Raw genomic sequence first — 112,048 nt, 5'->3', positions numbered from 1 at the left:
CGGTCGCCGGTCCCACGCTCTTCGCCGTCGACGGCACCGCGCCCGGCCTGACCGCCGAGTCCATGGAAACCCTGGACGCCACACGCTCGATGGCCCGGCTGACGCTGGACGCCGTCCCTGCGACGCTCATCGGCTCCGACGGAGCCGGCGGCCGGATCATGGCCAAGGTCCTGGACTTCGCCACGGTCGCTCTCGCCGCCGAACAGTCCGGCGGGGCCCGACGCTGCCTGGAGACGGCGGCCGAATACGCCCGCACCCGCCACCAGTTCGGCCGGCCCATCGGCTCCTTCCAGGCGATCAAGCACAAGTGCGCCGACATGCTGGTCCAGGTGGAACTGGCCGAGGCCGCCTCGCGCGAGGCCGCCCGGCTGGCCGCCGAGGGCTCCCCGGACTACCCGGTCGCCGCAGGCGTGGCGCATGTGGCCTGCTCACGGGCGTACATGTTCACGGCGATGGAGAACATCCAGGTCCACGGCGGCATCGGCTTCACCTGGGAACACCCCGCCCATCTGTACTTCCGCCGCGCCAAGTCCTCCCAACTCCTGTTCGGTGGCCCGGTGGTGTACCACGAGCGTCTGCTGGACCGGCTGGGGATTTGAGGGTTGGGCTTCCCCTTCCGCTGCGTTCGGAGCACCCCTGTCGGAGGAGGAGCCGAGTCGGGTTCGGGAAGCCGCGATGCAGGCTGATCGCGGGCGCCGAACTGCGACGCCGAACTGCGGTTTCTCGCACCCCTGTTGCGTAGTACGGGCCTGTATTGTCCTCCCCTGACGGTGGCGGGTAACGGGGAGGGGGCCCGCGTGAGGGCCAGGTCGGTGGGGTGGCGGAGGCGGCGGGATGCCGTTCTGCTGCTCGTGGGCGCGGTGTTGGTGGGGCTGGTCGGGCTGCTGGGCGCGGTGCTCGGGGAGCCCGGGGAACGGATTGCCCGGATGTGGGTCGGCGCCGAGATACGTGCCGACGGGACGGCCCGGATCACCGAGGTGATCGACTACGACTTCAACGGTGAGCAGCGGCACGGCATTTACCGTGAAGTGCCCAGGAAGGAACGCGGAGACGTCAGCCAGGTATCCGTCACGGCGGACGGCGAGCCGGTGCCCTACCGCGTCGAGGACACGGTGGGCACCCAGATCGTGATCGGCGACCCCGACGCGACGGTGACCGGGACCCACCGGTACCGGATCGAGTACACCCTGCCGCGCCTCGGGGACGAGGGGTGGCTGGCGTGGGACGCCGTCGGTACGGATTGGGACGTGCCCGTCGGGCACGTCGACGTGCACCTGGCCGTCCCGTACGCCCTGGAACGGCCGAGGTGCGTGGCGGGATCGTCCGGTTCGCACGACGACTGTGCGACGCGGCGGCAGCCCGTACCGGGGCAGCTGTACGTGACGCAGGACGGGCTGGAGGCGCACGAGGGTCTGACGCTGTACGCGACGGTCGGAGACGCCGACGGAGGCGGCGCCGCGTCGCTGCCGAAGGCGCCCGGCGGACGGGCGGCTGCCGTCGAGGCCGGGGACGGTGTCGTGGCCGGGTGGCTGTGGGCCACGTTGATCGCCCTCGCCGCGACGGCCGTGGTCGCGGAGCTGGTGCGGCTGGCGGGGCGGGAGCGGGTCCAGGGGGCGGACGGCCGGACCCGGCGGATGGACGTTCGTCGGCTGAGTGCCTCGGTCACACCGAACGGTGAGCCGCCCGCGGGCATCGCTCCGGCGCACGCCGGCATCCTGCTCACCGACCAGGTGCGCAAGGAACACCTGGCGGCGTGGCTGCTGACCGTGGCCGCGGACGGGCATCTGACCATCAGCGGCAAGCAGAAGAAGCCCGTGCTGCACCAGGTTGGCAAGCAGCCCGAGGGCGGCGCCACCGACCCGCTGACGGCGGAGGTGCTCCAGGCCGTGTTCGCCAGCAAGCGGCGCGTCCCGCTGGGCCAGTACAACAGGGCGTTCGCCACCGCCTGGAAGCTGCTGCGGCACCGCCTCGAGGACTGGCGGCGCACGGGTGGCGACGGGCTGTGGGAGCCGTCCGGGGAGCGGCGCCGCCGGATCGCCGTGTGGGGCGGCGCGGTGGCCGCGGTCGCCGGAACGTTCGTCGTGGGGTTCACGGCGACGGAGGTGGCGGATCCGGGCGCGGACTGGCGGACGCCGCTGGCAGTCGGCGCGGCACTGGCCGGCGCCGGGCTCGCGGTCCTCGTACGGGCCTGGGAACTGCGGGCACGCACCGTGCGCGGCTCCCACCTGTGGTGCCAGACGGAGGCCTACCGGCGCCATCTGGCCGAACCCGGGCGGCACGGCTGGGAGAAGCGTGACCAGGACCAGATCACCGCGTGGGCCACGGCCCTCGGCGAGGCCGAGGCATGGACGGCTGCGGCGGCAGCGGCCGACAAGGCGAAGGTGCCTGCGTCCCGCACTCGGGCACGGACGGCCACACCCGGGGACGACGCGACGCTCCGGCCCGACCTTGCCACCTACTTTCCGCTGGCAGCTGTGTCCGCCACCCGGCCGTCGTCCGGCGGCTCGGGTTCCTCCTCGGGTTCCTCGTCGGGTGGTTACAGCGGCGGAGGCGACAGCGGAGGGGTCGGCGGCGGAGACGGGGGCGGGGGCGGCGGCTCATGGTGACTTCGGTGTATTCGGTCTGACCCGCGCCACCCCGCCTCGTACGGCGCGTGCGCTGCGGGCCGCACCAGGTCGCAGCGGCGTAAGCCCTGTACGAGGTGGGGTAGCGCGGAGCTGCTCGGTGCAGGAGCGCGCGCCTGCGCGTCGCCGAGCAGCAGGCCGCCTGCGCCGTTGCTCGATCCGGCCGGCCACTCTCGCCAGTCGGGTTGCATCCGGCACGTACGACGGCGTCGCTCATCGCGAGTTCAGCCGCGAGCCGCCTCGCCCAGTAGTGCCTTCGCAATGATGACCTGCTGGATCTGGCTGGTGCCCTCGTAGATGCGGAACAGCCGGGCGTCGCGGTAGAAGCGCTCCACGGCGACCCCGCGCATATAGCCCGCGCCGCCGTGAATCTGCACCGCGCGGTCCGCGACCCGCCAGACCATCTCGCTCGCGAAGTACTTCGTGCACGACGGGCCGATCTTGGTGTCGGCGCCCGAGTCGAAGCCCCTGGCCGCCTCCAGGACCGTGGCTCGCCCGGCGTAGTAGTCGGTCATCGAGTCGGCGATCAGGCCCTGGATGAGCTGGAAGGAACCGATGAGCTTCCCGGACTGTTTACGCGTGCTCGCGTACGCGACCGACTCGTCGACCAGCCGCTCGGCCATCCCGACCATCAGGGCCGAGATGTGCACCCGCCCGTGCGCGATACAGCCCATCGCCGTGGAGAAGCCCCGGTTCAAGCCTTCCTCGCCGCCGACCAGTGCTTCGGCCGGTACGCGTACGTCGTCGAAGAAGACGTCCGCGGTCCAGGCCCCGAACTGGCCCATCTTGTGGTCCTTCGGCGCCACCGTCAGGCCCGGCGTGCCGGCCGGGACCAGGAAGGTGGAGATGCCGCGCGTGCGCGGAGCGTCGGGGTCGGTGCGGGCGAAGACCATGAAGACATCGGCGAGCGGGGCGTTGGTGATGTACCGCTTGGCGCCGTTGATGACCCACTCGTCGCCGTCTCGATGCGCTCGTGTGGTCAGCGTCGACGGGTCCGATCCGGCGTCCGGTTCGGTGAGTGCGAAGGACGCCAGTACGTCTCCGGAGGCGATCCGCGGCAGCCAGTGCGCCTTCTGCTCCTCGGTGCCGCCGACCATGAGGACATGCCCGGCGATGCCGTTGTTGGTGCCGAACATGGAGCGCAGCGACGGCGTCGTATAGCCCAGCTCGAACATCAACTGGGCTTCCTCGTACATCGACAGGCCGAGCCCGCCGTACTCCTCGGGCAGCGCGAAGCCGAACAGCCCCATCTTCTTCGCCGCCTCGCGGATGTCCGCGGGCATCTCGTCCTTCTCGTCGATCTCCGGCTCGAGCGGCACGACGCGTTCCCGGACGAAACGCCGGACCTCGGACAGCACGGTGCTGAAGTCATCCGCGTCCATGTCGCCTCCCTGTGTGGATCTGGTTGCTGTTCACTGGTCCGTCTCGTCCGGCTTTTCTTCGGGCCGGTAGCACATGGCGAGCAGCGCCGCCGCGCTCGCCGCGCCCACCCCGGCGGCGAGCAACGCGGGCCCCGCGCCCGCCCGTTGGCGCCGCAACAGCCCGTCGACCGAGTACCGGCCGTTGCCCAGCGCGGCCAGCGCCACGGCAGCTCCGCCGACGACACCGACGTACTCCCAGCCGCCCTTGAAGACGAAGAACCCCTTGCCTCGGTGGTCAGTTCGGGCCGCCACGGCCATCAGACCGACCGTCGCCGCGGCCGGGAGCGGGTTCGCGGCGCCCAGGGTGAGGCCGACACCCGCGGCCATCTCGGTGCCGGCCGCCATACGGGCGTGTACGGGGGCGGGTTCGAGCCCGAGCGACTTGAACCATCCCGTGGTGCCCTCCAGGCCACCCGGTCCCGCGACCTTGTTCCAGCCGTGCGCGAACAGCATCGGCCCGAGCGTCGCGCGCAGCAGCAGCGCCGCTACGTCGCCGCCCCGCGCCTTCACTGGCCCACTCCGGTGGCCCGGCCGGCGGGAGCGGCACCGTACAACTGCGGTACGGCTTCGACGAGTTCCTCAGGAGTGAGGGCCTCGCCGGACCGGCTGGGGTGCACTCCGGTCACCGTCCAGCCCTGGAGGCGGTTGAGCCGGTTGCCCTCGATGCGCAGGACCTGGCCGGTCAGCCAGGATGCGGCGTCGGAGGCCAAGTACACGATCACGCCCGAGGCGTTGGCCGGATCGCCCGGGTCGAAGCCGTCGGCGGCCGTCTGCGGCTGGCCGAGCGCCAGCCCTTCCGTCATCCGAGTGGTGGCGATCGGCGAGATGGCGTTGGCGGTGACGCCGTAGCGGCGCATCTCCAGTGCGGTGACGACCGTGAGACCGGCGATCCCGGCCTTCGCGGCAGCGTAGTTGGACTGGCCCTGGTTGCCGAACAGCCCTGTCCCGGACGTTGTGTTGATGACCCGACCGGCGACGCGCTCGCCCCGTTTCGACGCCTCGCGCCAGTACGCGCACGCATGTCGCGTCAGCGCGAAGGTGCCCTTGAGATGGACGGCGATCACCGCGTCGAACTCGGCCTCGCTCATCGAGAACAGCATGCGGTCGCGCACGATCCCCGCGTTGTTCACGACGATGTCGAGCCTGCCGAACTCCGCGACGGTGTCCGCCACCATCGCCTCGGTCGCCGCCCAGTCCGTGACCGAGCCGTGGTTGGCCATCGCCCGGCCGCCGAGCTTGGTGATCTCGGCGACCACGTCATCCGCGGGGGAGTCACCGGTCTGTTCGCCGTGCACGCCGGCACCGGGATCGTTCACCACCACGGCCGCCCCGGCCTCGGCGAGCGCCAGGCAGTGCGCGCGGCCGAGGCCCCGCCCACCACCGGTCACGATCGCGACCTTGTCGTCGAGGATGCCCACGCCGTACCTCCGGATCAGTTGAATCAGTTTGCTTGCCTGCTTGAGTCAGCTCAGTTCGCCGAGTACTTCGTCGGTGTGCTCGCCGAGCGTCGGCGCCCCGCTGCCCGGCTTGTCGTCAACACCCCAGAAACTGACCGGTGTTGCCACTGTCCGCAGCGGCGGTGCGTCGCCCATGCCGGGCTGCTCGACGAATGCCCCCACCGCTTCGGCTTGCGGATCCGCCGCAACTTCCGCCAGCGTCTGCACAGGCGCCCACCACACGCCCTCCGCGTCAAGACGCTCCGCCCACTCGGCCAGCGGCAGCTTCGCGAACTCCTCGTCGAAGATCGCGATCAGCTCCCGTACGTGGCCACGCCTGGCCTTGCCCGTCGCGAACCGCTCGTCCGTCCCCAGGTCGTCCCGGCCGAGCGCCTTGATGACTCCGGGCCAGTGCCGGCTGCCCTCCAGACCGATCAGCCAGAACCAGCGTCCGTCGGCCGCCTGGTAGGAGTTGTAGAGCGGGGACTCGTGCTCGGTACGCGGCCGGGTGCGACCGCGCTTGCCGAAGAAGTTCTGCAGCGCGAGGTCGTTGCCGTTCGCGTACGTCCCGGAACGCAGCAGCGATACGTCAACCACGCCGCCCTCGCCCGTACGCCCTCGCCGCAGCAGCGCGGCCAGCACCCCGGCCACCAGGTTGGCCGCGGCGGTACGGTCGCCGAGTCCGGGCCGAATGCCGGGCGGCGGCTCACCGGCCGGGTTCAGCATGGCGGCGATACCGGGCCGCGCCCAGAACGCGGAGACGTCGTAACCGGCCCGGTCGCGCTCGGCGCCGGTCCAGCCGTACCCCGTCAACGTGCCGATGACCAGGCGCGGATGGCGCACCCGTATCTCCTCCGGGGCCAGCCCCAGCCGCTCAAGTGCACCCGGCCGGAGGTTGGTGACGAACACGTCAGCGCGCTCAAGCAGCCGCTCCAGCGCGTCCTTCCCCTCCTCGGACCGCAGGTCGAGGACCACGCTGCGCTTGCCCCGGTTGTCCGTCTCGAAGGGCGGTGCGCTGTCGATGTCCTGGCCCACGTGCCGCAGCGTGAAGCGGTTCGGGTCACCGGTCGGCGCCTCCACCTTGATCACGTCCGCGCCCCAGTCGGCCAGCATCGTCGCGGCGGCCGGAGCCGCCACCCACATGCCCAGCTCGACCACGGAATAGCCCTCAAGTGGCCGCACGGCCCACCTCCACAGCGGTTCTGCACATCTCGGAAGTTGCTTGCTACGCCCCGCGGAACTCCGCCGGACGCCGCTCACGAAAGGCCCTCAGCCCCTCGGTCTGGTCCTCGGTGCAGAACAGCACCGAGACCGTCTCGCGCTCGTACGCGATCGCCGTCTCCAGGTCCATCCCGAGCCCGTGGTCGATCAGCCGTTTGCCCGCGGCGAGCGCGAGCGGCGCACCGGCGGCCAGCCGCGCGGCCAGCGTCTCGGCGGCCTTGAGCGCCTCACCGGGTTCGGCCAGTTCGTTGACCAGGCCCAGCGCGTACGCCCGCTCGGCGTCGATCGGTTCGCCGGTGAGGATCATCTGCTTGGCGATCGCCGACGGTACCAACCGTGGCAGCCGCTGGGTGCCGCCCGCGCCCGGCAGCACCCCGAGCTTCATCTCGGGCAGCCCCAGCCGGGCCCCACGCTCGGCGACCCGCAGATCACAGGCGAGCGCCAGCTCCAGACCGCCGCCGAAGGCGAATCCGTGCACGGCGGCCACCGAGGGTTTGGGGAAGTTCTCCAGGAGGGCGTACGCGTCGGTCAGCCGGCCCACGAAGGCGCGGAACTGCCCGGGCGTCGTGCACGACTCGATTTCCCCGATGTCGGCCCCGGCCGAGAAGGCCCTGCCCGCTCCCGTCAGGACCAGCGCCCGGACGTTGTCGTCCTCGCGTACGTCGGCCAGCGCGTCCCGCAGCAGGGCGACGGTCCCGGAGCTGATGGCGTTGAGCCGCTCCGGCCGGTTCAGGGTGAACACGGCCACCCGGTCGCGTACTTCGACGCGCAGCTCGCTCATGACCTCAGCCCTTTCAGACCATCGTGAGGCCGCCGCTGACCGAGAGCGTCTGCCCGGTCATGTACGCGGCGTCGTCGGATGCGAGGAAGGCCACCACACCGGCGATGTCGGCGGGCTGGGCGATACGGCGCAGCGGAATCGCCCGCGCGGTCGCCTCGTACATCTTCTGGCTGTACTCGGCGACCTGGCCGAGCAGCGCCGTCTCGGTCGGTCCCGGACAGACGCTGTTGACCGTGATGCCGTGCCGGGCGACCTCGCGGGCCAGTGCCTTGCCGAAGGCGATGAGGCCGCCCTTGGTCGCGGAGTACACGACCTCGCCTGAGGAGCCGACGCGGCCGGCGTCGGAGGCGATGTGGATGATCCGGCCGCCCTCGCGCTCGATCATCGAGTCCAGGACGGCCCGGGTTACGGTGATGGTGCCGCGCAGATTGACGGCGATGATGCGGTCCCAGTCCTCTTCGCGGCTGTCGACGAAGCGGCCGATCACGTCGACGGCCGCGTTGTTCACGAGGACGTCCACCGGGCCGAGTTCGGCGCTCACCCGCTCGACGGCGGAGCGTACGGCCGCGTCGTCGGAGATGTCCGCGCCGACTCCGGTGGCGCGGACGGAGTACCGCTCGGCGAGCTGGGCCGCTACCTTGTCGGCGGCCTGCGGGTCCAGATCGCAGACGGCGACGGCCGACCCGTACGCCGCGAGCCGCTCGGCGATCGCCTCGCCTATCCCGCGTCCCGCTCCGGTGACGAGCGCCACCTTGTCCCGTCCGCTCACGCGTCCTCCACTTGCCTCGGTACTCAACACTCGCCTGTGTGTCGATACAGCGCTATCGTATAACTACTTCAGCTAAATAAGCGAGATGTACGAGTGGAGTCGAAGCATGCGCCGTACGATCTTCACCGCGGAACACGAGCTGTTCCGGGACACCGCACGGACGTACTACCAGCGCGAATGCGCCCCGTACGCCGAGCAGTGGGAACGCGAGGGCCAGGTCAGCCGGGAGGCGTGGGCCGCCGCGGGCAAGGCCGGGCTGATCGGCTGGCAGTTCCCCGAGGAGTACGGCGGCCAGGGGCTGTGGGACTTCCGCTACAACGCCATCATGGCGGAGGAGATGCACGCCACCAGCTCGGTCGGCATCGGCCTCGGACTGCAGAACGACGTCATCCCGCCCTATCTGATGCACCTCACCACGCCAGAGCAGAAAGCCCGCTGGCTGCCCGGCGTGATCAGCGGCGAGACGATCTGCGCGCTCGCCCTCTCGGAACCGGGAGCCGGATCCGATCTCAAGAACATCCGCACCACCGCCCGCCGGGACGGTGACGCCTGGGTGATCGACGGCTCCAAGACCTTCATCACCAACGGCATCCTCGCCGACCTCGTCATCGTCGCCTGCAAGACCGACCCGGACGCCGGGCACAAGGGCATCAGCCTGATCGTCGTCGAGCGTGGAACGGAGGGCTTCGAGCGCGGCCGCAAGCTCGACAAGGTCGGCATGAAGGCCCAGGACACCGCCGAGCTCTTCTTCCACGGCGTCCGAGTCCCCGCCGAGAACCTCATCGGTCAGGAGGGGCGCGGCTTCTACCACATGATGGGCAACCTGCCGACAGAGCGCCTGGCCATCGCGGTCGCCGCGCTCGCCTCCGCAGAGCGGGCCTTCGAACTCGCCCTGGAGTACGCCAAGACCCGTACCGCCTTCGGCCGGCCCATCGGGGAGTTCCAGGCCAACCGCTTCGCCCTCGCCGACATCAAGGCCCAGCTGAACGTGGCCCGGGTCTACCTGGACGGCTGCATCATGGCGCTGGTCGACGGCGAGCTGACGGCCGACGAGGCCGCCGCGGCCAAGTACTGGACCACCGAGACCGGCTGGCAGGCCATCGACCGCTGTATGCAGCTCTTCGGCGGCTACGGCTACGTCAACGAGTACGAGATCGCCCGCATCTGGCGCGACAGCCGGGTCCAGCGGGTGTTCGGCGGAACCTCGGAGATCATGCAGGAGATCATCGGGCGCTCGCTGGGGCTGTGAGCAGCCTGTCCATTCCATTGACTACCTTGGATAAATAGGTTAGCTATTTATGCGAGATGCGGTGACGGCTCGAGGAGGCATCCGTGGTCACGGTCGATGTGAAGTTGCACCAGGAGAGAGCCGAGCAGGATCTGCCGCTGCCGCGGCTGGTCATCGGCGGCAAGGACGTCACCGACACGAGCGGCGGACTCTACGAGCACCGGAACCCGGCCACCGGGCTGGTCCAGTCGCACATCCCGCTCGCGGGCCCCACCGAGGTGGACCAGGCCGTGGCCGCCGCCCGGCGGGCCTTCGAGGTGTGGGGCACCATGCGCCCGGCCGAACGGCGCCGGCTGCTCACCCGCTTCGCGCAGCTGATCCGCGACCACATCGAGGACTTCGCGGCGATCTGCCCACTGGAGAACGGCGTCTGCATCGGCGGCTGGGCCGAGAACGTCGGACCGCACGTCGCCGACTGGACCGAGTACTACGCCGGCTGGGCCGACAAGATCGAGGGCATGGTGGGCGCCGCCTACAGCCCGCACGAGAACGTCGAGTACACCATCGCCGAGCCGTACGGCGTCATCGGCCACATCATCACCTGGAACTCACCCGCGCTTTCGCTGGCGATGAAGGTCCCGCCCTCGCTCGCCGCGGGCAACACCGTGGTCATCAAACCGGCCGAGTCCACCCCGTTCTCCGCGCTGCTCTTCGCCGACCTCGCCCGCGAGGCGGGCATCCCCGACGGCGTCATCAACGTCGTCACCGGACTCGGCGACGCGGGCGAAGCCCTCGTCTCGCACCCCGGCATCGACAAGATCTCCTTCACCGGCGGCCCCGCCACCGCCCGCCGCATCATGGAAACCGCGGCCCGCAGCCTCAAGCCGGTGCTCTTCGAACTGGGCGGCAAGTCCGCCAACCTACTCTTCGCCGACACCGACCTCGACAGCGTCGTCCCGTACTGCGCCGCCTTCGCCATGAGCAACACCGGCCAGGGCTGCGCGCTGCCCACCCGGATGCTCGTCGAGCGTTCCATCTACGACGAGGTCGTCGCCCGCGTCGCCGGAGTAGTGGCCCACCTGCCCGTCGGCGACCCGCTCGAACCGACGACGTACATAGGACCACTGATCAACTCCGCCGCCCGCGACCGCGTCCAGGACATGGTCGACAAGGCGATCGCCGACAAGGCGGGCCGACTCGTCTACGGCGGCGAACGCATCGAATCCGACGGCTACTTCGTGACCCCCACCGTCTTCGCCGACGTCGACAACCGCAGCGACCTGGCCCAGCGCGAGATCTTCGGCCCGGTCCTGGCCATCACCCCCTTCGACACGGAGGAGGAGGCCCTCGCGCTGGCGAACGACACGGAGTACGGACTGTCCGCCTACATCCAGTCCCGCGACATCGGCCGGGTCAACCGCCTGGTGCCGCGCCTCAAGGCCGGAACGGTCTACGTCAACCCCGGCCCCAACCCCATCACTTCGCCCGCCACGCCCTTCGGCGGCGTGGGCATCAGCGGGTTCGGCCGGGAGGGCGGCAGGGCCGGCCTGGAGGAGTTCATCAGCGTCAAGGGCGTCGGAATCAGCCGTGCCTGACGACACCTCAGGAATCTCGGGAACCTCGCCTTCTGGAGTGAGATCAGTGAATCGTGCCCGCCGCCTCACCTTCGGCGACCTCATCCGTGAGCACCGCCGCTCATACCCCGACGCGATCGCCCTGGTCGACGGCGAAGTCCGGCTGACCTGGCCGGAGTTGGACGAGCGCACCAACCGGCTCGCCGACGCGCTCACCGGAGCCGGGGTCGGACCCGGCGACCGGATCCTGTGGCTGGGGCAGAACTCGTTCCGGATCTGGGAACTCCTCGGTGCCGCCGCGAAGATCGGCGCCATGGTCTGCCCGGGCTACTGGCGCTGGGCCGCCCCGGAAATGGCGTACGCGATCGAGGACTTCGACCCGCGCGTGATCGTCTGGCAGGACGAGGAGATCGGCGACACGGTCGCCAAGGCACGGGCCGAACTGGGCGACGGGCACGGGGCGTTGTGGCTGCGCCACGACGCTGAGGGAGCGGAGTCGTACGAGGCCTTCCTCGCCTCCGGCGCACCCGAGGACCCCCAGACCGACGTGGACCCCGATTCCGCTCTCCTGGTCATCTACACCGCGGCCATCAGCGGACGGCAGTCCGGCTCGATGATCTCGCACCGCAATCTGCTCGCGATGGGCGCGAGCGCCGCCTGGATGGGCGACATCGGCCAGGAGACCGCCTTCCTGGGCGCCGGACCCATGTTCCACATCGGCAACTACCAGTTCTGGGGCATCCCCGCCTTCGTACACGGCGGCAAGAACGTCGTCGTCCGCCGCGTGATCGCCGAAGAACTGCTCCCCGTGCTCGCCGCCGAGCGCTGCACGCACGCGTATCTGATGCCCCCGACCATCGCCCAGCTCGTCGCGCTCAACCGCGAGGCCGGCCACGACCTCTCCCAGCTGCGGGCCAGCGTCGCCGCACCGGTGTGGGAGGGCATGATCCCCACGGACACCAGCCGCTTCACCCGCAACGGCGGTGGCGAGGGCCGAGGTTACGGCCAGACCGAGGTGACCGGCTTCGCCGTCACCGGCGCCTACGGCGGGTCCGGCACGGGCAACGCGGGACGCCCCGGCTCCTTCACCTCCGTACGCATCCTCGACAGCGGCGGCCGGGAGTGCGAGACCGGCGAGGCCGGCGAGATCTGCGTACGCGGGGACCTCGTGCACCTCGGCTACTGGAACCGGCCCGAGATCAACGAGGAACGCTTCCGCTTCGGCTGGTGGCACACCACCGACCTGGGGCGGCGGGAGGCGGACGGCACGATCACCTTCCTCGGTACGACGACTCGGATGCTCAAGTCCGCCGCCGAGAACATCTTCCCCGCCGAGGTCGAGAACTGCCTGGAGTCGCACCCCGCCGTCAAGGAGGCCGCCGTGATCGGCGTCCCGAACGAGCGCTGGGCCCAGGACGTCAAGGCCGTCGTGGTCCTGCGGGACGGCGCCGAGGCGACGGCCGAGGAGATCATCGAGCACTGCCGGGCCAGGATCGCCTCGTACAAGAAGCCCAAGACGGTGGATTTCATCGACGCCCTGCCCCGCACCGGCGGCTACGCCAAGGACTACGAAGCGCTCGACGCCCGCTTCGGCGGCGGAGGTTACCCCGGCGGCGACACGCTCGGCGCGGGACGGTGAGGCCGTGACCGACCGCCGGCCCGTCATCGCGGGGGTCTACGCCACCGAGCAGGCGCTGTCCCTTCCCCATCGGGATGCCATGGACCTCGCCCTCGAAGCGGTACGCGGCGCGGTGGCGGACGCCGGTCTGAAGCCGTCCGACATCGACGGCGCCCAGGTCGACTGGCCGGGCCCGGGCGGCGTACCGGGCGAGGGCAGCTCCTGGGCCCGGATGCTCGGCCGCGACCTGCGCTGGACCAGCGACTCGATGCTGGACAACGCGGGCTCCCGGGGGCTGTTGAAGGCGGCGGCCGCCGTGCGCGCCGGATACGCGGACACCGTCGTGGTCGGCGGCTGCAAGCTGGTCTCGCGTGGCGCGGGGCCGGTCGGCGCCGGCGTACCGCTGGAGTTCGCCGACGTCTGGGGCAGCTATGTCGTCGCCCAGTTCGCGCTGGTGGCGGCCCGGCACATGCACGAGTACGGGACGACCTCGCGGCAGCTCGCCGAGGTCGCCGCCACCATCCGCAACAACGGCACCACCAACCCCGAGGCGATGATGTACGGCCGCGGCCCGTACACCGCCGACGACGTGCTCGCCTCCCGCATGGTGGCCACGCCTTTCCACCTGCTGGACTGCTGCATCGTGGGCGAGGGCGGTGCCGCGCTCGTGGTGACCACCGAGGAGCGGGCCAGGGACCTGCCGCACCCGCCGATCACCGTGCTCGGCGGCGCGATGGAGTACCACCAGGCCGCGTACGCCAATCCGCCACTCCTGAGCGAGGTCGGCATGCTTGGCCGCGACGCCGCCACCCGCGCGTACGCGATGGCCGGGATCGGCGCGCACGACGTGGACGTCTTCTCCCTCTACGACCCCAACTCCTTCGAAATCATCCGCCAGTTGGAAGCCCTGGGCCTGTGCGGCGAGGGCGAGGGCGGCCCGTTGGCCGCGAGCGGAGCCATCGCCGTGGGCGGCAAGCATCCCGTCAATCCCGACGGCGGCTGCCTGGCGTACGCGTGGAACGGCACGCAGCAGATGACGCTCAAAGTCGTCGAAGCGGTACGGCAGTTGCGGGGCACCGCTGTGCACCAGGTGGAGGGTGCGGAGCTGGCGGTCGTCGGCAACGCCGGTTCCGGGGCGCAGCATTACGAGATGAGCGTGCTGGGGAGGACCGGATGACCGGCAGACCTGTTCCGAGGCCGACGGTGCTGTCGGAGCCGTTCTGGGCGGCGGCCCGGCGCGGCGAACTGGTCGTCCCGTACTGCCCTTCCTGCGACCTGCGCTTCTTCGTGCCGGAACCGGCTTGCCCCGGGTGCATGTCGCGGGACTGGCGCTACGAGCCGAGCGCGGGCCGGGGAACGGTTTACGCGGTGACGGTGGTCCACCGAGCGCCGGGCCCGGGCTTCGACACCCCGTTCGCGCTCGCGGTGATCGACCTGGACGACGGCGGCACCCTGCTGTCCCACGTGGATGCCGGAACCCCGGACGACGTCGTGATCGGCATGCCCGTACGCGCGGACTTCCGCCCCCTCACCGACGAGATCACCCTGCCGTACTTCGTACCGGACGCGCGTAACTGACCACTCGATGACCGAGTGAGGGCGGAGGTGGACACCGTGGCGAACACGCCGGTACGGGTCCCCAAGATGGCCGAGCTGGTGGCGGCACAGCTGCGCCGCAAGATCGTGCGCGGGGAGCTGGTGGAGGGGGACGCGCTGCCCGCCGAGACAGCGCTGATGGCGGAGTTCGCCGTGTCGCGGCCGACGCTGCGCGAGGCGTTCCGGGTGCTGGAGTCGGAGTCGCTGATCAGCGTGCGGCGAGGTGCGCGGGGCGGGGCGCGGGTGCAGGTTCCCGAGCAGACGGTGGCCGCGCGCTACGCGGGCGTGGTGCTGGAGTACCGCGGCACAACCCTGAAAGACGTATACGACGCCCGTACGGTCCTGGAGGCACCGTGCGCCGGCCTGCTCGCCGCCCGCCGCACGGACGAGGACGTGGCGCGACTGCGCGCCGCGGTCGCCGAGGCCGAAATGCTGATGGACGACCCGTCGGCCTTCATCCGCGCCCATATGGAGTTCCACGCCCTGGTGGTGGAACTCGCGGGCAACGAAACCCTGACCGTCCTGACAGGCATGGTCCGCCACATCATCGACCAGGCGAACTGGTCCCATGTGGACCTCGACGCGGGTACACCCGAGAACGTACGGGCCAACCGGCGGGGCTTCCGCGCGCACGTCGCCCTGGTCGACCTGGTCGCTGCGCGTCGCGCGGAGGCGGCGGAGGAGTTGTGGCGGGTGCATCTTCAGGAGGCGGAGGACTATCTGCTGCAGAACCGGTCGATGACGACGGTGCTGGACCTGCTGGGCTGAGGGGGCGGGTTTCGCGCCCGCTAGGCGTTCGAGCCGGCCGGCGCGGTGCGGGCTGGAACAGGCTGCACCACCCCGGCCGCCGGGGAAGCAGTGGTCGCGGTGCGCCGGAACTCGCTCGGGTTGGCGCCTCGGACCCGTTTGAACGCTGCGCTGAACCCGAATGGGTCGGAGTAACCCACGGTGCGGGCGATGTCCGCGACGGTTGCGTCCTCCTGCTCGACCAGTAGGTCTGCCGCGAGCGTCATGCGCCAGCGGGTGAGGTAGGTCAGCGGCGGTTCGCCGACCAGGTCGGCGAAACGCTTAGCCAGCGTCGAACGCGACACCCCGGTGTGCTCGGCCAGCCTGGCGACCGTCCACGGTGCCGCCGGTTCGGCGTGCAGCAGGCGTAGAGCGTCGCCGACCACCGGGTCCCGCTGCGCGGCCCACCAGGCAGGGGGCTCGCCGCCGGGCCGGTCGAACCACTCGCGCAGCGTGCACACCAGCATCCAGTCCAGCAGCCGGTCGAGTACTACCTGCTGGCCCGGGGTGTCTACGGCGACCTCGGCGGCGAGGTGGTCCAGCACGGGGTCGGCCGTGCCCCCGGCGCCCACGCGCAGTACGACGGGCAGCGCGTCCAGCAGTCGGCGGCTGATCTCGCCGCGTACCGGATAAGCACCGACGATCAGGGTCGTCGCCCCGCCGCCGTCACCAGCGTCCCCGCCGTGGTCGTTCCAGCCGCGCCGGTGCCGGGTCCCGCCCTCCTCGGGCGTGGCGCAGTGCTCGCCGCACGCGACCGGTTCGGCCCGGGTGCCGGGCTCGTCGACGAAGGTGAACGTCGCCGGGCCGCGCACGACGATCGTCTCGCGGGCGCGAAGCGGCTCGGGCGGATGGTGCTCCGACACGATCCAGCCCGCCCCGTCAAGGACGGTGCACAGGGTCAGTGGCGCGCCGTCCACGAAGTGCAGCGCCCAGGGCGGGGACAGGGTCGAGCTGCTGAACAACGAGCCGTGGGCTCGCACCCCGCGGAAGAGGTCACTGAACGCGTCCACCACACCGAGGTTAGACGATGACACAGGCAATCCGGCTTTTCGCCTATGGATTCGTCCGAGCAGGCGACGTTGAATCGCTGCTATAAGCAACGACCTCGCCTAAAGGACTGTGATGACCACCGACGCCAGTTCGCTGACCACCCAGGACCTCGAGTTCCTGCGACGCCCCCTGCACGGGTTCCTGACCGTGGCCGGGGGGCCACTCCCGCCACAACCCCGGCCGGTGTGGTTCGAGACCACTGCCGAAGGCACGATCCAACTGTTCACGGAGCCGGACTCGCTCAAAGTGCGGCGCCTGCGCCGCGACCCCCGCGCCTCGCTCGTGGTAGCCGCCCCAGTCGGTGAACGCGAGCGATGGCTATCGGTCGCCGGCCGCACCACGGTGGAACCCGACGGAGCCCACGACCTGGCCGTCCGCCTGGCCGCTCGCTACTGGAACCTCGACGACCCGGCTCGCGCCGACGACCTCGCCGGGATCCTCGCCGCAGACCAGGTCCGTGTCGTCATCCACCCGGAGACCGTAAGCCGCTACATGTATTGACGTCCGCGACAAGCGACTCCAGGGCGCCGCCGTCGCGTGGGGAGCAACACCGCCGGGAGGCGCCCGGCGCGAGAGGCGTGACCTCAAGTTGACTTGAGGTCGCAGGGTGGGTGTTCTCTTGCAGATCTACCTTGGATCTTGCGCAGGGCTCCGCCCTTCAGGGCGGAGGTGAAGCGCATCTCGGCGGGCACCGTACGCGGCGCCTTGGACGGGCGCGGCGTCACAGTCGTTCTCGACGGTGTCGAGGGCGACAAGGGGCGGGCCGCCTTCGGGCTGCTGGCCGAGGGCGGACGTTACGTCACCATCGGCGCGGCCTCGCGGGAGCAATTCCGCCCCGACGAGGCGGAGTTGAAGGAGGGCGGTGTGACCTTCACCGACGCACTGGCCCGGCTGCTGGAGGGCCTGGACAGGCCCACCGACGAGGCCCGCGCGCTCACGGCGGCCGCTGACGGGACTCTGGTGCCCGCCTTTCAGACCTTCCCCCTGTCGCAGGCCGCTACGGCGCATGCCGCCCTGGAGGCTCGGGCTACAACAGGCAAGGTCGTCCTCGTCCCCGACGCCCACGGGTGAGCGTAGTGCTGTTCGCGCTGGGCACGAACATGGGCATCAAACGAGTCGCGGCCACCGGCAAGCACGGCGAGGGCGAGGCCGTCCTGCGCCGGGTACGGCACCTGTTCATCAACCGGACCAACCTGCGCGCCGCGCTGGTGCGCATGGTCAACGCCACCTTCGCCGCCCGCGATGCGGCGTGGTGGGGCGAGGGCACCGCCTGCGCAAGCGATTCGAAGAAGTTCGGCTCCTGGTCCAGCAACTTCATGACCGAGTGGCACCAGCGGTACCGCGGCCCCGGCGTGATGATCTACTGGCACGTCGAGAAGAAGTCGCTGTGCGTCTACAGCCAGCTCAAGTCCTGCTCGGCCTCCGAGGTCGCCGCGATGATCGAGGGCGTGCTGCGGCACTGCACGGACGTGGAGATCGACCGGCAGTACACCGACACGCACGGCGCCTCCATCGTCGGGTTCGCCTTCGCCCACATGCTCGGCTTCAACCTGCTGCCCAGGCTGAAGAACGTCAGATCGGCGCGGCTGTACCGGCCGGCAGCCGGGGAGGACGAGAAGTGGCCGAACCTGGCGCCGGTGCTGTCGACCAAGACGATCGACTGGGACCTGATCCGCCAGCAGTACGACCAGATCGTGAAGTACACGCCCTGCGCCTGGGCACCGCCGAGGCCGAGCAGGTCCTGCGGCGCTTCACCCGCGGCGGGCCCAAGCACCCCACCTACCGCGCGATCGAGGAACTCGGGCGGGCGGTGCGTACGGCGTTCATCTGCGATTACCTCGCCGACGCCGACCTGCGGCGCGAGATCAACGACGGGCTTCAGGTCGTGGAGAACTGGAACTCCGCCAACCACGACCTCTTCTACGGCAAGGACGGTGACCTGACCGGCTCCGACAAAGAGTCCCAGGAGGTCTCAATGCTCGCCCTGCACCTGCTCCAGTCGGCGTTGGCGCACGTCAACACCCTGCTCCTCCAAGACATCCTGAGCGAGGAGAAGTGGCAGAAGCGGCTCACCGACGCCGACCGGCGGGCACTGTCGCCGCTGTTCTGGACTCACGTGAACCCCTACGGTCGGTTCGAGCTGGATATGAACTCCCACCTCGACCTGGACCTCGCCCTTGCAGCTGCGGCCACGCTCCCCGGCCCTCGCACCCCGCCCGAGCCGGAAACCGTTCGATCAGACCGTCTGGGTCACGAGTGGAAGGCGGACCTTGCGAACACGCAGTAGCTCGATGAGCCCGGTCTGCTGGGTCGCGGCCTTCACCGGGCAGCACCGTCCGCGGTTCTGACGATCACGTAGTCGTTCCCGAGGGCCTCGTACTTGACGAACTCTGTGGTCATTCTCTGCTTCGGCACCCTCTGGGCTTCGGTCAATGCGGATTGCGGCCCGTATCCCGCCCGGGTGACGAGCCGGTCAGCCGGTGAAGGGTTCCAGTGCGAAGCGGCCGATCGCCACGAAGGCGGTCAGGGCAAGGTAGGCCCCGTCCCCCAGCGCGGCTTTGGTCTCGCCACGGCGGATCCGCATGATCATGGCACCGGTCATGATCAGCGCCAGGCCGCTGGCCGCCAGTGGTACGAGTATCGGCGCGATGCCGAGCAAGGCAGGCAGGATCAGGCCCACGGCACCGAGGATCTCGAGTGCTCCGATGACCTTGAGGGTGCTGGGCTTGAAGTCGAGGACCCAGCGCGCGGCGTCGGCCATCGTGGCCATCTTCTCCCGCGGGACGAACAACTTCCCGAAGCCGGAGAACAGGAAGACGGCGGTCAGCAGGCCGGTGACGATCCACAGCGCGAGGTTCATGAGTCTTCTCCTTGGCGAAGTTTCTGGGAGTGGCGGTGGCTGGCGGACCCGGGGTCCCGGGTCCGCCAGTGAGCCTGAAGGCGAATCTCAGCGTCAGCCGAACTGTCCGGGCTGGTACTCGCCGCCGGGCGTCCGGGTGATCACGTTCAGCCGGTTGAAGGCGTTGATCCCGCAGATCAGGGCCACCAGGGCCATCAGCTGGTCCTCGTCGTAGTGCTTCGCCGCGTTCGCCCACGCCTCATCGGTGACGCCGCTGGAGTCGGCGAGGCGGGTGCCCTGCTCGGTGAGTTCCAGTGCCGCCCGCTCCGCCTCGGTGTAGACGGTCGTCTCCCGCCATGCCCCGACCAGGTTGATCCGCACCGCGCTCTCGCCGGCGGCCGCGGCGTCCTTGGTGTGCATGTCGAGGCAGCCGCCGCAGCCGTTGATCTGGCTGGCGCGGATCTTCACCAGCTCCTGCACCGCCTTCGGCAGCGCCGAGTCGGTGATGGCCTTGTTCGACGAGATGATGTACTTGGCCCACTTCGACCCGACCTCGTTGCCCATGGGGTTGATCCGGGTTTCCATCTCGGTCTCCTTCGTCTTCGGATGCTTGCACCACTACGACGAAGCGCCCCGCCAAGACGTAACAACCCCATGCGCTCGACGTCTGAACGTGCGCTACTCGGGTCGCGCGGGCAGCCCCATGGTGTCGAGGCGCTTGCGGTCGCTCACGGTCAGGAGCTCGACGATCCGGCCGTCGACCACGGTGCACGCCACCACGCCGAGCACCTTGCCGTTCGCACCCCAGGCCACGAACCCGGGCTCGCCGTTGACCAGGACCGGGAGCACCGAGGTCATCGCCCGGGCGCCGCGCAGGACCGGGGCGGCCACCTCGGCCGCCCCGACCGTGGTCATCACGCCCTGCGGGTGGTACGTGCGCCAGGTCACCTGCGGATCGAGCAGCCGTACGAGCCCTTCGAAGTCCCCGTTCCGCGCCGCGGCGAGAAATGCGTCGACCACTGCGCGCTGCCGCCGCGGCTCCTCTTCCGGCAGCGGTGTGCCCTGCACCTTGCGGCGGGCCCGGCTGGCGAGCATCTTGGTCGCGCCGGTGGACCGGTCGATGATCTCGCCGATCTCGGCGAAGGGCACCGCGAACATGTCATGCAGTACGAACGCAAGCCGCTCGGTGGGCGTGAGGGTGTCGAGTACGACCAGCAGTGCCAGCCCGACCGATTCGGCGAGCATCGCGTCATCCTCGGGTGCCGCCCCGCCGTCCACGGTCACCACCAGCTCGGGCAGCCGGTCGTCGTACGACAGTTCAGGCCGGGTCTTGCGCGAGCGCAGCGCATCTATGCAGACCCGGCCGACCACGGTGGTCAGCCAGCCGGCCAGGTTGTCGATCGACGCCGCGTCCTGTCGCGCCAGCCGGATCCACGCCTCCTGCACAGCGTCCTCGGCGTCCACCCGCGACCCGAGCATCCGGTAGGCGACTGCCACCAGGCGCTCGCGCTGCTCTTCGAAGGCTCCCGCCAGTACTTCGTGCAGACCTGATCCGGTCATGTCGTTACCTTCCTTGGGCGAATTCCGTCACGATCATGACGGGCCCGAAGGTGCCGAGGTAACCGTTCGGCGTGCATCCTGACGGAACACGCAGCGGCGGCGACCGGTGATCAACAGGTGTTGCCGCTGCCCCAGCCCACGTCAGGGAGTGTCCGAACCCTTGCTGGGGAGCTGACCGGGATCCACCGGAGCGACACCGCCCAGGTGTCGAGCGACTCGCACAAACGGTCCTTTGCCCGAGCAAGATCAAAAAGGGCCGCGCGGAGATCGCGAAGTGCCGGTTCGGTTCGCAGAACCCGTTCTCACTCAAAGGTGGGTTCGGGGTACTTCTGAGAATCCGTTTGTGACAGCATCCACGGTCATGACGGTCCCTCAAGGGGCTTCCCCGAGCGACGCCGACGACATCGAGCGCCACCCCTGCCCGCGCTGCAAGGCCGACCCCGGCTCGCCGTGCCGCTCGCGCTCCGGCGCGGTCGCCGGCACCTACCACACCGGCCGCTTCACCAAGGTGCCCCGGCTCGCCAAACTCCTGCGCGTGCCCACGCCCGCCGACCGCGGGCCCGGTCGGCCGTGGCGGTCCGGCACCCCGGTCCCGCTCGCCCTCGCGCCGGACACCCCGACCGCCGACATCCGCATCGGGTACGCGCTGCTCGACGCTCACCCAGGAACTCCAGTCGCAGCTCGACGCGCTCGCCAAGCACGGCATCGAGCGCGACAAAGTGTTCTCCGAGAAGATCAGCACCCGCGTGCGCGTCCGCCCGCAGTTCGAGGCCGCGCTCGCCCTGGCCCGCCAGATCAAGGCCTACTCCCCGCACTGTCGGGTCATCTTCACCGTGTACGAGATGAAGCGCCTGGGCCGCGACGCCGCCGAACTCACCGCGCTCGCCGACCACCTCGCCGCCCACGGCCTGGTCCTGGAGATGCTCGCCGGACCGCTGCCCGGGATGTACGACCCCAGCGGCCCCGGACGTCTGCTGTTCGCGTTCTTCGCGGCGATGGCGGAGACCGAACGGGAGAACATCCGGGAGTCGACCCTCGAAGGACTCGACGCGGCGGCCCGCAAGGGCAAGCACGGCGGCCGCCCGGCCGTCATCACCGAGGAGATGCTGCACACCGTGCTCCGGCGCCGCGCGAACGGCGAGTCGGTCGAACAGATCCAGCCCGACCTGATCATCCCCACCGGCAAGCGCAAGGGACAGAACCCCTCCGTTGCGAGCATCTACCGCGCGCTCGCCGAGCACGCCAAGCGCGAGGCGTACCCGGAGGCCGTCGAACAGCCCACGCCGACTTCGCCGCCCTCCAGGTCGGCGAAGTCCCCGGACCCCGCCCCGCTATCCCTGACCGAGCGTCACTCTGATCGCAGAGAGCTACTTGTCACTTCGCCGTAGCTTCGGGAGAACAGGGCCGCATCGGAGTAACTTCTCTCTACTTGCTTCAAGGGCGCGCCTACGGCGCGCCGGGCGGCACCGGCCGCCACAGCCGGGCATGCGGCCTACGGCCGGTCCCGACCGGCCGACCGGACCGCCCGACACCACCACCGCGCCCGACCGACAGAGAAGCCCCCGCGGATTCCTCGCGGGGGCTCTGCCGTTGCTCGTTCGCTCACGGGACCGGGCCGACCGGCACGACGCCCGCCGCTCCGACAGCCTGCCGCTCCCGGGACGGAGTCAACGCAATCGGCTCCACACCCCTGGGTCTACCGGGCCCACTCTCCGCCGGAACGCGGACACATGAACGTGGCGACGCTCACGGGCCTGAACATAACTCACGCGCTCTTGGCGGTCGTTCACACTGCCGGGTGGCAATTCGATCACTGCTGGCACTCTGGGGTTGTACTTACTGGTGATCTTTGCAACTTCTGCGTATTCGTCCTGCACGAACAGCACTAGGCACGGCCGGTCCTTGGCCCCTGAACCATCATCGAACGGCACCATTGCCCACCAGATCTCGCCGGGCCACGGCAGCCAATGAGCGAGTGATGGAGGACGAGATGGAATCTCAGCTGGGCGGGCAACCGGACGGTCGAGGACCTCACCCCCCGACACGAGGAACAAGATCAACAAAGCACCAACCACGACAAACAGCACCACAGCTAACAGCACCACACTGGCCACCGGCTCTGCCCCCCTCGTCGTACGCAGGCCCGACCATAGCCGGAGCCGGACGGGCGTTCCCGCCGTTCAGGAAATCCGAGCGTTGCCGCTTCGCGACCGGCCGCGATGACAGGCCCGTGCGTACGTGGGCCGATGAGGGACTGGCCTTCGGCCAGTGTTATCAGGGGCGCTATAGCGCACCCCTGGACCCCGCCCAGGCGTGACAACCTCAAGCGCGAATGCGGGTTTCGTTGTGGCACAGATCCGTGCGCGCCGCTTCCGCAGAGCGTTGTCCATCGCGCAGGAGACGGCCGACGATCGAGGGCCGTCGCTATGACGGCGGCTTCGCCTGCCCCTGCGTGGCCTGCAGGTCGGCGAGCAGTTCGGCCTGGCCGGCCAGCACGCCGGAGAGGATGGTGCGGGCGACCCGGAGGAGTTCCGCGACGTGCGGGCTGGTCAGCGCGTAGTACACGGTCGAGCCCTCCTTGCGGGTCACGACCAGATTCGCCCGCCGCAGTACCGCGAGTTGCTGGGACAGGTGCGCGGGCTCGATGCCCACCTCGGGCAGCATCTCGGCGACCGCGTGTTCGCGCTCGCTCAGCAGCTCCAGGACCCGGATGCGCGCCGGGTGGCCGAGCGTCTTGAAGAACTCGGCCTTCAGTTGGTACAGCGGCGTACTCACCGTGCCGTCGCCTCCCCGACGCAGCAATACGGCCCCACCGGCCGGGACTTGGCGCATCGCATCCACCCTCTCCCACCCTTCGGGCGGGGGGACCCCCATCTCGTTTCACTCGTCACAAGCATGCGGCCCATCCTCGCCTGCGGCACTGGCGGCGCCGAACCCGAGTAGGAGGAACCAGGCCGTCGAATCCAGCGGTGATGACTTCAGGAATTGCCAACATTAGTAATTTCCTGAGGTCGTGTGAGCAGCGTTGCGTGAGGACCACGCCGCTGCGCGGCACCGGCGTCACCTGGCTCGAGTGCCCTGCCTGAAGGGAGGGGTCGGGAGGGAGGGGCCGGGGAGGAGCGCTCATCGGAGGGCTTCCTCGCTGGAGGTTCGGGGCTGCTTCTGTGCGGGAAGGGTGGGCAGGACTCCGGCCGTCTCCAGGTGATCGCGGGCGGCCCGGATCGCCTCGGGGGTGGTGGCGTACTCCCGGCCCTGGTGGCGCAGCAGGTCCAGCGCGCCGACCGAGCCGAGAACCTGGCGCTGTCCCGGGCGCACGCCGGAGGCCAGGACGAGGATGCCGCGCCGGTGCAGTTTCTCCACCGCGTCCTTGAGGACCAGGGCGCCGGTGGCGTCCATCGTCGACACCCGCGACATGCGCAGGATCACGACGCGGACGTCGGCGACTTCGGTCAATTCCAGCAGGAAGCGGTGGGCGGCGGCGAAGAACAGGGGCCCGTCGATGCGGTACGCGACGATGTGTTCGGCCAGCAGGGCGTGTTCCTCGGCGCTGTGGTCGCCCCGGTCGAGCGGCACCTGGTCGAAGCGGGCCTGCTTGGCCACGGCGCGCAGGGCGAGGGCGCCCGCCACGGCCAGGCCGATGATCACGGCGTACACGAGGTCCAGGGCCAGCGTGGCCACGGCGGTCAGGACGAGGATCAGCGCGTCGGAGCGGGTCGCCTTCGCCATCGCCTTCAGCGAGCCGACCTCGATCATGCGGATCGCGGTGGCCAGCAGGACGCCGGCGAGCGCGGCGAGCGGGATCTTCGAGACCAGGGGTGCCGCCGCGAAGACGATCACGGCGAGGATCGCGGCGTGGGTGAGAGCGGCGAGCCGGGAGCTCGCGCCGGTGCGGACGTTGACCGCGGTGCGGGCGATGGCGCCGGTCGCCGGTACCCCGCCGAACAGCGGGGCGGCGATGTTCGCGAGCCCTTGGCCGAACAGCTCCCGGTCGGGGTCGTGCTTCTGGCCGACCGTCATGCCGTCGGCGACCGAGGCGGACAGCAGGGACTCCAGGGCGGCCAGGGCGGCGACCGCCACCGCCGGGGCGAGCAGGCTGCCCAGCGAGCCGAGGTCGAGGAAGGCGAGGGAGGGTGCGGGGAGGCCGGAGGGCAGGGCTCCGATCGGCTTGGCGGCGTCCAGGCCGGCGGCCTGCGCGACCACCGTCGCGGCGATCACGGCCAGGATCGAGAACGGAACGGTCGGCCGCCACCGCGCCCCGACCAGCATGACCGTGGCGACGGAGACCGCGAATCCGACGGCGGTCCAGTTCGGGGACTTGGCGAACTCCTCGATCGCCCGCCAGGTCACCACCAGCACCCGGTCGCCCTCGGGCTTGGGCACGCCGAGCGCGTTCGGGACCTGCTGCAGGCCGATCACGCACGCGATGCCCAGCGTGAAGCCCTCGACGACGGGCGCGGGGACGTACTGCATATAGCGCCCTGCCTTGAGAGCGGCGAGGGCGATGAGCATGACGCCGGCCATCAGACCGACCGTGAGGACGCCGGTCGGCCCGTACTCGGCCACGATGGGGACGAGGACCACCGTCATGGCGCCGGTCGGCCCCGACACCTGCAGATTCGATCCCCCGAAGAGCGCGACGAGCGCACCCGCGACCACCGCGGTCGCCAGGCCCGCCGCCGCTCCCAGTCCCGAGGAGACGCCGAACCCGAGGGCGAGCGGCAGCGCCACGACGGCCACCGTCAGCCCGGCCAGCAGGTCGCGACGCGGGGCACGGCGCATCTCCGTCAGGTCGGCGCGGGCAGGCAGCAGTCCTGCGATCCGGGCCCAGACCCGGCTGATCTGCGAGATCATCGGGCGGCGACCTCGGCTTCCCGCAACTCGGCGAGGAGTTCGCCCTGTCCGGCCAGCATCTCGGTCAGGATCCGCCGCGCGGCCATCATCAGGTCGGCCACGTCCCCGCCGGCCAGCTCGTAGAGGACGGTCGAGCCCTCGCGAGCGGAGGCGACGATCCCCGAGCGGCGCAGCACCGCCAGCTGCTGCGACAGGCTGGAGGGCTCCACCTCGATCGCGGCCCGCAGCTCCCGTACCGGCATCGGCCCGTCCTGCAGCAGCTCCAGCACCCTTATCCGTACGGGATGCCCCAGCATCCGGAAGAACTCGGCCTTGGCCTGGTACAGCGGAACGGACACGACCCCTCGGCTTCCCCTACGAGCCCCGCCCCGCGGGCGGACGCGAAAGGTTGTGCCCGCGGCTACCTGCGAGCATGGCCAACACAGCATCTAACCAATTGCGAAATTTTGCAATTCTGCATCAGATTGCTGCACCGGTGTTCCCGCCACGGACGGGACGGTGGACAGGCCGATGGATGGTGTCGGCGAAATCAGGCCTTCTTGACCACGCTCGACTTGAGCTGCATCGCCCCGAAACCGTCGACCTTGCAGTCGATGTCATGCCCGTGGACCCCGTCGACGAGCCGGATGTTGCGCACCTTGGTGTCGGCCTTGATCCCCGAGGGGCTGCCCTGGCTGCCCTTGACCTTGAGCGCCTTGACGACGACCACGGAGTCGCCGTCCTGCAGCACGTCGCCGCGCCGCGTTCACCGATTGGCGGTCAGCACTGCCGCGAGGCCCTCTTGAAGATCCTTGACGAAATACTCGGGAACCTCCAGCGACGGGAAATGCCCCCCGTTCTCGGGCGTGCTCCACCGGACGATCCGCCGGTACCGCTCCTGCGCCCAGGGACGCGGACACTTCTCGACGTCGCGGGGATACATGGTGAGCGCTGACGGGACGTCGACCCGGAGTTCGGGGTCCAGCGAGGCGTGGCTCTCGTAGTAGATGCGGGCCGCCGATGCGCCCGTCCGCGTCAGCCAGTACAGGGTGACGTCGTCCAGAACACGGTCCATGGACATGGTCTCGAACGGGCTGTCTTCGGTGTCCGACCACTCGGCGAACTTGTCGAGGATCCAGGCGAGAAGCCCGACCGGTGAGTCGACGAGCGAGTAGCCGATGGTCTGCGGTCGGGTCGCCTGCTGCTTCGCGTATGCCGCGCGGTGGCTCCAGAAATCGCGGGTCTCCTCGGCCCACTCGCGCTCGACCGCCGTCAGCCCGTCCGTCGTCAACCCGGGCGGTCCCTCCGCGAACGTCGTGTGGATGCCGAGAACGTGCGCCGGGAACCTGCCGCCGAGAACCGTGGTGATATTGCCTCCCCAGTCACCGCCGTGGGCTGCGAACCTGCTGTAACCGAGCCTTCCCATCAGTTCCACCCAAGCGGCCGCGATCTTCTCGGTTCCCCACCCGGTGGTGGCCGGCTTGTCGCTGTAACCGAAGCCCGGCAGCGACGGGACCACGACGTGGAACGCCGGCGCGTCCGCGTCCTTCGGGTCTGCCAGCTCGTCCACGACGTCAATGAACCGGACAATGCTGTCTGGCCAACCGTGCGTCAGGATCAGAGGAGCGGCATCCGCGCGCGGGGACCGGCGGTGCAGGAAGTGGATTCCCAGACCATCAATGGTCGTGCGGAACTGGCCGATCTGGTTGAGGCGCTCTTCGAACGACCGCCAGTCGTAGCCGGTGCGCCAGTAGTTCACGACATCGACGAGGTCGGCGAGCGGAACTCCCTGTTCCCATCGGCCGGGGCCGGGCGCGGCGCCATGGACCGTCTCGGCTTCCGGTAGCCGCGCCGCGGCCAGTCGCGCGCGCAGATCGTCGAGATCGGCGTCGGTCGCGTGGGTTTCACATGCTCGTACGTCGCTGGTTGGGCGGGGCATGAGACCTCCTGGCCATCGCGGAACCGGCTACGACCCGTCGCGAACCGGCTTAGACGGTTCTAGCAGGCCCCCATGCCGGGCTGCAACCGGCTAAGGTGGTTCCATGCGTTCCGGGTTTCCTGAATTCCGCCTCGGCAGTGTGCTGGCGACCAGCTTCACGGGGACTCTGTCGGAGCGTCACGGCGACGCTGTGGAGCGCATTCCCGTGCCGCAGCGACTCGTCGACTGGCTGGCGGTGTACGGCCTCGCCGTGGACTCCTGCACCCCTGCCCAGCTCGACCTCGCTTGGGAACTGAGGGAGTCGATTCACGCCGCCGCGACAGCGGCCGCGCTCCAGGACCCTCTCCCGGCGTCTGCTGTCCAAGTCATCAATGACCGCAGCGCTCAGGGCCGGGCCGCGGCGATCCTGACGCCCGAGGGTGAGCGGCGATGGCGGCTCAGCTCGGCTTCCCGCGTGGAAGACGCCCTCAGCGTGATCGCCGCCGACGCCATCAGCATCATCGCAGGCGAACGAGACGGAAAACTGGCCTTGTGCGCGTCACCAACCTGCAAGGCCGCCTTCTTCGACACCAGCCAAAGCCGCACCCGGAAATGGTGCGACATGAACACGTGCGGAAATCGTCAGAAGAAAGCGCGCTTCAATGCCAAGCAGCGCAAACCCTCCAGATCAGCGGACTGATCCTCACCTCGGTACATCCAGAGCCCCACGCCTGCGACACATCTGTCGCGTCGCATCGATCGGACAGTGCCTCTGCGGCAGGTACACGGCGGCTGGCGACATCGGATCGGTAAACACCTGCCACGCCCCCAGCGGCTGGCGCGTGGCAGCGGGTTATCTTCCTCCAGGTACCCGCACTCAGGCATCAGGGGCCGAGTAAACCCGTTCCCCCTCCACGAACGTCTCCAGGACCCGGGCCGCCGCGATCTCCTCGGGCGGCCCCGCGAACGGGTCCCGGTCGAGGATGACCAGGTCGGCCGCCTTGCCCACCGTGATGCTGCCGGTGATCGCGTCCAGGTGGTTCACGTACGCGCTGCCCGCCGTGTACGCGGCGAGGGCGGTGCCCAGGTCGAGGCGTTGTTCGGGGAGGAACTCGGGGGTGCCTTCGGGTGCGTTGGGGGAGACGCGGTTGACGGCGACGTGGATGGCCTGGAGCGGGTCGGGGCTGCTGACCGGCCAGTCGCTGCCCGCGGCGAGCGTGGCGCCCGCGCGCAGCAGGTCGCCGAACGGGTACTGCCGGGCGCCGCGTTCGGGGCCCAGGAACGGCAGGGTCAGTTCGTCCATCTGCGGCTCGTGGGCGGCCCACAGCATCTGCAGGTTCGCGGTGGCGCCGAGGGCGCGGAACCGTCGTACGTCGGAGGGGTGGACGACCTGCAGATGGGCCAGGTGGTGGCGGGTGTCGCGGTGCCCGTTGGCCGTGCGGGCGGCCTCCACGGCGTCCAGCGCTTCGCGCACCGCGCGGTCACCCAGGGCGTGGAAGTGGACCTGGAAGCCGAGCGCGTCGAGTTCGGTGACGTACTTCCTCAACTCGCCGGGATCGACGAAGCTGATGCCGCTCGTGTTCGGGACGCAGCCGCAGACAGTGGGATTGAGATACGGGTCGAGCATGGCCGCGGTGTGATTCTCGGCGATGCCGTCCTGCATGATCTTCACCGTGCCGGCGCGGAACCGGCCCCTGCTCAACTCCTCGCGCCGCGCCACGAGTTCAGGGATCTGCTCGGCGCCGCGTTCACGGTCCCACCACAGGGCGCCTGCGACGCGGGCGGTGAGGAGGCCCTGGTCCAGGAGCGCTTGGTAGGTGGGCGCCGGGTCGGTCATGTTGGCGTACGCGCCGATGATGGCGTCCTGCCACGCGGTGACACCGTGGGAATGCACTGCGGCCTGGGCGCGTAGCAGGGCGGCCAGTTGGTCCTCGGGCGTGGGGTTGGGCACCAGCCTGCCTACGAGATGGACGGCGCCCTCCTGGAGCATGCCGGTCGGGTTCCCCTCGGCATCGCGTTCGATCCGGCCGTCCGCGGGGTCCGGGGTGCGGGCGTCGATGCCGGCTCGCTCCAGCGCCCGGGTGTTGACCCAGGCGCCGTGGTGGTCCCGGTTGGGCAGGAATACGGGCCGGTCGGGGACGATCTCGTCGAGGGCCGCGGCGGTGGGGGTGCCGCCGGGAAAGGCCTCCAGGGACCAGCCGCCGCCGGTGATCCATTCGACGTCCGGGTTCTCATCGGCGTACGTACGAATGCGCCGCAGGTACTCGGCGGGGTCGACGGTGTCGGCCAGGTGGCACAGACCGAGTTCCAGGCCCGCGCCCTGCGGGTGCACATGGGCGTCTTGGAAGCCCGGCAGCAGCAGCTTTCCGGCGAGGTCCACGACCTCGGTGCCCGGCCCGATCAGCGCGTGCACCTCGTCGTGGCCGACGGCCGTGATCCGCCCGCCGCGCACGGCCACGGCGGTGGCCCGGCTGCGGGCGGCATCGACGGTGTGGACGGGCCCGCCAGTGAGGACGAGATCGGCGGGGCCCGTGACGTGGGACTGCGACATGCGGTGAACTCCGTGGGGGTGAGTGAAGGGGGGCGGTGATTCAGACGGCCGCCGGATTCAGATGGTCGTACGGTCCATGTCCATGTCCATGGGGAGCGTGATGGCCTCGGCATCGGTGCCGCGTCCAGTGGTGAAGTACGGCGACCGCCGGACGTACTTGGCCACTGCCGCCATACCGAGGCCGACGAGAACGATGAAGGCGGGCAGAGAGAACATGAACCACCCATTGTCCGGGCTCAGTTCGAAGTGGTCGCTCTGGGTCAGATACGAGTATCCGAGATAGCCGCCGAGGCTCAGCAGCACCAGACCGGACACGGCAAGGACGCCCACGGCGAGCACCGCCGCGCGCAGGCCCGCGTGGAGGGACGACCGGAAGCGGACGGTACACGCGAGCGCGGTGAGCCCGTAGTAGAGGGCGACGAGCAGACCGATGGAGTTGACGGCGGCCAGCAGCATGTCGCTCGGCTTCGGGATCGCGACGGCCAGCAGGGCGAGCACGGCGAACCGCACCATGGGTCCGCTGGGGACCCGGTTCATCCGCGGTACGGCACTCCCGCCGCCGGAACGATCGTGGTGCTGTCCATCGAGCTTCAGACCGAGGTACGGCAGTGCCTGCGGGCCGTTCTTGATGAGTTCGGCCAGGCGGCTCATCTCGCGCTGGAAGGCGACCGAGGCGAAGAGGAAGAGGCCGAGCACGGCGAACAGGGCGATCAGGCCTCCGCGGGCCGAGTCGCCAGGGCTCTTGGCCTCCTCGGTGAGCGGGATCGCGCCTCCGGGCGACCGACCACTCATTCAGGTCCGCTGCTGACGCCGGACGGGCGGTGCGCTCGGAAGAGACGTACGGAGACATGGTTGCCGTCATCGGGCCCGTCGAGGGTGTCGATGCGGTCGACGAGGAGGCCGTTGTCGACGAGGAGGTCTTCCCACAACGTCGGGGAAAGCACCCACATCTGCACGGTCAGCGGCTTCCCGCCGGCGAGCGGCAGGATCTCCGGGCGGGCGGTGACGCTCTGGGAGGGGCCGCGGGCGGCTGCGTTGGTGTGCAGGACAGAGAAGAACAGACGGCCGTCCGGCTTCAGGGCGGAGGCGACGGCCGGGAGGAGCCGGTGCGGGTCGATGTAGCCGAAGCCGTGGATGGAATAGATGACGTCGTACGGCTCGATGGCCTGCGTCAGGTACTCGACGGCGTCGGCGTGGATGAGGCGCAGGCGCGGCAGGTTTCCGTATCGGGCGGTGGCGCGCTCGTGCTGGGTGGCTGAGGCTTCGACGGCGTCGACCGTGGCACCGTGCTCGCGCACCAGGTGTGCGGCGTGCTTGCCCAGGCCGGAGGCCAGGTCCAGGACCCGTAGGCCGGAGAGCGCGCCGAGGACTCCGGCGCCGGGCCCGGTGGGCCAGAACCCCCAGGAGATGCGGTCCACCTCCGGGACTGCGGTGGACCGTTGGAGGTGGTGAGCCCCGTATCGCGTCCAGGCTTGGGAGTTGACGGCTTCGGGCTCCGCGCTGTGCATGGTGCTCCTCGCTGCGTGAGGGGAGAGGGGCGGGGCCGCGCCGGCACGTGGCGGCCCCGCGATGACGCTCGCTACGACAGGTGGTCGGCGGTCAGCGGTCCTGGGCGAGGGCGTACAACTCGCCCAGGAGGCTGCTCTCTGTCGCGATGAGTTCGTCGAAGGTGCCCTGTTCCCGGACGGTGCCCTGGTCGAGGACGATGACCCGGTCGGCCATCCGGACGTTGTCCAGCCGGTGTGTGACCACCACGGTGATCCGGTCGGGGGCCATGGCCCGGAGTTCGCGGAAGATCTGGTGCTCGCCGCGGGCGTCCATCTCGCTGGTGGGCTCGTCCAGGACGAGCACGGCCGGTTCGCGGTACATCGCGCGGGCGCACGCCAGGCGCTGCCACTGGCCGCCGGACAGCTCGTGGCCGCCCCAGACCGAGCGGGCGAGCAGCGTGTCGAGTTGGTCGGGGAGCTCGCGCAGGGCAGTGGTCATGCCGACGCGGTCCGCCGCGTCCCAGATCCGTTCGTCGCCGTGCTCGCGGGGCTGGCCCAGGGTGATGTTCTCCCTTGCGGCCAGCGGCCAATGGCCGTTCTTCTGCGGGACCAGTCCGACGTACCGCCAGACCGACTCCGCATCGGCGGTGGCCAAGTCGGTGTCGTCCCACAGGACTTTGCCGTCGGTGGGCACAGTCAGGCCGGTGAGCATCCGGATCAGGGTCGACTTGCCCGCGCCGTTCTCCCCGACGAACGCGACGACTTCGCCGCGGTTGAGGGTGAGTGTGATCGGCTGCACGGCCGCGTTGTCCTTGCTCGGGTACGTGTAGGAAGCGGCCTCGAGGCGGATCTGCTGCGGTGGCTTGGCCTGCGTGGTGCCGCGGGCCGTGGTCATGCTCCGGACCTCGTCGATGAATTCGTAGTAGTCGGAGAGGTAGAGGCCGTGGTGGAACATCACCGTGCCGTAGCGGATGATCGAGTTGAGTGCGCGTCCGGCGGTCTGGGAGGCGACGACGGCCGTGCCCGCGATCGCCGTGGACATGGCGCCGGCGAGGACGAGCCCGGCCAGCGACGCCCACATGCCGAGCGTGAACAGTCCGCCCAGGGACGCGGCGAGCAGCGTGATCAGTAGGTACGGGCGTGCTGCTTCGAGCTCGCGGCCCTCGACCCGGTCGCACATCGTCCGGTACCAGAAGTGCAGGTAGCCGCGCATGGTGTTGGCCCGCAGCTCGTCGGCGAGGTCCGACGTGGTCAGCCACCAGCGCATCATGCCGCGGACATTGCGGGCGGAGATCGTACGGTCGTGGACGCGGTAGTCGATGCGCGCGGCGATCACTCCGCCCAGACCGCGGGGGACGACGGACAGCAGCAGTACGCCGAGCAGCAGCGGGTGGAGGGACGTGAGTACGGTCGCCGCCGACGCGAGCTGGATCAACCCGTTGGTGAGGGTCTTGGCGTCGTCGGCGAGGTCGACGGCGCGCAGCGCGCCGATCTCCGCGGCCTGGCTCCGGTCGCTGAAGCCCTCCGCGTCGTAGGCGGCGAGTTCGGCCCGCATGTGCAGGTCGACCAGGGTGAGGTCGGCGGCCGAGGCGATCTTCGGGTTCAGGCGCCGGGTCGCCCAGTCCGCGAGGATCCACATCGCCGCCCCGGTGGCCATGGCCAGGACCGCGACGGCCAGCGCCGGCCATGCCTGCGTCAGGCCCTCGCGCGGGTCCGGGACCATCAGCTGCGGCAGGGCCCTGGCGACGGCGCTGAGCATCACGGCCGTGCCGATACCGGACAGCAGCTGGCAGACGACGACCGTGATCGCCATGCGCCGGTCGACGGACCAGGCCAGCCGGGCCGTCTGCGCGAGGGCCATGGGGATCCGGCGGGCCATGTCCCACAGCGTCGCGTCGTCCATGGCGCGCCGGTGCTTGCGGCCGTTGTAGTCGAGCTCGGGAGGCTCGGCCGGCAGCGGAGCCGCAGCCCGCGCCGCGGGAACGGACGCCGTCTCGGCCGCGCCCTCCTCCTCCGCCGTCCCGGTCACTGCCTTCTTCCCGGGGTTGAGGTGGCGTGTCATGCGAACACCCCTGCCATCAGCCGGTCCAGGGTGCGCCGTCCACGCGCCGTGACCTCGGGATCGTCGTGCGCCGGGCTCCAGACCAGGCACGTCACCGCGTCGAGGGTGGCTGGCCCCTTCAACGCGTGCAATTCCTCGCAGGAGAGAGCAGTCGAGTCGGTCATGCACCCCACCTCGATGACGGTCGTGATGCGGATGCGAACGGGGCACGGCGGGCGTCAACCGGACGCGGCAGCGTGCTCGGGGCGACAGCATCGGCGGGAGGATTCTCGAACAGGGGGCGAAGGGCGGCGAACGCGAGCACGGGATTCACGGATTCTCCTCGGAGACGGAAGCGGGCTGAGCACCTCAGACAACGCCCCTGATCACGGAGTTGATACGGGCGAAGGGTCGAGTAAAAGTTCGAGGCGGAGTGTGGTGGCCAAGTGCCGTCGGCGATGCCGCAACGCCTGCCTCGTTCGAATTCACTCGCCAAGGGGACAGCGTGCGGCCGTAGTCCCACGGGGGATTGCACTGTCGGCTCGTTGACTGCATCGGATTCCTCCGGCGGGCACGGACTTCGGTTGCGGGACCGAACCCTCGCGCAGGGCACTGACAATCACGGGGTTGCAGCGACGTGATCCGGACAAGCCGAGCAAGACTTACGGATCGGCCGGCGCTGCTCGCTCTGAGGGGCGGGGAAGCGAGGCCGCGCAGCAGTACCGGCACTGGGAGCCCCGGGCAACCCGCAGTGGAATGTGACCCGCATCGAGGAAGCCGAGGACGAGATCACCGAGACGTGCGGCCGCCGCGACGGGCAGCCTTCCAAGCCCCACAAGAGCCAACCGGTCTGGATGCTCTCCGCGCCACAATGCGTCCGCGCCGCCGTCGCGGATGTCTGAATCTGTTCACCCCGGATGAGGGCTGCGCTATTGGTTCGACGGACGGGCGGAAGGCGCGGGCGAGGAACGAGAATTCGTCCAGGGCCTGCGCGCCTAGAGGGTGATCTCTTGAATCAGGGATTGATGGGCATGCGCGGCACATCCGACCGGTAGGGTCGACACACATGACAGCAGAGTCACCGACGCAGACTGTGCAACGCCTGTTCCCGCTGCTCGCCGAGGGAAAGAGTGCGGAGGCGGCGGCGCTGTTCGCCGACTCGGTGTCGTTCTCCATCCCGCACCCGCCGGGCATTCCGTGGGTGCCGGAAGTCGACTCGGCGGACGGCATGCGGACGTTCTTCGAGTTGCTGCAGACTCATGTGCAGGCCAAGGAGTTCGACCTTCGCCAGGTCATCGCCGAGGGCGACGATGTGGTGCTCATCGGGCGCATGGTCTCCGAGGTCAAGAAGACGGGCCGGGACATCGACACCGCGTTCGCCCTGCACACCACGGTCCGGGACGGGCGAATCACCCGCTACCACCTCTACGAGGACACCTACGCCGTCGCCAAGGCCTACTTCGACGACTGATCGTCCGGTGGGCTCGCTCAGCCAGCTCGTCTTTCAACCTGAAGCCCAGTCTCAGCCCTCCCGCAGCTCCCGCACAATCGGCTCCCACACCTCGGCGTCGATGTCGTACGCGGTGTAGAACGACACCCGGTCGACCAGCGACCCGTACCGGCCGCGGATCTCAGCCGCCACCCGCTCCGGCTCCGCCACCACCGCGAAGGCATGCAGCACCTCGTCGTCGACGAGCCGCCCCATCTCCTCCCACTTGTCCTCGCGGGAGGACTTCGACAACGCGTTCAGCTCGTCGCCGAGTTCGCCCCAACCGTGCAGCTCCAGTACGCCCCGGTACGCGGGCGTGCTCCCGTAGAAGGCGATCTGGCGCCGGGTGCCGTCCACGGCGCGGGCCATCTCCTCCTCCGTACGGCCCGTAGCGGTGAGGAGGAGATGCGAGACGGAGAAGTCGGCGCGCGTGCGGCCCGACTTCGCCAGCCCGGCCTCGACGGTCGGCACGGTGACCTCCCGCAGATACCGCTCCGTGGTGAATCCATGCGCGAGCAGCCCGTCCGCCACCTCCCCTGCGACCCGGGTCATCGCCTCCCCGACGGCGGCCACGAAGACCTTGGGAGCGCCACCGGTAGCGGGCGGGGGAGAGAAGAAGGGGGACATGAGGGTGTGCGAGTAGAAGTCGCCTTGGAAGTTGAGCTTTTCGCCCTCGTTCCAGGCGGCCCAGATGGCCCGCAGCGCGCTGACGTATTCGCGCATACGGGCCGCCGGCCGGCTCCACGGCATCGAGAAGCGTCGCTCGATGTGCGGCTTGATCTGGCTGCCGAGGCCGAGTGAGAAGCGGCCGCCGGAGTAGGTCTGCAAGTCGTGGGCGGTGTACGCGAGTTGCATGGGGGAGCGGGCGAAGGCCACCGCGATCGCCGTGCCGACCTCGAGGCGGTCGGTGTGCTCGGCCGCGAGCAGCAGTGGCAGGAACGGGTCGTGCTTGGACTCCGAGGCCCACAGGCCGTCGTAACCCGCCTTCTCGTGATGCCGGGCCTCCTCGACCACCTCGGCGGTGCCCCACACGTTCAGCTTGCCGTCGACCTTCATACGGATTCTCCAACCCTGTCCAAACCGATGCGCCGCGCGAGCAGTTCCCGGTGATACGCCGGATCGCCGAACAGCAGCTGTGACGTCTTGGCCCGCTTCAGATACAGGTGGGCCGGGTGCTCCCAGGTGAAGCCGATACCGCCGTGCACCTGGATGTTCTCCGCCGCTGCCTGGAGACAGGCGTCCGAGCAGAACGCCTTGGCCAGACTCGCCAGGGCGGGCAGCTCAGGGTCCTCGCTCTCGGCGGCGAGCAGCGCGTAGTGCGCGGCGGCCCGCGCCGACTCCACCTCCAGCAACACGTCGGCGAGCAGATGCTTTACGGCCTGGAAGGAGCCGATCGGCCGCCCGAACTGGTGGCGCACCTTGGCGTACTCCACCGCCATGTCGAGCGCGCGGCCCGCGACCCCCACCTGCTCGGCCGCCAACGCCACTGCGGCATGGTCGAGTACCTCCGCCACCAGGTCCCAGCCGTCGCCGTGCGTACGCAGCCGGGTCGCCCGTACGTCGTGGTAGTCGAGGCGTGCCTGTCGGCGGGTCGGGTCCATCGTGGGCAGGGGTTCACGGGTCAGCCCGGCTGCGTCGCCGTCCACCCAGAAGACGCCGATGCCGTCGCCGGTACGGGCCACGGTGAGCACGACATCCGCGCTCGCCCCGTCCAGTACGAAGGTCTTGTGGCCGCTGAGCAGCCAACTCCCCGCCGATTCGCGGGCGTTGAGCCCGACACCGTCGGCATCCCAGCGCGCGGAGTCCTCCGTCAGCGCCACGGTGGCCACCAGTTCACCGGCGGCCAGCCCCGGCAGCAGCCGCTTGCGGGCCTCCTCGTCGTCGCAGCGCAAGAGAAGGGTGGTCGCCAGCACGGCGGAAGCGAGGAACGGCGTACAGGTCAGCGCCCGCCCCAACTCCTCCATCACCACGCCCACTTCGACCGGCCCGCAGCCCGCGCCCCCGTACTCCTCGGGGATCGCGAGCCCTTGCAGACCGAGCTCCGAGCCCATCCGCCGCCACACAGCACGGTCGAAGCCCTCCGGCGTCTCCATCAGCCGCCGTACCTCGGTCTCGGGCGAGGTGTCCGCCAGGAACGCCCGTACGGTGCGCCGCAGTTCCTCCTGCTCGTCGCTGAACGCGAAGTCCATGTGACTCACTCCTCTCCGGTTCAGCGGCCGGCGCGCGCCGCGATGATCTTCTCGACGATCGCGATGTGGTCCGGTGCGTGCATGCTGTCCCGCTCCGCGAGCAGGGCCGGTTCCAGTACGGCGGAGATGGCCTGCTCCAGATGCAGGTTCACCGCCCGCTTGGTCTCGCGCAGCGCCTGCGCGGGCAGCGCGGCCAGTCGCCCGGCGAGATCCATGGCCTCGGCCCTGAGCTTGTCGTCCGGCACGACACGGTTGGCGATGCCCAGCCGGACCGCCTCCTCGGGGGACACGCGATCACCGAGGAACAGCAGTTCCTTCGCTCGAGTGAGGCCCACGAGCAGCGGCAGTACGAGCGCGCCGCCGTCCCCCGCGACCAGGCCGACCTGGACATGCGGATCCGCGATATGGGCGCCCTCGGCGATCAGTACGAGGTCGCTGAGCAGGGCCAGGCTGCAGCCGAGGCCGACTGCCGGCCCATTCACCGCCGCGATGACCGGGAGGGGGCAGCGCACCATGCCGAGGATGATTCGCCGGGCCTCGTCGACGTTCTGCTCCCGGAAGGCGGCATCGCGCTGGACCCGGGTCATTACCGCGAAGTTGCCGCCGGCGCTGAAGGCCCGGCCGCGCCCGGTGAGTACGACCGCCCTCGCGTCCGGATCGGCCGCGACCTCGTCCCAGACCGATGCGAGAGACGAATGGAGCTCCTCACTCGTCGAGTTGAGCTGGTCCGGCCGGTTCAGCTCGATCAGCCGGACCGGCCCGTGGGCCGTCACCACGAGATCCGTCATCGCCACCGCCAGCACTCAGGAAACAGTCAGTAGAGTTGAATGCTATAACTATTTAGAGCTGACTGGGAACCGTCACGGTGATCGACCGCGGAGGACGCGCATGCCGGAGCAGGAGTACGAGACCGTACGAGCCGAAGTGGCGGACCGCATCCTCACCGTCACCCTCAACCGGCCGGAGAAGCTGAACGCCTTCAACCCCCAGATGATGGCCGACCTGCTCGACATCTTCGACTCCGCCGACACCGACGACGACGTACGCGTGATCGTCGTGACCGGCGCCGGACGCGGCTTCTGCGCGGGCGCCGACGTGAGCTCCGGCGGCACGTCCTTCGACCACCGCAAGGCGGGCGCCTGGCACCGGGACACCGGCGGCCGAGTGGCTCTGCGGCTGTTCTCCTGTACCAAGCCGGTCATCGCCGCGATCAACGGCCCCGCGGCGGGCGTCGGCGCCAGCATGACCCTGCCCATGGACATCCGGCTGGCGTCGACCAAGGCGAAGTTCGGCTTCGTCTTCGCGCGCCGCGGCATCGTGCCGGAGTCCGCGGCGAGCTGGTTCCTGCCGCGGGCCGTGGGGATGCAGCGGGCCATGGAATGGGTGGCGACGGGCCGCGTCTTCGGCCCCGACGAGGCGCTGGCGGCCGGTCTTGTCCGCTCTGTCCACTCGCCGGAGGAACTGCTCCCGGCTGCGTACGAACTCGCCCGTGAGATCGCCGAGAACACCTCCGCGATCTCGGTCGCCCTCTCGCGCCAGATGATGTGGCGGATGCTCGGCGAACCCCACCCGATGACCGCGCACCGCCTCGACTCGCGGATCATGAGCCAGATCGGCGGCGGCCCGGACCCCGTCGAGGGCGTCGAGTCCTTCCTCGCCAAGCGCCCGCCCGAGTTCCCGGGCCGGGTCAGCAAGGACATGCCTCCCGTCTACCCCTGGTGGCAGGAGGAGGAGTTCCGCCCCTTCGGGGAGTAGCACCAGCAGGCATCGCTACCTGAGTGCCAGGAGACGACATGACGACGTACGACTACATCGTGGTGGGCGCGGGGTCGGCGGGCTGCGTACTCGCCAACCGCCTTTCCGAAGACCCGAAGACGTCCGTGCTGCTGATCGAGGCGGGCGGCCGGGACACGACTCCGCTGATCAAGATGCCCAAGGGCTTCGGCAAGCTCCTGGGCGATCCGCGGTACGCCTGGCACTACCCCGTCGAACCCGTCGGCAAGACCCGCCGGGTCGAACACTGGGTGCGCGGCAAGGCCCTCGGCGGATCGAGTTCAGTCAACGGCATGGTCTACAACCGCGGAGACCGCGCCGACTACGACGAACTGGAGCGTCTCGGAAACCCCGGCTGGGGCTGGGACACCATGCTGCCGGTCTTCAAGAAGATCGAGGACAACGCACTCGGCGCCTCCGAACTCCGGGGCGCGGGCGGCCCGTTGCACATCTCCACCGCGCCGAAACCGGAGCCGCTGTGCGAGGAGGCGATCGCCGCCGGAACCGGACTGGGCTGGCAGCGAACCGACGACCTCAACGCGAGCGACGACGAACGCATCGGCTATGCCATGGCCACCATCAAGAACGGACAGCGGTTCAGCGCCGCGCGCGCCTTTCTGCACCCGGTCGAGGACCGACCGAACCTGACCGTGTCGGTGGACACCCTCGTCACGAAAGTCCTGATCGAGAACGGCAGGGCCGTCGGCGTACGGACCCGCAGTGCGGGCCGGGAGGTCGACATCCGCGCCGGGCTGGAGGTGATCCTCTCCGCCGGCAGCATCGCCACGCCGAAGATCCTCCAGCTGTCGGGCATCGGCCCGGCCGCGACGCTCAAGGAGGCGGGCGTCGACGTCCTGGTGGACAGTCCGTACGTAGGCGGCCGGATGCGCGAACACCGCTGCTTCGTCGTCCAGTACCGCCTGAAGGACAAGCTCGGCTACAACAAGGCGCTCAGCACCCCGGTGCGGCAGGCGTTGTCGGGAGCGAAGTACCTGGCGACCCGCCGTGGACCCCTCGCCGCCCCCGCCTTCGACGTCATCGGCTTCTTCAAGACTCGCCCCGAACTCGCCCGCCCCGACGCTCAGTTGCTGATCGCGCCGGTCTCCCTCAGTCCGGAGATCCCCGGCAAGGAGACCGGCGTGGAGCGCGAACCCGGCGTGATGGGCCTCGGCTATATCCTCCGCCCCACCGCCGAAGGCAGCCTGCACATCACCTCGGCCGACCCCGATGTACCGCTCACGATCACGGCGAACTACTACGGCTCCGATCATGACCGAACCGTCGGAACGGCCCTCTTCCGCAGAATGCGCGAACTCTTCGAAACCGAGCCCCTCGCCGGACGGATCATGGCCGAAACGCTACCCGGCACCGCCGTCCGCGACGACCAGGAGATCATCGACGCGGGCCTCGACCACGGGCGCTGCGGCTATCACGCCATCGGCACGTGCGCGATGGGCCCGGCCGAGGACGATGCCGTCGACGCCCGCCTGCGTGTACGCGGTGTCGCTGGCCTGCGGGTCGTCGACTGCTCGGTCATGCCGACCATGGTTTCGGGCAATCTCAACGGGCCCATCATGGCTATGGCCTGGCACGCTGCCGACCTCATCCTCCACGGGAACTGAAACCTGACAGCCTCCTGACAGAAGCAGGAGATCTGTCCGAAACATTGTCGTAGTTTCGCCGAAGTGTTAGCGTCCGGACGACGTCATTCAGTTGAATGCGTTAAACCATTCCGCCCTGGACGGTGACCATGAGCGATGGTTTCCTGTACGAATCCTTCCGCGGCGTCGACTGGGGAGTCGCCACCGCGGACACCATCGCGGCCCCGCCGCCGCCCCCGCCCGAGCGTGGCGGGCACTTCCGGCAGTGGACCGACGACATCCGGCAACTCGTCGGCGTCACCCCGGACTCACACCGGATGGTCGCCGGCTGGCCACGGCTCCAGCCCGACGGCCCCGGCACCTGGGACGCCGAGGCCCTGGACCGCTGCGACCGCGAACTCGACGCCCTCCTCGAACTCGGCCTGCGGCCCGGCCTGACCCTGCTCGACCGGTCACTGCCGCCCTGGCTAGAGGCCACCGGAGGCTGGCTCGACCGCGACACCGCCGAGCATTTCGCCGCGTACGCCGCCGAGCTGGGCCGCCGCTTCGGCGACCGCGTGACCCGCTGGATCACTTCCACCGACCTGGCCGGGCCCACCCTGGCGGACCACGTGGCGGGGATGTACACACCGGGCCGCGGCATCGGCCGCGCGGGCCTCCCCACCGTCCACCACATCCTGCTCGCCAACGGCCTCGCGACCCAGGCCCTCAGAGCGGCCGGCGTCACCGGCCGGATCGGCACCACGGTCACCCTCGTCAGCGGCTACGCCGCCACCGACGACCCCTTCGACCGCCTCGCCCTGGAACGTCTGGAGAGCTGGACCAACCGCCTCTTCCTCGACCCCATGCTGCTCGGCGAGCACATGGTGACCGAGGACGACGTCTCACCCGTCGAGGCCACCGGCTGCGTACGCCCCGGCGACCTGGAGATCATCAGCACCAGCCAGGACCTGCTGGGCCTGTCCTGGCACACCCCGTTCCGCGTCACCGCACCGGAGAACCTGCCCCGCGTACTGCCGACCGACAAGTGCCAGAGCACCCTCAACGAAGTGAACCGCCTGCTCGTCGGCCTCGGCTTCGCGATCACCCCCTTCGACGACGTCGAGACCACGGCGTACGGCTGGCCCATCCTCCCCGAGGCACTCGCCGACGGCGTCGCCGACCTCCACGACCTGTACGGAGACCGGCTGCCCCCGCTGTCCGTCATCGACAACGGCATGGGCGACCTGGACCTGGTCGACGAGACCGGGCACAGCGACGACGCCCGGCGCCGGGCCCTGCTGCGCGCCCGGCTCTCCTGGCTGGGCCGGGTGATCGCACGCGGCGTAAACGTCTGCGGCTACGAGTACTGGTCCGTCCTCGACAACCTGGAAGCGAAGTTCCGCTACACCCGCCTCTACACGATGGCGGTCCCGGACCATGAGCCGCCGCCGCGCCCGCCAATGCCCTCGGACTGGGTGCATGGTGGAGCGTTCGCCGGCCCCGTCGGATCGGGATCGGCATCCGGATCCGGATCCGCTGACGGTCCCGCACCCGGCCTGACCCTGGTGCCGGGCGCTCCCCGCGGACAGAGAGGGCAGCGGGGGCAGCGAGGTCAGAGCATCGGAGCCCCGTAGTCCCTGCCCCGGATCAGCCGCACCGGGGTGTAGACGAGCACGTCCTCGTCCCGCTGGTTGCGTACGGTGATCCGGCTGGTCACCACGCCCCGGCCGGGCTTGCTGGACGGACGCGAGTCCGTGGTCTCCACGACCGCGTACAGGGTGTCGCCGACATAGACCGGCCCCCGCACGGTCAGCTCCATGTGCAGGAAGGCGAGGCCCGTGCCGTGCAGCACGTTCGTCTGGAGGACGAGTCCTTCGGCGATGCAGTACGTCAGCCCGCCCGGGACGAGCCGTCCGGTGTAACCGCCCTCCGCGGCGTGCGTGGCGTCCCAGAAGAGCGGCTCGTTGAAGCCGCCCCAGGTGATGAAGTTGACCAGGTCGGTCTCGGTGATGGTGCGGCGGGCGGTCCGGAAGACCTGGCCCTTCGGCATGTCCTCGTAGGTCAACCCCCTTACGAGTGGGGGGACTTCATTGGTCGCGGCAGTGGTGGTGGCGGTCGGCTCGGACGTCATCGCGGGCTCCTCATGCATCCGTAGATCACGTAGGTCATTGAGGTCATGCAGGTCACGTAGGTCAGAGATCGATCGGGTGCTTGTCGGACACGGCCTCGAAGTCCGGGGCGCGCTTCTCCCGGTGGGCGGCCAGACCCTCCGCGACCTCGTGGCCGCCGAACCCGAAGAACTCCAGGCCGAGCGAGGCCTCGAAGATCGGTTGGGCCGTGCGATACCAGTGGTTGAGGGACCGTTTCGTCCAGCTGATGGCGCTGGCGGAGCCAGCCGCCAGGGTCGTCGCGATGCGCAGGCCCTCGGCGTGCACCTGCTCGTCGTCCACGCACTTGGAGACCAGGCCGATGCGTTCGGCCTCCGCACCCGTGAGTGCCTCGCAGGTCAGCAGGTAGTACTTGGCCTTGGCCATCCCGCACAGCAGCGGCCAGCAGATCGCCGCGTGGTCACCGGCCGCGACACCGAGCCGAGTGTGCCCATCGACGATCTTCGCCTTGCGTCCGGCGATGGAGATGTCGGCCAGCATGCCGATGACCAGGCCCGCGCCCACCGCCGGACCGTGGATCGCGGAGACCACCGGCTTGGAGCAGTTGATCACCCCGTACACCATGTCCCGGGCCTCCCGCATCACCCGGGCACGCACCGCGTACTCCTCGGTCAGAGCCTCGATGGAGTCGAAGGTCCCGCCCGCCGAAAACGCCTTGCCGGCTCCCTGGACCAGCACCGCGCGGGTCTCTTCGTCCCGGTCGATCACCGGCCAGATGTCGGCCAGTTCGCCGTGCATCCGCGGATCGACCGCGTTGAGATTCGGGCCGTCCAGCACGATGCGGAGCACGCCGGGCGCGGGCCGCTCGAAGGTGAGGCTGGTGAACTCGTCATAGCGGTCGGTCACAACGCACCCCTGGTTCATTCAGTGCTTGGTTGGTTCAGTGCCTGGTTCATTCAGTGTGGATACTATAATTATCTAACTGTATCGTGGATGGGTAGCACGCGGGCAACACCGGGAAGCGGGCAGCTCCGGGGACGGGAAAGGCGCGCCATGGATCTCACCTTCGGCTTCGGCGAGGAGCAGGACGAACTGCGCAAGGTCGTCCGTTCCTTCCTCGCCAGACACTCCACCGAGGCCGACGTACGCCGCCTGGCCGCCGACCCGGAAGGCTACGACCGGGTCGTATGGCGGCGGATGGCCACGGAACTCGGCCTCCAGGGGCTCGCCATCCCCGAGGCGTACGGCGGCTCGGGCTTCGGTTACGCCGAACTCGGCATCGTCTTCGAGGAAATGGGCCGCGCCCTGCTCTGCGCCCCGTACTTCGCCACCGTGGCCCTCGCCGCCGAGGCACTCCTGCGCTGCGACGACGAAGCGGCCCGCCTCGACTACCTGCCGGGCATCGCCTCGGGCGACACTGTGGCCACCCTCGCCCTGACCGAGGCGGACGGCCGCTGGGACGAGCAAGGCATCCAGCTCAACGCCCATGAAGCTAAAGGGAGTTGGCGACTTACCGGCGCGAAGACGTACGTCCCCGACGGCCACCTAGCCGATCTGCTGCTGGTCGCCGCCCGCACGCCCTCCGGCGTCAGCCTCTTCGCCGTCGAGAGCGACGCACTGGGCCTCACCCGCACCACGCTCCCCGCCCTCGACCAGACCCGCAAGCAGGCGCAGATCGACTTCGCCGACACCCCCGCCCGGCTGCTGGGCACCGAAGGCACGGCCTGGCCGGCGATCGAGCGCACCCTCGCCACCGCCTCCATACTCCTGGCCGCCGAACAGGTCGGGGGAGCCGCCGCCGCACTGGACGCCTCCGTGGCGTACGCCAAGATCCGCGAACAGTACGGGCGGGCCATCGGCTCGTTCCAGGGGATCAAGCACAAGTGCGCGGACATGCTGGTCGAGATCGAGTCGGCTCGCTCGGCGGCGTACGGCGGGTTGTGGGCGCTCGACGCGGGAGACGAGGCGGAGATCGCGATCGCCGCGGCCCTCGCCCAGGCCTTCTGCTCGGAGGCGTACACCGTGGTCGCGAGCGAGAACATCCAGGTGCACGGCGGCATCGGCTTCACCTGGGAACACCCCGCGCACCTCTACCTCAAGCGGGCCAAGAGCTCCGAGGTGCTGCTCGGCACGCCCTCGTACCACCGGGAGCTGCTTGCCACCCGGCTCGGCATCTGAACCCACGCGATCTGAATCCACGCGGAGGAGAACACGCAATGGAGCTGGACTTCGGGCCCGCGGTACGGGACTTCCGGGACGAGTTGCGCGACTGGCTGGCCGAGCACCTGGTGGGCGAGTTCGCCGCACACCGGGGGGTGGGCGGCCCCACCGATGGCGCCGCCTGGGACGTCCGGCTCGCATGGGACCGTGAGCTGTCGGCCGGGAACTGGCTGGGCATCAGCTGGCCGCGCGAGTACGGCGGACGCGGGCTCGGGCTCCTCGAGGAGATCGTCTTCGAGTACGAGTACGCGCGGGCCAACGCCCCGTACCGCGCCACCGGCAACGCCCTCGACCTGCTCGGCCCGATGCTGCTCGCGATGGGCAGCGAGGAGCAGAAGAAACGCTTCCTGCCGCCGATCCTCGCGGTCGAGGAGCTGTGGGGGCAGGGCTTCAGCGAACCGGGCGCCGGTTCCGATCTGGCGTCCGTACGCACCAGGGCCGAGCGGGACGATGGGGGCACCTCCCGCTCGAGCGGAGCCGAGAGTGGGGGAGACTGGGTGGTCAACGGGCAGAAGGTGTGGACCTCCTTCGGGATCCACGCCGACTGGCTCTATGCGCTCGTCCGCACCGACCCGGACTCCCAGCGGCACAAGGGGCTGAGCATGCTGCTCGTCCCCGCCGACCAGCCGGGCGTGGACATCCGGTCGATCCGTAACCTGGCGGGCCAGGACGAGTTCGCCGAAGTCTTCTTCTCCGACGCCCGCACCGGCGCGGACATGGTGGTGGGCGAGGTCGGCCAGGGCTGGCGTACTGCGATGGGCACCCTCGGTATCGAACGCGGCACCACGCTCCTGCCCCAGCAGCTCACCTTCGAGCGGGAGGCCGACGCCCTGATCGAGCTGGCCCGCGAACGCGGCGCGTTGCACGACCCCATGCTGCGCCGCCGGATCGTGGACGCCTGGATCTCCGTACGCATCATGCGCACCACCAATATGCGGACCGTCGCCGAACTGGTCGCGGGCCGCACCCCCGGAGCGCAGTCCACCACGGCGAAGCTGTACGCCTCGACACGGCACCAGCAACTGGGCCATCTCGCCATGGAGTTGGCGGGACCGGCCGGACAGATCATCGGCGAGGACTACGAACTCGACACCCGGCAGCGCTCGTTCCTGCTCTCCCTCGCGGAGACCATCTACGGCGGCTCCAGCGAGATCCAGCGCAACATCATCGGCGAACAACTCCTCGGCCTGCCCAAGGACCCACGCCCATGAGCCCAACCGACATCCGCGCTCTCGAGGACCGCATCGACCGCATCGAATCGCAGCTCGCCATCCAGCAACTCCCCATCCGCTACGCCCTCGCCGTGGACGCCCGCGACCTCGACGCCTGGACCGGCTGCTTCCACCCCGACGTCGACATGGGCCGCCACGGCCGCGGCCGACACGTCCTGCGCGCCCACATTGAGCCCCAACTACGCGGCTTCCACCGCTCCGTTCACCAGATCTGCGGCCACCGCATCGAGTTCACCGGCCGCGACACCGCGACCGGCGCGGTCTACTGCCGGGCCGAGCACGAGGTGGGGGAGCGGTGGATCGTGATGGCGATCTGCTACTGGGACGAGTACGCGCGGGTGGACGGCGAGTGGTACTTCTCCCGCCGGCGTGAACAGCACTGGTACGCGGCCGATGTCACCGAGCGGCCCCAAGCGGTGGACTTCAAGGGCTGGGAGGGCGCAGGAGAACCGGCCCTGCCGGACGCCTTTCCCTCGTGGGCACCCTTCTGGAAGGAATCGACATGACGGAGCGACGTACACGGCTGGCCGGGAAGGTGGCGCTGGTCACCGGAGGCGGTCAGGGCGTGGGACGCGGGATCGCGCTCGCGCTGGCCGCCGAGGGTGCGGCGGTGGTGATCTCGGGCCGTACCGAGAGCAAGCTGAAGGACACGGCCGCCGAGATCGCCGAGCGCGGCGGGCGGGCGTACACCGTGGCCGGTGACGTCGGCGAGCGCGATGACGTCGACCGCATGGTGGCCGAGACGGTAAGGGAGTTCGGCGCGCTGGACGTCCTCGTCAACAACGCGCAGTCGTCGGTGCAGCGCAAGCTGGAGAAGACCTCGTACGACGATGTCGAACTCACCTACCGCAGCGGCCCGTTGGCGACCTTCCACGCGATGCAGGCCGCGCTGCCCCACCTCAGGGCGAGCCGGGGCAGCGTCGTGAACCTCGGCTCCTCCGCCGCGGTGCAGGGTGATCCGACCTTCGGCGCGTACGCGATGGCCAAGGAGGCGATCCGCGGACTGAGCCGGGTGGCCGCGCGGGAGTGGGGCCCGTACGGAATCCGGGTCAACGTCGTCTGCCCGGCCGCCCTGAGCCCGGCCGCGGAGAACTACCTCGCCGCCCACCCGGAGAAGGCCGCACCGCTGTACGCCGGCATCCCGCTGGGCCGTCTCGGCGACCCCGAGGCGGACATCGGCCGCGCGGTTGCGGCCCTGGTCAGCGACGACATGGCCTATCTGACCGGTGCGACGCTGATGCTGGAGGGCGGCCGGACACTGATCGGCTGACGGACGGCCGCCCGCAGGGTCACTCAGGCCGTTCGCGCGGCCACCCGCATGGTCACTCAGATCCTCCGCGCGGCCACCCGCACCGCACCCGTAGGCCGTCCGCACGGCCATTCAGGCCGTGCGCACAGCCGGTTCAGGTCGTCATACGACGCCCCGCGCCCGCAGCTCAACGAGCTGATCCTCCGTCACCCCTGCCAGCCCGCCCAGCACTTCGGCGGTGTGCTCGCCCAGCGACGGCGGCGGTGCGTAGTCCCCGACGGGAGTCGCCGAGAGCCGTAGGGGGTTGGCAAGCAGCGGCAGCCGCCCCGACACCGGGTCCTCGACCTCCACCAGCATCTCCCGGTGCTGGACCTGCGGATCGGCGAAGACCTCGGGCAGTTCGTTGATCGGGCCGGCCGGGACATCGTGCGCGTCGAACGCGGCCAGCCACTCGTCCCGGGTTCTGGTCCGCAGGATCTCCTCCAGTACGGGCACGATCTCGTCCCGGTGGGTGATCCGTGCGGCGGTCGTGGCGAACCGCGGATCCTGGAGCAGTTCGCCGTGGTCGACGGCCGCGCAAAAGGCCGCGAACTGCTTGTCGTTGCCGGCCACGACGAAGATGGGCTTGTCCTTGCACGGGAACGCCTGGGACGGAATCCCGCCGTAGCCGCCGTTGGCCCGGCGTCGCGGGACCTCGCCGGAGACCAGGTAGTTCATCGCGAAGTGCGAGAGCGTGGCGAGCCCGCAGTCCAGCAGGGACAGGTCGATGAACTGGCCCTCGCCGGTGACGTCGCGGTGTCGCAGGGCCGCGAGGATGGCGGTGGAGGCGTAGAGCCCGGTGAGGATGTCGATCATGCTGATGCCGACCTTCATCGGCTCCTCGGGATGCCCGGAGACGCTCATCATCCCGGACATGGCCTGGAAGATGCCGTCGTAACCGGGGCGAGAGGCGTACGGGCCGGTCTGCCCGAAGCCGGTGACGGAGAGGTAGACCAGCCGTGGGTTGAGCGCGCGCAGGCTCTCCTGGTCGAGGCCGTACTTTGCCAGGGTGCCCGCGCGGAAGTTCTCGACGACGACGTCCGAGCATGCGGCCAGCGAGCGGATCAACTCCTGCCCCTCCGCGGTGGCGTGATTGACGGTGACCGACTTCTTGTTGCGGTTGCAGGCGAGGAAGAACGCGGCGGTGTCCGTCGGTTCGCCGTCGCGGTCGGTGAGGAACGGGGGCCCGTACGTCCGCGAGTCGTCACCGACTCCGGGACGCTCGATCTTGATCACCTCCGCGCCCAGATCGGCCAGCGTCTGGGTGGCGAGTGGCGCCGCGAGGATACGGGACAGATCGAGGACGCGGATCCCGGCCAGGGCGGTCGACGGCATCAAGAGCCTCCCGTTTACGATGAATGAGTTAGATAAATAATACATCTGGCGGGGCTCGGGTGTAGCCTCATGATTGCTCCATCTATCCAATTCATGTAACTATATGGCCTGGGCTTGAGGAAGCCTGGACTGGAAGGTGCGCGGATGACCGTCACGGCGAGGACCCTCACCGACCAGGAACAACGCGAGCGCCGCGAGTGGTTCCGGGCCCGCTGGGAACGCGGGGTCAAGTTCAACCGCAGCGCCGGTATGCGCGTCCTGCGCTGGGATCCGGACGGCATCGAGATGACGATGCCCTTCACCGAGGCGCTCTCGGCCCACGAAGGCGTATTCCACGGCGGAGTCGTCTCGGCGCTGATCGACACCGCGGGCTCGGGAGCCGTGATCGCCGGCCATGACTTCACCAAGGGCAGCCTGCTCAGCACCGTCTCCATGTCGGTGCAGTACCTCGCGCCCGCCCGCGGCCACGAGGCCATCGCGTACGCGCGCTGCGTCCGACGCGGCAGCCGCCTCCACTTCGCCGAGGTCGACGTACGGATGCCGGACGGCCGCATCTGCGCACGCGGCCAGGTGATCGTCAGCATCTCCGGCGAGCGAGCCGGCGTCGGCGACCCCGTCGAACCCTTTGCCGAGGAGTGACACACGATGACCGAACAGCCCACAGAAGACCTGGTGTTGTACGAGGTCGACGAGGACGGTGTCGCCACCGTGACCCTCAACCGGCCCGAGCGCAAGAACGCCTGGAGCATCCCCATGGAGCAGCGGTTCTTCGCGCTCCTGGACGAGGCCGCCGCCGACTCCGCCGTCCGCGTGGTCATCATCACCGGGGCGGGCAGGGCGTTCTGCCCCGGCATGGACGTCCAGCGCCTCGAGCAGAACGCCCAGCCCGGCGAGTCCCTCAACCTCCAGGCCCGCGTGCCCATGTACAGCCGGCGCGACATGCCGAAGCCCCTGATCGCCGCCGTCAACGGTGCCTGCGCGGGCATCGGCCTCATTCAGGCGCTCATCTGCGACGTACGGTTCGCGGCCCGCGGCGCTCGCTTCACCACCGCCTTCACCCGGCGCGGACTGGCCGGCGAGTACAACCTGCCGTACGTGCTGCCGCGCGTCATCGGCCTGGAGAACGCGCTCGACCTGCTGCTCTCCGGCCGCGTCTTCGACGCCGACGAAGCGAAGGAGTTGGGGTTGGTCAGTCGCGTCGTCGATCCTGACCAACTCCTCGACGCCGCCCGCGCGTACGCCCGCGACATCGCCCGCAACTGCTCCCCGCGCGCCATGGCCGTCGTACGCCACCAGGTGTACGGCGACCTCGACCGCGGCTTCACCGACGCCCTGGCCCGCAGCTACTCGGCGATGGAGTTCTTCGCGGGCTCACCGGACTTCCGCGAGGGCGTGGCGAGCTTCGTGGAGAAGCGGGAGCCCAAGTTCGAGGGCCTGCCCCCGGACTTCGACCCGGACGAGGCGACGCGCGACCCGTTCCTCCCCTACTGACACCAACTGACGTCTGCCACATGCTTGTTGACCACGAGGAGCACGAACCATGACAGGGCACCCGTTCCCCGTCGAGTCCGGGCACATCCTGATGTTCGCCCGGGCCATCGGCGACGAGAACCCGGCGTACGAGCATCTCGCCCCGCCGACCTTCACCTGGGCGAGCGCCCACTTCGACCCCGACTGCCACCTGCGGCCGAAGCCCGGCGAGGAGTGGTTCGGCTCCGGAGCCGGGCCGGGCGTGATGCCGGAGGGCGGCGGCGGACTGCACGCCGAGCAGCACTTCGAGTACCACCGTCCGGTACGCGTCGGAGAGACGCTGTACGCGCACACCGTTCCGGGCCGCAGCTGGGAGAAAAAGGGCCGCACCGGACGCCTGCTGTTCAGCGAACGCATCACCGAGTACCGGGACGCCGACGGCGAACCGGTCGTCAGCGCCCGCACCGTGGCCGTCGTGCCCGAGGGCCCCGCCACCCCCAAGTCCGAGGAACCGGCGAACAGTTCCGCGAACAGTTCCACCGGGAAGGATGACGCCTGATGAGCCCGTACGTGGATGACATCAAGGTCGGCGAGAGCCGCGAGAGCGTGCTCGTCGACGATCTCAAGCGCACCCGGATCGTCCAGTACGCGGGCGCCTCCGGCGACTTCAACCCCCTGCACACCGACCACGTCTTCGCCACCGAAGCCGCCGGCTACCCCGGGGTCTTCGCCCACGGCATGATGACGATGGGCATGACCGGCCGGGTCCTCACCGACTGGGTCGGCATCGAACCGCTGCTCAGCTACGGGGTGCGCTTCAAGGCGCAGGTCTGGCCCGGCGACACCCTGACCGCCACGGCGACCGTCGAGTCCATCGAGGACACTCCCGCCGGACCGGTCGCCCACTTCTCGTTGCGTACCGTCAACCAGCACGGCGCCGAGGTGGTCACCGGCACCGCGACCGTCCGCCTGGAGTCCTGACATGCCCGGCCACGTGCCCGTCGCGCCCGAAACAGTGGGCGTCGACGGGCACCGGCTCGACGTACTGCTGCGCCGCATCAGGCTCGAAGTGGAGCACGGCCCGCTCCCGTCGGCGCAGGTCGCCGTCGCCCGGGCCGGCCGGCTGGTGGCGTACGAGACCTGGGGCGAGGCGGACCCCGGCACCCGCTACATCCTGCAGTCCGTCGGCCGCTCGATCGTCGCCGGCGCCGTGTGGAAGTTGATGGGCGACGGACTGCTCGACATCGGTGAGCAAGTCGCCGCGATCATCCCGGAGTTCGGGACGAACGGGAAGGAGGCGGTCACGGTCGAGCAGGTGCTCACCCACACCGCCGGCTTCCCCTTCGCACCGCTCGGCTATCCGAAGATGCTCGACCGGGAGCAGCGGCTCGCCGCCTTCGGCCGCTGGCGTCTCGACTACCCGCCGGGCAGCCGCTTCCAGTTCCATCTCACCTCGGCCGCCTGGCTGATCGCCGAGATCACCGAGCGGCGTACGGGACTGCCCTTCGCCGACTATCTGCGCGAGCGGATCGTCCGGCCGCTGGGCCTGACCTCGATCGAACTGGGCGTCCCCGTCGACGAGCAGCCCGGCACGATCGCCCCGATGACCGCCACCGACCGCACCGACGACGACCAGGAACCCGACCCCTGGGGACCCTGGTATCTGTCCGACCCGCGGGTGCTGGCGGCGGGCGAACCCAGTCACGCACTCGTCGCCACCGCCGCCGATGTCGCCCTGTACTTCCAGGCGTTGGAGCACTCGGGCCTGTGGAAGCCGGAGGCGGTGGCCGAGGGCACCAGGATCCGGCTGACCGAGCATCCGTACGGCGACCAGCTCTACGGTGGCGGAGGCAGTCGGCGTACGAGCATGGGGCTGTTCGTCACCGTCGCCGGCCCCGACGCGGGAAGTCAACTCCCGTCCACGGGCTCGCCGTTGCTCTTCGGGAGTGCCGGAGCCGCGTACCAACTGGGCTTCATGGACCCGGAGTCCGGCCTGTCCTTCGCGCTGCTGAGCAACGGCTACCCGCTCGCCGGCTACGACCACTCACGGCGCGGCACCGCGCTGATGACGAACATCGCGAACCTGGCGGCGGACCTGGTCGACTGACCGGGTCCGCCGCCAGGCGGGGACTGCAGGAACAGAACGCTCAGCGGCTCACCAGCTGCTGGGCGTTGTTGTACATGATGTCGTCCTGGACCGACTCGTCCAGCTCCGCGAGGAGCTTGCGGTAGTCGGCCGGGTTCGCGATGCCCTCCGCGTGCGGGAAGTCGGAGCCCATCACGATGGACTCGTGGTAACCGAGCCGCTTGACCAGGCTCGGGATGTCGTCCTCGGGGTAGGGCACCACGCGGATGTGCTTGCGGAAGATCTGGCTGGGGCGCTCCGCCAACTGCCCGCCGATCCATGGTCCGTTGCGGCCCATGCCCCGGCTCTTGTCCATGTGCCGGACGAAGTGCGGCACCCACTCGGCGCCGAACTCCGAGACCAGGACATTGATGTCGGGGAACCGCTCGAAGAGGTTGTCGAAGATGAGCGCGGAGAGCGTCTCCTCGATCGGGCGCTGGCCGTAGGTGTTCATCCACTGCCAGGCGGACATGCGAAAGTGGATCGGGTTCGGGTCGTGACCCCAGGCCGGGGCGACGTGCGAGTTGTAGTAGAACTCGCTGATGTGGTAGCAGACGCTGGCCTTGGCCTCGTTGACCAGCTTCCAGAACGGGTCGAAGTACGGGTCGCCCGGTGAGCGTCCGTACTGCGGCCCCGTCGGCAGCATGATGAACCGGGCACCCTTGTTCAGGACGAACTCCAGCTCCTTCACCGCGCTGTCGAGGTCGCGCAGCGAGAGCAGGGCGGGGGAGTAGATCCGGTCCTGGTAGTTGAAGCCCCACACCTCGTCCATATAGCGGTTGAACGAGTGGTAGTTGGCGTAGAGGGGCTCGACACCGCGTACGTACTCCTCGGCGACCAGGGCCCAGCCGCCGGGGTACATGATCGTCTGGTCCAGGCCCTGCTCGTCCATGATCTGCAGCCGGGCCTCGCGGTTCTGGTAGGCCTCGTGCATCGGCTCGAACTGGTACGTCTCGTCGGGGTTGCCCGAGGCCATCGCCTTGAGCATCTCCTTGAGCGAGCCGGGCCGGTAGACCTGCCCGAACTCCGGTTCCAGACAGACCACGATCCTGTCTCCCGCGAGGATGACCTCACGGCCGTCCGGCAGCGTCACGGGGGCCACGGCCTGACCGAGGTACTCCTTGGGAAGGTAGCGGGTGAAGGAATCCCGCTCCTCGTACATGTGCTGGTCGCAGTCGAAGATCCGCTTGCGCTGTTCGGCCATCGCCGTTGCCTCCCGACACCCCAGAGCTATTCAGTGCTCCTCCTATAATTATCTAACTGTTTCCAGAGTGCAAGTGGGAGGACGAGTGCGCGAACGCCGTGGCATTACACGGCGGAGTTCGTGGACAGCAGCCGGGCAAGCCAGTCGGTGCGGGTTCGGCGGGCTGTGGCCGAGATGTGTGCCTGCGGGTACAGGGCGTCGAAGCCGTGGAAGCCGCCCGCCCAGACGTGGAGTTCGGCCTGGCCCCCTGCCGCCCAGATGCGGGTGGCGTAGTCGGTGTCCTCGTCACGGAAGACTTCGGCGGAGCCGGTGTCGATGTAGGTGGTCGGCAGGCCCGACAGGTCGTCGGCCAGCGCTGGTGAGACGTGGGCGGGCACCTCGTCGTCGGTGAGGTCGCCGAGGACGGCGCGCCATCCGAACGCGTTCATCTCGCCGGTCCAGACACCGGGCACGCCGGAGTACTGGCGGCTGGAGGTGCTGGTGTTGCGGTGGTCGAGCATGGGGCAGATCAGCATCTGCGCGGCGATAGCCGGGGTACCGAGGTCGCGGGCCAGCAGGGTGAGGCCGGCGGCGAGGCCGCCGCCCGCGCTGGCACCGGCGACGATGATCCGGGCGGGGTCGATGCCCAGTTCGGCGGCGTGTTCGGCGATCCAGAGCAGTCCCTGATAACAGTCGTCGACGAGGGTGCTGCCGGTGGCCTCCGGTGCGAGCCGGTAGTCCACGGAGACGACGACCGCGCCGAACTTGTCGAGCCACTCCAGCGGGATGTCGATCTGCGAGAAGCGGTCGCCCATGACCATTCCGCCGCCGTGGATCCAGTAGATGCAGGGTGCGGCGGGCGTGGTGCGATCGGTGTGCGCGGGGCTGAAGACCGACAGGGGGATGGGGGCGCCGTCCTGGGCGGGCACGGTGACTTCGCGCCGGTCGACGTGCCGGTGTGCGAGGAGGGATTCGACGGGTGTCGAGGGGAGCTCACGCAGGTGCGCGAGAACTTCCGGGGTGAGCTGGGATATGAGGGGCATGTCGGCCAGCAGTTCACGCAGTTCGGGGTCAAGGGTGGGGCGTGCCATGGTCATGTCGTTGCCTTTCGTGGGGTGGTGCCGGACGGTCGGGTGAGGATGGGGCCGCCTCAGCAGGCGCCGAGGAGCAGGTCGGGGAATCGGTCCAGGGCCTTCAGAAGGCGGTCTTGCCGCGGACCGGGACGTAGTCGGTGTACTCGGACTCCTTGGCCAGCAGTCCGTCGATCTGCGCCACGATGGCCTGGGCGGCCTCGCCGGCGAAGATGCGGTGGTGGTCCGCCTCGCTGGTCCAGCCCTCGGTGACGTGGACGACGTCGGGGGCGGACGCGGAACGGGAGACGAGGTAGACGACGCAGTGTTCGCTTGCGCCAGGGCTGCCCTCGTCCAGGCCGGTCAGCAGCAGGTCGACCAGCCGGTCGCCCATGCCGGGCCTGGCGGTCAGGGTCGCGTTGAATCCGTACTTGGCAATCATGGAGGCCTTCTTCCAGCGGTGGTGGAGTGCGGTGATTTCATTCAACCGCCATGACCTTCGAAAACGTTAGAACGATGCTCGCTGCTGCTTGCACAATCCTCGCGGCTACGGGAGCCCGGAGGCCGAATGGTGCTGCAATGGACGCATGCACCTCGAAGAGCTCCGCACCCTGCTGGCCCGGCATGTCCGTCCCGACTGGACCACCGCCATCGACGGCGTCCTCATCTCGAAGGTCGACCGGCCTGATCCGCCGGCCCCCTCGATGTCCGGCACCGTGCTGGCGGTCATCGCCCAGGGCGCCAAACGCCTCGCGCTGGGCGACCGGGTCTACGAGTACGGCCCCGGCCAGTACCTGGTCGCCTCCGTCGACCTGCCCGTCACCGGACAGTTCACCCAGGCCGAACCCGAGCAGCCGGCCCTCGGCTTCGGTCTCGTGCTGGAGCCGTCCGCCGTCGCCGAACTGCTGCTGCAAGCCGGTCCAGGAGACATCCCCCGCGCCGACGGAGGCGTTCCGTCGGGTATCGCCGTCAGCGACGCTTCAGCCGCGCTGCTCGACGCGGTGATCCGCCTGCTGCGCCTGCTCGACGAGCCCCGCGACCGGGCCGTACTGGCGCCGTTGGTCAAACGCGAGATCCTGTGGCGCCTGATCACCAGCGAGCAGGGGGCGACGGTTCGTCAACTCGGCCTGGCCGACAGCGGCCTCAGTCACATCTCGCGGGCCGTGCGCTGGATCCGCGAGCACTACGCGCAGCCCTTCCGGGTCGAGGACGTGGCACGCATGTCCGGCATGAGCGTGTCCGCCTTCTACCGCAACTTCCAGGCGGTGACCGCGATGAGCCCCATCCAGTTCCAGAAACAGATCCGGCTGCAGGAGGCCCGGCTGCTGCTCGCCACCCACCCGGGCGACGTCACCGGGGTCGGCCAGCGCGTCGGCTATGACAACCCGTCGCAGTTCAGCCGGGAGTACCGCCGCCAGTTCGGCGCACCCCCGAGCCTGGACGCGGCCCGCCTGCGGGACACCGCAGGCAGTCCTGCGGGCGTCGTGCCCTGAGCCGAGCTGGATCGCTGTAGAGGATCGTGCAAGGTGAAGCGAGGATAGTTCTACTGTTCTAGCAGGTCAGAGCGATTCAATGGGATCACCGGTTCTCCCGGGGAGCAGAAAAATGCCTGTCTCCGTGAATCCCATCCCATCGCAAAGGATCACACCATGAAGACCGTTCTGATCACTGGTACTTCGTCCGGATACGGGCGGGAGACTGCTCGTCACTTCCACGCCCAGGGCTGGAACGTCATCGCCACGATGCGCACCCCGCGTCCGGACGTCCTTCCCGAGTCGGACCGTCTCCGTGTCATCGAGCTCGACGTGACCGAGCCCGAGAGCATCACCACCGCGTTCGAGGCAGCGGGGCCCATCGACGTCCTCGTCAACAACGCGGGCGTCCCGTCGATCAGCGTGTTCGAGGGCACCCCCATGGCCCGAGTGCGGGAGGTGTTCGAGACCAACACCTTCGGCGTGATGGCGACGACCCAGGCGGTGCTGCCCCAGTTCCGCGAGCGCGGCTCCGGCGTGGTGGTCAACGTGACCTCCAGCGTGGTGCTGGGTCACATGCCGCTCTCGGCCGTCTACAAGGCGAGCAAGATGGCCATCGAGGGGTTCACCGCATCCCTCGCGCTCGAACTCGCGCCCTTCGGTGTGCGGGCGAAGGCAGTCGAGCCGGGCGCCTGCCTCACGACGAACTTCGCCGCCAACGCCACCAGCGGCGCCTCGCTCGACGAACTGGTCCCGGCGCCCTACGCAGCCTTCGCGAAGAAGGCCATGGACGGCTTCACGGGCCAGGACCTGTTCACCAAGGAGAGCGACGTCGCCGAGACGGTGTGGCGAGCCGTGCACGACACGACCGGCCAACTCCGGTTCCCGGCCGGTGCCGACGCGGTATGGCTCGCCCAGGCCAAGTGATCCACCAGAAGGCAAGCTTGACGCCGCACTGACACCACGAGCCGGCCCCGTGCACACGCACGGGGCCGGCTCGCTGTCAGGCGCCTCCGGACCATGGACAGAACCCGTGGACGGGATGCGGATCCTCTGCTCAGTCGATGAGTTCCAGGACGGTCTTGGGGCCCGCCGAGTTGACGACGTCGTCCGCGCTGGAGATGTGGCGCTGCCACAGCTTCTCTGCCTCGTCCGCCTTGCCCGACTCGATCAGGCCCACGAGTCGTACGTGCGCACGGTGGCCCTTGAGGGCCTGGGTCTTCTGGGCCTCGGTGTCGGCGGCGGCCGCGGTGTACGAGGCGTTGGCGCGGTCGACGATGTTGCGCAGCATGCCGCAGAGCAGGATCAGGGTCTGGTTGCCGGTCAGTTCGACCAGCAGGGCGTGGAAGGCGTCCTGAGCGTCGACCAGGGCGAGCGGGTCGTCGAGGGCGGCCTTCTCCGCGGCCACCGCCTCGCGCAGCCGCTTGATGTCCGCCGCCGTGTGCTTGGTGGCGAGTTGGCGCGCGCACGGCGGCTCGATCAGCGCCGCCGCGCGGTAGACATCGCCGAGGGTGGCGCCGCGGTACTCCAGGATCAGACCGGCGAAACGGGCCGCGACATCGGCATCCGGCGCGCTCACCCGGGCGCCGCCGTGCGCCCCGCGACGCACCGTGATCAGAGACTCGGACTCCAGTACGCGAAAGGCCTCGCGCAGCGTCGGCCGCGAGATGCCGAACTGCTCCATCAGCCCCGACTCCGGCGGCAGAGCGTCGCCGGGCTTCAGTTCACCTCGTACGATCTGGCGGCGCAGATGTCCGGCGACCAGCTCGGCCGTCTTCGGAACACGCACCTGACGCCCGACGCGTGCACGGGAGGGTACGGGCACGGTGGGTACTTCTGCTGCGCCGGCTGCCTCGGCCACGACGGACTCTCCTCGTTGTGATCGATCCCGTCCACTTTGCCGGATATAGCAAAATGAATCTTCTTAGTGCACCGAGGGTACCAGGTCAAGGGGCCGGTGATCACCTCCCCTGTGATATAGATGATTCATCTAGCTATAAGCGCGGGAGGGGCTGCTCGATGACCGAGAAACCGACCCCGGTGATCCTCACCGAACTGACCGGCGACGGGGTCATGCTGCTCACCCTGAACCGGCCCGAGCGGCACAACGCTTGGACCCTGGAGATGGAGCTGCTCTACAACGAGCTGTTCGACCGCGCCGAGAAGGATCCGGCGGTACGGGCCGTCGTCCTCACCGGCGCCGGCCGCAGCTTCTGTCCCGGCATGGACATGAGCGTGCTGGACGGCGCGTCCTCCGGGGCCAAGCCCTGGCCGACCGATCAACTGCCGCCCCGTACACGGCCGATGACCTTCCCCAAACCCGTCGTGGCGGCCGTCAACGGAGCCTGCGCCGGCATCGGCTTCAACCAGGCCGTGATGTGCGACGTGCGGTTCGCCGTGCCCGGAGCCAAGTTCGCCGCTGCCTTCAGCGCGCGCGGACTCGTGGCGGAGGACGGCGTGTCCTGGATCCTGCCGCGCCTCGTCGGATACGGGAACGCCGGCGACCTGCTGCTCTCCTCGCGCCGGATCACCGGCACGGAAGCCCTCGCGATGGGCCTGGTCAACCGTCTGTACGAACCCGACGAACTCCTCCCGGCCGCCCTCGAGTACGCCACCGAACTGGCCCGCTCGGCCAGCCCGTACGCCATGTCCCTCATCAAGCGCCAGCTCGCCGACGACCAGACGAGGACCTTCGTCGAGAGCCGCGACGCCGCGGCGCGGCTGCTGGCGACGGCCAAGCGGGCGCCCGACTACCGGGAGGGCGTACGCAGCTTCATCGAGCGGCGTCGGCCCGAGTTCGCGGCACTGGGGGAGTCGGCGGCGTTGGGAGAGCCGGCGGTGCTGGGGGAGGAGTCGTCGTGACACGCGCCGAGGTGCCGCTGCACCGTCGTACGGTCAGCGTCACCGCGTACGACGAGGGCGGCGGCGAGATCTCCGTCGAGGCCGAACTGCGGGACGAGCGGCCCTGGGTGGCCGATCCGGACGCCGGAGTTGTGCACCGGATGGTGCTTTCCGTGCGGGTCCGGCTGGCGGACATGGTCATCGTGGCGGCCGATGCGGATATGCGCACGTTTCCGCACGCCGAGTGTCCGTTGATCACGCCGGTCTTTGGTGAGCTGGTGGGGCTCAGCGTGGCTGCCGGCTACAACCGGGCCATCCAGGAACGGTTTCGCGGGGTGTCCGGGTGCTCTCATCTGTATGAGCTGGCGCGGGTGTTGGGGCCTGCCGTGGTGCAGGCCGGGATCTCCGCCAATGCGGGGCTTCGGATGGCTGGGCGGCCCTCGGATGGCCCGCGTTCCACGGCGGGGGTGCTGAACAGCTGCCATATCTGGGCGCCTGGTGGGGTGGGGCTGCGGAAGCTGGATGCGGGGTGGCGGCCGGGGACGGGGCCGCGGCCTGTGCCGGAGGTCGAGGCGTTCGAGCCAAGATCCTCAACAGAGTCGAGCTGAGGACGAGTGCGAGTGCGCACAACCGGGTCCGGGAAAGCGGACCTGGCTGCTGCCTGAGGCGTCCCGTCAGCTCATGGGAGGCAGTCCGGGTTCCGGCTGCACCTGCAGGGAGTTCAGGGTGAAGGCCAGCAGATGGTAGTGGCCCACCAGCATCGGCAGCTCGATCAACTGGCGCTCCGTCAGATGCTGGGCCAGCCCTTCCCAGGTCGACTGGCCGATCCGGGCGCCGGAGTGCAACTCGTCCGTGGCCCGCAGCAGCAACGACTGCCGTTCCGTCCAGCCCGGCGCGTCGGGACCCGCGGCGACCCGCGTCATGTCGTCCGATGACAGCCCGGCCTTCGCGGCGATCCTCACGTGCTGGCCCCACTCGTAGGGCGACTCGCAATTGCGCGCCACTCGAAGGATCACCAACTCGCGTTCAGCGAAAGGCAGTTCGCCCGCGAGCAGCAACTGACTGCTGAAGGGAAGCCAGGCGGCGAACAACTCCGGATGACGAGCAAGCGTCGTAAACACATGTGCCTCACCGAGCGAAGACACGCCGAGGCTCAGTGAACCGATGTCGGCGGACAACGTCTCGCGTACGGATTCAGCCCATTCCTCCGCGGGCTGCGGAGGAATGCGGGGCGCGGCGGGCGACAGCGGCGGCTCTGACACGCGGCCACGCTACGCCAAGGCCAGTCCGGCGGAAACGCCGACGACAAGCCATGTCGCAGAAGGGCTTCAGGCCACGCGTCACCGACTTCGTCGCCGCGGGCGGCCTCGAACTGCCCCACATCCTGGGTGCGACCTCAGGATCACGCCCTCGGCTCACGCGGCAGGCCCAGCACCTTCTCCGCGAGGATGTTCCGCTGGACCTGCGACGTCCCCGCGTAGATCGTGCCGGAGCGGGCGATCAGGTACGTCGTCGACCAGGACGCCGAGGAGTTCGCGGCGCCGGGGTCGTCCGTGCGGTACGTACGCAACGGCGGGCGGCCCACCGGGACTTGGGCGTGCAGGCCCATGATGTCCATCGCCAGATCGGTGATCTCGGTGTGGTACTCGCTCCAGTACAGCTTGGAGATCGAGGACTCGGCCCCGGGCTCCGCGCCCTTGAGCCAGCCCGTGAGCACCCGGTAGCCGAGATAGCGCATGATCTCGACCTTGGACCAGCACCAGGCGATCCGCTGCCGGATGACGGGGTCCTGGTCCTTGCCGTACTCGCGGGCGAGGTCGACGAGACGCTCCACCTCGGCCTTGAACAGGATGGGGTTCGTCGCGGCCTCCTCTCCGCGCTCCACGCCCAGCAGGCTCTGTGCGACCGCCCAGCCGTTGTTCACTTCGCCCACCACGAGGTCCGCCCGGGTGCGGGCGCCGCTGAAGAAGACCTCGTTGAAGTGGAGTTGGCCGCTCATCATGCGGAACGGGCGTACCTCGACGCCGGGTTGGTCGAGAGGGACGAGCAGGAAGGAGATGCCCCGGTGCTTGGGGGCGTCGCGGTCCGTGCGGGCCAGGACGAAGATCCAGTCGCAGTGGTGGGCGCCCGACGTCCAGACCTTCTGGCCGTCGATGACCCATTCCTCGCCTTCCCGCACCGCGCGCGTCGTGAGCGAGGCCAGGTCCGAGCCCGCGTCCGGCTCCGAGTAGCCCTGGCACCAGGTGTCCTCGCCGCTCAGGATCCGCGGCAGGAAGTGGGCCTTCTGGTCGTCGGTGCCCCAGCGCAGCAGCGTGTTCGCCAGCATCTTGACGCCGAAGGTGTCCTGCGGGAGCCCGAACGGGACGCCGGCCAGGGCCAGTTCCTCCATCAGGACGACCTGGTGGAGCTTGGAGAGGCCGCGGCCGCCGTACTGCTCCGGCCAGGTGAGGGAGAGGTAGCCGCGCTCGGCCAGCCGGGTCCGCCAGTCGCGGGCGAAGGCCCAGGCGGCCTCCTCGTCGAGGGCGCCGATGCCCGTCCAGTCGGCTGGCAGGGCCGAGCCGAGGAACGCCTTGACCTCGGCACGGAACGTCTCGGTCTCCGGCGGGTAACTGATGTCCACCTGCGTCATCTCCTCCTCGGCCGGGGCCCGTGAGCGGCTCTGCGACCAGTCGACCCCGGTTGATACTTTCAGCGTAATAGGTTATCTATTTTAGAGGAATAGCGAGTGCTGGCGACGAGTCGGGACGGGCGACGACATGGGACTGCTGGACGGCCGGACCGCGGTGATCACCGGGGCCGCACAGGGCATCGGTTACGAGATCGCCTGCGTACTCGGCGGCGCGGGCGCGTCCGTCGTCATCGGCGACATCAACGAGGACGCGGCGGCCGACGCCGCTGAACGCCTGGCGAAACTCGACGTCGCCGCCACCTCACTGCGCTGCGACGTCACCGACGAGGACGAGGTCGCGGCGCTGGTCGCGCACTGCGCCGACACCTTCGGGCCGGTCGGCGTCATGGTCAACAACGCCGGGATCACCCGGGACGCCACCCTGCGCAAGATGGCCCTCACCGACTTCCGCGCCGTCGTGGACGTCCACCTCACCGGCGCCTGGAACGGCACCCGGTACGCCGCCGCGGCGATGCGCGAGCACGGCCGGGGCGGCAGCATCGTCAACATCTCCTCCATCGCCGGCAAGGTCGGCAACTTCGGCCAGACCAACTACAGCGCGGCCAAAGCCGGACTCGTCGGCCTCACCAAGGCCTCCGCCAAGGAGCTGGCCGGAGCCGGAATCCGCGTCAACGCCGTGCAGCCCGGGCTGATCCGCACCGCCATGACCGAGGCCATGCCACAGGCCGCCTGGGACGCGAAGCTGGCCGAGATCCCCATGGCCCGCGCCGGTGAACCCGCCGAGGTTGCCCAGACGGTCCTCTTCCTCGCCTCCGACATGGCGAGCTACATCACCGGAGCCGTCCTCGAAGTGACCGGCGGCCGCTACATGTGAGCGCCGCCGCTGACTACGCGATCGGCGCCTCCAGACCCGTACCCGTGGAGCCCACGCACCCTCCAAGTCCCGTACAGACGAAGCCATTTGCCCCCGAACCGAAAGGCCCGCCCCATGCCCGCCCTCCTGCGTGACGCGGTGATCTGCGAACCCGTGCGTACCCCCGTCGGCGGCTACGGAGGCGTCTTCCGCGAGGTGACCGCGGCCGAGTTGGCCGCAACGGTCGTACGGGCGATCCTCGACCGCACCGGAGTGCCGCCCGGCGCCGTGGACGACGTCCTGCTGGGCCAGTGTTATCCCAACGGCGAGGCGCCCGCGATCGGGCGGGTCGTCGCCCTGGACGCCGGACTGCCGGTGGAGGTGCCGGGGCTTCAGATCGACCGGCGCTGCGGATCTGGACTGCAGGCCGTGATCAACGCTGCCATGCAGGTGCAGACCGGCGCCAGCGATCTCGTCCTCGCAGGTGGCGTGGAGTCCATGAGCCAGGCCGAGTTCTACACCACTGACGTGCGGTGGGGTGTACGCGGCGCCGGCACCACCCTGCACGACCGGCTGGCCCGTGGCCGGGTCACCTCCGGCGGGGTCAACCACCCTGTAGCGGGCGGGATGTTGGAGACCGCCGAGAACCTGCGCCGCGAGTACGGCATTCCGCGTGAGGAGCAGGACCTGCTCGCCCTGCGTTCGCACGAGAAGGCCGTAGCGGCTCAGCGGGCGGGGCGCTTCGCGGACGAGATCGTGCCCGTCACCGTACGGACGCGCAAGGGCGAGACCGTCGTCGAGTCGGACGAACACCCGCGCCCCGACTCCTCGTTGGAGAAACTCGCCACCCTGCGGCCCGTACTCGGCCGCCAGGACCCCGAGGCGACCGTGACCGCCGGGAACGCCAGCGGGCAGAACGACGGCGCCTCGGTCTGCATCGTCACCCATCCCGAACGCGCCGCCGAGTTGGGGCTGCGCCCGCTCGCCCGGCTCGTCTCCTGGGCCGTCGTGGGCGTGCCTCCGGAGACGATGGGCATCGGGCCGGTCCCGGCGACAGCCCGTGCGCTGGAGAGAGCGGGCCTGAAGCTCGCCGACATCGACCTCATCGAACTGAACGAGGCCTTCGCCGCCCAAGTACTGGCCTGCACCCGTGAATGGGGCCTGACCGAGGGCGACTTCGAGCGGTTCAACGTCAACGGTTCCGGCATCTCGCTGGGCCACCCCGTCGGTGCCACCGGCGGTCGCATCCTCGCCACCCTGCTGCGCGAACTCGACCGACGCGAGGCCCGCTACGGCCTGGAGACCATGTGCCTCGGCGGCGGCCAAGGCCTTGCCGCGGTCTTCGAACGGCCGACGACCACCACTCACGCTCTTGGAGGACGCTGATGGCCGGACTGATCGCATACGGCGCTTATGTGCCGCACCACCGTCTCGCGCGGGCCGACATCGCCGCCACCCTCGGGACCCGTGCGGCGAAGGGGACCCGCTCGGTCGCGGGCTACGACGAGGACACCACCTCGATGGCCGTCGAAGCGGCCCGTGGCGCCCTGACCGCTGACGGGCTGCGTTCCCGCGTCGGCCAGCTCTTCCTCGCCACCGCCGCGCCCGCCTACCTCGACAAGACCAACGCGACCGCCGTGCATGCCGCGCTCTCCCTCGACGAGCACGTACTCGCCGTCGACATGGCCGGCTCCGTACGTTCCGGGCTCGGCGCCCTGGTCACCGCCGCCCGTTCCGCGGTCCCGACCCTCGCGGTGCTGTCCGACCTGCGCACCGGGCTGCCCGGCGGTACGGACGAGAGCGCCGGTGGCGACGGTGCGGCGGCCTTCGTCTTCGGCGGACACCGCGACGGGGCGCCCGTCATCGCCGAACTGCTCGCCCACGACACCGTCAGCGACGAACTCCTCGACCGCTGGCGGCTGCCGGGCGCGCCCGCCTCCCGCGTCTGGGAGGAGCGGTTCGCCGAGGAGATCTACGTCGACCTCGCGGGCAAGGCGCTCGGCGCCGCGCTCGACCGCGCCAAGCTCTCTGCCGACGCCGTCGACCATTTCGCTGTCGCGGGCCTGCACGCCCGGGCCTGTGCGGCGGTCCGCCGGACGGCAGGGGTACGGCCCGAAACGGTGACCGGAGACCTCACCGCGGCCATCGGCAACGCGGGCACCGCCCAGCCTGGACTGCTCCTCGCCGACGTACTCGACCGAGCCCAGCCCGGCGAGACCATCGCGCTCGTCGTCCTCGGCGACGGCGCCGGTGTGCTCCTGCTGCGCACCACCGACGCCCTGCCCGCACACCGGGCCGCCCGCCCGGTGGCCGCGCAGATCGCCACGGGCAGCGCCCCCGTCCCGTACGCCACCTACCTCACCTGGCGCGGGCTCCTCGACCGCGAACCGCCGCGCCGACCGGACCCCGAGCCCCCGTATGCCCCGCCCGCGCACCGCCGCAACGGCTGGAAGTACGGCTTCGTCGCGTCCCGTTGCGAGAAGTGCGGGACGCGGCATCTGCCGCCGGACCGGGTGTGCGTGTCGTGCCGGAGCGTCGACGCGATGACCGACGAGCCGATGGAGCACGTGCAGGGCACGGTGGCCACCTTCACGGTGGACCGGCTCGCGCACACCCCGAGCCCGCCGATGCTCGTCGTGGTCGTCGACTACGACGGCGGCGGCCGGTTCCGCTGCCAGCTCACCGATGCCACCGAGGCCGACGCCGTGATCGGCGCCCGTGTCGAGATGACCTTCCGGCGCACGGTAACCGCCGCCGGGGTCCACAACTACTTCTGGAAGGCCCGGCCCGTGCGGTTCGGCGCCGGTCCAGAGGAAGACTGAGGAGGTACGCAGATGGGCTCGCACGGAATCCGCGACCGTGTCGCGATCGTCGGCATGGGCTGTACGACCTTCGGCGAACACTGGACCCGCTCGGCGGACGATCTGCTGGTCGACGCCGTCGGCGAGGCGGTGACCTCGGCCGGCGTCACGCTCGACGACATCGACGCGTTCTGGTTCGGCACCCAGGCCTCCGGTGTCTCCGGCCTCGCCCTCAGCCGGGCACTGCACCTGCCGAACAAGCCGGTCACGCGCGTGGAGAACATGTGCGCCACCGGCTCGGAGGCGCTGCGCAACGCCTGTTATGCGGTGGCCTCGGGCGCGTACGACGTCGCCATGGCCGTCGGCGTGGAGAAGCTCAAGGACTCCGGCATGTCGGGGCTCTCGGGCACGACCATGCCGGGCGCCGGCGACGACAGCCGGGGCGAGATCACCGCACCCGCCAACTTCTCCCTCCTGGCCCCCGCATACGCGGCCAAGTACGGGCTCCCCGAGGACGAGATGAAGGACGTCATCACCCGTATCGCCTGGAAGAACCACGTCAACGGCGCCCGCAACCCACGCGCCCAGTTCCGCAAGGAGGTGCCGCTGGAGCGCATCCGGTCGGCGCCGATCGTGGCGGGCATGCTAGGCGTCTTCGACTGCTCGGGGGTCTCCGACGGTTCGGCCGCCGCGATCGTGGTGCGGGCCGAGGACGCGTACAGGTACACGGACAAGCCCATCTTCGTGAAGGCGCTGTCCTTCGTCGCCGGTCCCGCCGACGGACTCATGGACCCCGAGTACGACTTCACCACCTTCCCCGAGGTCGTCGCGTCCGCGCAGGAGGCGTACCGGCAGGCGGGCATCACCGACCCGCGCACGGAACTCGCGCTCGCCGAGGTCCACGACTGCTTCACACCCACCGAGCTGGTGCTCATGGAGGACCTGGGGTTCTCCGACCGCGGCCAGGCGTGGAAGGACGTCACCAGCGGGCAGTTCGATTTGGACGGCGGGCTGCCGGTGAACCCCGACGGCGGGCTCAAGGCCTTCGGCCACCCCATCGGCGCCTCGGGCCTGCGCATGATGTTCGAGGCCTGGCTCCAACTGCGCGGCGAGGCACCCCCGGACCGTACGGTCCGCACCCTGGCCGAGGGACGCTCGCTCGCGCTTACCCACAACCTGGGCGGCGGACCGGGCGAATGCGTCTCCTTCGTGTCGGTCGTGGGCAGCGAACTCACCGACTAAGTAAGGGAGTTCGACCATGGGACGACTCGACGACAAGATCGCCGTGGTGACCGGAGCCGCCTCCGGCATCGGCGCGGCCACCGCGCGCCGGGTGGCGGCCGAGGGCGCGCACACGGTGGTCGCCGATCTGAACCTCGACGGCGCGAAGGCGGTGACGGAGGAGATCACCGCCTCCGGTGGATCCGCGACGGCCGTCCTGGTGGACCTCGGCGACATCGAGAGCGTACGGGCCATGGTGGAGGCCGCGGTGGGGACGTACGGCGGACTCGACATCCTGCACAACAACGCGGCGGCCACCCACCTGGCCGCCCGTCAGGACCTCCCGGTCGCGGACGCCGATCCCGGCGTCTGGGACGACACGATGCGGATCAACCTGCGCGGGACGATGGTCGCGATCCAGGCCGCCGTCCCGCACATGATCGCGCGCGGCGGAGGCTCCGTCATCAACACCACGTCCGGCTCAGGGCTTTCGGGTGACCTGCGCAATCCCGCGTACGGCGCCTCCAAGGCCGCGCTGATCAATCTGACGCAGTACGTCGCCACGCAGTACGGCAAGCAGGGTGTGCGCTGCAACGCCGTCGCGCCGGGGTTCATCGTCACCGAGGCGAAAACCGGGGAGGCGTACGAGCCGATCAAGCAGACCATGCTGCGTCACCACCTCACGCCACGCCTCGGCCGGCCGGAGGACATCGCCGCAGCGGTGGTGTTCCTGGCCTCGGACGAGGCGGCCTTCATCACCGGGCAGACCCTGTGCGTGGACGGCGGGCTGCTGGCCCATCAGCCGTATGTGGCGGACCTGCGGGACAAGTGACGCCTGCGTCAGGTCGCGGTCGGGCCTCCTGGGGAGATCAGTCCGGTCTCATAGGCGAGGACGACGGCCTGGACGCGGTCGCGGAGGTCCAGCTTCGACAGGATACGGCCGATGTGTGTCTTGACCGTGGTCGGGCTGAGGTGCAGCCGGTCCGCGAGCTCGGCGTTGCTGAGGCCCGTCGCGAGCAGGCGGAGTACCTCGAGCTCGCGCGGGGTCAGCCCGGACAGATCCCGGTGGAGGCCGGCCGGGCGGGCCTCTTCGCGCTGGGCGAAGCGCTCGATCAGCCGACGGGTGATCGTGGGCGCGAGCAGGGCGTCGCCGGACTGCACGAGGCGTACGGCGGCCACCAGGTGCTCGGGTGTGACGTCCTTGAGCAGGAAGCCGCTGGCGCCCGCGGTGAGCGCGGCGTAGACGTAGTGGTCGAGGTCGTACGTGGTGAGGATGATCACCCGCGTCTCCTGCGGGCCTTCGCCGCCGAGGATCCGACGGGTGGCCTCGATGCCGTCCGTCCCCGGCATCCGGATGTCCATGAGGACGACGTCGGGCCGGGTGCGCCGGACGGCGGCCACCGCCTCCGCCCCGTCGGCGGCCTCGGCCGTCACCTCGATGCCGTCGGCGGCGAGGATCATCCCGAATCCCGTACGCACCAGGGCCTGGTCGTCGGCGATGACCGCGCGCAGCGGCGGCCGGTTCACGCGATCCGCCACGGGACTCGGGCCTTGATCCGGTATCCGCCGGTGAGGGTCGGCCCGGCCGTGAGTTCGCCGCCGTAGACCGCCAGCCGTTCGCGCAGCCCGATCAGGCCGCGGCCGTTGCCGTCCGCCGGTGGGGAGTCGTGGGCGCCGCCGGTGTCGGTGACCTCGATCTCCAGACAGTCGTCGGCGTAACCGATCATGACGGAGGCCTCGGCGCCGGGTGCGTGTTTGATCGTGTTGGTCAGCGCCTCCTGCACGACGCGATACGCCGCGAGGTCCACCCCGGGCGGCAGCGGGTCCGGGGGCAGCGACACCGCGACGCCGACCGGTGTCCCGGCGGCGCGGACCCGCTCGGTCAGGGCGTCGAGCTGCCCGAGGCCGGGCTGCGGCTCCAGGCCGTCGGCGGGGGTGTCGGGGCGGCCGATGTCAGGACCGGCCAACAGGCCCATCACATGGCGGAGTTCGGCCATAGCGGCTCGGCCTCCGGCCTCGACCGCCAGCAGTGCTTCCTTCGACCGCTCCGGCGCCGCGTCCATCACCTTGCGCGCCGCGCCCGCCTGGATGACCATCACGCTCACATTGTGGGTCACGACGTCGTGCAACTCGGCGGCTATGCGGGCGCGTTCCTCCTCGACGGCCCGGCGCGTGGCCTCCTCCTGGGCCTGCTGGAGCCGAGCGTATCGGTCCCTGCTCGCGGCCAGCTGACGGCGCCAGATCCGGACGAGGCCGGCCAGCACTCCGGCGATCAGTAGCACGACGGCCGGGCTCGACCAGCCCGGAAGGACGGGCTCCGTGTCCCGGAACGCGAAGCCTGCCAGCACGGCGGCGATGACCAGTGCGGCCATGGCCCACATCCGGTAGCGGCTGTGGACGACGGCACTGATCGCGCCGATGACGCAGGTCAGCACGCTGATCCAGGAGGCGTCGTCAACCATGGCCAGCGTCGCGGCCATCACCACGGCGAATGCCGCCAGCGGATACCGGCGCCGGGCCGCGAGCGGCAGTGCTGACAGCACGACGAGCGGCCAGAGCTGAGTTAGTGACGAGGCCTCTTCCTCCCGCACCGGGACGTCCGGAGGCGTTGGAGGCGGCGGGGGCCGGAACGGCGCGTCCCGGTCGATCTGGACCGGTCCGCTGTCGGGATAACGTGCGACCCAGATCAGCGCGACGACGGTCAGCACGATGGCCAGCACCACATCGGCGCGCAGCGCACGCCGCGACAACGGCGCGGGCTTCGCCTCCGGGCGCAGTGCGTCGCGCAGGTGCTGACGCCATCCGCGCCGGTCCTCCGTCTCCATCGGCATATTGTGCGGCCCTCCCGCCCGGCCCCGCGTCCGCCTGCACGGCCAAAACGCCGTCCAGCAGGCGTACTTCGCAAGGATGACCCCGCCGCCGGATCCTCCGCGGGGAGGGCCGGATGTCGGTGCCGCGGCCGACGCGCCACCAGAGCGCACGCCCCTACGTTCGCCGGGACCGGCCAGGGCATGAGCCCGCTCGGCTCTCCCGGCCCTCTCGACCGTAAGGACGGACCACTCCATGACTCACGTGATCGAACTGGAGGGCGCGGCCAAGCGCTACGACAGCGCCGACGCGCCCGCGCTCGGACCGCTCGACCTCAGCGTCGCCCAGGGCGAGGCCCTTGCCGTGACGGGCCCTTCCGGCAGCGGCAAGTCCACCCTGCTGAACCTCGTCGCCGGCCTGGACAAGCCGACCGAAGGCGCCGTGACCGTGGCCGGGCGGCGCATCGACCAGCTCAGCGAGCACGCGCTGGCCCGGTTCCGCCGCGAGCGGATCGGCATGGTGTTCCAGTTCTTCAATCTGCTCGACGACCTCACCGTCGCCGACAACATCCAGCTCCCGGCTCAACTGACCGGGACCGCGCGGCGAACGGCCGCGGCCCGCGCGGGTGAGCTCATGGAGGTGCTGGGCATCCAGAAGCACGCCTGCGCCTATCCGGGCCGGCTGTCCGGAGGCGAACGCCAGCGGGTCGCGGTCGCCCGCGCGCTGGTCAACCGGCCCGCGCTGCTGCTCGCCGACGAGCCGACCGGTGCGCTCGACACCGCCTCGGGCCAGGACGTACGGGACCTGCTGGTGGACCTGCACCGCGGCGGGCAGACCATCGTGCTGGTCACACACGACCTGGCGCTGGCGGAGGCGTGCGCGAGCCGCACGATCCATCTGGTCGACGGTCACCTCGCCCTCAACACGCATGCGGAGGCCGTCCGATGAGCCGCTTTGGCACCGGCGCGCTCGGCCGCGTCGTACGTTCCGGGGTGGGCCGGCGCAGGGTGCAAACCGTGGTGATCGCCGTGGCCGTGATGATGGCCGTGGCCTCGGCCGTGGTTGCCGGGTCGCTGATGGTCGCCGCGGACGCACCCTTCGACAAGGCCTTCGACCGGCAGAACGGACCGCACATCACCGCGGAGTACGACCCGGCGAAGGCGACCACGGCAGAGTTGGAGGCCACCGGTCGGGTGGACGGCGTCACCGCGACCGCGGGACCGTACCCGGTCGCGACGCTCCGCCCGGTGGACGCGGGCGGCGGCCACCTGTTGCCCATCACCCTGGCCGGACGCTCCACCCCGTACGCCGACGTGGACGACCTGGACCTGTCCTCCGGCCGGTGGGCGACGAAACCGGGCGAGATAGTGCTCACCTCGCAGGTCGCCGGTCCCGTCTTCAAGCCCGGCTCCACGCTGAGGACTTCGGATGCCTCCGACGCCCCGACTCTCACGGTCGTCGGCATCGCCGTTTCGGCCGGCCGGTCCGCCGACGCCTGGGCAACTCCCGCGCAGGTCAAGGCACTTGCCTCGCAGGACACCCGGGTCACCAGCCAGATGCTCTACCGCCTCGACTCCGCGGGCACCGGCGGTCACATCGCCGCCGCCCGCAAGCAGCTCGCCGCCGCCGTGCCGGAAGGGGCGCTCCTCGGCACCGAGTCCTACCTGGACACTAAACGCGCCGCCGACGCGGGCGCGGCGCCTACCATCCCCTTTCTGATCGCCTTCGGCGTGCTCGGCATCGCGATGTCGGTGATCATCGTCGGCAGTGTGGTCAGCGGCGCCGTCGGCACCAGTCTGCGCAGGATCGGCATCCTCAAGGCCATCGGCTTCACCCCGCGCGAGGTCGTCCGCGCCTATGTCGCCCAGGCGTTGATTCCGGCCGGCGTGGGCATCGCCCTGGGCGTCGTCCTGGGCAACCTGTTGGCCGTACCGCTGCTCGACGACACCGAGCAGGTGTACGGCACCGCCTCCCTGTCGGTGGCATGGTGGGTGGACGTCCTCGTACTGGTCGCCGCGCTGCTCGTCGTGGGGATCGCGGCACTGGTCCCGGCGCTGCGGGCCGGACGGCTGCGCACCGTCGAGGCCATCGCCGTCGGCCGCGCACCCCGCACCGGGCGCGGACAGTGGGCGCACCGGGCGGCGGGCCGGCTGCCGCTGCCCCGCGCGGTGACGTACGGTCTCGCCGCGCCCTTCGCCCACCCGGTCCGTACGGCCGCGATGCTGCTTGCGGTGGCCTTCGGCACGGTCGCGGCGACCTTCGCGGTGGGCCTGACCTCGTCCCTGAACGCGGTCGGCGAGGCCCAGGATCCCGAGAACCACGCGGCGGTCATCGTCTTCACCAGCGCCGGGCCGGCCGTCGCGCGCGGCGGACCCGCCCCCGCGCCGGGCACGGCCGAGCCCCCGGCCGCCCCCGCGCCGGACACGGCCGAGCCCTCGGCCGCCGCCGACCCGGCACGCGTGCGTGCCGCCATCGAGGCGCAGTCCGGAACCGCCTCGTACTACGGCAAGACCCAGGTGGACGTCACCGTCGGCGGGGTCTCCGGCATCGCCCAGGCCAGCCTCTACGAGGGCGACTCCCGCTCGGGCGCCTACGAGATGATCTCCGGCCACTGGATCACCGGTCGGGGGCAGGTCGTCGTGCCCTCGCGCTTCCTGGAGAAGACCGGCACCGAGATCGGCGACACGATACGGGTGACCCATGAGCAGCGCACCCAGCCCCTGCGCATCGTCGGCGAGGCCTTCGACACCTCGGACGACGAGCTGGAGATCCACGCGGATCTGGCCGACTTCCCGAAGGCCGCACCCGGAGTGTTCCTCGTCGAGGTGAAGTCCGGCGTCTCCGCCACCGCGTACGCACGGGATATCGCCGCGGCGGTCCAGCCCCTGGGCGGCGACGCAAGCGCCAACCCCTCCTCGGAACAGGACAACCTCGTCCTCATCCTGAACGCGATGGCCGCACTGCTCACCCTCATGCTGGTCTCCGTAGCCGGCCTCGGCGTGCTCAACTCCGTCGTCCTCGACACCCGGGAGCGCGTCCATGACCTGGGCGTCTGCAAGGCACTCGGCATGTCGCCGCGGCAGACGGTCAGCCTCGTACTCGCCTCGGTGGCCGGGATCGGCGTACTCGGCGGTCTCATCGGTGTGCCGACCGGGTTCGCCCTGCACGGCTTTGTGCTGCCCGTGATGGGGCACGCCGCGGGCACCGATCTGCCGCCGTCGGTCATCGAGGTGTACGAGACCCCGCAGCTGATCCTGTTGGGGCTGGCCGGGATCGCCATCGCGCTGCTCGGCGCGCTGCTCCCGGCGGGCTGGGCGGCCAGGACTCGTACGGCTACCGCATTGCGCACGGAGTAACGCCCACTTGCCGACGTCCGGTGGGACACCGCGCCCCCAGAGCAGCGTCAGCGCCCTCCGCGCCAGGCCGGTCATTCCTCCGCGTCGCGCACCAGGAGGGCGATCTGGACCCGGTTCTCGACCGCCAGCTTGGCGAACAGGTTGCCGGTGTGTGCCTTGACCGTCGCGACGCTGATGTTCAGTCGCTGGGCGATCTCCGGGTTGCCCAGGCCGTCCGCGATGGCCCGGGCGGTTTCCAGTTCTCGTTCGGTCAGTGTGGACAGCTGGGTTCGTGCGGCTTCGCGGGATGAGCTGCGGGCGTGAGCGGACTGGGGGCCGGTGGCTGCGGCGATCACTCGTGCCGTGGCGGCTGGGGACAGGACGGGGTTGCCGTTCGCGACGGTTCGTACCGCTTCGAGGATCTGCGTGGGTTGAGTGTCTTTGAGGACGAAGCCGAGGGCTCCGGCGCGCAGGGAGCCGAGGACGAGGTCGTCGGAGTCGAAGGTGGTCAGCATGAGCACTCGGGGCGGCGCGGGGCGGGTGAGGAGTTCCCGGGTCGTGCTGAGACCGTCGCGGCCGGGCATGCGTACGTCCATCAGTACGACGTCCGGGCGGTGCTCGTCCACCACGGTGAGCGCGGCGTCGCCGTCGGCCGCTTCCGCGACGACGGTCAGGTCCGGTTCGCCGTCGATGACGAGCCGCAGTGCCATGCGGACCAGCTGTTCGTCGTCGACGATGACGACACGCACCGGTTCCGGATCGGTATCCACTCAGGTTCTCGTTTCGTGGGTGGGGTGCGGCCAGGGTAGGTGCGCGGTCAGGACGTAGCCGTTGTCGGGGGTGGGGTGGTGGTCGAGTTTTCCGCCGGCGAGGGTGATGCGTTCGGTGAGGCCGAGCAGGCCGAATCCTGATGACGGTGGTTGGGGGATTGGTGTGGTGGCGGGGGAGTTGTGGACGGTGACGTGCAGTTCGTCGCCGGCTGTTCCTTCGAGGGTGATGTGTATGTGTGCGCCTGGGGCGTGTTTGGCGGCGTTGGTCAGGCCTTCCTGGACGATCCGGTAGCAGGTTCGTCCTACGGCGTCGGACGGTGTTCCCGTCACCGTGGTGGTGAGCTTGACGTCCAGTCCGGAGGTACGGGCCTCGGCCACCAGGTCGGGGATTCGGTCGAAGTCGGGTTGGGGTGGCTCCGGGCGGCCCGGGTCGGCGCGGAGCACGCCGAGGACATCCCGTAGTTCTTCCAGGGCTTGGTGGGAGCCATCGGCGATGCCGCGGACCAGTACGCGGTTCTCCTCGGCTGTGAGGCCGCCGCCGCGGTGGTCCAGCACTCCGGCCTGCATGGCGACCAGGGAGATGCGGTGCGCGAGTACGTCGTGCATTTCGCGGGCGATCCGGTTGCGTTCCAGGGCCCGTGCCTGTGCGGCTCGTGCGGTCTGTTCCCGTTCCGCGCTCTCCGCCCGGTCGCGCAAGGACCGCACTTCGACACGGCGGGCGCCGATGGCCATGCCCGCGGCCACCGCGATGCCCGCGATCAGTGCCGGGAACGCGAGCTGGAGCCATAAGGAGGTGGACGAGCTGCGGATCGGGTAGAGCCCGCTGGCGAACTGTGACGCGGTCACGAAGACGAGCCCGACGGCACCCATCTCCACCGGACGGCGACGAGTGGAGATCGAGATCAGCGCCAGAAACGAGGCTCCGGACGCGAGTGCCGACGTGGTCGAGGCGATGGCGACCGTCATGGCGACGGCGAGCGGGAACCGCCGCCGCCACAGCAGCGCCGTCAGGCAGCCGAGGGCCACCAGTGGATCACCGATGCGGAACCAGGAGCTCGTTTCGCCTGTCTGCTCCCGCAGCAGGACCCCGATGGAGAGCCAGAGGGGGATGCCCACTGCCGCGGCCGCCACCAGCCGCCAGGTCTGCTGCCACCACCCGAGCCGTGGCGCGACGTCTGTATTCACCTGGTCATTGTCGCGACACCGTACGGCCAGTGGGTCAGACCCGGGGCTGAGGTGGCCCTAGACCAGAGTCGAAGCACCGCCTCGCCCGCGGTCGAAGACGGTTCGAGCCGCCGGGCCGATGTGGCGGCTGTGCCCGCGCGGACAGACTCGTTGCCGAGACAAGGGCCCTGTACCGCACCGGACTTCGGCAAGTCCGCTCCGCCGCGGGGCCGTCCCATGCCCGCCCAATCCGGCGCCCCCGTACGCCACTTCAGGAGGACATCAGATGCACCGAGCCTTATCCCTCGCCGTCGCCCTCGCCGCCACCACGGTGGCCGCGACCGCGACTCCGGGAGTGTCGGTGGCGGCGACACCGGACACCGTACGGTGGGGCCCCTGCCCGAAGGATGTCGCGTCACCCCGCCTTGAGTGCTCGACGCTCGAAGTCCCGCTGGACTACCGGGATCCGGACGGCAAGCAGATCGAGATCGCGATCTCCAGGCTGGCCAGCAAGGAACCCTCGCAGCGCCGTGGCGTGCTGTTCACCAATCCGGGCGGCCCCGGCGGCACCGGGCTCGGCTACCCGGCCGTTCTCGCCGGCGCAAAGCTGCCGCAGAAGGTGCTGGACTCCTACGACGTGATCGGCTTCGACCCGCGTGGCGTCGGCCGTAGCTCGCCGGTGACCTGCGATCTGACGCCGCGCCAGCAGGCACGCGGCAACTTCCCGCCGTACGCGCACACAGCGGCCGAGGTCACGCGGGAGGCGAAGTACGCGCGGACCATCGCCGAGCAGTGCGCCACCTCGCGGACGGCGTGGATGCTGCCGCACACCACCACCGCCAACACGGCGCGCGACATGGACCGGATCCGGGCGGCGCTGGGCGAGCCGAAGGTCTCGTACCTCGGTGCCTCCTACGGCACCTCCCTCGGTGCGGTGTACACGACGATGTTCCCCAGGCGCAGCGACCGGATCGTGCTCGACAGCAACATGGGCCCCGGCGGCTACGACGTCACGGCCATGCGGTTGTTCGCCCGTGGACTGGAGGACCGGTTCCCGGACTTCGCGGCGTTCGCGGCCGCGCACCCCGAGTACGGTCTGGGCACTACACCGGAGCAGGTGACCGCGAAGTTCTTCGACCTCGCTGAGCGGCTGGAGGCGAAACCGGTCCAGGGCGTCGACGGGACGTTGTTCCGCGGGATCACGTTCGGGGATCTCTACGTCGATGCGAACATGCCCCGGCTGGCCGAGACCTGGCAGGCGCTCGACACCGACCAGCCGCTGCCGGCGTACCCGCCGTCGGGAGACATGGACAACCTCATGTCCGCCCGCCTCTACGTGATTTGCGGCGACAAGCGCTGGCCGGAGACGGTCCGTGAGTACCAGCGCAACGTCGCGGTCGACCGGCTGAAGTACCCGATGCTGGGCGGCTCCTCGGCCGGCATCGGACCGTGCGCCTTCTGGCCGGACAAGCGGGTCGAGCCGCCGGTGCGCATCGGTGACCGGGGCCCGTCGAACGTGCTCATGGTGCAGAACGAGCGCGACCCGGGGACACCTCTGGCCGGCGCCCGGGAGCTGCGGCGGGCGTTCGGGAAGCGGGCCACGCTGGTGACGGCCGACCAGGGCGGACACGGTGTCTATCCGTTCGGCCCCAACACGTGCGCGAACGACACGGTGACGGCATTCCTGACCACCGGGAAGCGCCCGACGCAGGACCTCGCCTGCGCGGCGGAGACCCGCAAGTAAGGGGAGCGGAGACATGCTCAAGGAGTGGCGGCATCGTCGGGCCGTGCAGCGAATCAAGCCAGGGGACGGGCGGCCATTGAAGCGTTTCCGCTGGTGGCAGATGCTGACCCGCGCACTGTTCCATCTGCGGCTGACGAACGACGACGGCCGGCAGACGGTCTACACCGTCGACGTCAGGCATCAGAATCAGTCGGAGGGCTACGTCAAGGCCCACCTGTACCTCGATGGCAGCCATCACGCCGAGTCCAAAGTCCCCGCCGTCTTCCCCATCCAGGGCGGCACCGTCGAAGTAAGGACGAGCGGCTTCGGGCTCAAGCGCTGCCACTACGTCACTGCCGAGGGCGCCGAGTTCCTGCTCGTCCCGGACCCCGTCTCCGCCGAGGGGCGCCGCGCGCGCCTCGACCGATCGCACCCCGCACTGAGCCGCTGGATCGGTTTCCTCTCGGTGATCGTGCTCGTCGTCGGCCTGGTTCTGCTGATCCTTCAGCTCGCCGAACAGGTCACCCGGGCGCCAGAGGGCATCGCCCAGTACGTCGGGACCTTCACCTCGCCCATCGATCTGCCGGCCTGGGGCAACACCCTGATCGGGCTCGCCACTGTGGCGGCCAGCACGGAGCGGGCGCTGCGGCTGCGCTACCACTGGCTGCTCGACGGCGGGGCGGGCTGACCCCGCTTCCTTGTGCTCTCGGCGGGCAGGCGGCCAGGACCCGTACGGCTACCGCATTGCGGACGGAGTAGCTGGGGCGCCGCGACGGACAGCCGAGGGGTTCATGCCGTACTTGGCGTGGAAGGCGCGGGTGAAGTGCGCCTGGCCGACGAAGCACCAGTGGGCGGCGATCGCCGCGATGCTGCGATGGGCGAGCAGGGGGTCGGCCAGGTCACGCCTCGCCGCTTCGAGGCGGCGAGAGCGGATGTAGTCGGTGACGGTGCATGACTCGTGCTCGAACAGTCGGTGCAGGGTGCGTGCGCTCATGTGGTGCGCGGCGGCGACCCGCGCATGGGTCAGATCAGGTTCGGCGAGGTGCGCTCTGATGTAGGTCAGGATCTGCAAGCGCAAGGCGTCCGCCGCGCCGTCGTCGCCACAGGGGGCGGCGTCGCTCAATGCCGCCGCCACCAGATGCAGCCCCGCTTCGCCGAGCCGGTCGGCGGATGTCCGGGGGATCGCATCTCGCTGCGATACCGCGGACGATACGAAGCCGGCCAGCACCGCGCCAGGTCCGTCCGCGAGTGGATAGGCATGGCTCATCGACATGACGACCATGTGCTCAGGCAGGCTCAACGCGCCCCGGGGGAAAGCCATGACCGCGCACGACCACTGCCGCTCCAGACGCAGGTGGTACGGCCTACCGGTGTCGTAGATCGCCATCTGCCCGGGCGCGATCGAGATCTCGCGATCGTCCTGGCACACGGTGGCGTACCCGCTCAGCTGTACGCAGATCTTGAGCAGATCGATCGGCGTCTGCCGTACGGCCCTGGGGGTGCGCCGCACGATCTGCGGGGTGCCGCTCACCCGGTAGGCGGCGATCGTCCCGAGCTGCGTGCCGGCCATCCGCCCATGGGCGGCCCGCGCTCCTATGGCCTCGGGGACGAGCCGGCCGAAAGCACCGCCCAACTGCTCTCGCCAGAGTTCGGCCGCGAGAGAGCCTGACTGTTCTGTCCCTGCGGTCGACGACATCACTGTGTGTGCCCTCCCACCAGACTTGGCCTCGAGCGACAAAGGCCGAGGCGGAATCAGTCAACAACTCTGCAACGTGACTGACAAGAATCTGTAGCAGGTTTTTCACCGTGCGGGCGATGGGGCCGGCGCGGACCGCCGAACCAGAGGTGGTGGGCTGTGGTGGCCATGCCTGCTCGTTACGACTACGTGGTGATCGGTGCCGGGTCGGCCGGCTGCGTACTGGCCGCGAGGCTGTCGGAAGATCACGACACCCGCGTTCTCCTGCTGGAATCCGGGCCTGCCGACGACGTGCCCGAGATTGCCGTGCCACCCGCGTGGCCCGCGCTGTGGGGGACGGAGATCGACTACTCCTACGACACCGTTCCCCAGCCCGGCACCGGCGGGGCGGTCCACAACTGGCCTCGGGGGCGCACGCTCGGCGGGTCGAGCAGCATCAACGCGATGGTGTACCTGCGGGGGCACGGCGCGGACTTCGACGCGTGGGCCAAGGCGGGCTGCGACGGCTGGGACTACGCCTCCGTGCTGCCCTACTTCCGTCGCATGGAGACCGTCGGCGACGGGGACCCGCAGTACCGGGGTGAGGACGGCCCGATGCGTCCGGCTCCGTCGGCGCAGCCGAATCCGCTGTCGCAGGTCTTCCTCGACGCGGCGGCAGCGACCGGTCGTCCGCTGACGGACGACTTCAACGGAGCGGTGCAGGAGGGTGCCGGCTGGCACGACCTGTCGATCACAGAGGGGAACCGCCAGAGCACTGCGGCGGCCTATTTGCACCCCATCCGTGGCAGCCGTCCGAATCTCACGGTCGCGACGGAGTCCCGTGCCCACAGGCTGCTGTTCGACGGCACACGCTGCGTCGGTGTCGCGTACGAACGCCGCGGCGAGCTCGTCACCGCGTACGCGGACGCGGAGGTGGTGGTCAGCGCGGGCACGATCGACTCGCCTCGGCTGCTGCTTCTCTCCGGTGTGGGTGCGGCCGAGGAGTTGGAGCAGGCGGGTGTCGACGTCGTGCACGACCTGCCCGGTGTCGGCCGCAACCTGCACGACCATCCGCTGTGCGGGATCGTGTACGAGGCGAGCCGGCCCATCCCGCCAGGGCTCGCCAACCATGCCGAGGTGTCGATGCTCTGGCGCAGCGACCAGGCCCTCGCGGGCCCGGACATGCAGCTGATGTTCATCCACCTGCCGTTCCACCCGCCGACGCTTCAGGCCCCGGAGAACAGCTTCACGTTCGGCGTCGCCACGGTGCCCGAGGCACGCGGCTCGATCCGGATCGCGGGGCCCGATCCGCAGACGCCGCCGCTGATCGATCCGAACTATCTGGGCGCGGAATCTGATGTGCGCAGGCTGCTGCACGGCATCGAGGTCGCCCGGGAGATCGCCGCCTCCGAACCGTTCGCTCCCTGGCGTGCCCGCGAGGTGCTTCCCGGGCCCGACGTCACGGACGAGGCCGGTCTGCGGGAGTTCATCGCCCGGGGCACCGGAACCTATTACCACCCGGTCGGCACCTGCGCGATGGGCGTCGGGCCGGAGGCCGTCGTGGCGCCCGATCTGCGGGTGCACGGCCTGGACGGCCTGCGGGTGGCCGACGCCTCGGTCATGCCGAGGCTCGTCTGCGTCAACACCAACGCCGCCACGATCATGATCGGCGAGAAGGCAGCGGACCTCATCCGCCGGCCCGGCGCCTGAAAACCGGCCCGGCGCCTGACCACCCGAGCTCACGCGAAGCTGAGGAGAACCCCGCGATGACCGAACTTCTCGATGACGTTTCCTGGCAGGGCATGATCTACAGCAATGGCTGGACCACCGCCCACGGCGGTGTGCTGGACAGCACCGAACCGGCGACGGGTGCCGTCCTGGCCCAGGTCGGCCTGGCCGATGCCGACGATGTGGCGGCCGCGACCGCCCGGGCCGCCCAGGCGCAAGCCGACTGGGCCGCGCAGACCGGCCCGTCCCGCGCCACCGTGATCCGCAAGGCCGCCGCCGTCCTCGCCGACAACCGTGCGGAGTTCGAGCGCTGGCTCGTCCGCGAGGGCGGCGCGGTGCCGGGCAAGGCGGCGTTCGAAGTCGACCTGGTACTGGGGGAGTTGTGGGAGGCGGCGGCACTGCCCACCCAGCCTTGCGGGCACCTGCTGCCGGCCAGCGAGCCTGGCCGGGAGAGCGTCGCCCGCCGGGTTCCGCTCGGCGTGGTCGGTGTGATCAGTCCGTGGAACTTCCCGTTCATCCTCTCCGTACGGGCCGTCGCGCCGGCGCTGGCACTGGGCAACGCGGTCGTGCTGAAGCCGGACGTACAGACGGCGGTGTCCGGAGGCACTCTGGTCGCGCGGCTCTTCGAGGCGGCCGGGCTGCCCGACGGGTTGCTGCATGTGCTGCCCGGGGACGCCGGGCCCGGCGCGGCACTGGTCGAGGACCCGAACGTCGCCATGATCGCCTTCACCGGCTCGACGGCGGTCGGCCGTGAGGTCGGCGCCACCGCCGGACGCACGCTGAAGCGGGTCTCGCTCGAACTCGGCGGCAACAACGCCCTGATCGTGCTCGACGACGCCGACCTGGAGATCGCCAGTTCGGCGGGAGCCTGGGGCGCGTTCCTGCACCAGGGCCAGGTCTGTATGACCGCGGGCCGGCACATCGTGCTCGAATCCGTCGCCGACGAATACCTCGACCGGCTGGCCAAGCGGGCGCAGGGACTTCCGGTGGGCGATCCATTCACGGGGCAGGTGGCCCTCGGGCCGCTGATCAACGAGCGGCAGCGGGACAATGTGCACCGGATCGTGGAGGAGACCGTCGGGGCGGGGGCCGAGGTCAGGGCCGGCGGCTCGTACGACGGGCTGTTCTACCAGCCCACCGTGCTGGCCGGCGTGACCACGTCGATGCCCGCGTTCCGCGAGGAGATCTTCGGACCCGTGGCGCCGGTCGTCGTCGTGCGCGACGAGGCCGAGGCGGTCGCGGTCGCCAACAACACCGAGTACGGGCTGGTCGCCGCGGTGCAGACGGGATCCCCGGACCGTGGCCGCGATCTGGCGCGACGGCTGCGGACCGGCATCGTCCACATCAACGACCAGACCCTGAACAACGACGCGTACGCACCCTTCGGCGGTACGGGCGCCTCCGGCAACGGCAGCCGGTTCGGCTCCCAGAGCAGCTGGGACGAATTCACCCAGTGGCAGTGGGTCACCTTCCGCGACCAGGCACACGCCTTCCCCTTCTAGCCATTGGGGGAGTTAGCCATCCGGGGAGCCGCTGCCGAACGTACGTCCTTCGGCGTCTGGCCGGTGTGCGGTCGTGGGTGTGCCGGGCGGTTCTCATCGCCCGGCACACTCACGACGCCAGAGCCGGGTCGGAGCGGGGAACCTGTCCAATCTAACGTTCTACAGAACCTTGACGCACTGCGGTGCTTCTGTAGAAGATTCCTCTATCGGTACCTGTGCTAGCGCGAGGAGGCGCTCGTCATGGTGGTGGCAAGCAAGCCGGACGTGGTCGATGCCGCGAACGGAGCGCCGGAGTCCACAGGCACGGTGGTGGTGACCTTCGACCGGAGCCCGGACAGGTACCGGCACTGGAAGCTGCGCATCGACGGGCCGGTCGCCTGGCTGGAGATGGACGTCGACGAGCAGGGCGGCCTGGTCCCGGGATACGAGCTGAAGCTCAACTCCTATGACCTGGGTGTGGACATCGAGCTGTATGACGCGCTGCAGCGGCTGCGGTTCGAGCACCCTGAGGTGCGGTCGGTGGTGGTGACCAGCGCGAAGGAGAAGGTCTTCTGCGCCGGGGCGAACATCCGGATGCTGGCGGCCTCCCCGCACCACTGGAAGGTGAACTTCTGCAAGTTCACCAACGAGACCCGCAACAGCATGGAGGACGCCTCGCAGCACTCGGGGCTGACCTTCATCGCAGCGGTCAACGGCTCCTGCGCGGGGGGCGGTTACGAACTCGCGCTGGCCTGCGACAAGATCCTGCTGGTCGACGACAATTCCTCGTCGGTGTCCCTGCCCGAGGTCCCGCTCCTGGGCGTGCTGCCCGGCACGGGCGGACTGACCCGGGTCACCGACAAGCGCCGCGTACGCAAGGATCTGGCCGATCTCTTCGCCACCCGCAGCGACGGCGTACGGGGCAAGACGGCGGTGGACTGGCGGTTGGTCGACGAGGTCGTTCCGCGCCGGGACTTCCGTACGGTCGTCGAGCAGCGCGCCGTGGAAGCGGCCGAGCACAGCACCCGGCCGGCGGACGCCGAGGGCATCGAACTGACACCGCTGGAGCGGGACGTCACCGAGGACGGCATCACGTACCGGTACGTGCGCGCCGAGTACGACCGTCCGCTCGGCCTGGTCCGCATCACCGTACGGGGCCCCGCCGCGGACGCCCCCGCCGATGCCGCCGCGATCCACGACGAGGGCGCCAGCGGGTGGCTGCTGGCCGTCACCCGCGAGCTGGACGACCTGATCCTGCGGCTGCGGGCGAACGAGACCGAGCTGGGCACCTGGGTGCTGCGCACGGAGGGCGATTCCGCGCTCGTACTGGCCCATGAGCAGACGGTGTTGGGCGCCGCCGCCGAGGGCGACTGGCTCAGCAACGAGATCGTTCACTACTACAAGCGCACCCTGAAGCGGCTCGACGTCACCAGCCGCAGCCTGGTCGCGCTCATCGAGCCGGGCAGTTGCTTCGCCGGTCTGCTGCTGGAGCTGGCCCTGGCCTGCGATCTGCAGTACATGCTGGACGGCCCGCCCATCGAGGACCCGGACAGCGACGAGCGCGCCCAACTCACCCTCTCCGAGGCGAACTTCGGCACCTTCCCCATGGGCAACGGCCTGTCCCGCCTCCAGTCCCGCTTCTACCAGGACGACGGCCACGTCGAGTGGCTGCGCCGCGAGGCCGGGCAACCCCTGAGCGCCGCCCAGGTCCGCGAGCTCGGCCTCGTCACCGACGCGCCCGACGACATCGACTGGGAGGACGAGATCCGCATCGTCCTGGAGAGCCGGGCGGCGCTGAGCCCGGACGCCCTGACCGGCATGGAGGCCAACCACCGGTTCGTCGGCCCGGAGACCATCGAGACCAAGATCTTCGGACGGCTCACCGCCTGGCAGAACTGGATCTTCATACGCCCCAACGCCGCCGGCCCCGAGGGCGCGCTGCGCCGCTACGGCACCGGCCAGAAAGCGGTCTACGACCGGAAGCGAGTGTGACCCGATGCCCACGAAGATCGACTACGACTCCAAGATCCCCAACAACGTCGCTCTCGCCGACGACCGCCGTCTGCAGCGGGCGCTGGAGGGCTGGCAGCCCAAGTTCCTCAACTGGTGGGGCGAGATGGGCCCGGAGCTGGAGAACCGAGGCGTCTACCTGCGCACTGCTGTGTCGGTCGGCCGCGACGGCTGGGCCCACTTCGACCACGTCAACGTGCCCGACTACCGCTGGGGCATCTTCCTCGCCGAGCGCGACCCCGACCGCCGAGTCGCCTTCGGCGAGCACAAGGGGCAGCCGGTCTGGCAGCAGGTGCCGGGCGAGTACCGCGCCGACCTGCAACGGCTGATCGTCATCCAGGGCGACACCGAGCCGGCCTCCGTCGAGCAGCAGCGCCTCCTCGGCCTGACCGCCCCGAGCCTGTACGACCTGCGCAACCTCTTCCAGGTCAATGTGGAGGAGGGCCGGCACCTGTGGGCGATGGTCTACCTGCTGCACGCCTACTTCGGCCGGGAGGGCCGCGAGGAGGCCGAGGCGCTGCTCCACCGCAACTCCGGCAGCCCCGACGCGCCGCGCATCCTGGGCGCGTTCAACGAGGAGACCGCCGACTGGCTGGCCTTCTTCATGTTCACGTACTTCACCGACCGGGACGGCAAGTACCAGCTCGGCTCGCTCAAGGAGAGCGCCTTCGACCCGCTGTCGCGGACCTGCACCTTCATGCTGAAGGAAGAGGCGCACCACATGATGGTCGGCACCACCGGCGTCGACCGCGTGGTGACCCGCAGCGCCCAACTGGTCCGCGAGCACGACACGTTGGACATCGCCGCCTGCGGTGGCATCCCCCTGGACATCATCCAGAAGTACATCAACTTCCATTACACGGTCTCCCTGGACCTCTTCGGCAGCGAGACCTCCACCAACGCGGCGAACTACTACACCGCCGGGCTCAAGGGCCGCTGGCAGGAGGAGCGCCGCAAGGACGACCACCGGCTCACCGACCACAGCGCCTTCCTGGACAAGCCGCAGGCGGACGGCACCTGGGGCCAGGACGAGGTCCCCGCGCTGCTCGCCCTCAACCTGGACCTGCGCGACGAGTACATCTCCGACTGCGAGAACGGCCTCAAGCGCTGGAACCGGATCCTCGATGAGCACGGGATCAGCTTCCGGCTGAAGCTGCCGCACCCTGGCTTCAACCGGAACGTCGGCCTCGCCGCCGGCCACCACGTCACTCCCGACGGCACGATCGTCGACGAGCAGACCTGGGAGGCGAGCCGCCACCACTGGCTGCCCACCGCCGAGGACCTGGCGTTCGTACGGTCGCTGATGCAGCCTGTGTACGACCGCGGCAGGATCGCGAGCTGGGTCGCGCCGCCGGTCAACGGCATCAACGGCCAGCCGTTCGACTACGAGTACGTCCGACTGGTGTGAGGTGAGCCGGATGCCTGAGGCGTTCAACACGGCGGACTATCTGGTCGACCGGCACGTGCGGGAGGGCCACGGCGCCCGCACGGCGCTCGTCACTCCCACACGCACGCTGACCTACGAGCAGCTGGCGGCGGAGGTCCGCCAGGTGGCCGCCGGGCTGCGCGCCCTCGGCGTACGCCCCGAGGAGCGCGTCCTGCTGTGCATGGCGGACGACATCGAGCTCTTCACTGGCATCCTCGCCGCCTTCCACATCGGCGCGGTGGCCGTCCCCGCCTCGACCATGCTCACAGGCCCGGAGCTGGGCAAGCTGGTGGCCGACGCGCGCTGCCGGGTGGTGCTGGGCTCCGCCGAGTTCGCGCCGGTCGTATGCGCGGCGCTCCAGCAGGCGCCGGAGGTCGAGCACGCCGTCCTGACCGGAGAAGACAGCACAGGACTGCCCGGCCACGTCCAGGGACACACCTGGCAGCAGCTGCTGGACGCCGGCACCGGCAGGGACGACGGACCGTATCCGACCTGGCCGGACTCGCCCGCCCTGTGGCTCTACACATCGGGCACCACGGGCACGCCCAAGGCGGCCATGCACCGCCACGTCGACATCAAGTTCGTGTCGGAGAACTACGGGCAGCGAGTGCTGGGCATCAGCCCGCAGGACCGCTGCCTGTCGGTCGCGAAGCTCTTCTTCGCGTACGGCATCGGCAACTCGCTCTTCTTCCCGCTGGCGGCGGGCGCCACGGCACTGCTGGAACCTTCCAGGCCGTCTCCCGCGCTGTTCGCGAAGCGGGCGGCCGGCGACCGGGCCACAGTCCTGTTCGGCACCCCCAGCTTCTTCGGACCGCTGCTCGCGAGCGCCGACATCCCGGACGACGCCTTCGCGACGGTGCGGGTGGGCGTCTCGGCCGGAGAAGCGCTGCCCGCGCGGATGTACGAGGGGATGCTGGAACAGTTCGGTGTGGAGCTGCTCGACGGCATCGGATCCACCGAGATGCTGCACATCTTCATCTCCAACCGCTCGGGCCGGGTCCACCCGGGCTCCTCCGGCGAACCCGTCCCCGGGTACAAGGTGGAACTGCGCGACATCGAGGGCCGGGTGGTGGAGGGCGAAGGCACACCGGGCGAGCTCCACGTCCGCGGTGAGTCCGCGGCCATCGGCTACTGGTGCCGGGCCGAGACCACACGTCAGGTCTTCCTCGGCGACTGGGTGCGCACCGGCGACACCTACATCCGCAACGCCGACGGCACCTACACGTGCATGGGCCGCACCAACGACCTGCTCAAGGCGGGCGGAATCTGGGTCGCGCCCGCCGAGGTGGAGGAGCGACTCCTCGCTCATCCGGACGTGGCCGAGGTCGCCGTGGTCGGCGTACCGGACGCGGACGGCCTGGACAAGCCGGTCGCCTGCGTGGTGCCCAGGCCTGGGCGTGAGGTCGATCCGGACGCTCTCGTGGCGTGGTGCCGGGAGGGCCTGGCCGCGTTCAAGCGCCCGCGTGGGGTGATCGGGCTGGCCGAGCTGCCCCGTACACCCACAGGGAAGATCCGCCGGAATGTGTTGCGGGCCATGGTGCGCGACGGGTCGTGGGCGGAGTCGCCGTCGTCGTCCGCGAGTTCAGGCTGAGTCCCCCAAGGAGTCTTCGCCCCCGCCGCCCCTTCCCGTCCCATCCCCAGGGGCTGCGCCCCTTCGACCCGCCACGGGGCTCCGCCCCGGACCCCGCTCCTCAAACTCCGGAGGGGCTGATCATCCCGAAGGAGAACCGCGCATGCCCCCGCCTTCTGCGGATCACCACACGGACCTGCTCGTCGTGGGAGCCGGCCCCACCGGCCTGTTCGCCGCCTACTACGCCGGTTTCCGCGGTCTGTCGGTGACCGTGCTGGACTCGCTGCCCGAGCCCGGTGGCCAAATCAACGCCATGTACCCGGAGAAGCAGATCTTCGACATCGCCGGATTCCCGGCGGTACGGGGACGCGAGCTCGTGGACCGGCTCCTGGAACAGGCCGCACCGTACGACCCGTGCTACCTGCTCGGCCACCGGGCCGAGACGATGGAGCGGACCACGGAGGGCGCCTTCCTCGTGACCACACACCAAGGGGCGCGCGTGCGGGCCAAGGCCGTGATCGTCACCGGCGGCATCGGCACCTTCACGCCCCGCCCCCTGCCGGCCGCCGCCGCATACGAGGGAGCCGGCCTGGCGTACTTCGTGCGCAGGCCGGACGACTACGCGGGCCGGGACGTGGTGATCGTCGGGGGCGGTGACAGCGCCTTCGACTGGGCACTCACCCTGCACCCACTGGCCGCCTCCGTGACCCTGGTCCACCGCCGCGACACCTTCCGCGCGCACCCGGCCACCGTGGCCGCCGTACGGGCCGCGGGCGTGGAGATCCTCACCGAAGCCGAACTGACGAAGGTCATCGGCGACGGCGGGGACGGCAGGGACATAGAGGCCGTGGAGATCACCCGGCGCGACGGGCAGACGTACCGCCTGCCCTGCCAGGGGATCATCGCCGCCCTCGGCTTCACCGCCAACCTCGGCCCGCTGCTCGGCTGGGGCATCGACATCGCCCACCGGCGCCACATCCCGGTCGACCCGGCGATGCGGACGTCCGTCCCCGGGATCTACGCGGCCGGGGACATCAACGACTACCCCGGCAAGGTACGGCTGATCGCGGTCGGCTTCGGCGAGGCGGCGACCGCCGTCAACAACGCCGCGCACCACATCGACCCCGAACAGCCGGTGTTCCCCGGCCACTCCACCGACGTCCCCACAGCGGCCCCAGCCGCCGCGTAGCACCGAAGAGGACCGATCACCCATGCCCTACGTCATCGCCGAGCCGTGCATCGACATCATGGACCGCTCCTGTATGGAGGAATGCCCGGTCGACTGCATCTACGAAGGCGACCGCAAGCTCTACATCAACCCGATGGAATGCATCGACTGCGGCAACTGTGAGCCTGTCTGCCCGGTCGAGGCGATCTCCCAGGACCGCAGGGTGCCACCGGAGTTGAAGGACTTCGTCGCCGACAACAAACGGTTCTTCACCGCCCCCTTGCCCGGCCGCGACGAGCCGATCGGCCTACCGGGCGGCGCCGCCGGCCACGGCCCGGTCGGCACGGACACCGAACTCGTCGCCGCGTACGACCCACGCGGCTGAGCACCCCGTGAGGAGGGCGCCGTGATCGACGGCGAGATGGTGGTCGACGCGCACGTCCTGTCCGGCAGGTAACGCGGTCAAGGTCTTCCGTGTGATCTCACTTCTCGCCGTGCCCCTCGGCCAGTTCCTCCCAGCGCCGCAGCGCCACCGGATTCCACTCGGCATGCCTGCTGTGGAAGAGTTCGGCTGCCCTGGCCCCGCTCCAGCCCGGAGGCAGCAGCTTGGACGGGAGCCGCGGATCGAGGAAGGGGAAGCGGCGCCACTCGTGCACCATCATGGTCTGGGCGTGCAGGACGGCGTCACCGTCGGCGGGGCGCAGCCCGGTGAACTCGTCGATGAACGCCTCGTAGCGGTCCTCCACCTCGCTGAGGTCCCAGGCTCGGGCCACCATGGCCGCCTCGCTGCCCACAGCGCCGTACGTGGCGGTGAAGGACATCGCGTCGTCGGCGAGCCCGAGTTCCTTCAGGACGCCGAGCGCCTCCGCCTCACGGTCGGCGTGGGGCGTGATCCACACCCCGGGCTCCGGAGAGCCGAAACCGGCCCAGGTGAGCCGCGTACGCACCCGGTGCCGCAGGTCCCGCTTGGCCTCCGGCACGGAGACGAGGACCACCAGCCAGGTGCCGTCCCAGGTGTGCTCCCCGCTGCCGAAGTCATAGATGCGCTGCGCGCCTTCGGTCAGCATCCGCCGCCCCGGCGGGGTGAGCGCCCAGCGGACGCGGCGTCCCATCCGCTCGGAGGCCAGCCAGCCCTCTGCCGCGGTCCGGGCGAGCGACTGGCGGGCCGACTTCTCCTCGACACCGAACATCGCCAGCGCATCCACGAGCGCCGAGGTCCACACCGGAGTGCCCTTGGGCAGTACGTACTCCCCGAGCATGGTCATCAGCAGCGACCGCGCGCTGACGTCACCGACCTCCCGGCGCCGGCTGACCACCGGCCGTGCGCTCCCCGCCGCGGCCCGGTCGGCACGCTCCCTCCGGCCCGTTCCGCGCGCCGCGCGATCCACCATGGTTCGTCACTTCCCTTGCTGCCGGCCGATCCGATGTATCACGCCGTCGCGTGAGATCGACCGCGTGACATCGACGTCATCAGCGTATCCAGGACGCTCCGGCAGTACGGCCCGGAGCCAGGTCTCTCCGCAGGAGCCCGTCTCTCCTTACACAATATCTTGTCGTTACGGAAATTATCAGTAGAATGTCTGTCGCGTCGGCGGGCCGCCGACCGGGACACGAAAGGTGGGCCCGCCGTGGCCGCGAAACTGCACAGCTACCTCGCCGGTGACTGGTACGAGGCACCCGACGAGGGGCGTCCCCTGCTGGACGCGGCGACCGGCACCGAGGTGGCCCGGCTCTCCCAGCACCCCGTCGACGCCGCTGCCGCGCTGCGTCACGCGCGGGAGGTGGGCGGCCCCGCCCTGCGCGAGCTGACCTTCCACCAGCGCGCCGGTCTGCTCAAGGCGCTCGGCAAGCATCTCGCCGCGCACACGGACGAGTTCCACGCACTGTCCACCCGCACCGGAGCAACCCGCCGCGACTCCGTGCTCGATGTTGACGGCGGCATCGGGGTGCTCTTCGTCTACGGCAGCAAGGGCACCAAAGAGCTGCCCGACGGGCATGTCCTGCCCGACGGCGACATGGAACCGATCGGTAAACAGGGCACCTTCGCCGTGCGTCACGTCCATGTGCCGCGGCAGGGCGCGGCCGTGCAGATCAACGCGTTCAACTTCCCCGTGTGGGGCATGCTGGAGAAGCTCGCGCCGGCTCTGCTGGCGGGCCTGCCGTCCGTGGTGAAACCCGCGGGCCAGACGGCTTACCTGACGGAGCTGGTGTTCCGCCGCATCATCGAGTCCGGCATCCTCCCCGAAGGCGCCGTCCAGCTGATCTGCGCCCCGCCGGACGGCATCCTCGACGCGCTCACGGGACAGGACGTGCTCAGCGTCACCGGCTCCGCCGCGACCGCCCGCACCCTGCGCAGCCACCCGGCCGTCGCCGGCCGCGCCGTCCGCTTCAACGCCGAAGCCGACTCCCTGAACTGCGCGATCCTGGGGCCCGACGCCACCCCCGGCACCCCCGAGTTCGACCTGTTCACGCAGACCCTGGTCACCGAGATGACGATCAAGGCCGGGCAGAAGTGCACCGCGATCCGCCGCGCTCTGGTGCCGGCCGGCCTCATCGACGCCGTACAGGAAGCGGTCTGCGCCGAACTGGCCGACCTGCGCGTCGGCAACCCCGCCGATCCCGCCGTCGCCATGGGCCCGCTGGCCGGACTCGGGCAACGGGAGGAGGTGCTGCGCGCGCTCAAGGCGCTCACGGCGGCGGCCCACGTCGTCCACGGCGACCCGGACCGGTTCGAGGTGCTGGACGGCGACCCGGAACGCGGTGCCTTCCTCCCGCCGCTGCTGCTGCGCTGCGACGACCCCGACCGGGCCGAGCCGCACGAGGTCGAGGCGTTCGGCCCCGTCAGCACCCTTCTGCCGTACGACGGAACCGCCGCCCACGCGGTCACGCTGGCCGCGCGCGGCGAGGGCAGCCTCGTCGGCTCGGTCGTCACCCACGATCCCGGCTTCGCCCGCGAGGCCGTACTCGGGGCCGCCCCCTGGCACGGCCGCCTGCTGCTCCTCGACCGCACCGACGCCGGGGAGTCCACCGGCCACGGCTCGTCGCTCCCGCACGCCGTGCACGGCGGCCCCGGCCGGGCGGGCGGCGGCGAGGAACTCGGCGGCATCCGCAGCGTGCTGCACCACATGCAGCGCACCGCCGTCCAGGGCCCGCCCGCCCTCCTCTCGACACTCACCGGGCCGCCACCCGGTCACGACCGCTGAGCCACAGGCCGAGGCGTAACACCGTGGCCGATCTCGACAAGCTCGCCCCTCGACCCTCAACTCCCTTAGGGCTCAAGCTCCTTGAGCTGTGCGTTGGTGCGCCGGGTCCGCTGGAGGCGCTCGGGAAGCGGTGTGCGGTAGTCGGGCAGAAGGCGCTGAGCGCGGAACGCGGACTTCAGGAAGAGGCGGACGACACGCTCGCGGCGGGGGCTGATCCAGCCGATCCGGTGGAGTCGGCAGACCCGCTCGCCGGCGAGGTACCGGGTCAGGTCCCTGCCGAACGCCCGCAAGGGCGCGGGGAACCAGCGCTCGGCAAAGAAGTCCATCATCGCGGTCGCCACACGATGGCCCGACTCTGTCTGTTCGTACGGACGGGACTCGAATTTCAAGGCGAACTCGGTCATCGCGTTCCAGTCCTCGGGGAACGCCTCGTCGGCCAGGGGGCCGGACTCGCGTTCCAGGAGGCGGAAGAGTGCCTGCGCCCAGCGGTGCCACGCGATCTTCATGGGTTCGCTCATCCCGGGCAGGCCCAGCGAGGTCTGCAGACGGTCGCCGAACGTGGCCAGCAGGACCAAGGGATAGATGAAGTCGTCGATGTGGTCGAAGTTGCCGGGCAGTTGTGGAGTCCTGCGGGCGACGCTCAGGTGGATGCGGTTCAGCCGTGCGGCGGCCTTGCGGCCCGCCGCGCTGGATAAGCCGTCCACCATCCAGGCCATCAGGAAGTCGTTGCCGTCCTGGAAACGCCGGTGGGGTCTCGTCTCCAGCTTCGAGGTGTGGGCCAGAGTGGCGGCCCCCATGCTCGGCTGCATCATGCGCATGGTGCCCGGATAGATCATCATCGCCAGGGCGAACCTTGGGACGCGGTGGCTGACGTAGAGCGAGATCATCCGCTCCCAATCGGTCTCCGGGTCCATTCGAGCCAGTTCGCGGTCCACCCACTTGTACCCACGGCGCAACGTCGTTCCCCCAGCCTCGTAGCCAGGCGGCTGCACCACCGTGGCTCCTGTCGGAATATGGCTGAGAGGACGCTTGGGCTTCCGCTTCCCGATGCCAGGGCTCGCCGTGATTTAGATCACGGTCAAGCCCGGGTGAGGCCCGCGGCTGGTCAGTGACCCGTCGCAGGCGGTGGCTCGGTGTCCACCGCCTGCGCGCGCACCTCCGACAGGAACCTAGGCGCTCACCGGATCACCCTCCGCCCCGGGCACGGCATCCACTGCCTCCTCCGGCGACAGGTCGCCCAAGTAGGCCGCCCGCACCGCCGGATCGGCGCGTACCTCGTCCGGCGTGCCGACGCTGATCCGGCGGCCGAAGTCGAGGACGACGACCTGGTCGCAGACGCTCATGACCATGTCGACGTCGTGCTCGACGAGCAGCACGCCCATACCCCAGTCCTCGGCGAGTCGCCGTACCAGGCGGGCCAGTTCGCGGGTCTCGTCGTCCGACAGGCCGGCCGCCGGCTCGTCGAGGAGGAGGACGGACGGTGAGGTCGCCACGGCACGGGCGATGGCCAGCAGCCGCCGCTCCCCGTACGAGAGGTCGCCCACCGAACGGTCCAGGCTGCCCTCAAGCCCGAACTCCCGCACCGCGACCAGTACTTGGGCGGGCAGAGGGCGGCTTCCGGGACGTATCAGATCCTTGAGGTACGTCCACGGGCCGGGCCGGTCGCAGGCCGCGTACAGGTTGTCCAGGACCGTCATGTCCTCGAAGAGTTCCAGTGACTGGAAGGACCGGCTCAGGCCCGCGCGGGCGCGCAGGTGCACGGAGGTGCCGGTCAGGTCCCGATCACCGAGGCGTACGGTCCCGGAGGCGGGCCGGGTGAAGCCGGTGACCGCGTCGATGGCGGAGGTCTTGCCCGCGCCGTTCGGGCCGATGAGGCCGGTGACCCGGCCGGGCTCGATGGCGAAGGAGAGGTCGTCTACGGCGACGACACCGCCGTAGCGCACGGTCAGGCCGCTGACGCGGAGGGGGAGGGGCGCCGCCCGGTGGGCGTCCGGCACGGACTCGGGAGGCGTCACCTGCGGGGCCGCCGCTCCGTCGTCGGAGCGCTTCCGGAGCAGCTTGCGCTCGACTGCCGCCGACTGCTTGCCCAGCCCTTGCCCGATGCCGTCCTGGTTGCCCACCAGGGTGAGCAGCAGAATGATCCCGCCGATCAGCGGCATCCACTCGCTCAGCCCCGGCACCACCAGATCCCCGAAACGGGCGCCGATCGTGCCCGCGGCGAACGTGGCGCCGAACAGTGGACCGACCAGGAAGCCGACGCCGCCGATGACGGCGAGGCCGAGCGCGGTGATGGAGTCGAAGCTCGCGAAGTCGCTGAAGACCACCGAGGTCGAGCGGAAGCCGGTGAGGACTCCGGCGAGCGCGGCGATCGCCGCCGACACCCCGAACGCGTACAGCTTCGTGGCGCTTACGCCGATGCCGAGTGCGGCGGCGGCCCGCTCGTTGGCGCGCACCGCGATCAGCCGGCGGCCGGTCCGACTGCGCCGGAGGTTGGCCACGACCAGAGCGGCGCCGATGAAGAGAAGCAGCACCAGGGCCGCGTACCGCTGTGGATGGTCGACGCCGGAGATGTCGATGCCGAAGAGCGTCTGCTTGCCCACCGCGATGCCGTCGCTGCCGGGGGTGGTGGCCAGGTCGGTGTTCTGGAAGACCGTCACCTCCAGCGTGGTGCCGAGTCCGAGGGTGATGATCGCGAGGTTGACACCACGGGTGCGGACCGCGGGCAGGGCGAACAGGAGGCCGATCGGTACGGTCCCCAACACGCCTGCCAGCAGGGCGAGTTCGAAGGGCCAGCCCCAGTCGGCGACCGCGTGCCCGGCGATGAAGGCGCCGGTTCCGGCGAGTGCGTACGCCGCGAGGGAGACCTGTCCGGCGTAGCCGGTGACCACCACGATCGACAGGATGATCAGAGAGAGCACCAGGGTGTTGGTGATCGCGTCGGCCCACTGTGGCGTGGACAGTGCCACCAGCAGCAGGGCGACCGCGACGGCGACCGCCAGTGCCACCGGCCGTACGCGTCCGGTGCCGAGCGCCGGCAGCCGGTCGAGGAACGTGCCGCGCAGCGGCAGTGCCCGGCCGCGGGCCACCAGGACCAGGGCGATGACGAGGAAGGGCACGGAGGCCGCGAGGCCCGTGATGTCCGTGCCGTAGCGGGTCAGTTCGGACTGCACGATGCCGATGACGAGGCCGCCCGCCAGAGTGACGGGGAACGAGGAGAACCTGCCGACCAAGGCGGCAGCCAGCGCGCTCAGCAGAAGCGTGGTCAGGCCGCTCACGGACAGGCCGATGACCGGCACGATCAGAATGCCGGTCAGCCCCGCGAGCGCCGAGCCGAGCCCCCAGTTGGCGGCGGCGATCAGATCCGAGGACCAGCCGAGTGAGGAGGCCGCGCTCTGGTTCTCGGCGACCGCCGTGGTGCCGAGCCCGAACAGGCTCCGCTTGTAGAGCAGATGCAGCGCGACGGTGATGGCGATCGCGATGGCGAGCAGCCAGATGCGGTCCTCGGACACGGTCGCCCCGGCCACTTCCACCAGGTCGGAGGGCAGTTTGCCGGGTACGAGCTGCACGCTGTCGCCGTACCGTTTGACGGCGGCGGCGGTGAGCACGATGAATACCGCCAGGGTGCCCACCAGCCGGGCCAGTGAGGAGGCCCGGCGCAGCGGGCGCATCACCAGCAGATGGGTGAGCACCCCCAGCAGCCCGGCCACCAGGACGCCGCAGCCGACGGCGGTCCAGTAGGGCACGCCGTGCTGCGTGGCGAGCTCCCATTGCACATAGGCGGCGGTCATCCCGAACGCGCCATGCGCGAAGTTCAGGACGCCGGAGCCTCTGTAGATCAGCACGATGCCTTGTGCGGTGAGCGCGTAGAGCGCACCGAGCCCGAGGCCCAGAAGCGCGAAGCGCAGGATGTCGTCCACCAGATGAACCTCCAGGGCTCCATGAGTAGCGAACGCCCGATGCTGCGGCAAGACCGTACAGCACATTTATTTAAATAATTGTGGCAAGAGTACTTCTCTAACGACACTTCCCACTCCATGCTGGTCGCGTCTTCAACGTCGCCCGTCCGGGGCGCGAGTCTTCGCGGAGGAAACATGAACAACCCACGCCGACGCAGAAGTACCGCAGCGAGCTGTCTCGCGATGACCGGAGCCCTGCTCGCCGCCGGCTGCGGCGGCGGTGCCGAGGAGGAGCCCACCGGCAGCGCGGCCGCCGCGTCCGCACTGACCGGCGCACCGGTCAAGGTGATGGTCTGGGCACCGGAGAACACCCAGGGCAGCGCACAGCCCGGCGTCCGGGTCACGGCCCAGGCGTACGAGAAGTGGATCAATGCGAACGGCGGCATCAAGGGCGGCCCGCTCAAGGTCCTCACCTGCAACGAGAAGAACGACCCCGACGAGGCCGAGAACTGCGCCCAGCAGGCGGTCAGCGAGAAAGTGGTCGCGGTGGTCGGCTCGTACAGCCTCGCCGGAGACCGCTACATGCCGATCCTCGAGAAGGCCGGCATCCCCTACATCGGCGGGACCGGAGTGTCGGCCGCGGAGTTCTCCAACCCGCTGTCCTTCCCGGTCAACGGCGGCACGCCCGTGGTCTTCGCCGCGCACGGACAACAGCTGGTGGAGGCGGGCTGCGAGAAGATCTCCGGGGTGCGCTACGACGTCGCCGCCGCCGCGATCGTCAGCCAGTTCCTCGGCCTCGGCGCGACCTCCGCAGGCGGTAAGCCGCCCAAGGACCTCAAGGTGCCGGTGACCGCCACCGACCTCGCCCCGCAGGTGGCCGCCGCGACCAGGGACAGCGACTGCGTCAGCGTCATCCTCGGCACGCACTCCGACCTGTTCGTGAAGGCGTATGTGCAGTCCGGCGCAAAGACCGAACTCGGCAGCGTCGTCGGCAACCTCACCCCCGAACTGGCCGAGACCACCGGCGGCAGCAGCAGCCCGCTGGACGGCTCCGCCATCACCGGCTACTACCCGCCCATCTCCGACCCCGCCTGGAAGGACGCCGTCTCCGCCCTCGAAGGCAAGGACGTCGACCTCTCCAACGGGGCCAACGCGACGACCTGGGTGGCGTTCAAGGTCTTCAGCGAGGCCGCCGCGAAGCTGCCGGAGATCAATTCCAAGGCCCTGGTGAAGGAGCTCAACACGTCGAAGGGCATCAACACGGGGGGATTGACTCCGCCGCTTACCTGGACGGACGCGACCGCGCTGCCCATGAAGGGGCTGAACCGCATCCACAACACCACGGCCACTGAACTGGTGCTCAAGGACGGCAAGATCGAGTGGGCCGAGTCGGGGTCGGACTTCGTCGACATGCGCAAGGCGCTGACGGCCGCGTCGTCCGGCTGAACGAAACCGCACTCCGCGAAAGCGGCACCTACGGAAGGAGAAGTCCTGTGGCCACCAGCGCACCCGACCGCACCGGCACATCGCCCGAGGCATCCGGTCAAGCCCTGATCGCGACCCGCGCCCTGTCCGCCGGGTACGGCACCCAGCCCGTCGTGCGCGACCTCGATATCGAGGTGCGGCCCGGTGAGGTCGTCGCGCTGCTCGGGCCCAACGGGGCGGGCAAGACGACGACGCTTCGGGTGCTCGCCGGCGATCTGGCGCCGATGAGCGGCGAGGTGCGCTGGCTGGGCGGTGCGGGCCGGGCGCCGCTGCACCGCCGGGCCCGGCAGGGGCTCGCCTACGTCGGTGAGCGCGCGGTCTTCACCCGGCTCGACGTCGCCGAGAACCTGCGCGTCGGCCGGGTGGAGGCGGCCCGCGCCCTGGAGCTCTTCCCCGAACTCGAGAAACGGCTCAAGACCGGGGCGGGCATGATCTCCGGCGGCGAGCAGCAGATGCTCTCCCTCGCGCGCGCCCTGTGCCGCTCGCCCCGGCTGCTCCTCGCCGACGAACTCTCGCTCGGGCTCGCCCCGTTGGTGGTCGAACGCCTGCTGCGCGCGGTGCGCGAAGCCGCCGACCGGGGCCTCGGGGCGCTGCTGGTCGAGCAGCACGTACGCAAGGTGCTGGACATCGCGGACCGGGTGTACGTGCTGCGCCGGGGCCGCATCGAGATGGCCGGCACCCCGCAGGAACTGCGCGAGAACCTGGACGCCGTCGAGTCCTCCTACCTCGCCCGGCCGGGGACTTCGGCGTCTCCGTGAGCAACACCGGGTTCTTCAGGACAGGCAGCCGACATGGGCGAGTGCCTGCCTGAGGAGGACTCCCTGCCCGCCCGGCATCTCGCTCAGGACCAGTGCCTCTGAAGCCTCCTGGGGGCTGAACCAGACCAGGTCCAGAGCGTCCTGGCGGGGACGGCAGTCGCCGGTCACCGGAACGATATAGGCGAGCGCGACCGCATGCTGGCGCGGGTCGTGGAACGGTGTGATCCCCTGCGTCGGGAAGTACTCGGCGACCGTGAAGGGCTGCAGCGAGGCCGGCACCTGGGGCAGCGCCATCGGGCCGAGGTCCTTCTCCAGGTGGCGCAGCAGGGCGTCCCGTACGCGTTCGTGGTGCAGCACGCGGCCGGAGACGAGGGTTCGGCTGACCGTTCCGTCCGGCCCGATGCGCAGCAGGAGCCCGATGCTGGTGACTTCGCCGCTGTCGTCGACTCTCACGGGTACGGCCTCGACGTACAAGATCGGCATACGGTCGCGCGCATACTCGAGTTCGTCGGGACTCAGCCAGCCGGGCGTGGTTTCGGTCATGTCAGACATTCGCTGATCATACTTTCCGCCGCTCAGCTTCCGCTCCCGCACAGTTCCGCGAAGCGCCGGACGCCGATATTGCCGCCGGAGATGATCACGCCGACGCGGGACGGGAGCCGCTCGACGCGACCGGCCAGCAGGGCGGCCAGTGGGGTGGCGCCGCTGGGCTCGACGATGATCTTCAGCCGCTCGAAGGCGAACCGCATCGCGTCTCGGATCTCGTCATCGGTCACGAGGAAGATGTCGTCGACCAGGCGCTGATTGACGGAGAACGTCAGCTCGCCGGGGGTCTCCGCCGCCTGCCCGTCGGCGATCGTGCGCGGCACCGGGATGGAGACGCGCCGGCCGGCTTCGAGGGACCGCTTCGTGTCGTCCCCGGCCTCCGGCTCGATGCCGATCATGCGGATCCCGCTGTGCAGGCCCTTGGCCGCCGTGGCGCTGCCCGCCATCAGCCCGCCCCCGCCTACCGGCGTGATCAGGGCGGCCAACTCCCCGGCCTCCTCGATCAGTTCGAGGGCCGCGGTGCCCTGCCCCGCGATCACCTGCGGATGCTCGTACGGCGGGATGAGCGCAAGGCCGCGATCGGCGGCGAGGGCCTCGCCGATGGCCGTACGGTCGCCGGTGTAGCGGTCGTACGTGACGATCTCCGCGCCGTAACCGGCGGTGGCGTCCAACTTGGACTGCGGCGTGTCCTCCGGCATGAGGATCACCGCGGTCGTGCCCAACTCCCGTGCGGCAAGCGCGACGGCCTGGGCGTGGTTGCCCGAGGAGTAGGCGGCGATGCCCTTGGCCAGCTGTTCCGGCGACAGCCGGGACGCGGTGTTGTAGGCGCCGCGGAACTTGAACGCGCCGATGCGCTGGAAGTTCTCGCACTTCAGGAAGACCTGGGCGCCGACGAGCGCGTCCAGGGTGCGCGAACGCAGTACGGGGGTCCTGTGGGCCACGCCCTTGATCTGCGCGGCGGCGTCGCGGACGTCGTCGAGGGTGACCGGGGGAGTGTGCGTCATGGCTTCGCTCCGTCGGGGTGGTGGGTGGCGCCGGGAGCTGTGCCGTCCGTCGTGGACACGGGAGGCGTCGCCCGGGCATCGGAGAGGTAGTTGTAGGCGGAGGCGCGGGAGATGCCGAGCCGGGTGGCGACCTGCTCGACCGCCCTTCGTACGGCGAAGACGCCGCGCTCGTCCAGGCTGCGGAACAACTCGAGGCGCCCTGCGCGGTCGAGTTCCGACCAGGTCTTGTTCTGCCGCAGTTGGTGGCTGTCGACGATGGCGTCCACGACGGAGCCGATGTCGTTGCCGAACGTCGTGGTCGGCACGGCGGCCGGTCCGGCGGCGACCCCCGCGAGCTCGCCGATCAGGGCGTGGGCCTGATTGACGGCGGTGATGTCGAGATTGACGCACAGGGCGCCGAAGACCGTGCCGGAGGAGTCGCGCAGGACCATCGTCGACGACTTGACGATCTTCCCCGTACGGGTGCGGGTGAGGTAGTTCAATTCGTCGCTCGCCTCGTCGCCGCGGGCGAGGATGCCCATCCCGATCTCGCTCATCGCCCCGCCGACAGCGCGCCCGGTCACCGAGCCCGCGATGGCGACCACGGATTCCTCCGGGCGCCGGAAGTCGTGCACGACCACCTCGCAAAACGAGCCGAATGTCGCCGCGATGCCGTCGATGACGGGGGTGAGCGCGGCGATGATCGCGTCCTGCTCGTCGGTGGCGGTCGCCATCGCGTACTCCAGGTTCTGGATGGAGGGGTCTATCGGGTCTGGATTTTTAGTCCAGCTCCTAGACTACACATCCAGGGACGGATTTCGTACGGTGCTCATCCGGCCGTCCCTCCCCATGTGCCGGTTGGGACCGCATCCGGAGTCCTACGGTGTGTAGTCGTGGTCCCCGTGCGGGACGGTGGACCGGAGGAGAGGGGTCGATATGACGGCGGTGTTCGTTCACGGTGTGCCCGAGACCGGTCAGTTGTGGGACCGGCTCCGTGCGCGCCTCTCGACCGACTCGATCGCCCTGGACCTGCCGGGGTTCGGCGTGCCGACGCCGAACGGTTTCGGGGCGACCATGGACGAGTACGGCCAGTGGCTGGAGCGGGCGTTGCGCGAGGTCGACGGGCCGATCGACCTGGTCGGGCACGACTGGGGTGCCCTGTTCGTGGCACGGGCCGCCGCGAACTCTGCCCTTCCCGTGCGGAGTTGGGCCATCGACGTGGCGGGGATCCTGCACCCGGACTACGTCTGGCACGAGTTCGCCCAGGTCTGGCAGACGCCGGGGGCGGGGGAGCAGTGGGCGAAGGCCTCGGTCGAGGCCGCTCCGGGAAGTCCGGAGAGTCCTGCGGCGCAGCTCAAGGGGGCCGGTGTGCCGGCCGAGGACGCCGAGGCGTTGGGTGAGCGGCTCGACGCCACCATGGCCGCGTGCATCCTTGCCCTCTATCGCTCGGCGACGCCCAACCCGTACGCCCGCTCGGCGGCAGAGTTCTCCGGGCCCGCCTCCGCGCCGGGGCTGGTGCTCCAGGCCGTACTCGACCCCTTCGACGACCTCGCGGCCTCCGACGAGACTGCCGCCCGCCTCGGGGCCCGCACCGAGCGGCTCGAGGGGGTGGGTCACTGGTGGATGCTGGAGGACCCCGACACCGCGGCCGCCGTACTGGAGCAGTTCTGGGTGGAGGCGGCTGACGGGCGGTCAGTCGAGGACATGCCGTAGATAGGCCTGCGGGTCGGTGAGATAGCGGCGCCAGTGGTCGACCAGGGCGAGTTCGTCCCACTGAACCCGGTGCATGCCGTGCTCGCCGACCTCGACGATGTCGGCACCGGGCAGCGCCGTCAGCAGCGGAGAGTGGGTGGCGCAGATGACCTGGCCACCCTGCTGCGTCAACTGGTCGATATGGCCGAGCAGTTCGAGGCAGGACGAGAACGACAGCGCCGCCTCCGGCTCGTCCATCACATACAGCCCGGGCTGCAGGAACTTCCCCCGGAACGCGGCCAGAAAGCCCTCGCCGTGGCTGACGGAATCCGGTGCGAACCCTTCCCGGCGCAGGGCGTCCATAGCCGTCTCGGCCCGCAGAAAGAACCCCTTGCGGGCGGACCAACTGCCCAGCATGCGCCGTCCGCCCGGCGCCGCGTCGAACCGGATCCGCTCACCCAGCACCGACTTGCCGCGACGGCTCGCATAACGCCAGTCGTGCGAGCCGCCCCAGGGATCCAGCCCGAAGCCCTCCGCCAAGGCCTCGACCAGTGTCGACTTGCCCGAGCCGTTCTCCCCGACCAGGAAGGTCACCGGAGCGGTGAACCGCAGCCCGTCCGCCAGTAGCCGACGAACACAGGGCACGGACCAGGGCCACTCGTCATCCTCGTACGTGGACACGTGTGCGTACGCGCGTTCGATGATCACATGCCGAGTTTCTCATGGGGCACTGACAGCGCGCTGATGCTCTGCGCCCGGCCAGGACGCGTCGAAAATTTCGCAGTAAGAAACGCGGCAACCCTTCCGCCCAGAGCGGCAACTGCCTTGCGGCAATGCACGACTTCATGTCACCAGGGCGGTTGAAGTAATGGAAGCGAAGCAGCAGAAGGCGCGGCACCGCAGGCGCAAGGTCGGTCTGTCGATCGGGATTCCGGTGGCGGTGGCCGCGGCGGCGGGCATGGCGTACGGCACGGATCTGGGTGTGTTCGGCGAGGACGCGCAGCGCAGCGCCTCGGCGGCGACCGCGACCCCGGCGTGGGCCGATGATGTCGCCGACGGCTTCGCGTCGGTCAACTCGCAGGGGCAGAACGGCACGTACGGCGGCCGGGACGGCAAGACCGTCACCGTGAAGACCCTCGCCGATCTGGAGAAGTACGCGACGGCCAAGGAGCCGTACGTCATCGTCGTGGCCGGGACGATCAACATGGATCCCAAGGGCAAGGAGATCAAGGTCGCCTCGGACAAGACGATCGTGGGGGCGGGAACCTCCGGGCAGATCGTCGGCGGCGGCTTCTTCCTGGGCCAGGGCGTGCACAACGTGATCATCCGCAACCTGACGATCCGGGACTCGTACGCCGGTGAGTGGAACGACAAGGACCATGACTTCGACGCCATCCAGATGGACGGCGCGCACCACGTCTGGATCGACCACAACGACCTGCGGCACATGGCCGACGGACTGATCGACAGCCGCAAGGACACCACCAACGTGACGGTGTCCTGGAACAAGCTGAGCGACAACAACAAGACCTTCGGCATCGGCTGGACCGAGAACACGACCGCCGATCTCACGATCCACCACAACTGGTTCCGCGAGACCGAGCAGCGCAACCCGTCCACCGACAACGTGGCCCACGCGCACCTCTACAACAACTATCTGCAGGACGTACCGAACACGGACATCACCACGTCCTACGGCAACTACGCGCGCGGCAAAACGAAGATGGTGCTGGAGAACAGCGTCTTCGAGGGGCTCAAGAACCCCGTCACCAAGGACAGCACCGCGGCGGTGGTCCAGCGCGGCAACGTGTTCACCGGCACCAGCGGCCGCAACGAGAGCGGTGGCACGGCCTTCGACCCGAAGAGCTTCTACAAGTACACACTGGACAAGGCGGCCGACGTTCCGGCGCTGCTCAAGTCCGGTGCGGGGCCCCGGACCTCGATCGGTACCACGGCGAGTGCGAATACGAAGGCGAGCACCGCCGACACCACGCTCACCGTCGCCAAGGACGGCAGCGGGCAGTACAAGAGCGTCCAGGCCGCGGTCAACGCCGTACCGGCGAACAACACTTCACGGGTCGTCATCTCCATCAAGCCCGGTACCTACCGCGAGCTGGTCAAGGTCCCGCGCGACAAGCCGCATGTGACCTTCCAGGGGACGGGAGCCAGCCGCAAGGACACCGTGATCGTCTTCAACAACGCCGCGGGGACGCCGAAGCCGGACGGTTCGGGGAACTACGGGACCAGCGGCAGTGCGACCGTCGCCGTCGAGGCCGATGACTTCCAGGCTCGTAACCTCACCATCTCCAACGACTTCGACGAGGCCAAGAACCAGAGCCTGAACGGACACCAGGCCGTCGCCCTGCGCACCGCCGCCGACAAGATCTTCCTCGACGGGGTCATCGTCACCGGCGACCAGGACACGCTGCTGCTGGACACGCAGTCCAAGGACAAGCTCGGCCGGGTCTACGTCAACAACTCGTACGTCACGGGGAACGTCGACTTCATCTTCGGCCGGGCCACGGCGGTGATCAACAAGTCGGTGATCACGCTGAAGAAGCGGTGGAACGGCGACTCGGCGGGGTACGTCACGGCGCCCAGCACGGCTGCCAACCGCAAGGGCATCCTGATCGCCAACAGCACCGTCAACGGCGATGTGTCCGCGTCCAGCTTCCACCTGGGCCGCCCCTGGCACGCGGGCGGCGACGCCGCTCTCGACCCGCAGACCACGGTCCGTAACACGTCCCTGAGCAGCGCGATCAAGTCCGCTCCGTGGACCGACATGAGCGGCTTCTCGTGGAAGGACGACCGGTTCGCCGAGTACAAGAACACCGGTCCCGGCTCCGGTTCCGCGAGTGGGGACCGGCCCCAGCTGAGCGATGCCCAGGCCGCCGACCAGGAGATCGGCGACTGGCTGGGCGACTGGAAGCCGAGCGCCTCGTAGGACAGGTGGGACAGTTTCCGGTCAGGTCCTCCGCTCGGCTCGATCCCGCTGTTCAATAGGAACTTAGGAAGTGTTCAGTGGGAACGAACGATGCCCGAGAGAGGAGCCGGCCGTGTCCCCAGTGGTCGTGCCGCCCGTCGGTGCGCGCATTCGGCAGGCGCGCACCGCGCGGGGCATGAGCCTGCGCGGTCTGGCGCGGGAGATCGGCGTGTCCGCCAGCCTGATCTCGCAGATCGAGACCGGGAAGAGCCAGCCGTCGGTCAGCACGCTGTACGCGATCACCACCGCGCTCTCCATCCCCGTCGAGTCGCTTTTCGACAGCGCCGACGGCTTCGACGGGGAGGAGACCGCGCCGCTGCCCGCTCCCGCCTCGCCCGTCGCCGGTCCGCCCGGTACCGTCCTGCACGCGCTCGCCGCCTTCGCCGCCGACCCGGGCCATCGCATCGGGCCCCTGGTCAGGGCCGAGGAACGGGAGGTGCTTGAGCTCGACTCGGGTGTCGTATGGGAGCGCCTCGGTCATGTTCCGGGCGCGGACGTCGACTTTCTACTGGTGACCTACCGGCCCGGCGGCGCCTCCTCCGGCACGGGCGGGCTGATGCGGCACCCGGGCACGGAGTACGGCTACCTGACCTCCGGCGAGCTGGTGCTCACCCTCGGCTTCGAGGAGTACACGCTCCGCCCGGGCGACGCGGTGTCCTTCGAGTCGACCACGCCGCACCGCTATCGCAACGACGGCGACGAACTGGCCGTCGGCGTCTGGTTTGTGTTCAGTATGCCTTGACACTCTCCTCGGGCGGTCGTTCACTCGAAGGGGAGGTTCGCCATGGCGATCCGCACTTTCGGCCCCAACGCCGTCGACTGGGAAGAGCGCGTCGACCTCGACCGGCTGCGCAAGGAGCGCCTCGCCCGGCTGAACGCCGCGCTGAACCGTTCCGAGCTGGGCGCCCTGCTCAGTTTCGACTTCTCCAACATCCGCTATATGTCGTCCACCCATATCGGCACCTGGGCCATGGACAAGCTGATCCGTTTCGCGCTGCTCGTCCGCGGCGGCGAACCGGTCGTCTGGGACTTCGGCTCCGCCGCCCGCCACCACCAGCTCTACAACCCCTGGCTCGACTACAGCGACGGCAAGGGCGGCCCACCCACCGGAGCCCGCGCAGGCATCTCGACCCTCCGCGGCGCCTTCCACCCGGACGCCGGGATCGCCGAGGACGTCGCCGCCAAGATCGCCCAGATGCTGCGCGAACACGGCCTGGCGGGCGAGCCGTTGGGCGTCGACCTGGCCGAGATGCCCGTACTGCACGCCCTCAAGGAGGAGGGCATCGACGTCGTCGACGGCCAGCAGGTCTTCCTGGAGGCCCGCCGCATCAAGACCGGCGACGAGATCTCCCTGCTCACCCAGGCCTGCTCGATGGTCGACGCGGCGTACGAGGAGTTGTACTGCTATCTGCGGCCGGGTGTGCGCGAGAACGAGTGCGTCGGGCTCGTCAGCAAGGTCCTCTACGACCTGGGCAGCGAGTACGTCGAAGGCGTCAACGCCATCTCGGGAGAACGCTGTTCACCCCACCCGCACGTCTACAGCGACCGACTGATCCGCCCCGGCGACCCCGCCTTCTTCGACATCCTGCACAGCCACCTCGGCTACCGGACCTGCTACTACCGCACGTTCGCCGTCGGCAGCGCCTCCGCCGCGCAGCGCGACGCGTACGTCCGCTGCCGCGCCTACATGGACGAGGCCATCGCCCTGGTCCGGCCGGGCGCCACCACCGCCGACATCGTCCAGGTCTGGCCGCGCGCCGAGGAGTTCGGCTTCCCCGACGAGACGGCCGCGTTCGCCCTGCAGTACGGGCACGGGGTGGGCCTGTCGATCTGGGAGAAGCCCATCTTCAGCCGCCTCGTCTCGCTCGACCATCCCGAAGTCCTCGAAGAGGGCATGGTGTTCGCGCTGGAGACGTACTGGCCGGCTGCCGACGGCTGGTCGGCGGCGCGGATCGAGGAGGAGGTCGTCGTCACCGCCGACGGGTGCGAGGTGATCACCAAGTTCCCGGCGGAGGAACTGCTCGTGGCGGGCCGCAAGTACTGGACGGTCGGCGGCGCGCTCAACACCCGGCGTGAGGCCCAGTCCCACCTCAACACCCCCGAGGGCAGGGGCGAGTCATGACCGCCGCGGCCACGACGAATGCGGGTCAACTCCTCGCGCTCTACGAGCAGATGGCCGTGATCCGGCGTACGGAGAAGGCCGCCCACGACCTGTTCATGGCCGGCCTCGTCAAGGGCACCACCCACCTCGCCTCCGGCCACGAGGCCATCGCGGTCGGCGCGAGCGCGGCCCTGCGGGACGACGACTACGTGTTCGCGACCTACCGCGGCCACCACCACGCACTGGCCCGCGGCGCCACCCCCGAGGAATGCCTCGCCGAACTGATGAGCCGCGCCACCGGCCTGTGCAAGGCCAAGGGCGGCTCGATGCACCTCACCAAGGCGTCGCACAACATGCTCGGCTCGTACGCCATCGTCGGCGCCCATCTGCCCATGGCGGTCGGCGCCGCCTGGTCGGCCCGGCTGCGCGGCACCGGACAGATCGCCGTGGCCTTCTTCGGCGACGGCGCGACCAACATCGGCGCCTTCCACGAGGCGCTGAACCTGGCCGCCGTATGGAAACTGCCCGTGCTCTTCGTCTGCGAGAACAACCTGTACATGGAATACACGCCGATCGCCGACGTCACCGCGGTGGCGAACCCCGCGGCGGACCGTGCGCCCGCGTACGGCATCCCCGGCGAGATCGTCGACGGCAACGACGTGGTCCTCGTCCAGGAGGCGGTGGCACGGCTGGCGGACCGGGCCCGTGCGGGAGACGGGCCCAGCCTGCTGGAGGCACAGACCTACCGGCACTTCGGCCACAGCCGCACCGACCCGGCCACCTACCGACCGGCCGAGGAGGTCGAGCGCTGGCTGAAGCACGACCCGCTGGACCTCGCCCGTGGGCGGCTCGCCGAACTGGGCGTGCCCGAGGAAGCGGTCACCGAAGCCGACGCTCGCGCAACCGGCCTCGTACAGCAGGCAGTCGATGCCGCGAAGCAGGCGCCCGCGGCCGATCCGCGGGAGGCGCTCACCGACGTATGGGCCGACGGAGGTGCGGCGTGGCGGACGTGATCACTTACCGCGAGGCGGTCGCCGAGGGCATCGCACGCGAGATGCGGCGCGATCCCACGGTCGTCTGCCTGGGGGAGGACATCGGCGCGGCGGGCGGGGTGTTCAAGACGACCGTCGGGCTGCACAAGGAGTTCGGATCCGAGCGGGTGTGGGACACGCCGATCTCCGAACAGGCCATCGTCGGGGCGGCGATGGGCGCCGCGATGACCGGGATGCGGCCCGTCGCGGAGATCATGTTCTCCGACTTCCTGGCCTGTTGCTGGGACTACCTCGCCAACGAGATACCCAAGGTGCGATACATGACGGGCGGTCAGGTCACCGTGCCGCTCGTCGTCCGCACGGCCAACGGCGGCGGTCTCGGCTTCGGCGCCCAGCACTCCCAGGCCACCGAGAACTGGGCGTTCACCGTCCCCGGACTGAAGATCGCGGCACCCGCCACGCCCGCGGACGTGATCGGCATGATGGCCGCCGCCATCCGCAGCGACGACCCAGTGGTCTTCTTCGAGCACAAGGGGCTGTTCGCGACCAAGGGGCCGCCCGCGCCACCGGACCACATCGTCGAGCTGGGACAGGCCGCCGTCGTACGCGAAGGCGCCGACGTCACGCTCGTCGCCCTCGCCTCGATGGTGCCCGTGGCGCTGACGGCCGCCGAACGGCTGGCCGAGGAGGACATCGACGCCGAGGTGATCGACCTGCGCTGCCTGGTACCGCTGGACACCCGGACAGTGCTCGGTTCCCTCGCGAAGACCTCGCGGCTCGTGACCGTCGAGGAGAACCCCTACCAGGGCGGATGGGGCGGCACTCTCGTATCGGTCGTCGCCGATGAGGGATTCGGCCTTCTCGACGCGCCCGTACGCCGGGTCGCGGCCGAGTGCGTGCCGCTGCCCTTCGCGGACGCGCTCGAAGAGCAGGTCATCCCCACCGTCGACAAGGTCGTGACGACGGTCCGGCGGCTCGCCGCGTACTGAACACACCATGGGAGGAAGGCCGATGACCAGTCGGATGCTTCTGCGCTCGGGCCACGTGATCTCGATGGACCCCGGCATCGGGGACCTGCCCGAGGGCGATGTACTGATCGAGGACGGGAAGATCACGGCGGTCGAGCCGCGGATCGACGCCGAAGTCGACGCCGAAGTCCTGGACATGACGGGCTGCATCGTCGTGCCGGGCTTCGTCGACACCCACCGCCACACCTGGGAGGCGCCCATCCGCGGCTGCGCGCCCAATGCCACGCTCGACGACTACTTCGTCGAAGTCCTCGACACCTTCGCACCCGTCTACGGCCCCGAGGACGTGTACGCGGGCAACCTCGCGGGCTCCCTTGAGTGCCTGAACGCCGGGATCACCACCCTCGTCGACTGGTCGCACATCAACAACACGCCCGAGCATCCCGACGCCGCCGTGCGGGCGCTGAGCGAGACCGGGATCCGCGCCCAGTACGCGTACGGCAGCGCCAACACCTCGCTCGCCGACTACTGGTTCGACAGCAAGATCGCCATACCGGCCGACGACGTACGACGGATGAGGGAGCGTCACTTCACCTCCGACGACGGCCTGTTGACCATGGCACTCGCCACCCGCGGCCCGGGATTCTGCATCAACGACGTCGTCGAGGCCGAGTGGCGCCTCGCACGCGAGCTGGACATCCCGATCACCGTGCACGTCGGCATGGGCCGGCTGGCCGGCCGCTTCGGGATGGTCAAGCAACTGCACGACCTCGGGCTGCTCGGCTCCGACACCACCTACATCCACTGCTGTTACTTCAGCGAGGAGGAGTGGCGGATGGTCGCCGACAGCGGCGGCACGGTCTCCATCGCGCCGCAGGTGGAGCAGCAGATGGGGCACGGCTGGCCGCCCGTGATGAAGGCGATCGAGTACGGGCTGCGGCCGAGCCTGAGCATCGACGTGGTCACCACCGTGCCCGGCGACATGTTCACCCAGATCCGCGCGGCCTTCGGTGGCGAGCGCGCCCGGGTGAACGCCGAGTGCTGGCAGGCCGACACCCCCGTCCCCGAAACGATGCTGACCGCACGTCAGATGCTGGAGATCGCCACCGTCAACGGCGCGCACGTCGCGGGACTCGAGCACCGCACCGGCTCACTGACCCCTGGCAAACGCGCCGACATCGTCGCCATCGACGCGACGGCCCTCAACATCGCACCCCTCATCGACCCGGTCGCCGCGGTGACCCTGTGCGCGGACGTGTCCAACGTCGACACGGTCATCGTCGACGGCACGGTCCGCAAACGCGACGGCAAGCTGCTCGCCGACACCGCGCGGGCGCGGCGGCTTGTCGAGGAGTCCCGCGACCGGCTGGTGGCGGCGGTCGAGGCCCGCAAGAAGCAGCAGGCGTGAGGCAGTCCGGACGGAGGGCACGGAGGAAGGGGCGGGCATGACGCACTTCGCCGTACGGCGGGCGGCGGACGCCACGTTCGCCGCCCCGACCCAACTGCCGTACAGCAGCAGCGGGTTCAGACGACGGACGGTCGTCGATGAAGCGGACGGCGCCGTGCACAGCGGCTTCGGTATCTGCGAACTGGCGCCGGACGGAGCGGTCGGCGCCCACGTGAACGCGTACGAGGAGTCCTTCCATGTGCTGTCGGGCACGGTGATCCTCGATGTGCCCGACGGCTCGTACCTGCTGGAGGAAGGCGACTACGGACTGCTGCCGACGGGTGTGCCGCACGCCTGGCGCGGCGCCGGGGACACCGTCGGGCGCTGGGCGGACATGCTCGCGCCGGTGCCGAGGGCCCGCTACGGCTACGACACCCAGGCGGTGCCCGCGCTGCCGGCCCGCGAACCGGTCCGCATCGACGTACGCGACCCGCGCACCCGCTCGTTCGGCCACTTCGAGGCCGCCCAGATGGACCCCGGCAAGCAGTCCCAGGACCTCCTGGCCGTGTCGGCCAGCATGCGGACCGCGCTGCTCGTCTACAGCGGCATCACCGTGAAGATGATGGTGGACAGCGATCTGGGCGCGGTCGCCTCGACGATGTTCATGGTGCAGTACGCGCCTGATGGCGTCGCCGGCAGCCACGACCACCCCTTCGAGGAGACGTATCTGATCGTCGAGGGCACCGTGGACGCCACCTTCGACGGCGAACGCCACCGGCTCGGCGTGGGCGACGCGGCCTGGGCGGGCGCCGGTTGCGTGCACAGCTTCGCCAACGCCGGTACGGGACCGGTGCGTTGGCTGGAGACACAGGCGCCCCAGCCGCCGTCGCGGCACTCCTACCGGTTCACCAGGGACTGGGACTACCTGCGGGAGACGTTGGGAGAGAAGCCATGAGTAGCGTGGTCGTCATCGGCGGTACGTCCGGGATCGGCCGGGAGTTCGCCCGGCATCGCGCGGAGGGCGGTGACGAGGTCGTCCTCACCGGGCGCGACGCGGGCCGGGCCGCCACCGCCGCCAAGGAGACCGGCGCGTCCCTCGGCCTCGCCCTCGACCTGTCCCGGCCGCACGAGATCGCCGCGGCGCTGGCCGATGTCGGGCGCGTCGACCACCTCGTCCTCGTCGGGATCTCCCGTGACAGCAACAGCGTCACTGAGTACGACATCGACGCGGCCGTCCGCCTGGTCACGCTCAAGCTGGTCGGCTACACGGAGGTCGTGCACGCGCTGCGGCCGCGGCTGCACGACGACAGCGCCATCGTCCTGTTCGGCGGCCAGGCCAAGGAGCGCCCCTACCCGGGCGCGACCACGGTCGCCACCGTCAACGCGGGCGTCACCGGCCTCGTACGCACCCTCGCCACCGAACTCGCCCCGATCCGCGTCAACGCCGTGCACCCCGGGGTCGTCGGCGACAGCCCCTTCTGGTCGGGCAAACCGCTCGACGCCCTGATCGAGAGGACGCCGACGGGCCGGCTGGCCACCATGCGGGACGTGGTGGACGCCGTGGACTTCCTGCTCGGCAACCGGTCGGTCAACGGGGTCGACCTGAGCATCGACGGGGGGTGGACGCTGCGGTGACGGCGCGCGCTTGGCGGTCGTCCTCGCGTCACTGAATTCCGGTGGCACTGGTCACCATGCGTTGATGACCGGCGCGTCGGGTTCGTGCTGCCGCCAGGCCTCATTGATGCGCTCGAGCCGGGCCGCGGCGGCGATGCCGCACAGGGACGCGACCTTGCCGTCGCTGACTTCGAACCACACGGCGCCCACAACCCGGTCGTCGACCACGGCGAGGGCGGCCGGGGAGCCGTTGACCAGCGCGAGGTGGATCGCGGGGGAGCCGCCGGCCAGCCGCCGCTTCGCCGGTGTGGGCTTGAAGCCGGCCCGTACGTAGGCGGCGATGCGCTCGCGCGTGTTGTACCGCAGCAGCCGCTTGGCCAGTCCGGCGCCGTCCGAGACCATCGTCGCGTCGTCGGTGAGCAGCGCCACCAGCCGTTCGGTGCGCCCCGACGTGGCGGCGGCGAGGAACTCCTCGACGATCCGGCGCGCGGAGGCGGGGTCCACTTCGTCGCCGCGGCGGCGCTCGGCGGTGACCCGGCGTCGGGCCCGGTGAACATGCTGCTGGCTCGCGGACTCGGTGATGTCGAGGATCCCGGCGATCTCGGCATGGGAGTAGGAGAAGGCCTCGCGCAGGACGTAAGCGGCCCGCTCGACCGGCGAGAGGCGCTCCATGAGGGTCAGTACAGCCAGGGACACCGATTCGCGCTGCTCGAAGGTTTCGGCAGGGCCGAGCATCGGGTCGCCCTCGAGGAGCGGCTCGGGCAGCCAGGCACCGGCCGCGCGCTCATGGCGCGCTTGCGCCGAGCGGAGCCGGTCGAGGCAGAGATTGGTGACGACCTTGGTCAGCCAGGCCTCCGGCACGTCGATGCGTTCCCGGTCCGCGGCCTGCCAGCGCAGGAACGTGTCCTGCACGGCGTCCTCGGCGTCGGCCGCCGAGCCGAGCAGACGGTACGCGAGCGAGGCCAGCCGGCCCCGGCTGGCCTCGAACCGATCGATGGCTGCGCTGTCCATGCGGAGCAGCTTATGCGGCGATCCTCACGCCGGCCGGGTCGGGCGCGGTGGCCAGGCGGCGCCTGCGCTTCGGCATGCCGAAGGTCGGGTGGGCGATGCCCCATGCGGCCGTCTTGAGCACGCCCGACTTGAGCCGCGCGGCGGCCTTGCCGCCCAGGTACCAGGACTTCGACCGGGCTTCCCCGTCCACCATCTGGAAGATCGCGTCCCGCCGCCCGAGGCTGATGTGGTTGCCGACGTACTTCAGTTCGGCGGTCGGGACCTCGCTGCCCGTCAGGCGCGCGATGATCGCGGCGGTCGCCTGCATGTTGGTGTAGCCGGCCGAGGCGCAGGACATCGGCAGCGGCCGGCCGTTCTCGCCGATCGCGTAGGCGCTGTCACCGGCGGCGTAGACGTCCGGGTGCGAGACCGAGCGCATGGTGCGGTCGACGATGATCTGGCCCGTCTCGGCGACCTCCAGGCCGCTGGCGGCCGCGATCGGGTGCACGGTGAACCCGGCCGACCACACGGTCACGTCGGCCGGGATGGACTTGCCGCCGGCGGCGATCGCCCGTGTCGGCTCGACGGCTTCGATGTCGGTGTGCTCGTGGACGGTGACACCGAGCCGGTCGAACGCCTGGCGCAGATGGCGGCGGGCCTTCGGGGAGAGCCAGGCGCCCAGCTCCCCGCGGGCGGCGAGCGCGACCGAGAGATCGGGCCGGGACTCGGCGAACTCGGTGGCGGTCTCGATGCCGGTCAGCCCCTCACCGACGACCAGCACGGTGCCGCCCTCGCCCAGTCCGGCCAGCCGCTCGCGCAGCCGCAACGCCGAGGTCCAGCCGGTCACATCGAAGGCGTACTCGGCCACGCCGGGGACGCCGTGGTGGGCGACCGAGCTGCCGAGCGCGTACAGCAGGGTGTCGTACGTCAGCTCGCCGTCGCCGTCCTCGCCGGTCACGGCGACGGTCCTGCGCTCGGGGTCGATGCCGGTGACGCGTGCCAGGCGCAGCCGCACCCGGGTGCCCGCGAATATGTCGGCGAGCTTGCGGAACGCGAGGTCCTGGCCGATCGCCAGCTGGTGCAGCCGCATCCGCTCGACGAAGTCGGGCGCGGCGTTGACGACGGTGATCTCGGTGTCGGCGGGGGAGAGCCGGCGGGCCAGGTTTCCGGCGGCGAAGGCCCCGGCGTATCCGGCGCCGAGGACGACGATGCGGTGCTTCATGGCGTGGCTCCTGTCTCGTTGGCGTGCCCCTTGAACGAGACGGCGCCCCGATTGCTGACAGGAGCCGGATGTGACGCGGGTCACGGAGGCTTCAGCCCTCGTCCGCGCGTTCCTCCGCTTGCCGCAGAACGTCCTCCACGATCTTCTTGTCGAGTGCA

At 70.0% G+C, this 112,048-nt stretch carries 103 protein-coding genes and 5 pseudogenes (2 of these 108 cut by a window edge); 60 read left to right on the top strand and 48 right to left on the bottom strand.

Translation table 11 applies throughout. The annotated features are described in order from the left end of the window. Together ACQEVY_RS04535 and ACQEVY_RS04530 are read left to right on the top strand one after the other, a co-directional pair. Positions 1-599, top strand: partial view of an acyl-CoA dehydrogenase family protein gene (locus ACQEVY_RS04535; RefSeq protein ID WP_432945029.1) — the 3' portion only. 517 nt of this gene lie to the left of the window's left edge; the window shows 599 of its 1,116 coding nt (coding positions 518-1,116); its start codon lies beyond the left edge, outside the window; its stop codon occupies positions 597-599. Between the two features lie 198 nt (positions 600-797). Next, positions 798-2,606, top strand: a complete 1,809-nt coding sequence (locus ACQEVY_RS04530; protein WP_432945027.1) for a DUF2207 domain-containing protein — start codon at positions 798-800, stop codon at positions 2,604-2,606. A 242-nt stretch (positions 2,607-2,848) separates the two neighbouring features. Here ACQEVY_RS04530 and ACQEVY_RS04525 read toward each other — a convergent pair whose 3' ends face one another. From ACQEVY_RS04525 to ACQEVY_RS04500, 6 genes are read right to left on the bottom strand one after another with little or no spacing between them, the layout of a single operon-like run. Further along, on the bottom strand, positions 2,849-4,006 hold the full coding sequence (locus ACQEVY_RS04525) for an acyl-CoA dehydrogenase family protein (RefSeq protein ID WP_432945025.1): 1,158 nt from the start codon (positions 4,004-4,006) through the stop codon (positions 2,849-2,851). 30 nt (positions 4,007-4,036) lie between these two features. Beyond that, a complete protein-coding gene (locus ACQEVY_RS04520; RefSeq protein ID WP_432945023.1) occupies positions 4,037-4,555 on the bottom strand; it encodes a DoxX family protein in 519 nt (172 codons plus the stop codon). Further along, the gene (locus tag ACQEVY_RS04515; RefSeq protein WP_432945021.1) at positions 4,552-5,463 is read right to left on the bottom strand and encodes an SDR family NAD(P)-dependent oxidoreductase; all 912 of its coding nucleotides are present in this window, start codon (positions 5,461-5,463) and stop codon (positions 4,552-4,554) included. Before ACQEVY_RS04515 ends, ACQEVY_RS04520 begins: the two co-directional genes overlap by 4 nt. Before the next feature lie 45 nt (positions 5,464-5,508). Beyond that, positions 5,509-6,663 carry a CaiB/BaiF CoA transferase family protein gene (locus ACQEVY_RS04510; protein ID WP_432945019.1) on the bottom strand — a complete coding sequence of 385 codons (1,155 nt, stop codon included), beginning with the start codon at positions 6,661-6,663 and terminating at the stop codon, positions 5,509-5,511. Between the two features lie 43 nt (positions 6,664-6,706). Then, a complete protein-coding gene (locus ACQEVY_RS04505) occupies positions 6,707-7,483 on the bottom strand; it encodes an enoyl-CoA hydratase/isomerase family protein (protein ID WP_432945017.1) in 777 nt (258 codons plus the stop codon). Between the two features lie 13 nt (positions 7,484-7,496). Further along, a complete protein-coding gene (locus tag ACQEVY_RS04500) occupies positions 7,497-8,252 on the bottom strand; it encodes an SDR family NAD(P)-dependent oxidoreductase (RefSeq protein WP_432945015.1) in 756 nt (251 codons plus the stop codon). A gap of 106 nt (positions 8,253-8,358) precedes the next feature. On the opposite strand from ACQEVY_RS04500, the gene ACQEVY_RS04495 reads away from it, so the two are divergent. From ACQEVY_RS04495 to ACQEVY_RS04470, 6 genes are all read left to right on the top strand, one after another. Continuing rightward, positions 8,359-9,501: an acyl-CoA dehydrogenase family protein gene (locus ACQEVY_RS04495; RefSeq protein WP_432945013.1), complete on the top strand. Its 1,143-nt coding sequence runs from the start codon at positions 8,359-8,361 to the stop codon at positions 9,499-9,501. 83 nt (positions 9,502-9,584) lie between these two features. Then, positions 9,585-11,075: an aldehyde dehydrogenase family protein gene (locus ACQEVY_RS04490; protein ID WP_432945011.1), complete on the top strand. Its 1,491-nt coding sequence runs from the start codon at positions 9,585-9,587 to the stop codon at positions 11,073-11,075. A gap of 37 nt (positions 11,076-11,112) precedes the next feature. Beyond that, a complete protein-coding gene (locus tag ACQEVY_RS04485) occupies positions 11,113-12,693 on the top strand; it encodes an AMP-binding protein (RefSeq protein ID WP_432945009.1) in 1,581 nt (526 codons plus the stop codon). A gap of 4 nt (positions 12,694-12,697) precedes the next feature. Then, on the top strand, positions 12,698-13,849 hold the full coding sequence (locus ACQEVY_RS04480; RefSeq protein WP_432945007.1) for a thiolase family protein: 1,152 nt from the start codon (positions 12,698-12,700) through the stop codon (positions 13,847-13,849). Continuing rightward, the gene (locus ACQEVY_RS04475) at positions 13,846-14,250 is read left to right on the top strand and encodes a Zn-ribbon domain-containing OB-fold protein (protein WP_432945005.1); all 405 of its coding nucleotides are present in this window, start codon (positions 13,846-13,848) and stop codon (positions 14,248-14,250) included. The genes ACQEVY_RS04480 and ACQEVY_RS04475 overlap by 4 nt, the downstream gene beginning before the upstream one ends. A 36-nt stretch (positions 14,251-14,286) precedes the next feature. Further along, complete coding sequence (locus ACQEVY_RS04470; RefSeq protein ID WP_432945003.1) at positions 14,287-15,036, top strand: FadR/GntR family transcriptional regulator; 750 nt, start codon at positions 14,287-14,289, stop codon at positions 15,034-15,036. Positions 15,037-15,056: 20 nt separating this feature from the next. Here ACQEVY_RS04470 and ACQEVY_RS04465 read toward each other — a convergent pair whose 3' ends face one another. Then, positions 15,057-16,064 (bottom strand): AraC family transcriptional regulator, encoded by a 1,008-nt coding sequence (locus ACQEVY_RS04465; protein WP_432945001.1) that lies wholly within the window; start codon positions 16,062-16,064, stop codon positions 15,057-15,059. 112 nt (positions 16,065-16,176) lie between these two features. On the opposite strand from ACQEVY_RS04465, the gene ACQEVY_RS04460 reads away from it, so the two are divergent. The 3 genes and pseudogenes from ACQEVY_RS04460 to ACQEVY_RS04450 all read left to right on the top strand — a co-directional run bounded on the left by ACQEVY_RS04460 (position 16,177) and on the right by ACQEVY_RS04450 (position 18,391). Further along, the gene (locus ACQEVY_RS04460) at positions 16,177-16,605 is read left to right on the top strand and encodes a pyridoxamine 5'-phosphate oxidase family protein (protein WP_432944999.1); all 429 of its coding nucleotides are present in this window, start codon (positions 16,177-16,179) and stop codon (positions 16,603-16,605) included. A 168-nt stretch (positions 16,606-16,773) separates the two neighbouring features. Further along, on the top strand, positions 16,774-17,175 hold the full coding sequence (locus ACQEVY_RS04455; protein ID WP_432944997.1) for a zinc-binding dehydrogenase: 402 nt from the start codon (positions 16,774-16,776) through the stop codon (positions 17,173-17,175). Next, positions 17,172-18,391, top strand: a pseudogene (locus tag ACQEVY_RS04450) (transposase). Before ACQEVY_RS04455 ends, ACQEVY_RS04450 begins: the two are co-directional and overlap by 4 nt. A 186-nt stretch (positions 18,392-18,577) precedes the next feature. Here ACQEVY_RS04450 and ACQEVY_RS04445 read toward each other — a convergent pair. The 3 genes from ACQEVY_RS04445 to ACQEVY_RS04435 form a co-directional block, all read right to left on the bottom strand. Beyond that, the gene (locus ACQEVY_RS04445; protein ID WP_432944995.1) at positions 18,578-18,964 is read right to left on the bottom strand and encodes a DoxX family protein; all 387 of its coding nucleotides are present in this window, start codon (positions 18,962-18,964) and stop codon (positions 18,578-18,580) included. Between the two features lie 93 nt (positions 18,965-19,057). After that, entirely contained in the window at positions 19,058-19,528 is a 471-nt protein-coding gene (locus ACQEVY_RS04440) for a carboxymuconolactone decarboxylase family protein (RefSeq protein ID WP_432944993.1), read from the bottom strand. 93 nt (positions 19,529-19,621) lie between these two features. Next, positions 19,622-20,503 carry a sigma-70 family RNA polymerase sigma factor gene (locus ACQEVY_RS04435; protein WP_432944991.1) on the bottom strand — a complete coding sequence of 294 codons (882 nt, stop codon included), beginning with the start codon at positions 20,501-20,503 and terminating at the stop codon, positions 19,622-19,624. Positions 20,504-20,864: 361 nt separating this feature from the next. Here ACQEVY_RS04435 and ACQEVY_RS04430 point away from each other — a divergent pair. Beyond that, a pseudogene (locus ACQEVY_RS04430) lies at positions 20,865-20,990 on the top strand (zinc finger domain-containing protein); the annotation flags it as partial. A 217-nt stretch (positions 20,991-21,207) separates the two neighbouring features. Next, on the top strand, positions 21,208-21,891 hold the full coding sequence (locus ACQEVY_RS04425) for a recombinase family protein (protein ID WP_432955059.1): 684 nt from the start codon (positions 21,208-21,210) through the stop codon (positions 21,889-21,891). Positions 21,892-22,170: 279 nt separating this feature from the next. Here ACQEVY_RS04425 and ACQEVY_RS04420 read toward each other — a convergent pair whose 3' ends face one another. From ACQEVY_RS04420 to ACQEVY_RS04395, 6 genes and pseudogenes are all read right to left on the bottom strand, one after another. Continuing rightward, positions 22,171-22,617, bottom strand: coding sequence for a type II toxin-antitoxin system PemK/MazF family toxin (locus tag ACQEVY_RS04420; RefSeq protein ID WP_432944989.1), 447 nt, complete (start codon positions 22,615-22,617; stop codon positions 22,171-22,173). A 310-nt stretch (positions 22,618-22,927) separates the two neighbouring features. Further along, positions 22,928-23,278 (bottom strand): ArsR/SmtB family transcription factor, encoded by a 351-nt coding sequence (locus tag ACQEVY_RS04415; protein WP_328773950.1) that lies wholly within the window; start codon positions 23,276-23,278, stop codon positions 22,928-22,930. A 348-nt stretch (positions 23,279-23,626) separates the two neighbouring features. Further along, complete coding sequence (locus tag ACQEVY_RS04410; protein ID WP_432944987.1) at positions 23,627-25,354, bottom strand: SulP family inorganic anion transporter; 1,728 nt, start codon at positions 25,352-25,354, stop codon at positions 23,627-23,629. Continuing rightward, entirely contained in the window at positions 25,351-25,692 is a 342-nt protein-coding gene (locus tag ACQEVY_RS04405) for an ArsR/SmtB family transcription factor (protein ID WP_432944985.1), read from the bottom strand. Before ACQEVY_RS04405 ends, ACQEVY_RS04410 begins: the two co-directional genes overlap by 4 nt. 191 nt (positions 25,693-25,883) lie before the next feature. Beyond that, positions 25,884-26,090: pseudogene (locus ACQEVY_RS04400) on the bottom strand (PhnA domain-containing protein); the annotation flags it as partial. A gap of 9 nt (positions 26,091-26,099) precedes the next feature. After that, positions 26,100-27,272, bottom strand: a complete 1,173-nt coding sequence (locus ACQEVY_RS04395) for an epoxide hydrolase family protein (RefSeq protein ID WP_432944982.1) — start codon at positions 27,270-27,272, stop codon at positions 26,100-26,102. Between the two features lie 103 nt (positions 27,273-27,375). Between ACQEVY_RS04395 and ACQEVY_RS04390 the strand changes: the two genes are divergently transcribed. Further along, positions 27,376-27,951 carry a CGNR zinc finger domain-containing protein gene (locus ACQEVY_RS04390; RefSeq protein WP_432944980.1) on the top strand — a complete coding sequence of 192 codons (576 nt, stop codon included), beginning with the start codon at positions 27,376-27,378 and terminating at the stop codon, positions 27,949-27,951. Between the two features lie 177 nt (positions 27,952-28,128). Here ACQEVY_RS04390 and ACQEVY_RS04385 read toward each other — a convergent pair whose 3' ends face one another. From ACQEVY_RS04385 to ACQEVY_RS04365, 5 genes and pseudogenes are all read right to left on the bottom strand, one after another. After that, positions 28,129-29,802 carry an amidohydrolase gene (locus ACQEVY_RS04385; RefSeq protein WP_432944978.1) on the bottom strand — a complete coding sequence of 558 codons (1,674 nt, stop codon included), beginning with the start codon at positions 29,800-29,802 and terminating at the stop codon, positions 28,129-28,131. Positions 29,803-29,859: 57 nt separating this feature from the next. Beyond that, positions 29,860-30,570: pseudogene (locus ACQEVY_RS04380) on the bottom strand (amino acid transporter); the annotation flags it as partial. 20 nt (positions 30,571-30,590) lie between these two features. Then, complete coding sequence (locus ACQEVY_RS04375) at positions 30,591-31,310, bottom strand: class I SAM-dependent methyltransferase (protein ID WP_432944976.1); 720 nt, start codon at positions 31,308-31,310, stop codon at positions 30,591-30,593. 91 nt (positions 31,311-31,401) lie between these two features. Beyond that, a complete protein-coding gene (locus tag ACQEVY_RS04370; RefSeq protein ID WP_432944974.1) occupies positions 31,402-33,351 on the bottom strand; it encodes an ATP-binding cassette domain-containing protein in 1,950 nt (649 codons plus the stop codon). Continuing rightward, positions 33,348-33,515 (bottom strand): hypothetical protein, encoded by a 168-nt coding sequence (locus ACQEVY_RS04365; protein ID WP_432944972.1) that lies wholly within the window; start codon positions 33,513-33,515, stop codon positions 33,348-33,350. Before ACQEVY_RS04365 ends, ACQEVY_RS04370 begins: the two co-directional genes overlap by 4 nt. Positions 33,516-34,088: 573 nt before the next feature. Here ACQEVY_RS04365 and ACQEVY_RS04360 point away from each other — a divergent pair. Together ACQEVY_RS04360 and ACQEVY_RS04355 are read left to right on the top strand one after the other, a co-directional pair. Further along, complete coding sequence (locus tag ACQEVY_RS04360; protein ID WP_432944970.1) at positions 34,089-34,232, top strand: hypothetical protein; 144 nt, start codon at positions 34,089-34,091, stop codon at positions 34,230-34,232. Positions 34,233-34,396: 164 nt separating this feature from the next. After that, a complete protein-coding gene (locus tag ACQEVY_RS04355) occupies positions 34,397-34,801 on the top strand; it encodes a nuclear transport factor 2 family protein (RefSeq protein WP_432944968.1) in 405 nt (134 codons plus the stop codon). A gap of 51 nt (positions 34,802-34,852) precedes the next feature. Here the strand turns inward: ACQEVY_RS04355 and ACQEVY_RS04350 are convergent, their stop codons facing one another. Genes ACQEVY_RS04350 through ACQEVY_RS04340 form a run of 3 tightly spaced genes read right to left on the bottom strand, consistent with a single transcriptional unit; the run spans position 34,853 to position 37,811 of the window. Continuing rightward, positions 34,853-35,875: an LLM class F420-dependent oxidoreductase gene (locus ACQEVY_RS04350; RefSeq protein WP_432944966.1), complete on the bottom strand. Its 1,023-nt coding sequence runs from the start codon at positions 35,873-35,875 to the stop codon at positions 34,853-34,855. Further along, positions 35,872-37,008: an acyl-CoA dehydrogenase family protein gene (locus ACQEVY_RS04345; RefSeq protein WP_432944964.1), complete on the bottom strand. Its 1,137-nt coding sequence runs from the start codon at positions 37,006-37,008 to the stop codon at positions 35,872-35,874. The genes ACQEVY_RS04350 and ACQEVY_RS04345 overlap by 4 nt, the downstream gene beginning before the upstream one ends. Before the next feature lie 20 nt (positions 37,009-37,028). Then, positions 37,029-37,811, bottom strand: coding sequence for an enoyl-CoA hydratase/isomerase family protein (locus tag ACQEVY_RS04340; RefSeq protein WP_432944962.1), 783 nt, complete (start codon positions 37,809-37,811; stop codon positions 37,029-37,031). Positions 37,812-37,896: 85 nt separating this feature from the next. On the opposite strand from ACQEVY_RS04340, the gene ACQEVY_RS04335 reads away from it, so the two are divergent. The 3 genes from ACQEVY_RS04335 to ACQEVY_RS04325 all read left to right on the top strand — a co-directional run bounded on the left by ACQEVY_RS04335 (position 37,897) and on the right by ACQEVY_RS04325 (position 41,998). Then, positions 37,897-38,763 (top strand): crotonase/enoyl-CoA hydratase family protein, encoded by an 867-nt coding sequence (locus tag ACQEVY_RS04335; protein ID WP_432944960.1) that lies wholly within the window; start codon positions 37,897-37,899, stop codon positions 38,761-38,763. Positions 38,764-38,801: 38 nt separating this feature from the next. Next, positions 38,802-40,403 carry a GMC family oxidoreductase gene (locus ACQEVY_RS04330; RefSeq protein WP_432944958.1) on the top strand — a complete coding sequence of 534 codons (1,602 nt, stop codon included), beginning with the start codon at positions 38,802-38,804 and terminating at the stop codon, positions 40,401-40,403. A gap of 128 nt (positions 40,404-40,531) precedes the next feature. Next, positions 40,532-41,998 carry a glycoside hydrolase family 1 protein gene (locus ACQEVY_RS04325; protein ID WP_432944956.1) on the top strand — a complete coding sequence of 489 codons (1,467 nt, stop codon included), beginning with the start codon at positions 40,532-40,534 and terminating at the stop codon, positions 41,996-41,998. Here the strand turns inward: ACQEVY_RS04325 and ACQEVY_RS04320 are convergent. Next, positions 41,977-42,495, bottom strand: coding sequence for a MaoC family dehydratase (locus ACQEVY_RS04320; RefSeq protein WP_432944954.1), 519 nt, complete (start codon positions 42,493-42,495; stop codon positions 41,977-41,979). The genes ACQEVY_RS04325 and ACQEVY_RS04320 overlap by 22 nt on opposite strands. A 61-nt stretch (positions 42,496-42,556) precedes the next feature. Continuing rightward, positions 42,557-43,378, bottom strand: a complete 822-nt coding sequence (locus ACQEVY_RS04315) for an enoyl-CoA hydratase/isomerase family protein (protein WP_432944952.1) — start codon at positions 43,376-43,378, stop codon at positions 42,557-42,559. A 147-nt stretch (positions 43,379-43,525) separates the two neighbouring features. On the opposite strand from ACQEVY_RS04315, the gene ACQEVY_RS04310 reads away from it, so the two are divergent. Genes ACQEVY_RS04310 through ACQEVY_RS04295 form a run of 4 tightly spaced genes read left to right on the top strand, consistent with a single transcriptional unit; the run spans position 43,526 to position 47,194 of the window. After that, positions 43,526-44,650 (top strand): acyl-CoA dehydrogenase family protein, encoded by a 1,125-nt coding sequence (locus ACQEVY_RS04310; RefSeq protein WP_432944950.1) that lies wholly within the window; start codon positions 43,526-43,528, stop codon positions 44,648-44,650. 38 nt (positions 44,651-44,688) lie between these two features. Next, positions 44,689-45,903 carry an acyl-CoA dehydrogenase family protein gene (locus tag ACQEVY_RS04305; RefSeq protein ID WP_432944948.1) on the top strand — a complete coding sequence of 405 codons (1,215 nt, stop codon included), beginning with the start codon at positions 44,689-44,691 and terminating at the stop codon, positions 45,901-45,903. Continuing rightward, the gene (locus tag ACQEVY_RS04300; protein WP_432944946.1) at positions 45,900-46,430 is read left to right on the top strand and encodes a nuclear transport factor 2 family protein; all 531 of its coding nucleotides are present in this window, start codon (positions 45,900-45,902) and stop codon (positions 46,428-46,430) included. The genes ACQEVY_RS04305 and ACQEVY_RS04300 overlap by 4 nt, the downstream gene beginning before the upstream one ends. Further along, complete coding sequence (locus tag ACQEVY_RS04295) at positions 46,427-47,194, top strand: SDR family NAD(P)-dependent oxidoreductase (protein WP_432944944.1); 768 nt, start codon at positions 46,427-46,429, stop codon at positions 47,192-47,194. The genes ACQEVY_RS04300 and ACQEVY_RS04295 overlap by 4 nt, the downstream gene beginning before the upstream one ends. A gap of 141 nt (positions 47,195-47,335) precedes the next feature. On the opposite strand, the gene ACQEVY_RS04290 is transcribed toward ACQEVY_RS04295, so the two are convergent. Beyond that, positions 47,336-48,547: a CaiB/BaiF CoA transferase family protein gene (locus tag ACQEVY_RS04290; RefSeq protein ID WP_432944942.1), complete on the bottom strand. Its 1,212-nt coding sequence runs from the start codon at positions 48,545-48,547 to the stop codon at positions 47,336-47,338. A gap of 144 nt (positions 48,548-48,691) precedes the next feature. On the opposite strand from ACQEVY_RS04290, the gene ACQEVY_RS04285 reads away from it, so the two are divergent. Genes ACQEVY_RS04285 through ACQEVY_RS04265 form a run of 5 tightly spaced genes read left to right on the top strand, consistent with a single transcriptional unit; the run spans position 48,692 to position 52,124 of the window. Next, positions 48,692-49,186 carry a PaaI family thioesterase gene (locus ACQEVY_RS04285; RefSeq protein ID WP_432944940.1) on the top strand — a complete coding sequence of 165 codons (495 nt, stop codon included), beginning with the start codon at positions 48,692-48,694 and terminating at the stop codon, positions 49,184-49,186. 6 nt (positions 49,187-49,192) lie between these two features. Beyond that, positions 49,193-50,038 (top strand): enoyl-CoA hydratase-related protein, encoded by an 846-nt coding sequence (locus ACQEVY_RS04280; RefSeq protein WP_432944938.1) that lies wholly within the window; start codon positions 49,193-49,195, stop codon positions 50,036-50,038. Between the two features lie 49 nt (positions 50,039-50,087). Continuing rightward, entirely contained in the window at positions 50,088-50,576 is a 489-nt protein-coding gene (locus ACQEVY_RS04275) for an FAS1-like dehydratase domain-containing protein (protein WP_432944936.1), read from the top strand. Beyond that, complete coding sequence (locus tag ACQEVY_RS04270; protein ID WP_432944934.1) at positions 50,576-50,998, top strand: MaoC family dehydratase; 423 nt, start codon at positions 50,576-50,578, stop codon at positions 50,996-50,998. Before ACQEVY_RS04275 ends, ACQEVY_RS04270 begins: the two co-directional genes overlap by 1 nt. Position 50,999: 1 nt before the next feature. Then, positions 51,000-52,124, top strand: coding sequence for a serine hydrolase domain-containing protein (locus ACQEVY_RS04265; protein WP_432944932.1), 1,125 nt, complete (start codon positions 51,000-51,002; stop codon positions 52,122-52,124). A 40-nt stretch (positions 52,125-52,164) separates the two neighbouring features. On the opposite strand, the gene ACQEVY_RS04260 is transcribed toward ACQEVY_RS04265, so the two are convergent. From ACQEVY_RS04260 to ACQEVY_RS04250, 3 genes are all read right to left on the bottom strand, one after another. Next, positions 52,165-53,346 carry an amidohydrolase family protein gene (locus ACQEVY_RS04260; protein WP_432944930.1) on the bottom strand — a complete coding sequence of 394 codons (1,182 nt, stop codon included), beginning with the start codon at positions 53,344-53,346 and terminating at the stop codon, positions 52,165-52,167. A 104-nt stretch (positions 53,347-53,450) separates the two neighbouring features. Then, on the bottom strand, positions 53,451-54,422 hold the full coding sequence (locus ACQEVY_RS04255; protein WP_432944928.1) for an alpha/beta hydrolase: 972 nt from the start codon (positions 54,420-54,422) through the stop codon (positions 53,451-53,453). A 97-nt stretch (positions 54,423-54,519) separates the two neighbouring features. Beyond that, a complete protein-coding gene (locus ACQEVY_RS04250; protein WP_432944926.1) occupies positions 54,520-54,837 on the bottom strand; it encodes a putative quinol monooxygenase in 318 nt (105 codons plus the stop codon). A gap of 145 nt (positions 54,838-54,982) precedes the next feature. Here ACQEVY_RS04250 and ACQEVY_RS04245 point away from each other — a divergent pair, with 145 nt between their 5' ends. Both ACQEVY_RS04245 and ACQEVY_RS04240 read left to right on the top strand, forming a co-directional pair. Beyond that, positions 54,983-55,888, top strand: a complete 906-nt coding sequence (locus ACQEVY_RS04245; RefSeq protein WP_432944924.1) for an AraC family transcriptional regulator — start codon at positions 54,983-54,985, stop codon at positions 55,886-55,888. Positions 55,889-56,044: 156 nt separating this feature from the next. Continuing rightward, positions 56,045-56,794: an SDR family oxidoreductase gene (locus ACQEVY_RS04240; RefSeq protein ID WP_432944922.1), complete on the top strand. Its 750-nt coding sequence runs from the start codon at positions 56,045-56,047 to the stop codon at positions 56,792-56,794. Between the two features lie 130 nt (positions 56,795-56,924). Here the strand turns inward: ACQEVY_RS04240 and ACQEVY_RS04235 are convergent, their stop codons facing one another. Further along, positions 56,925-57,728, bottom strand: a complete 804-nt coding sequence (locus ACQEVY_RS04235; protein ID WP_432944920.1) for a FadR/GntR family transcriptional regulator — start codon at positions 57,726-57,728, stop codon at positions 56,925-56,927. A gap of 158 nt (positions 57,729-57,886) precedes the next feature. Here ACQEVY_RS04235 and ACQEVY_RS04230 point away from each other — a divergent pair, with 158 nt between their 5' ends. Further along, entirely contained in the window at positions 57,887-58,729 is an 843-nt protein-coding gene (locus tag ACQEVY_RS04230; RefSeq protein ID WP_432944918.1) for an enoyl-CoA hydratase-related protein, read from the top strand. Beyond that, on the top strand, positions 58,726-59,316 hold the full coding sequence (locus tag ACQEVY_RS04225; protein WP_432944916.1) for a DUF2889 domain-containing protein: 591 nt from the start codon (positions 58,726-58,728) through the stop codon (positions 59,314-59,316). The genes ACQEVY_RS04230 and ACQEVY_RS04225 overlap by 4 nt, the downstream gene beginning before the upstream one ends. Positions 59,317-59,382: 66 nt before the next feature. Here the strand turns inward: ACQEVY_RS04225 and ACQEVY_RS04220 are convergent, their stop codons facing one another. Together ACQEVY_RS04220 and ACQEVY_RS04215 are read right to left on the bottom strand one after the other, a co-directional pair. Beyond that, positions 59,383-59,970 (bottom strand): carboxymuconolactone decarboxylase family protein, encoded by a 588-nt coding sequence (locus tag ACQEVY_RS04220; RefSeq protein WP_432944914.1) that lies wholly within the window; start codon positions 59,968-59,970, stop codon positions 59,383-59,385. 140 nt (positions 59,971-60,110) lie between these two features. Continuing rightward, positions 60,111-61,337 (bottom strand): acyl-CoA dehydrogenase family protein, encoded by a 1,227-nt coding sequence (locus ACQEVY_RS04215; protein ID WP_432944912.1) that lies wholly within the window; start codon positions 61,335-61,337, stop codon positions 60,111-60,113. Positions 61,338-61,464: 127 nt separating this feature from the next. Here ACQEVY_RS04215 and fabG point away from each other — a divergent pair, with 127 nt between their 5' ends. The 5 genes from fabG to ACQEVY_RS04190 all read left to right on the top strand — a co-directional run bounded on the left by fabG (position 61,465) and on the right by ACQEVY_RS04190 (position 67,044). Beyond that, a complete protein-coding gene (gene fabG / locus ACQEVY_RS04210; protein WP_432944910.1) occupies positions 61,465-62,211 on the top strand; it encodes a 3-oxoacyl-ACP reductase FabG in 747 nt (248 codons plus the stop codon). Positions 62,212-62,325: 114 nt separating this feature from the next. Further along, complete coding sequence (locus ACQEVY_RS04205) at positions 62,326-63,576, top strand: acetyl-CoA C-acetyltransferase (RefSeq protein WP_432944908.1); 1,251 nt, start codon at positions 62,326-62,328, stop codon at positions 63,574-63,576. Further along, positions 63,576-65,012 (top strand): OB-fold domain-containing protein, encoded by a 1,437-nt coding sequence (locus tag ACQEVY_RS04200; RefSeq protein ID WP_432944906.1) that lies wholly within the window; start codon positions 63,576-63,578, stop codon positions 65,010-65,012. Before ACQEVY_RS04205 ends, ACQEVY_RS04200 begins: the two co-directional genes overlap by 1 nt. A gap of 12 nt (positions 65,013-65,024) precedes the next feature. Then, positions 65,025-66,233 carry an acetyl-CoA acetyltransferase gene (locus ACQEVY_RS04195; RefSeq protein WP_432944904.1) on the top strand — a complete coding sequence of 403 codons (1,209 nt, stop codon included), beginning with the start codon at positions 65,025-65,027 and terminating at the stop codon, positions 66,231-66,233. A 16-nt stretch (positions 66,234-66,249) separates the two neighbouring features. Next, on the top strand, positions 66,250-67,044 hold the full coding sequence (locus tag ACQEVY_RS04190) for an SDR family NAD(P)-dependent oxidoreductase (protein ID WP_432944902.1): 795 nt from the start codon (positions 66,250-66,252) through the stop codon (positions 67,042-67,044). An 8-nt stretch (positions 67,045-67,052) separates the two neighbouring features. Here ACQEVY_RS04190 and ACQEVY_RS04185 read toward each other — a convergent pair whose 3' ends face one another. After that, positions 67,053-67,751, bottom strand: a complete 699-nt coding sequence (locus ACQEVY_RS04185) for a response regulator (protein WP_432944900.1) — start codon at positions 67,749-67,751, stop codon at positions 67,053-67,055. Then, a complete protein-coding gene (locus ACQEVY_RS04180; protein WP_432944898.1) occupies positions 67,736-69,037 on the bottom strand; it encodes a sensor histidine kinase in 1,302 nt (433 codons plus the stop codon). The genes ACQEVY_RS04185 and ACQEVY_RS04180 overlap by 16 nt, the downstream gene beginning before the upstream one ends. 238 nt (positions 69,038-69,275) lie before the next feature. On the opposite strand from ACQEVY_RS04180, the gene ACQEVY_RS04175 reads away from it, so the two are divergent. Beyond that, entirely contained in the window at positions 69,276-69,968 is a 693-nt protein-coding gene (locus tag ACQEVY_RS04175; RefSeq protein ID WP_432944896.1) for an ABC transporter ATP-binding protein, read from the top strand. Next, the gene (locus ACQEVY_RS04170) at positions 69,965-72,376 is read left to right on the top strand and encodes an ABC transporter permease (RefSeq protein WP_432944894.1); all 2,412 of its coding nucleotides are present in this window, start codon (positions 69,965-69,967) and stop codon (positions 72,374-72,376) included. The genes ACQEVY_RS04175 and ACQEVY_RS04170 overlap by 4 nt, the downstream gene beginning before the upstream one ends. A gap of 71 nt (positions 72,377-72,447) precedes the next feature. Here ACQEVY_RS04170 and ACQEVY_RS04165 read toward each other — a convergent pair whose 3' ends face one another. Continuing rightward, positions 72,448-73,125 (bottom strand): response regulator, encoded by a 678-nt coding sequence (locus tag ACQEVY_RS04165; protein WP_432944892.1) that lies wholly within the window; start codon positions 73,123-73,125, stop codon positions 72,448-72,450. Next, positions 73,126-74,310, bottom strand: a complete 1,185-nt coding sequence (locus tag ACQEVY_RS04160) for a sensor histidine kinase (protein ID WP_432944890.1) — start codon at positions 74,308-74,310, stop codon at positions 73,126-73,128. Between the two features lie 265 nt (positions 74,311-74,575). Between ACQEVY_RS04160 and ACQEVY_RS04155 the strand changes: the two genes are divergently transcribed. Both ACQEVY_RS04155 and ACQEVY_RS04150 read left to right on the top strand, forming a co-directional pair. Further along, complete coding sequence (locus ACQEVY_RS04155) at positions 74,576-76,033, top strand: alpha/beta hydrolase (RefSeq protein WP_432944888.1); 1,458 nt, start codon at positions 74,576-74,578, stop codon at positions 76,031-76,033. Positions 76,034-76,046: 13 nt separating this feature from the next. Beyond that, a complete protein-coding gene (locus ACQEVY_RS04150; RefSeq protein ID WP_432944886.1) occupies positions 76,047-76,700 on the top strand; it encodes a hypothetical protein in 654 nt (217 codons plus the stop codon). Positions 76,701-76,748: 48 nt separating this feature from the next. On the opposite strand, the gene ACQEVY_RS04145 is transcribed toward ACQEVY_RS04150, so the two are convergent. Next, complete coding sequence (locus tag ACQEVY_RS04145; protein ID WP_432944884.1) at positions 76,749-77,708, bottom strand: helix-turn-helix domain-containing protein; 960 nt, start codon at positions 77,706-77,708, stop codon at positions 76,749-76,751. Positions 77,709-77,876: 168 nt separating this feature from the next. Between ACQEVY_RS04145 and ACQEVY_RS04140 the strand changes: the two genes are divergently transcribed. From ACQEVY_RS04140 to fdxA, 7 genes are all read left to right on the top strand, one after another. Then, a complete protein-coding gene (locus tag ACQEVY_RS04140) occupies positions 77,877-79,397 on the top strand; it encodes a GMC family oxidoreductase (protein WP_432955057.1) in 1,521 nt (506 codons plus the stop codon). Between the two features lie 56 nt (positions 79,398-79,453). Continuing rightward, the gene (locus ACQEVY_RS04135; protein WP_432944882.1) at positions 79,454-80,917 is read left to right on the top strand and encodes a benzaldehyde dehydrogenase; all 1,464 of its coding nucleotides are present in this window, start codon (positions 79,454-79,456) and stop codon (positions 80,915-80,917) included. Positions 80,918-81,157: 240 nt separating this feature from the next. Then, complete coding sequence (gene boxC, locus ACQEVY_RS04130) at positions 81,158-82,888, top strand: 2,3-epoxybenzoyl-CoA dihydrolase (RefSeq protein WP_432944880.1); 1,731 nt, start codon at positions 81,158-81,160, stop codon at positions 82,886-82,888. Positions 82,889-82,892: 4 nt separating this feature from the next. Next, entirely contained in the window at positions 82,893-84,314 is a 1,422-nt protein-coding gene (gene boxB, locus ACQEVY_RS04125) for a benzoyl-CoA 2,3-epoxidase subunit BoxB (RefSeq protein WP_432944878.1), read from the top strand. Between the two features lie 10 nt (positions 84,315-84,324). After that, positions 84,325-85,923, top strand: coding sequence for a benzoate-CoA ligase family protein (locus tag ACQEVY_RS04120; protein ID WP_432944876.1), 1,599 nt, complete (start codon positions 84,325-84,327; stop codon positions 85,921-85,923). Between the two features lie 142 nt (positions 85,924-86,065). After that, complete coding sequence (locus ACQEVY_RS04115) at positions 86,066-87,091, top strand: NAD(P)/FAD-dependent oxidoreductase (RefSeq protein ID WP_432944874.1); 1,026 nt, start codon at positions 86,066-86,068, stop codon at positions 87,089-87,091. Between the two features lie 22 nt (positions 87,092-87,113). Beyond that, positions 87,114-87,455, top strand: coding sequence for a ferredoxin (gene fdxA / locus ACQEVY_RS04110; protein ID WP_432944872.1), 342 nt, complete (start codon positions 87,114-87,116; stop codon positions 87,453-87,455). A gap of 97 nt (positions 87,456-87,552) precedes the next feature. Here fdxA and ACQEVY_RS04105 read toward each other — a convergent pair whose 3' ends face one another. After that, positions 87,553-88,461, bottom strand: a complete 909-nt coding sequence (locus ACQEVY_RS04105) for a PaaX family transcriptional regulator (RefSeq protein ID WP_432944870.1) — start codon at positions 88,459-88,461, stop codon at positions 87,553-87,555. A 237-nt stretch (positions 88,462-88,698) separates the two neighbouring features. Between ACQEVY_RS04105 and paaZ the strand changes: the two genes are divergently transcribed. After that, positions 88,699-90,273: a phenylacetic acid degradation bifunctional protein PaaZ gene (paaZ, locus tag ACQEVY_RS04100; protein WP_432944868.1), complete on the top strand. Its 1,575-nt coding sequence runs from the start codon at positions 88,699-88,701 to the stop codon at positions 90,271-90,273. Positions 90,274-90,338: 65 nt separating this feature from the next. On the opposite strand, the gene ACQEVY_RS04095 is transcribed toward paaZ, so the two are convergent. Continuing rightward, positions 90,339-91,268: a DUF2236 domain-containing protein gene (locus ACQEVY_RS04095; RefSeq protein ID WP_432944866.1), complete on the bottom strand. Its 930-nt coding sequence runs from the start codon at positions 91,266-91,268 to the stop codon at positions 90,339-90,341. Between the two features lie 174 nt (positions 91,269-91,442). Beyond that, on the bottom strand, positions 91,443-94,190 hold the full coding sequence (locus tag ACQEVY_RS04090) for an ABC transporter permease subunit (RefSeq protein ID WP_432944865.1): 2,748 nt from the start codon (positions 94,188-94,190) through the stop codon (positions 91,443-91,445). A gap of 174 nt (positions 94,191-94,364) precedes the next feature. Here ACQEVY_RS04090 and ACQEVY_RS04085 point away from each other — a divergent pair, with 174 nt between their 5' ends. Both ACQEVY_RS04085 and ACQEVY_RS04080 read left to right on the top strand, forming a co-directional pair. Then, a complete protein-coding gene (locus ACQEVY_RS04085; protein ID WP_432944863.1) occupies positions 94,365-95,615 on the top strand; it encodes an ABC transporter substrate-binding protein in 1,251 nt (416 codons plus the stop codon). Positions 95,616-95,662: 47 nt separating this feature from the next. Next, positions 95,663-96,412, top strand: coding sequence for an ABC transporter ATP-binding protein (locus ACQEVY_RS04080; RefSeq protein WP_432944861.1), 750 nt, complete (start codon positions 95,663-95,665; stop codon positions 96,410-96,412). 15 nt (positions 96,413-96,427) lie between these two features. Here the strand turns inward: ACQEVY_RS04080 and ACQEVY_RS04075 are convergent, their stop codons facing one another. From ACQEVY_RS04075 to ACQEVY_RS04065, 3 genes are read right to left on the bottom strand one after another with little or no spacing between them, the layout of a single operon-like run. Then, positions 96,428-96,955 (bottom strand): NUDIX hydrolase family protein, encoded by a 528-nt coding sequence (locus ACQEVY_RS04075; RefSeq protein ID WP_432955055.1) that lies wholly within the window; start codon positions 96,953-96,955, stop codon positions 96,428-96,430. Between the two features lie 32 nt (positions 96,956-96,987). Then, entirely contained in the window at positions 96,988-97,962 is a 975-nt protein-coding gene (locus ACQEVY_RS04070; protein WP_432944859.1) for a pyridoxal-phosphate dependent enzyme, read from the bottom strand. Then, positions 97,959-98,675, bottom strand: a complete 717-nt coding sequence (locus tag ACQEVY_RS04065) for a helix-turn-helix transcriptional regulator (protein ID WP_432944857.1) — start codon at positions 98,673-98,675, stop codon at positions 97,959-97,961. The genes ACQEVY_RS04070 and ACQEVY_RS04065 overlap by 4 nt, the downstream gene beginning before the upstream one ends. Positions 98,676-98,877: 202 nt before the next feature. On the opposite strand from ACQEVY_RS04065, the gene ACQEVY_RS04060 reads away from it, so the two are divergent. Beyond that, positions 98,878-99,654 (top strand): alpha/beta fold hydrolase, encoded by a 777-nt coding sequence (locus ACQEVY_RS04060; protein WP_432944855.1) that lies wholly within the window; start codon positions 98,878-98,880, stop codon positions 99,652-99,654. Here the strand turns inward: ACQEVY_RS04060 and ACQEVY_RS04055 are convergent. Further along, positions 99,634-100,341 (bottom strand): AAA family ATPase, encoded by a 708-nt coding sequence (locus ACQEVY_RS04055; protein ID WP_432944853.1) that lies wholly within the window; start codon positions 100,339-100,341, stop codon positions 99,634-99,636. The genes ACQEVY_RS04060 and ACQEVY_RS04055 overlap by 21 nt on opposite strands. Positions 100,342-100,501: 160 nt before the next feature. On the opposite strand from ACQEVY_RS04055, the gene ACQEVY_RS04050 reads away from it, so the two are divergent. The 8 genes from ACQEVY_RS04050 to ACQEVY_RS04015 all read left to right on the top strand — a co-directional run bounded on the left by ACQEVY_RS04050 (position 100,502) and on the right by ACQEVY_RS04015 (position 109,699). Beyond that, the gene (locus ACQEVY_RS04050) at positions 100,502-102,577 is read left to right on the top strand and encodes a pectinesterase family protein (RefSeq protein ID WP_432944851.1); all 2,076 of its coding nucleotides are present in this window, start codon (positions 100,502-100,504) and stop codon (positions 102,575-102,577) included. A 112-nt stretch (positions 102,578-102,689) separates the two neighbouring features. After that, positions 102,690-103,358 (top strand): helix-turn-helix domain-containing protein, encoded by a 669-nt coding sequence (locus ACQEVY_RS04045; protein WP_432944849.1) that lies wholly within the window; start codon positions 102,690-102,692, stop codon positions 103,356-103,358. A 42-nt stretch (positions 103,359-103,400) separates the two neighbouring features. Continuing rightward, a complete protein-coding gene (locus ACQEVY_RS04040; RefSeq protein WP_432944847.1) occupies positions 103,401-104,738 on the top strand; it encodes a M24 family metallopeptidase in 1,338 nt (445 codons plus the stop codon). Further along, positions 104,735-105,730 carry a thiamine pyrophosphate-dependent dehydrogenase E1 component subunit alpha gene (locus ACQEVY_RS04035; RefSeq protein WP_432944845.1) on the top strand — a complete coding sequence of 332 codons (996 nt, stop codon included), beginning with the start codon at positions 104,735-104,737 and terminating at the stop codon, positions 105,728-105,730. Before ACQEVY_RS04040 ends, ACQEVY_RS04035 begins: the two co-directional genes overlap by 4 nt. Then, on the top strand, positions 105,718-106,698 hold the full coding sequence (locus ACQEVY_RS04030; protein ID WP_432944843.1) for an alpha-ketoacid dehydrogenase subunit beta: 981 nt from the start codon (positions 105,718-105,720) through the stop codon (positions 106,696-106,698). Before ACQEVY_RS04035 ends, ACQEVY_RS04030 begins: the two co-directional genes overlap by 13 nt. Positions 106,699-106,720: 22 nt before the next feature. Continuing rightward, positions 106,721-108,085, top strand: a complete 1,365-nt coding sequence (locus ACQEVY_RS04025; protein ID WP_432944841.1) for an amidohydrolase family protein — start codon at positions 106,721-106,723, stop codon at positions 108,083-108,085. A 37-nt stretch (positions 108,086-108,122) separates the two neighbouring features. Then, positions 108,123-109,019, top strand: coding sequence for a cupin domain-containing protein (locus ACQEVY_RS04020; protein ID WP_432944839.1), 897 nt, complete (start codon positions 108,123-108,125; stop codon positions 109,017-109,019). Further along, positions 109,016-109,699 carry an SDR family oxidoreductase gene (locus ACQEVY_RS04015; RefSeq protein WP_432944837.1) on the top strand — a complete coding sequence of 228 codons (684 nt, stop codon included), beginning with the start codon at positions 109,016-109,018 and terminating at the stop codon, positions 109,697-109,699. Before ACQEVY_RS04020 ends, ACQEVY_RS04015 begins: the two co-directional genes overlap by 4 nt. Positions 109,700-109,750: 51 nt before the next feature. Here ACQEVY_RS04015 and ACQEVY_RS04010 read toward each other — a convergent pair whose 3' ends face one another. From ACQEVY_RS04010 to ACQEVY_RS04000, 3 genes and pseudogenes are all read right to left on the bottom strand, one after another. Continuing rightward, complete coding sequence (locus ACQEVY_RS04010; RefSeq protein WP_432944835.1) at positions 109,751-110,689, bottom strand: sigma-70 family RNA polymerase sigma factor; 939 nt, start codon at positions 110,687-110,689, stop codon at positions 109,751-109,753. Positions 110,690-110,699: 10 nt separating this feature from the next. After that, positions 110,700-111,890, bottom strand: a complete 1,191-nt coding sequence (locus ACQEVY_RS04005; protein WP_432944833.1) for an NAD(P)/FAD-dependent oxidoreductase — start codon at positions 111,888-111,890, stop codon at positions 110,700-110,702. A gap of 91 nt (positions 111,891-111,981) precedes the next feature. Beyond that, positions 111,982-112,048: pseudogene (locus ACQEVY_RS04000) on the bottom strand (endonuclease) (it continues 612 nt past the right edge of the window).

The organism is Streptomyces sp. CA-288835, from assembly GCF_050936385.1.
GTDB lineage: Bacteria > Actinomycetota > Actinomycetes > Streptomycetales > Streptomycetaceae > Streptomyces.
The sequence above is the reverse complement of the archived record's forward strand: the minus strand, read 5'-3'. Positions and strand labels throughout refer to the sequence as shown.

What these genes read in the sequence shown, in the direction of transcription:
- ACQEVY_RS04395 (WP_432944982.1), bottom strand. Translation starts at nt 27,272, where the DNA reads ATGCCCCGCCCAACCAGCGACGTACGAGCATGTGAAACCCACGCGACC.
- ACQEVY_RS04440 (WP_432944993.1), bottom strand. Translation starts at nt 19,528, where the DNA reads ATGGAAACCCGGATCAACCCCATGGGCAACGAGGTCGGGTCGAAGTGG.
- ACQEVY_RS04495 (WP_432945013.1), top strand. Translation starts at nt 8,359, where the DNA reads ATGCGCCGTACGATCTTCACCGCGGAACACGAGCTGTTCCGGGACACC.
- fabG (WP_432944910.1), top strand. Translation starts at nt 61,465, where the DNA reads ATGGGACTGCTGGACGGCCGGACCGCGGTGATCACCGGGGCCGCACAG.
- ACQEVY_RS04155 (WP_432944888.1), top strand. Translation starts at nt 74,576, where the DNA reads ATGCACCGAGCCTTATCCCTCGCCGTCGCCCTCGCCGCCACCACGGTG.
- ACQEVY_RS04385 (WP_432944978.1), bottom strand. Translation starts at nt 29,802, where the DNA reads ATGTCGCAGTCCCACGTCACGGGCCCCGCCGATCTCGTCCTCACTGGC.
- boxC (WP_432944880.1), top strand. Translation starts at nt 81,158, where the DNA reads ATGGTGGTGGCAAGCAAGCCGGACGTGGTCGATGCCGCGAACGGAGCG.
- ACQEVY_RS04015 (WP_432944837.1), top strand. Translation starts at nt 109,016, where the DNA reads ATGAGTAGCGTGGTCGTCATCGGCGGTACGTCCGGGATCGGCCGGGAG.
- ACQEVY_RS04255 (WP_432944928.1), bottom strand. Translation starts at nt 54,422, where the DNA reads ATGACCATGGCACGCCCCACCCTTGACCCCGAACTGCGTGAACTGCTG.
- ACQEVY_RS04270 (WP_432944934.1), top strand. Translation starts at nt 50,576, where the DNA reads ATGAGCCCGTACGTGGATGACATCAAGGTCGGCGAGAGCCGCGAGAGC.
- ACQEVY_RS04180 (WP_432944898.1), bottom strand. Translation starts at nt 69,037, where the DNA reads ATGGAGACGGAGGACCGGCGCGGATGGCGTCAGCACCTGCGCGACGCA.
- ACQEVY_RS04010 (WP_432944835.1), bottom strand. Translation starts at nt 110,689, where the DNA reads ATGGACAGCGCAGCCATCGATCGGTTCGAGGCCAGCCGGGGCCGGCTG.
- ACQEVY_RS04375 (WP_432944976.1), bottom strand. Translation starts at nt 31,310, where the DNA reads ATGCACAGCGCGGAGCCCGAAGCCGTCAACTCCCAAGCCTGGACGCGA.
- ACQEVY_RS04265 (WP_432944932.1), top strand. Translation starts at nt 51,000, where the DNA reads ATGCCCGGCCACGTGCCCGTCGCGCCCGAAACAGTGGGCGTCGACGGG.
- ACQEVY_RS04390 (WP_432944980.1), top strand. Translation starts at nt 27,376, where the DNA reads ATGCGTTCCGGGTTTCCTGAATTCCGCCTCGGCAGTGTGCTGGCGACC.
- ACQEVY_RS04215 (WP_432944912.1), bottom strand. Translation starts at nt 61,337, where the DNA reads ATGACGCAGGTGGACATCAGTTACCCGCCGGAGACCGAGACGTTCCGT.
- ACQEVY_RS04410 (WP_432944987.1), bottom strand. Translation starts at nt 25,354, where the DNA reads ATGATCTCGCAGATCAGCCGGGTCTGGGCCCGGATCGCAGGACTGCTG.
- ACQEVY_RS04365 (WP_432944972.1), bottom strand. Translation starts at nt 33,515, where the DNA reads ATGACCGACTCGACTGCTCTCTCCTGCGAGGAATTGCACGCGTTGAAG.
- ACQEVY_RS04305 (WP_432944948.1), top strand. Translation starts at nt 44,689, where the DNA reads ATGGAGCTGGACTTCGGGCCCGCGGTACGGGACTTCCGGGACGAGTTG.
- ACQEVY_RS04330 (WP_432944958.1), top strand. Translation starts at nt 38,802, where the DNA reads ATGACGACGTACGACTACATCGTGGTGGGCGCGGGGTCGGCGGGCTGC.
- ACQEVY_RS04195 (WP_432944904.1), top strand. Translation starts at nt 65,025, where the DNA reads ATGGGCTCGCACGGAATCCGCGACCGTGTCGCGATCGTCGGCATGGGC.
- ACQEVY_RS04475 (WP_432945005.1), top strand. Translation starts at nt 13,846, where the DNA reads ATGACCGGCAGACCTGTTCCGAGGCCGACGGTGCTGTCGGAGCCGTTC.
- fdxA (WP_432944872.1), top strand. Translation starts at nt 87,114, where the DNA reads ATGCCCTACGTCATCGCCGAGCCGTGCATCGACATCATGGACCGCTCC.
- ACQEVY_RS04310 (WP_432944950.1), top strand. Translation starts at nt 43,526, where the DNA reads ATGGATCTCACCTTCGGCTTCGGCGAGGAGCAGGACGAACTGCGCAAG.
- ACQEVY_RS04275 (WP_432944936.1), top strand. Translation starts at nt 50,088, where the DNA reads ATGACAGGGCACCCGTTCCCCGTCGAGTCCGGGCACATCCTGATGTTC.
- boxB (WP_432944878.1), top strand. Translation starts at nt 82,893, where the DNA reads ATGCCCACGAAGATCGACTACGACTCCAAGATCCCCAACAACGTCGCT.
- ACQEVY_RS04115 (WP_432944874.1), top strand. Translation starts at nt 86,066, where the DNA reads ATGCCCCCGCCTTCTGCGGATCACCACACGGACCTGCTCGTCGTGGGA.
- ACQEVY_RS04065 (WP_432944857.1), bottom strand. Translation starts at nt 98,675, where the DNA reads ATGGCGACCGCCACCGACGAGCAGGACGCGATCATCGCCGCGCTCACC.
- ACQEVY_RS04300 (WP_432944946.1), top strand. Translation starts at nt 45,900, where the DNA reads ATGAGCCCAACCGACATCCGCGCTCTCGAGGACCGCATCGACCGCATC.
- ACQEVY_RS04150 (WP_432944886.1), top strand. Translation starts at nt 76,047, where the DNA reads ATGCTCAAGGAGTGGCGGCATCGTCGGGCCGTGCAGCGAATCAAGCCA.
- ACQEVY_RS04200 (WP_432944906.1), top strand. Translation starts at nt 63,576, where the DNA reads ATGGCCGGACTGATCGCATACGGCGCTTATGTGCCGCACCACCGTCTC.
- ACQEVY_RS04355 (WP_432944968.1), top strand. Translation starts at nt 34,397, where the DNA reads ATGACAGCAGAGTCACCGACGCAGACTGTGCAACGCCTGTTCCCGCTG.
- ACQEVY_RS04085 (WP_432944863.1), top strand. Translation starts at nt 94,365, where the DNA reads ATGAACAACCCACGCCGACGCAGAAGTACCGCAGCGAGCTGTCTCGCG.
- ACQEVY_RS04285 (WP_432944940.1), top strand. Translation starts at nt 48,692, where the DNA reads ATGACCGTCACGGCGAGGACCCTCACCGACCAGGAACAACGCGAGCGC.
- ACQEVY_RS04350 (WP_432944966.1), bottom strand. Translation starts at nt 35,875, where the DNA reads ATGAAGGTCGACGGCAAGCTGAACGTGTGGGGCACCGCCGAGGTGGTC.
- ACQEVY_RS04135 (WP_432944882.1), top strand. Translation starts at nt 79,454, where the DNA reads ATGACCGAACTTCTCGATGACGTTTCCTGGCAGGGCATGATCTACAGC.
- ACQEVY_RS04435 (WP_432944991.1), bottom strand. Translation starts at nt 20,503, where the DNA reads ATGACCGGATCAGGTCTGCACGAAGTACTGGCGGGAGCCTTCGAAGAG.
- ACQEVY_RS04205 (WP_432944908.1), top strand. Translation starts at nt 62,326, where the DNA reads ATGCCCGCCCTCCTGCGTGACGCGGTGATCTGCGAACCCGTGCGTACC.
- ACQEVY_RS04290 (WP_432944942.1), bottom strand. Translation starts at nt 48,547, where the DNA reads ATGCCGTCGACCGCCCTGGCCGGGATCCGCGTCCTCGATCTGTCCCGT.
- ACQEVY_RS04525 (WP_432945025.1), bottom strand. Translation starts at nt 4,006, where the DNA reads ATGGACGCGGATGACTTCAGCACCGTGCTGTCCGAGGTCCGGCGTTTC.
- ACQEVY_RS04260 (WP_432944930.1), bottom strand. Translation starts at nt 53,346, where the DNA reads ATGGCCGAACAGCGCAAGCGGATCTTCGACTGCGACCAGCACATGTAC.
- ACQEVY_RS04105 (WP_432944870.1), bottom strand. Translation starts at nt 88,461, where the DNA reads ATGGTGGATCGCGCGGCGCGCGGAACGGGCCGGAGGGAGCGTGCCGAC.
- ACQEVY_RS04025 (WP_432944841.1), top strand. Translation starts at nt 106,721, where the DNA reads ATGACCAGTCGGATGCTTCTGCGCTCGGGCCACGTGATCTCGATGGAC.
- ACQEVY_RS04120 (WP_432944876.1), top strand. Translation starts at nt 84,325, where the DNA reads ATGCCTGAGGCGTTCAACACGGCGGACTATCTGGTCGACCGGCACGTG.
- ACQEVY_RS04175 (WP_432944896.1), top strand. Translation starts at nt 69,276, where the DNA reads ATGACTCACGTGATCGAACTGGAGGGCGCGGCCAAGCGCTACGACAGC.
- ACQEVY_RS04345 (WP_432944964.1), bottom strand. Translation starts at nt 37,008, where the DNA reads ATGGACTTCGCGTTCAGCGACGAGCAGGAGGAACTGCGGCGCACCGTA.
- ACQEVY_RS04145 (WP_432944884.1), bottom strand. Translation starts at nt 77,708, where the DNA reads ATGTCGTCGACCGCAGGGACAGAACAGTCAGGCTCTCTCGCGGCCGAA.
- ACQEVY_RS04370 (WP_432944974.1), bottom strand. Translation starts at nt 33,351, where the DNA reads ATGACACGCCACCTCAACCCCGGGAAGAAGGCAGTGACCGGGACGGCG.
- ACQEVY_RS04295 (WP_432944944.1), top strand. Translation starts at nt 46,427, where the DNA reads ATGACGGAGCGACGTACACGGCTGGCCGGGAAGGTGGCGCTGGTCACC.
- ACQEVY_RS04035 (WP_432944845.1), top strand. Translation starts at nt 104,735, where the DNA reads ATGACCGCCGCGGCCACGACGAATGCGGGTCAACTCCTCGCGCTCTAC.
- ACQEVY_RS04075 (WP_432955055.1), bottom strand. Translation starts at nt 96,955, where the DNA reads ATGACCGAAACCACGCCCGGCTGGCTGAGTCCCGACGAACTCGAGTAT.
- ACQEVY_RS04505 (WP_432945017.1), bottom strand. Translation starts at nt 7,483, where the DNA reads ATGAGCGAGCTGCGCGTCGAAGTACGCGACCGGGTGGCCGTGTTCACC.
- ACQEVY_RS04020 (WP_432944839.1), top strand. Translation starts at nt 108,123, where the DNA reads ATGACGCACTTCGCCGTACGGCGGGCGGCGGACGCCACGTTCGCCGCC.
- ACQEVY_RS04170 (WP_432944894.1), top strand. Translation starts at nt 69,965, where the DNA reads ATGAGCCGCTTTGGCACCGGCGCGCTCGGCCGCGTCGTACGTTCCGGG.
- ACQEVY_RS04325 (WP_432944956.1), top strand. Translation starts at nt 40,532, where the DNA reads ATGAGCGATGGTTTCCTGTACGAATCCTTCCGCGGCGTCGACTGGGGA.
- ACQEVY_RS04460 (WP_432944999.1), top strand. Translation starts at nt 16,177, where the DNA reads ATGACCACCGACGCCAGTTCGCTGACCACCCAGGACCTCGAGTTCCTG.
- ACQEVY_RS04050 (WP_432944851.1), top strand. Translation starts at nt 100,502, where the DNA reads ATGGAAGCGAAGCAGCAGAAGGCGCGGCACCGCAGGCGCAAGGTCGGT.
- ACQEVY_RS04240 (WP_432944922.1), top strand. Translation starts at nt 56,045, where the DNA reads ATGAAGACCGTTCTGATCACTGGTACTTCGTCCGGATACGGGCGGGAG.
- ACQEVY_RS04190 (WP_432944902.1), top strand. Translation starts at nt 66,250, where the DNA reads ATGGGACGACTCGACGACAAGATCGCCGTGGTGACCGGAGCCGCCTCC.
- ACQEVY_RS04040 (WP_432944847.1), top strand. Translation starts at nt 103,401, where the DNA reads ATGGCGATCCGCACTTTCGGCCCCAACGCCGTCGACTGGGAAGAGCGC.
- ACQEVY_RS04320 (WP_432944954.1), bottom strand. Translation starts at nt 42,495, where the DNA reads ATGACGTCCGAGCCGACCGCCACCACCACTGCCGCGACCAATGAAGTC.
- ACQEVY_RS04005 (WP_432944833.1), bottom strand. Translation starts at nt 111,890, where the DNA reads ATGAAGCACCGCATCGTCGTCCTCGGCGCCGGATACGCCGGGGCCTTC.
- ACQEVY_RS04335 (WP_432944960.1), top strand. Translation starts at nt 37,897, where the DNA reads ATGCCGGAGCAGGAGTACGAGACCGTACGAGCCGAAGTGGCGGACCGC.
- ACQEVY_RS04280 (WP_432944938.1), top strand. Translation starts at nt 49,193, where the DNA reads ATGACCGAACAGCCCACAGAAGACCTGGTGTTGTACGAGGTCGACGAG.
- ACQEVY_RS04070 (WP_432944859.1), bottom strand. Translation starts at nt 97,962, where the DNA reads ATGACGCACACTCCCCCGGTCACCCTCGACGACGTCCGCGACGCCGCC.
- ACQEVY_RS04445 (WP_432944995.1), bottom strand. Translation starts at nt 18,964, where the DNA reads ATGAACCTCGCGCTGTGGATCGTCACCGGCCTGCTGACCGCCGTCTTC.
- ACQEVY_RS04230 (WP_432944918.1), top strand. Translation starts at nt 57,887, where the DNA reads ATGACCGAGAAACCGACCCCGGTGATCCTCACCGAACTGACCGGCGAC.
- ACQEVY_RS04140 (WP_432955057.1), top strand. Translation starts at nt 77,877, where the DNA reads ATGCCTGCTCGTTACGACTACGTGGTGATCGGTGCCGGGTCGGCCGGC.
- ACQEVY_RS04245 (WP_432944924.1), top strand. Translation starts at nt 54,983, where the DNA reads ATGCACCTCGAAGAGCTCCGCACCCTGCTGGCCCGGCATGTCCGTCCC.
- ACQEVY_RS04060 (WP_432944855.1), top strand. Translation starts at nt 98,878, where the DNA reads ATGACGGCGGTGTTCGTTCACGGTGTGCCCGAGACCGGTCAGTTGTGG.
- ACQEVY_RS04250 (WP_432944926.1), bottom strand. Translation starts at nt 54,837, where the DNA reads ATGATTGCCAAGTACGGATTCAACGCGACCCTGACCGCCAGGCCCGGC.